Source organism: Streptomyces sp. NPDC058646 (genome assembly GCF_042716875.1).
In the GTDB taxonomy this organism is placed as follows: Bacteria; Actinomycetota; Actinomycetes; order Streptomycetales; family Streptomycetaceae; genus Streptomyces.
Genome location: NZ_JBHXRK010000025.1, coordinates 1 through 114438, shown reverse-complemented (window position 1 = coordinate 114438; position 114438 = coordinate 1). Strand labels below are relative to the sequence as shown.

Annotated in this window: 97 protein-coding genes, 2 pseudogenes and 1 riboswitch (1 of these 100 only partly in view); of the genes and pseudogenes, 44 read left to right on the top strand and 55 right to left on the bottom strand. The window is 72.5% G+C overall.

What is annotated here, in order from left to right:
* The 3 genes from ACFWUZ_RS27445 to ACFWUZ_RS27435 form a co-directional block, all read right to left on the bottom strand.
* Positions 1–158, bottom strand: partial view of an NlpC/P60 family protein gene (locus tag ACFWUZ_RS27445; RefSeq protein WP_384378296.1) — the 5' portion only. 868 nt of this gene lie to the left of the window's left edge; the window shows 158 of its 1026 coding nt (coding positions 1–158); its start codon is at positions 156–158; its stop codon lies beyond the left edge, outside the window.
* A 252-nt stretch (positions 159–410) separates the two neighbouring features.
* Complete coding sequence (locus tag ACFWUZ_RS27440; RefSeq protein ID WP_384378327.1) at positions 411–1775, bottom strand: NYN domain-containing protein; 1365 nt, start codon at positions 1773–1775, stop codon at positions 411–413.
* A 40-nt stretch (positions 1776–1815) separates the two neighbouring features.
* On the bottom strand, positions 1816–2055 hold the full coding sequence (locus tag ACFWUZ_RS27435) for a hypothetical protein (protein ID WP_008738811.1): 240 nt from the start codon (positions 2053–2055) through the stop codon (positions 1816–1818).
* 136 nt (positions 2056–2191) lie between these two features.
* Here ACFWUZ_RS27435 and ACFWUZ_RS27430 point away from each other — a divergent pair, with 136 nt between their 5' ends.
* On the top strand, positions 2192–2914 hold the full coding sequence (locus tag ACFWUZ_RS27430; RefSeq protein ID WP_384378293.1) for a rhomboid family intramembrane serine protease: 723 nt from the start codon (positions 2192–2194) through the stop codon (positions 2912–2914).
* Positions 2911–3192, top strand: a complete 282-nt coding sequence (locus ACFWUZ_RS27425; protein WP_008738815.1) for an Lrp/AsnC family transcriptional regulator — start codon at positions 2911–2913, stop codon at positions 3190–3192. Before ACFWUZ_RS27430 ends, ACFWUZ_RS27425 begins: the two co-directional genes overlap by 4 nt.
* A gap of 158 nt (positions 3193–3350) precedes the next feature.
* Here ACFWUZ_RS27425 and ACFWUZ_RS27420 read toward each other — a convergent pair whose 3' ends face one another.
* From ACFWUZ_RS27420 to ACFWUZ_RS27395, 6 genes are all read right to left on the bottom strand, one after another.
* The gene (locus tag ACFWUZ_RS27420; protein ID WP_384378290.1) at positions 3351–4742 is read right to left on the bottom strand and encodes an aminotransferase class V-fold PLP-dependent enzyme; all 1392 of its coding nucleotides are present in this window, start codon (positions 4740–4742) and stop codon (positions 3351–3353) included.
* A gap of 233 nt (positions 4743–4975) precedes the next feature.
* A riboswitch (SAM riboswitch) is annotated at positions 4976–5092 on the bottom strand.
* Between the two features lie 89 nt (positions 5093–5181).
* A complete protein-coding gene (gene trpD, locus ACFWUZ_RS27415) occupies positions 5182–6246 on the bottom strand; it encodes an anthranilate phosphoribosyltransferase (protein ID WP_384378287.1) in 1065 nt (354 codons plus the stop codon).
* A gap of 177 nt (positions 6247–6423) precedes the next feature.
* Positions 6424–8049 carry a cytochrome bc complex cytochrome b subunit gene (locus ACFWUZ_RS27410; protein WP_384378285.1) on the bottom strand — a complete coding sequence of 542 codons (1626 nt, stop codon included), beginning with the start codon at positions 8047–8049 and terminating at the stop codon, positions 6424–6426.
* A complete protein-coding gene (locus ACFWUZ_RS27405; protein ID WP_384378282.1) occupies positions 8046–9104 on the bottom strand; it encodes a Rieske 2Fe-2S domain-containing protein in 1059 nt (352 codons plus the stop codon). The genes ACFWUZ_RS27410 and ACFWUZ_RS27405 overlap by 4 nt, the downstream gene beginning before the upstream one ends.
* The gene (locus tag ACFWUZ_RS27400) at positions 9101–9910 is read right to left on the bottom strand and encodes a c-type cytochrome (RefSeq protein ID WP_384378279.1); all 810 of its coding nucleotides are present in this window, start codon (positions 9908–9910) and stop codon (positions 9101–9103) included. The genes ACFWUZ_RS27405 and ACFWUZ_RS27400 overlap by 4 nt, the downstream gene beginning before the upstream one ends.
* A gap of 76 nt (positions 9911–9986) precedes the next feature.
* Positions 9987–10607 (bottom strand): heme-copper oxidase subunit III, encoded by a 621-nt coding sequence (locus tag ACFWUZ_RS27395; RefSeq protein ID WP_384378276.1) that lies wholly within the window; start codon positions 10605–10607, stop codon positions 9987–9989.
* Positions 10608–10804: 197 nt separating this feature from the next.
* Here ACFWUZ_RS27395 and ACFWUZ_RS27390 point away from each other — a divergent pair, with 197 nt between their 5' ends.
* Entirely contained in the window at positions 10805–11206 is a 402-nt protein-coding gene (locus ACFWUZ_RS27390; RefSeq protein ID WP_384378273.1) for a hypothetical protein, read from the top strand.
* A gap of 158 nt (positions 11207–11364) precedes the next feature.
* Here the strand turns inward: ACFWUZ_RS27390 and ACFWUZ_RS27385 are convergent, their stop codons facing one another.
* The 4 genes from ACFWUZ_RS27385 to coxB all read right to left on the bottom strand — a co-directional run bounded on the left by ACFWUZ_RS27385 (position 11365) and on the right by coxB (position 15838).
* Positions 11365–12609 carry an Ig-like domain-containing protein gene (locus ACFWUZ_RS27385; RefSeq protein WP_384378270.1) on the bottom strand — a complete coding sequence of 415 codons (1245 nt, stop codon included), beginning with the start codon at positions 12607–12609 and terminating at the stop codon, positions 11365–11367.
* Positions 12610–12738: 129 nt separating this feature from the next.
* Positions 12739–13137: a cytochrome c oxidase subunit 4 gene (locus ACFWUZ_RS27380; RefSeq protein ID WP_384378267.1), complete on the bottom strand. Its 399-nt coding sequence runs from the start codon at positions 13135–13137 to the stop codon at positions 12739–12741.
* The gene (ctaD, locus tag ACFWUZ_RS27375) at positions 13134–14867 is read right to left on the bottom strand and encodes a cytochrome c oxidase subunit I (protein ID WP_384378264.1); all 1734 of its coding nucleotides are present in this window, start codon (positions 14865–14867) and stop codon (positions 13134–13136) included. The genes ACFWUZ_RS27380 and ctaD overlap by 4 nt, the downstream gene beginning before the upstream one ends.
* Positions 14864–15838, bottom strand: a complete 975-nt coding sequence (gene coxB / locus ACFWUZ_RS27370; RefSeq protein WP_384378261.1) for a cytochrome c oxidase subunit II — start codon at positions 15836–15838, stop codon at positions 14864–14866. Before coxB ends, ctaD begins: the two co-directional genes overlap by 4 nt.
* A 283-nt stretch (positions 15839–16121) precedes the next feature.
* Here coxB and ACFWUZ_RS27365 point away from each other — a divergent pair, with 283 nt between their 5' ends.
* The gene (locus ACFWUZ_RS27365) at positions 16122–17501 is read left to right on the top strand and encodes a cysteine desulfurase/sulfurtransferase TusA family protein (RefSeq protein WP_384378258.1); all 1380 of its coding nucleotides are present in this window, start codon (positions 16122–16124) and stop codon (positions 17499–17501) included.
* A gap of 147 nt (positions 17502–17648) precedes the next feature.
* Here the strand turns inward: ACFWUZ_RS27365 and ACFWUZ_RS27360 are convergent, their stop codons facing one another.
* A complete protein-coding gene (locus ACFWUZ_RS27360; protein WP_384378256.1) occupies positions 17649–18626 on the bottom strand; it encodes a carbohydrate kinase family protein in 978 nt (325 codons plus the stop codon).
* Between the two features lie 132 nt (positions 18627–18758).
* On the opposite strand from ACFWUZ_RS27360, the gene ACFWUZ_RS27355 reads away from it, so the two are divergent.
* A complete protein-coding gene (locus ACFWUZ_RS27355) occupies positions 18759–18998 on the top strand; it encodes a hypothetical protein (RefSeq protein WP_384378253.1) in 240 nt (79 codons plus the stop codon).
* A 76-nt stretch (positions 18999–19074) separates the two neighbouring features.
* A complete protein-coding gene (locus ACFWUZ_RS27350) occupies positions 19075–20508 on the top strand; it encodes a hypothetical protein (protein WP_384378250.1) in 1434 nt (477 codons plus the stop codon).
* Positions 20509–20596: 88 nt separating this feature from the next.
* Here the strand turns inward: ACFWUZ_RS27350 and ACFWUZ_RS27345 are convergent, their stop codons facing one another.
* Positions 20597–20953, bottom strand: coding sequence for an iron-sulfur cluster assembly accessory protein (locus tag ACFWUZ_RS27345; protein ID WP_362048541.1), 357 nt, complete (start codon positions 20951–20953; stop codon positions 20597–20599).
* A gap of 295 nt (positions 20954–21248) precedes the next feature.
* On the opposite strand from ACFWUZ_RS27345, the gene nadA reads away from it, so the two are divergent.
* The gene (gene nadA, locus ACFWUZ_RS27340; protein WP_384378246.1) at positions 21249–22436 is read left to right on the top strand and encodes a quinolinate synthase NadA; all 1188 of its coding nucleotides are present in this window, start codon (positions 21249–21251) and stop codon (positions 22434–22436) included.
* Positions 22437–22531: 95 nt separating this feature from the next.
* On the opposite strand, the gene ACFWUZ_RS27335 is transcribed toward nadA, so the two are convergent.
* From ACFWUZ_RS27335 to ACFWUZ_RS27325, 3 genes are all read right to left on the bottom strand, one after another.
* Positions 22532–25663, bottom strand: a complete 3132-nt coding sequence (locus ACFWUZ_RS27335) for an efflux RND transporter permease subunit (protein WP_384378243.1) — start codon at positions 25661–25663, stop codon at positions 22532–22534.
* A 178-nt stretch (positions 25664–25841) separates the two neighbouring features.
* Positions 25842–26582, bottom strand: a complete 741-nt coding sequence (locus ACFWUZ_RS27330; protein WP_384378240.1) for a response regulator — start codon at positions 26580–26582, stop codon at positions 25842–25844.
* A 46-nt stretch (positions 26583–26628) separates the two neighbouring features.
* Complete coding sequence (locus tag ACFWUZ_RS27325; RefSeq protein WP_384378237.1) at positions 26629–27450, bottom strand: adenosylcobinamide-GDP ribazoletransferase; 822 nt, start codon at positions 27448–27450, stop codon at positions 26629–26631.
* Between the two features lie 85 nt (positions 27451–27535).
* On the opposite strand from ACFWUZ_RS27325, the gene ACFWUZ_RS27320 reads away from it, so the two are divergent.
* Positions 27536–28390 (top strand): hypothetical protein, encoded by an 855-nt coding sequence (locus ACFWUZ_RS27320; protein WP_384378234.1) that lies wholly within the window; start codon positions 27536–27538, stop codon positions 28388–28390.
* 86 nt (positions 28391–28476) lie between these two features.
* On the opposite strand, the gene ACFWUZ_RS27315 is transcribed toward ACFWUZ_RS27320, so the two are convergent.
* Complete coding sequence (locus ACFWUZ_RS27315) at positions 28477–28755, bottom strand: hypothetical protein (protein ID WP_384378231.1); 279 nt, start codon at positions 28753–28755, stop codon at positions 28477–28479.
* A gap of 13 nt (positions 28756–28768) precedes the next feature.
* Positions 28769–29560: a PspA/IM30 family protein gene (locus ACFWUZ_RS27310; RefSeq protein ID WP_384378228.1), complete on the bottom strand. Its 792-nt coding sequence runs from the start codon at positions 29558–29560 to the stop codon at positions 28769–28771.
* A 276-nt stretch (positions 29561–29836) separates the two neighbouring features.
* On the opposite strand from ACFWUZ_RS27310, the gene ACFWUZ_RS27305 reads away from it, so the two are divergent.
* A complete protein-coding gene (locus ACFWUZ_RS27305) occupies positions 29837–30445 on the top strand; it encodes a DUF3043 domain-containing protein (protein WP_384378225.1) in 609 nt (202 codons plus the stop codon).
* A 101-nt stretch (positions 30446–30546) separates the two neighbouring features.
* Positions 30547–31257 (top strand): class I SAM-dependent methyltransferase, encoded by a 711-nt coding sequence (locus ACFWUZ_RS27300; RefSeq protein WP_384378221.1) that lies wholly within the window; start codon positions 30547–30549, stop codon positions 31255–31257.
* Between the two features lie 92 nt (positions 31258–31349).
* On the opposite strand, the gene ACFWUZ_RS27295 is transcribed toward ACFWUZ_RS27300, so the two are convergent.
* Positions 31350–31562 (bottom strand): hypothetical protein, encoded by a 213-nt coding sequence (locus tag ACFWUZ_RS27295; RefSeq protein ID WP_384378218.1) that lies wholly within the window; start codon positions 31560–31562, stop codon positions 31350–31352.
* Positions 31563–31666: 104 nt separating this feature from the next.
* On the opposite strand from ACFWUZ_RS27295, the gene ACFWUZ_RS27290 reads away from it, so the two are divergent.
* From ACFWUZ_RS27290 to ACFWUZ_RS27270, 5 genes are all read left to right on the top strand, one after another.
* Complete coding sequence (locus ACFWUZ_RS27290; protein WP_384378215.1) at positions 31667–32869, top strand: bifunctional adenosylcobinamide kinase/adenosylcobinamide-phosphate guanylyltransferase; 1203 nt, start codon at positions 31667–31669, stop codon at positions 32867–32869.
* A gap of 107 nt (positions 32870–32976) precedes the next feature.
* Complete coding sequence (gene cobT / locus ACFWUZ_RS27285) at positions 32977–34044, top strand: nicotinate-nucleotide--dimethylbenzimidazole phosphoribosyltransferase (RefSeq protein ID WP_384378212.1); 1068 nt, start codon at positions 32977–32979, stop codon at positions 34042–34044.
* Between the two features lie 84 nt (positions 34045–34128).
* Complete coding sequence (locus tag ACFWUZ_RS27280) at positions 34129–36024, top strand: phosphatidylglycerol lysyltransferase domain-containing protein (RefSeq protein WP_384378209.1); 1896 nt, start codon at positions 34129–34131, stop codon at positions 36022–36024.
* A 43-nt stretch (positions 36025–36067) separates the two neighbouring features.
* Positions 36068–36235, top strand: a complete 168-nt coding sequence (locus ACFWUZ_RS27275) for a hypothetical protein (protein WP_384378330.1) — start codon at positions 36068–36070, stop codon at positions 36233–36235.
* A 74-nt stretch (positions 36236–36309) separates the two neighbouring features.
* Positions 36310–37485, top strand: coding sequence for a sensor histidine kinase (locus ACFWUZ_RS27270; protein ID WP_384378323.1), 1176 nt, complete (start codon positions 36310–36312; stop codon positions 37483–37485).
* Between the two features lie 3 nt (positions 37486–37488).
* Here the strand turns inward: ACFWUZ_RS27270 and ACFWUZ_RS27265 are convergent, their stop codons facing one another.
* The 5 genes from ACFWUZ_RS27265 to ACFWUZ_RS27245 all read right to left on the bottom strand — a co-directional run bounded on the left by ACFWUZ_RS27265 (position 37489) and on the right by ACFWUZ_RS27245 (position 44464).
* On the bottom strand, positions 37489–38319 hold the full coding sequence (locus ACFWUZ_RS27265) for an endo alpha-1,4 polygalactosaminidase (RefSeq protein WP_384378206.1): 831 nt from the start codon (positions 38317–38319) through the stop codon (positions 37489–37491).
* Entirely contained in the window at positions 38316–38978 is a 663-nt protein-coding gene (locus tag ACFWUZ_RS27260) for a spherulation-specific family 4 protein (RefSeq protein ID WP_384378203.1), read from the bottom strand. Before ACFWUZ_RS27260 ends, ACFWUZ_RS27265 begins: the two co-directional genes overlap by 4 nt.
* Before the next feature lie 105 nt (positions 38979–39083).
* Positions 39084–40679 carry a hypothetical protein gene (locus ACFWUZ_RS27255; protein WP_384378200.1) on the bottom strand — a complete coding sequence of 532 codons (1596 nt, stop codon included), beginning with the start codon at positions 40677–40679 and terminating at the stop codon, positions 39084–39086.
* The gene (gene pelF, locus ACFWUZ_RS27250) at positions 40676–42253 is read right to left on the bottom strand and encodes a GT4 family glycosyltransferase PelF (protein ID WP_384378197.1); all 1578 of its coding nucleotides are present in this window, start codon (positions 42251–42253) and stop codon (positions 40676–40678) included. The genes ACFWUZ_RS27255 and pelF overlap by 4 nt, the downstream gene beginning before the upstream one ends.
* 183 nt (positions 42254–42436) lie before the next feature.
* The gene (locus ACFWUZ_RS27245; RefSeq protein ID WP_384378194.1) at positions 42437–44464 is read right to left on the bottom strand and encodes a hypothetical protein; all 2028 of its coding nucleotides are present in this window, start codon (positions 44462–44464) and stop codon (positions 42437–42439) included.
* A gap of 357 nt (positions 44465–44821) precedes the next feature.
* Between ACFWUZ_RS27245 and ACFWUZ_RS27240 the strand changes: the two genes are divergently transcribed.
* From ACFWUZ_RS27240 to ACFWUZ_RS27215, 6 genes are all read left to right on the top strand, one after another.
* Positions 44822–46360, top strand: a complete 1539-nt coding sequence (locus tag ACFWUZ_RS27240; protein WP_384378191.1) for a leucyl aminopeptidase — start codon at positions 44822–44824, stop codon at positions 46358–46360.
* Positions 46361–46660: 300 nt separating this feature from the next.
* Positions 46661–48049 (top strand): dihydrolipoyl dehydrogenase, encoded by a 1389-nt coding sequence (gene lpdA / locus ACFWUZ_RS27235; RefSeq protein WP_384378188.1) that lies wholly within the window; start codon positions 46661–46663, stop codon positions 48047–48049.
* Positions 48050–48101: 52 nt separating this feature from the next.
* Positions 48102–49931 (top strand): 2-oxoglutarate dehydrogenase, E2 component, dihydrolipoamide succinyltransferase, encoded by a 1830-nt coding sequence (gene sucB / locus ACFWUZ_RS27230; RefSeq protein WP_384378185.1) that lies wholly within the window; start codon positions 48102–48104, stop codon positions 49929–49931.
* Positions 49932–50064: 133 nt separating this feature from the next.
* Complete coding sequence (locus tag ACFWUZ_RS27225; RefSeq protein WP_384378320.1) at positions 50065–50688, top strand: GntR family transcriptional regulator; 624 nt, start codon at positions 50065–50067, stop codon at positions 50686–50688.
* A 220-nt stretch (positions 50689–50908) separates the two neighbouring features.
* Complete coding sequence (gene aceE / locus ACFWUZ_RS27220; RefSeq protein WP_384378182.1) at positions 50909–53593, top strand: pyruvate dehydrogenase (acetyl-transferring), homodimeric type; 2685 nt, start codon at positions 50909–50911, stop codon at positions 53591–53593.
* A gap of 118 nt (positions 53594–53711) precedes the next feature.
* The gene (locus ACFWUZ_RS27215; protein WP_384378317.1) at positions 53712–54230 is read left to right on the top strand and encodes a DUF4240 domain-containing protein; all 519 of its coding nucleotides are present in this window, start codon (positions 53712–53714) and stop codon (positions 54228–54230) included.
* A 30-nt stretch (positions 54231–54260) separates the two neighbouring features.
* On the opposite strand, the gene ACFWUZ_RS27210 is transcribed toward ACFWUZ_RS27215, so the two are convergent.
* Complete coding sequence (locus ACFWUZ_RS27210) at positions 54261–55031, bottom strand: SDR family NAD(P)-dependent oxidoreductase (protein WP_384378179.1); 771 nt, start codon at positions 55029–55031, stop codon at positions 54261–54263.
* An 87-nt stretch (positions 55032–55118) separates the two neighbouring features.
* On the opposite strand from ACFWUZ_RS27210, the gene ACFWUZ_RS27205 reads away from it, so the two are divergent.
* The gene (locus ACFWUZ_RS27205; RefSeq protein WP_384378176.1) at positions 55119–55772 is read left to right on the top strand and encodes a TetR/AcrR family transcriptional regulator; all 654 of its coding nucleotides are present in this window, start codon (positions 55119–55121) and stop codon (positions 55770–55772) included.
* Positions 55773–55841: 69 nt separating this feature from the next.
* Here ACFWUZ_RS27205 and ACFWUZ_RS27200 read toward each other — a convergent pair whose 3' ends face one another.
* Together ACFWUZ_RS27200 and glnA are read right to left on the bottom strand one after the other, a co-directional pair.
* Complete coding sequence (locus ACFWUZ_RS27200) at positions 55842–56483, bottom strand: hypothetical protein (RefSeq protein WP_384378173.1); 642 nt, start codon at positions 56481–56483, stop codon at positions 55842–55844.
* Positions 56484–56624: 141 nt separating this feature from the next.
* Entirely contained in the window at positions 56625–58034 is a 1410-nt protein-coding gene (gene glnA / locus ACFWUZ_RS27195) for a type I glutamate--ammonia ligase (protein ID WP_384378170.1), read from the bottom strand.
* Between the two features lie 185 nt (positions 58035–58219).
* Between glnA and ACFWUZ_RS27190 the strand changes: the two genes are divergently transcribed.
* A complete protein-coding gene (locus ACFWUZ_RS27190; RefSeq protein WP_384378167.1) occupies positions 58220–58687 on the top strand; it encodes an RDD family protein in 468 nt (155 codons plus the stop codon).
* A gap of 132 nt (positions 58688–58819) precedes the next feature.
* Here the strand turns inward: ACFWUZ_RS27190 and ACFWUZ_RS27185 are convergent, their stop codons facing one another.
* The 4 genes from ACFWUZ_RS27185 to lipB all read right to left on the bottom strand — a co-directional run bounded on the left by ACFWUZ_RS27185 (position 58820) and on the right by lipB (position 61880).
* Positions 58820–59518, bottom strand: a complete 699-nt coding sequence (locus tag ACFWUZ_RS27185) for a DUF4191 domain-containing protein (RefSeq protein ID WP_384378164.1) — start codon at positions 59516–59518, stop codon at positions 58820–58822.
* Positions 59519–59528: 10 nt separating this feature from the next.
* Positions 59529–59726, bottom strand: a complete 198-nt coding sequence (locus ACFWUZ_RS27180) for a hypothetical protein (protein WP_384378314.1) — start codon at positions 59724–59726, stop codon at positions 59529–59531.
* Positions 59727–60017: 291 nt separating this feature from the next.
* Positions 60018–60971 carry a lipoyl synthase gene (lipA, locus tag ACFWUZ_RS27175; protein ID WP_384378161.1) on the bottom strand — a complete coding sequence of 318 codons (954 nt, stop codon included), beginning with the start codon at positions 60969–60971 and terminating at the stop codon, positions 60018–60020.
* 111 nt (positions 60972–61082) lie between these two features.
* Positions 61083–61880, bottom strand: coding sequence for a lipoyl(octanoyl) transferase LipB (lipB, locus tag ACFWUZ_RS27170; RefSeq protein ID WP_384378158.1), 798 nt, complete (start codon positions 61878–61880; stop codon positions 61083–61085).
* A gap of 275 nt (positions 61881–62155) precedes the next feature.
* On the opposite strand from lipB, the gene ACFWUZ_RS27165 reads away from it, so the two are divergent.
* Positions 62156–63598, top strand: a complete 1443-nt coding sequence (locus ACFWUZ_RS27165) for a regulator (protein WP_384378155.1) — start codon at positions 62156–62158, stop codon at positions 63596–63598.
* Between the two features lie 52 nt (positions 63599–63650).
* On the opposite strand, the gene ACFWUZ_RS27160 is transcribed toward ACFWUZ_RS27165, so the two are convergent.
* The 3 genes from ACFWUZ_RS27160 to ACFWUZ_RS27150 form a co-directional block, all read right to left on the bottom strand.
* Positions 63651–64919 carry an FAD-dependent oxidoreductase gene (locus ACFWUZ_RS27160; protein ID WP_384378152.1) on the bottom strand — a complete coding sequence of 423 codons (1269 nt, stop codon included), beginning with the start codon at positions 64917–64919 and terminating at the stop codon, positions 63651–63653.
* 156 nt (positions 64920–65075) lie between these two features.
* Positions 65076–65963 carry a TIGR01777 family oxidoreductase gene (locus ACFWUZ_RS27155; RefSeq protein WP_384378149.1) on the bottom strand — a complete coding sequence of 296 codons (888 nt, stop codon included), beginning with the start codon at positions 65961–65963 and terminating at the stop codon, positions 65076–65078.
* Positions 65964–66378: 415 nt separating this feature from the next.
* Positions 66379–67128, bottom strand: a complete 750-nt coding sequence (locus ACFWUZ_RS27150) for a VIT family protein (RefSeq protein WP_384378146.1) — start codon at positions 67126–67128, stop codon at positions 66379–66381.
* Positions 67129–67218: 90 nt separating this feature from the next.
* Between ACFWUZ_RS27150 and ACFWUZ_RS27145 the strand changes: the two genes are divergently transcribed.
* Positions 67219–68373 carry a PP2C family protein-serine/threonine phosphatase gene (locus ACFWUZ_RS27145; protein WP_384378143.1) on the top strand — a complete coding sequence of 385 codons (1155 nt, stop codon included), beginning with the start codon at positions 67219–67221 and terminating at the stop codon, positions 68371–68373.
* A 46-nt stretch (positions 68374–68419) separates the two neighbouring features.
* Here ACFWUZ_RS27145 and ACFWUZ_RS27140 read toward each other — a convergent pair whose 3' ends face one another.
* Positions 68420–68671: a hypothetical protein gene (locus ACFWUZ_RS27140; protein ID WP_384378139.1), complete on the bottom strand. Its 252-nt coding sequence runs from the start codon at positions 68669–68671 to the stop codon at positions 68420–68422.
* Positions 68672–68777: 106 nt separating this feature from the next.
* Between ACFWUZ_RS27140 and ACFWUZ_RS27135 the strand changes: the two genes are divergently transcribed.
* Complete coding sequence (locus ACFWUZ_RS27135; RefSeq protein WP_384378136.1) at positions 68778–69149, top strand: ArsC/Spx/MgsR family protein; 372 nt, start codon at positions 68778–68780, stop codon at positions 69147–69149.
* Between the two features lie 164 nt (positions 69150–69313).
* Complete coding sequence (locus tag ACFWUZ_RS27130) at positions 69314–69859, top strand: hypothetical protein (protein WP_384378133.1); 546 nt, start codon at positions 69314–69316, stop codon at positions 69857–69859.
* 15 nt (positions 69860–69874) lie between these two features.
* Here the strand turns inward: ACFWUZ_RS27130 and ACFWUZ_RS27125 are convergent, their stop codons facing one another.
* Positions 69875–70747: a Gfo/Idh/MocA family protein gene (locus tag ACFWUZ_RS27125; RefSeq protein ID WP_384378311.1), complete on the bottom strand. Its 873-nt coding sequence runs from the start codon at positions 70745–70747 to the stop codon at positions 69875–69877.
* A 285-nt stretch (positions 70748–71032) separates the two neighbouring features.
* Between ACFWUZ_RS27125 and glnII the strand changes: the two genes are divergently transcribed.
* Both glnII and ACFWUZ_RS27115 read left to right on the top strand, forming a co-directional pair.
* The gene (glnII, locus tag ACFWUZ_RS27120; RefSeq protein ID WP_384378130.1) at positions 71033–72052 is read left to right on the top strand and encodes a glutamine synthetase; all 1020 of its coding nucleotides are present in this window, start codon (positions 71033–71035) and stop codon (positions 72050–72052) included.
* A 491-nt stretch (positions 72053–72543) separates the two neighbouring features.
* Complete coding sequence (locus tag ACFWUZ_RS27115; RefSeq protein ID WP_384378127.1) at positions 72544–73149, top strand: winged helix-turn-helix domain-containing protein; 606 nt, start codon at positions 72544–72546, stop codon at positions 73147–73149.
* Between the two features lie 67 nt (positions 73150–73216).
* Here ACFWUZ_RS27115 and ACFWUZ_RS27110 read toward each other — a convergent pair whose 3' ends face one another.
* Positions 73217–74716 (bottom strand): PepSY-associated TM helix domain-containing protein, encoded by a 1500-nt coding sequence (locus tag ACFWUZ_RS27110; protein WP_384378124.1) that lies wholly within the window; start codon positions 74714–74716, stop codon positions 73217–73219.
* 59 nt (positions 74717–74775) lie between these two features.
* Positions 74776–75615 (bottom strand): hypothetical protein, encoded by an 840-nt coding sequence (locus ACFWUZ_RS27105; RefSeq protein ID WP_384378121.1) that lies wholly within the window; start codon positions 75613–75615, stop codon positions 74776–74778.
* Between the two features lie 65 nt (positions 75616–75680).
* Between ACFWUZ_RS27105 and ACFWUZ_RS27100 the strand changes: the two genes are divergently transcribed.
* The 7 genes from ACFWUZ_RS27100 to ACFWUZ_RS27070 all read left to right on the top strand — a co-directional run bounded on the left by ACFWUZ_RS27100 (position 75681) and on the right by ACFWUZ_RS27070 (position 82479).
* Positions 75681–76280, top strand: coding sequence for a rhomboid-like protein (locus ACFWUZ_RS27100; RefSeq protein ID WP_384378118.1), 600 nt, complete (start codon positions 75681–75683; stop codon positions 76278–76280).
* 34 nt (positions 76281–76314) lie between these two features.
* Positions 76315–77109 carry a tyrosine-protein phosphatase gene (locus ACFWUZ_RS27095; protein WP_384378115.1) on the top strand — a complete coding sequence of 265 codons (795 nt, stop codon included), beginning with the start codon at positions 76315–76317 and terminating at the stop codon, positions 77107–77109.
* A gap of 79 nt (positions 77110–77188) precedes the next feature.
* Positions 77189–79111, top strand: a complete 1923-nt coding sequence (locus tag ACFWUZ_RS27090) for a hypothetical protein (RefSeq protein WP_384378112.1) — start codon at positions 77189–77191, stop codon at positions 79109–79111.
* 101 nt (positions 79112–79212) lie between these two features.
* Complete coding sequence (locus ACFWUZ_RS27085) at positions 79213–80109, top strand: metal-dependent hydrolase (protein WP_384378109.1); 897 nt, start codon at positions 79213–79215, stop codon at positions 80107–80109.
* Positions 80106–81149: a PDR/VanB family oxidoreductase gene (locus tag ACFWUZ_RS27080; RefSeq protein WP_384378106.1), complete on the top strand. Its 1044-nt coding sequence runs from the start codon at positions 80106–80108 to the stop codon at positions 81147–81149. The genes ACFWUZ_RS27085 and ACFWUZ_RS27080 overlap by 4 nt, the downstream gene beginning before the upstream one ends.
* 69 nt (positions 81150–81218) lie before the next feature.
* A complete protein-coding gene (locus ACFWUZ_RS27075; protein ID WP_384378103.1) occupies positions 81219–81929 on the top strand; it encodes a TetR/AcrR family transcriptional regulator in 711 nt (236 codons plus the stop codon).
* A gap of 25 nt (positions 81930–81954) precedes the next feature.
* A complete protein-coding gene (locus ACFWUZ_RS27070; protein ID WP_384378100.1) occupies positions 81955–82479 on the top strand; it encodes a GNAT family N-acetyltransferase in 525 nt (174 codons plus the stop codon).
* An 88-nt stretch (positions 82480–82567) separates the two neighbouring features.
* Here ACFWUZ_RS27070 and pulA read toward each other — a convergent pair whose 3' ends face one another.
* The 7 genes from pulA to ACFWUZ_RS27035 all read right to left on the bottom strand — a co-directional run bounded on the left by pulA (position 82568) and on the right by ACFWUZ_RS27035 (position 95895).
* The gene (gene pulA / locus ACFWUZ_RS27065; protein WP_384378097.1) at positions 82568–87910 is read right to left on the bottom strand and encodes a pullulanase-type alpha-1,6-glucosidase; all 5343 of its coding nucleotides are present in this window, start codon (positions 87908–87910) and stop codon (positions 82568–82570) included.
* A gap of 98 nt (positions 87911–88008) precedes the next feature.
* The gene (locus tag ACFWUZ_RS27060; RefSeq protein WP_384378094.1) at positions 88009–89727 is read right to left on the bottom strand and encodes a carbohydrate-binding module family 20 domain-containing protein; all 1719 of its coding nucleotides are present in this window, start codon (positions 89725–89727) and stop codon (positions 88009–88011) included.
* A 368-nt stretch (positions 89728–90095) separates the two neighbouring features.
* Positions 90096–91115: a LacI family DNA-binding transcriptional regulator gene (locus ACFWUZ_RS27055; protein WP_384378091.1), complete on the bottom strand. Its 1020-nt coding sequence runs from the start codon at positions 91113–91115 to the stop codon at positions 90096–90098.
* Positions 91103–92692, bottom strand: coding sequence for an alpha-amylase family glycosyl hydrolase (locus ACFWUZ_RS27050; protein WP_384378088.1), 1590 nt, complete (start codon positions 92690–92692; stop codon positions 91103–91105). Before ACFWUZ_RS27050 ends, ACFWUZ_RS27055 begins: the two co-directional genes overlap by 13 nt.
* Positions 92693–92742: 50 nt before the next feature.
* On the bottom strand, positions 92743–93582 hold the full coding sequence (locus ACFWUZ_RS27045) for a sugar ABC transporter permease (RefSeq protein ID WP_384378085.1): 840 nt from the start codon (positions 93580–93582) through the stop codon (positions 92743–92745).
* Between the two features lie 2 nt (positions 93583–93584).
* Positions 93585–94613: a carbohydrate ABC transporter permease gene (locus tag ACFWUZ_RS27040; protein ID WP_384378082.1), complete on the bottom strand. Its 1029-nt coding sequence runs from the start codon at positions 94611–94613 to the stop codon at positions 93585–93587.
* A 7-nt stretch (positions 94614–94620) separates the two neighbouring features.
* Positions 94621–95895 (bottom strand): extracellular solute-binding protein, encoded by a 1275-nt coding sequence (locus ACFWUZ_RS27035; protein WP_384378079.1) that lies wholly within the window; start codon positions 95893–95895, stop codon positions 94621–94623.
* A 222-nt stretch (positions 95896–96117) separates the two neighbouring features.
* Here ACFWUZ_RS27035 and ACFWUZ_RS27030 point away from each other — a divergent pair.
* The 3 genes and pseudogenes from ACFWUZ_RS27030 to ACFWUZ_RS27020 all read left to right on the top strand — a co-directional run bounded on the left by ACFWUZ_RS27030 (position 96118) and on the right by ACFWUZ_RS27020 (position 99861).
* Positions 96118–97818, top strand: a pseudogene (locus tag ACFWUZ_RS27030) (alpha-amylase family glycosyl hydrolase).
* Between the two features lie 26 nt (positions 97819–97844).
* On the top strand, positions 97845–98876 hold the full coding sequence (locus tag ACFWUZ_RS27025) for a LacI family DNA-binding transcriptional regulator (protein ID WP_384378076.1): 1032 nt from the start codon (positions 97845–97847) through the stop codon (positions 98874–98876).
* A 94-nt stretch (positions 98877–98970) separates the two neighbouring features.
* A complete protein-coding gene (locus ACFWUZ_RS27020; RefSeq protein ID WP_384378073.1) occupies positions 98971–99861 on the top strand; it encodes a phosphatase PAP2 family protein in 891 nt (296 codons plus the stop codon).
* Between the two features lie 9 nt (positions 99862–99870).
* Here the strand turns inward: ACFWUZ_RS27020 and ACFWUZ_RS27015 are convergent, their stop codons facing one another.
* From ACFWUZ_RS27015 to ACFWUZ_RS27005, 3 genes are all read right to left on the bottom strand, one after another.
* Entirely contained in the window at positions 99871–100398 is a 528-nt protein-coding gene (locus ACFWUZ_RS27015; protein WP_384378070.1) for a hypothetical protein, read from the bottom strand.
* Positions 100399–101064: 666 nt separating this feature from the next.
* Positions 101065–101271: a DUF397 domain-containing protein gene (locus ACFWUZ_RS27010; RefSeq protein ID WP_384378067.1), complete on the bottom strand. Its 207-nt coding sequence runs from the start codon at positions 101269–101271 to the stop codon at positions 101065–101067.
* Positions 101268–102116, bottom strand: a complete 849-nt coding sequence (locus ACFWUZ_RS27005; RefSeq protein WP_384378064.1) for a helix-turn-helix domain-containing protein — start codon at positions 102114–102116, stop codon at positions 101268–101270. The genes ACFWUZ_RS27010 and ACFWUZ_RS27005 overlap by 4 nt, the downstream gene beginning before the upstream one ends.
* Positions 102117–102225: 109 nt before the next feature.
* Between ACFWUZ_RS27005 and ACFWUZ_RS27000 the strand changes: the two genes are divergently transcribed.
* Both ACFWUZ_RS27000 and ACFWUZ_RS26995 read left to right on the top strand, forming a co-directional pair.
* Positions 102226–102690, top strand: a complete 465-nt coding sequence (locus tag ACFWUZ_RS27000; protein WP_384378061.1) for an ATP-binding protein — start codon at positions 102226–102228, stop codon at positions 102688–102690.
* Positions 102691–102894: 204 nt separating this feature from the next.
* Positions 102895–103758, top strand: a complete 864-nt coding sequence (locus tag ACFWUZ_RS26995) for a helix-turn-helix domain-containing protein (RefSeq protein WP_384378058.1) — start codon at positions 102895–102897, stop codon at positions 103756–103758.
* Positions 103759–103777: 19 nt separating this feature from the next.
* Here ACFWUZ_RS26995 and ACFWUZ_RS26990 read toward each other — a convergent pair whose 3' ends face one another.
* Together ACFWUZ_RS26990 and ACFWUZ_RS26985 are read right to left on the bottom strand one after the other, a co-directional pair.
* The gene (locus ACFWUZ_RS26990; RefSeq protein ID WP_384378055.1) at positions 103778–105379 is read right to left on the bottom strand and encodes an amidohydrolase; all 1602 of its coding nucleotides are present in this window, start codon (positions 105377–105379) and stop codon (positions 103778–103780) included.
* A 627-nt stretch (positions 105380–106006) separates the two neighbouring features.
* Positions 106007–108994 carry a bifunctional [glutamine synthetase] adenylyltransferase/[glutamine synthetase]-adenylyl-L-tyrosine phosphorylase gene (locus ACFWUZ_RS26985; RefSeq protein ID WP_384378052.1) on the bottom strand — a complete coding sequence of 996 codons (2988 nt, stop codon included), beginning with the start codon at positions 108992–108994 and terminating at the stop codon, positions 106007–106009.
* Between the two features lie 696 nt (positions 108995–109690).
* On the opposite strand from ACFWUZ_RS26985, the gene ACFWUZ_RS26980 reads away from it, so the two are divergent.
* The 3 genes from ACFWUZ_RS26980 to ACFWUZ_RS26970 all read left to right on the top strand — a co-directional run bounded on the left by ACFWUZ_RS26980 (position 109691) and on the right by ACFWUZ_RS26970 (position 112937).
* Entirely contained in the window at positions 109691–111751 is a 2061-nt protein-coding gene (locus ACFWUZ_RS26980; protein WP_384378049.1) for a PIG-L family deacetylase, read from the top strand.
* 77 nt (positions 111752–111828) lie between these two features.
* Positions 111829–112695 carry a helix-turn-helix domain-containing protein gene (locus tag ACFWUZ_RS26975; protein ID WP_384378046.1) on the top strand — a complete coding sequence of 289 codons (867 nt, stop codon included), beginning with the start codon at positions 111829–111831 and terminating at the stop codon, positions 112693–112695.
* Between the two features lie 119 nt (positions 112696–112814).
* The gene (locus tag ACFWUZ_RS26970; RefSeq protein WP_384378043.1) at positions 112815–112937 is read left to right on the top strand and encodes a hypothetical protein; all 123 of its coding nucleotides are present in this window, start codon (positions 112815–112817) and stop codon (positions 112935–112937) included.
* Between the two features lie 104 nt (positions 112938–113041).
* Here the strand turns inward: ACFWUZ_RS26970 and ACFWUZ_RS26965 are convergent.
* The 3 genes and pseudogenes from ACFWUZ_RS26965 to ACFWUZ_RS26955 all read right to left on the bottom strand — a co-directional run.
* Positions 113042–113128: pseudogene (locus tag ACFWUZ_RS26965) on the bottom strand (glutamine synthetase); the annotation flags it as partial.
* Between the two features lie 167 nt (positions 113129–113295).
* Positions 113296–113721: a hypothetical protein gene (locus ACFWUZ_RS26960; RefSeq protein WP_384378040.1), complete on the bottom strand. Its 426-nt coding sequence runs from the start codon at positions 113719–113721 to the stop codon at positions 113296–113298.
* Positions 113722–113940: 219 nt separating this feature from the next.
* A partial coding sequence (locus tag ACFWUZ_RS26955; RefSeq protein ID WP_384378037.1) for an IS5 family transposase occupies positions 113941–114438 on the bottom strand: 498 nt, incomplete at its 5' end.

Here is a 114438-nt window from a genome sequence, read left to right as displayed (position 1 = left end):
TAGAGTGCGTCGACCTGGGCCTTGACCTCGTCCTTGCCCGGCTTGGCCGGAGCGGCGGAGGCGCCCTGGGCGGAGAGGGCGACGGCCGCGGCCGCGGTGGCGGTCAGGACGGTCACGCGTGCGCGGTTCGGCTGCTTGGGTCGACGGTGGGACGCCACGAAGGCGAGCTCCTTCTTCCTCGAGCCGCCGAAGTACGCAACTCGGCAGCACCTCCGCCGCCACCCCGAATGAGTGATCTACCGCACGAAGGTTTGAGCAGACCCTAGTGACCCGGCTGTGATCACTTCAAATCCTGTCGGGAAAAAATTCGCCCGCCCACCAGCTTCTTTACCTACAGTGCACGCTCTGTGCCGGGTACTTGACGGTGCGTCCCGCAGACGGTCTGCCAATTCCGGCATTGGGCCCAGGAGTTACGAAACGCGCGAAAGCCGCTTCAGGAGCAAGGCGGACGCTACGGGCCGCGCCCCGGCCTTGGCCACCCCGTCGGCGACCTCCCGGTCCGTGGAGACCACGACCACCGGGCGGCCGGGCGGCTCGGCGCGCACCAGCTGGCGGATCAGCTCGTCCGCCGTCACCCCGGCCTTGGAGAACAGCACCCGCACCCCGCGCGGCGGCGCGAGCAGCACCGGGGCCGCCAGCTCCGCCCCGTCGAACACGCAGGTCATCTCCGCGCCCGTCTGCGCGGCCAGCATCGACAGGCCTCCCAGGAGCCGCAGCCGCTGCTTCTCCAGCGGCATCGTCGGATAGCCCGTCTTCGTCACGTTGTAGCCGTCGACCACCAGATGGGCCTGAGGCAGCGCCAGCAACTGGTCCAGCAGGGCCGGGTCGGTCTCCGACAGGGCCCGGGCCGCGATGTCCTTCGGCGTCATCCTGCCCGGCTCCACCGCTTCCACGGTGTCGGCCGGGCGCGTCGAGACCGGCGGCAGCGCCAGCTCGCGGCGCAGCCCCTGCGCCGCGTCCAGCACGGTGTCCAGCAGCAGCCGCAGCCGCATGTCCTCGATGCTGCGCCCCTCGCGGGTGGCCCGGCGCGAGGTCTCCAGCGCCGTCTCCACCTCCGCCAGACGCGACTTGAGCCGCCTGTTCTCGCTCTCGGCGGCGGTCACCCGGGCGGCCGCCTCGCCGCGGATCCCGTCGACCTCGGCGTTCAGCTTGCGCAGGGCCGCCTCGCCGCGCTTGACGTCGCTGAGGGCGCTGCGCAGCTTGCGCTGAAGCGATTCCGCTTCCTTGCGGGCGGCGTCCAGCTCGGTCCGCACCTGCTCGCCGCCGGTGCGCTGCAGTTCCCGTACGTGGGCCAGTTCCTCGCGGAGCCGGTCCAGTTCGCGCCGGGTCTCCTCGCCGATCCGCTCGGCGTCGGCGCGCTGCGCCTCCTCGCCCGCGGCGGCCACCAGCTTCACCCAGCCGACCGGCCGCAGGACGTACGCGGCGGCCGCCACGTCCAGGGGGTCCGCGGCGGCGGGCGGCGCACCGGCCTCCAGCGCCGCGGTCAGGTCCGTCTGCGCCTCGCGCAGCTTCTCGGCGACCCTGCCGCGGAACACGGCATCGGTCTCCACCGCCGCGGCCATGGCGTTGCCCGCGAACTTGGCGCGCCGGGACGGGGTGAACCGGGCGTACTGGCGCAGCTGCGCCGGGAGGTCCGCGACCGTCAGCCCGCCGAAGGCGTCCGACACGAACGCGACGACCCGGCGCCGCACGCCTTCCGGCAGCGGGCGGTCGAGCACCTCGGCGGCGTCGCCGGCCGAATCGGCCGGCTCAGCGCCGCTTGCTGGCTCCACAATCCGTCACCCCTACCGTGATCTACCTGTGGACGCGGCTCCCTCAGGAGTCCGCGCCCGGCCTGTCCACGAGCTCGATCTGGTCCACCGCGTTGCACCAGCGGCAGCGGACCGACTCGATGGTCTCATTGACCACCTCGCGCTCCTCGACCTTGGGCTCCCCGGCGAGGTCCAGGTGGACGTACTCCACGACCTTCGACGAACGGGTGACGTCGAAGCGCGTGAGGTTGCCGCACAGGGTGCAGCGCCACCGGGTGGTGTCGGTCGGCAGGGGAACCGTCATCAGGCCGCTCTCTCCTTCGTAGCTGCTTCAATTAAAGCCGTCCGCGGACCCGGACGCGTCGCCCGGCGGACCGCAGCTCGTAACCCTACGGCCTGCCACCGCTTCAGGTGGGCCCGGTTGCGTCATGCTCGGTCGCATGAGCATGAGGTGGCGGACCGTCCGCGAGGCCGCGCGGGGACCGGTGGTCACCCACGCGCTGATCGCCGGCTGCTGTGTGGTGTTCCTGTTCGGCCCCGCCTCGGGCCTGAACCCGGCCTACGGGACGGGCGACGCGCTGCTGTCCTCGGGGACGGCGTACTTCCACCGCTGGGGCGTGGTCCCCGACGAGCTCTTCACCGGCTCCCCGCGCGCCTGGCTGACACCGCTGACCGCGCTGTTCGTCCACGGCAGCTGGCTGCACCTGCTCGGGAACATGCTCTTCCTCCACGTCTTCGGGGCGATGACGGAGGAGCGGATGGGCCGCCCGGCGTTCCTCGTCTTCGTCATCTGTACGGGGTACCTGGCGCTGGCGGCGTACGCGGCCGCGTACGCGGGGTCCTCGCACGCGCTGGTCGGGGCGTCCGGGGCCATCTCGGCCGTCCTGGGCGCCTTCCTGTGCCTGCTCCCGAGGGCCAGGGTGACCAGCCTGTTCCCCTTCCTGTTCTTCCTGCCGCTGCGCTTCCCGGCGTGGATCGTGCTGCTGTTCTGGTTCGCCCTGCAGTGGGTGGCGGCGCACCGGGCGGAGAGCGGACCCGGAGTCGCCTATCTGGCCCACCTGGTGGGCTTCTCGCTCGGCTTCGTCTACGCCTGGGTCCGCTATCGGCGTACGACTAGAGTGGGGCGACCAGCGACGGCCACCGAGGGAGACAGCCAGCCGTGATCACCGCGATCGTGCTCATCAAGACCAGCGTGGACCGCATCCCCGAGATCGCCGAGTCCATCGCCGCGCTGGACAGCGTCAGCGAGGTCTACTCCGTCACGGGTACGTACGACCTCATCGCGCTGGTCCGCGTGGCCCGCCACGAGAACCTGGCGGACATCATCCCGGGCCGCATCAGCAAGATCCCGGGCGTCGAGGCGACCGACACGCACGTGGCGTTCCGCACGTACTCCCAGCACGACCTGGAAGCGGCCTTCGCCATCGGCCTGGACGCCTGACGCTCCGGCGCGGCCCGCCGCCTCCCCCTCGGCTCCGCCGTGGCCCGGGCTCCGGGAGGCAGTCCACCCGTGCGCGCGTCTGCGCCGCGGGCAGCGGCCCGCCCTTTGCCGCCCAGGCGGCCGGCAGCGGGTGCCCGTACGTGACGGGCCGCAGCCCGTCAGACGGCCGGGACGCAGCGGCCCTCTTCGGTGCGGTACTGCCACTTGGCGCCGTCCGCGACGAGTTCCTTCACCGCCCGCACGAACCGCTCCACGTGCTCGTCGGGGGTGCCGGCGCCGAAGCTGACGCGGATCGCGTTCAGCGAGCGCTCCCCCGGGGCCGCCTCCGGCGCGCCGCACTCGCCCTGGGCCTGCGGCTCGCTGCCCAGCAGGGTGCGGACCAGCGGGTGGGCGCAGAACAGGCCGTCGCGGACGCCGATGCCGTACTCGGCGGAGAGGGCCGCCGCGAAGTGCGAGCTGTTCCAGCCGTCCACGACGAAGGAGATGACGCCGACCCGCGGGGCGTCGTCCCCGAACAGGGACAGGACGCGGACCGCCGGGACCTCCGCCAGACCCTCGCGGACCTTCGCGATGAGGTGGTTCTCCCGGGCGACGAGGCTGTCGAACCCGGCCTCCCGCAGGGCCTTGCAGGCGGAGGCGATGGAGTAGACGCCGATGACGTTCGGGGAGCCGGCCTCGTGGCGGGCGGCCGTGGTGTGCCACTCGACGTCCACCCCGCCGTCCTCGCGCCGGGCGACCTTGCGGGAGGCGCCGCCGCCCGCGAGGTACGGCTCGGCCTCCTGGAGCCAGTCGGCGCGGCCGGCGAGGACGCCCGAGCCGAAGGGGGCGTAGAGCTTGTGTCCGGAGAAGGCGACCCAGTCCACGTCCAGCTCCTGGACCGAGACGGGGTGGTGCGGGGCGAGCTGGGCGGCGTCCAGGACGATCCGCGCACCGTGGGCGTGCGCGGCGGCGGCCAGCTCCTTCACCGGCCACAGCTCACCGGTGACGTTGGAGGCACCGGTGACGCAGACCAGCGCCGGGCCGTAGGGGTCGCGGTCGGCCAGCGCCCGCTCCAGGCCGGCGACGGCCTCGTCCGGGGTGCGGGGGGCGTTGAGGTAGGTGACCTGCGCGTTCGTCCACGGCAGCAGCGAGGCGTGGTGCTCGGTCTCGAAGACGAAGACCTGGCAGTCGGCCGGGAGGGCGGCGGCGAGCAGGTTCAGGGAGTCCGTGGTGGAGCGGGTGAAGACGACCTGGTCGGCAGGGCGGCAGTCGAGGAAGTCGGCGACCGTGGCCCGGCTCTGCTCGAAGAGGTCGGTGGACAGCTGCGAGAGGTAGCCGGCGCCGCGGTGGACGCTGCCGTAGTACGGGGCGTAGGCGGCCACGTCGTCCCAGACCCGCTGGAGCGCGGGCGCGGAGGCCGCGTAGTCGAGGGCCGCGTAGGTGACCTCTCCCCCGGTGACGAGGGGGACGGTGACGTCCCGGCCGAGCACCGGCAGCGGCTCGGCACAGGCGGGGTCCACGGCGGCGGGGGCGGAGACGGCGGTGGCGGCGGCGTTCAGGGATGCGGACATGGCGGTATCTCCCGGCAGGCAGGGGTGAATGGCTTCGGCGTGCCCGTACGCGGCCCGGCTACGGCGCGACGGCCGTGCGGCGGGGTACGGGGGGCCTCGGACGGTTCGTCCGGGTACACCGCGTACACGGCAGTGACCCTGGTCCGAGGATGGAAGAGGGGCGGAGTCGCCCTATCGCATTCGCTTGCTCACGGAAAATGCTCCTCGAGAGACCAGGACCCCTGGTGTCGAGGGATCCGCGCTTGCCGTAGACCTCGCTGCCTACGGCCCGGTCATCACCCGGGGCACCCCGCCACGGAAGGAGGGTTGCCGGACAGCAAGCCGGGGCCTGAACGCTGTCACTCGTGACCTGGTCAGCATCCTGCCACAAGATCGCCCGAGCGCAAGACCCCGGTCCGCATCGTGGACCGGGTCCTTGGCTCGAAACGATCAGGCGGGTTCAGGCGTTGCTCGCCGCCACCCACCGCTCCAGCGCGGCCCGGGCCTCGCCCGAGTCGATGGAGCGGGCCGCGCGGGCGATGCCCGCCGCGATCTGCTCCTCCAGCGTGCCCGTGCCCGGGTCCAGGGCCACCAGGGCCGCCGCCGAGTTCAGCAGTACCGCGTCGCGGACCGGGCCGGTCTCGCCCGCCAGCAGGCGGCGGGCCACGTCCGCGTTGTACGAGGGGTCCCCGCCGGCCAGGGCCGATACCTCGACCAGGTCGACGCCGACGTCGCGCGGGTCGAAGACCTGCTCCGCCACCTTGCCGTCGCGGACCCACCACACCCGCGAGGTCGCCGTCGTGGTCAGCTCGTCCAGACCGTCGTCGCCGCGGAACACCAGGGCGGAGGAGCCACGTTCGGCGAGCACGCCCGCGATGATCGGGGCCATCCGGGGGTCGGCCACACCGGTCGCCTGGGCGCGCACCCGGGCCGGATTGGTCAGCGGGCCCAGCGCGTTGAAGAAGGTGCGGATGCCCAGCTCCTTGCGGGCCGCGGCCACGTGGCGCAGCGCCGGGTGGAACTTCACCGCGAAGCAGAAGGTGATGCCGGCCTCCTCGGCGACCTGCACCACCCGCTCCCGGCTCAGGTCGAGGTTCACCCCGAGCTTCTCCAGCACGTCCGAGGAGCCGCTCGCGGAGGACGCGGCCCGGTTCCCGTGCTTGACCACCTTGGCGCCGGTACCGGCCACCACGACCGCGGACATCGTCGAGATGTTCACCGTCCTGGCCCCGTCGCCGCCGGTGCCGACGATGTCCACCGTCCGGCCCGGGACCTCGATCAGGTTGGCGTGCGCGTACATCGCCCGGACGAGGCCGTTGATCTCCGCGACCGTCTCCCCCTTGGCCCGCAGCGCGACCGTGAAGCCGGCGATCTGGGCGTCGGTGGCCTCCCCGCGCATGATCCGGTCCATGGCCCAGGCGGTGTCGTCGGCGCTCAGGTCCCGGCCGGTCAGCAGGGCGTCGAGGACGCCCGGCCAGCCACGGGCCGCCACGCTGTCGCCGCCTGCCGGGGTCACAACGTTCATGGTCCGCTCCTGTGCTAGTGGGCCGCCCCCGTGTGCGCCACCCACGGCGAAGGGGAAGGCCCTCAGCCTATCCAGCCCCGGGGACGGCAAAGAGCCCCGTCCAGACACTGGACGGGGCTCTCACCGTGGCGACACCAGGACTGGCCGAAACCGGTCCCTCATGCGTGCAACAGGGGATCAGTGGTGGCCGTGGCCGCTCTGGATCTCCTTGTACTCCTCCACCGTCGGCTTCGGGATCTGGTTGTCCTCCGCGTAGTAGCCCTTACTGAGCTTCGCGCGCAGCTTCTCCGTGCCCTTGACCTTGCGCACGACACCGTTCTCGTCGACCGTCGGGCCGATCTCGACCGGCGCGTACTGCTCGTGAGCGGTGAGGGTGTGCAGCTTGCCCTGCGGCAGCGGCTCGTGGACCTCGACGAACTCACCGTGCGGCAGGCGCTTGATGATGCCGGTCTCGCGACCGTGCAGCACCTTGTCCCGGTCCCGGCGCTGGAGGCCGAGGCAGATCCGCTTGGTGACGATGAAGGCGATGACCGGACCGACGAAGAAGCCGATGCGGGCGAACCAGGTGATCGAGTTGATCGACAGGTGGAAGAACTGCGCGAACATGTCGTTTCCACCGGCGATCAGCAGGATGACGTACCAGGTCAGCCAGGCCACACCGAAGGCGGTACGGGTCGGGACGTTGCGCGGGCGGTCCAGGATGTGGTGCTCGCGCTTGTCCCCCGTGACCCAGGCCTCGACGAACGGGTACACCGCGATCGTGGCCAGCACCAGCGGGAAGATCACCAGCGGGATGAACACGCCCAGGACGAGCGTGTGGCCCCAGAGGTTGATCTCCCAGCCCGGCATGGCACGGATGAGGCCCTCGGAGAAGCCCATGTACCAGTCGGGCTGCGCACCCGTGGACACGTGGTCCGGAACGTACGGACCGAGCGCCCAGATCGGGTTGATCGAGGCGACGCCCGCGATGACCGCGATGATGCCGAAGACCAGGAAGAAGAACCCGCCGGCCTTCGCCATGTACACCGGGAGGAGCGGCATGCCGACGACGTTGTTGTTCGTCTTGCCGGGCCCGGCGAACTGGGTGTGCTTGTGGTAGAAGACCAGGATCAGGTGCGCCACCAGCAGACCCAGCATGATGCCGGGCAGCAGCAGGATGTGGATCGAGTAGAACCGGGCCACGAAGTCGTGGCCGGGGAACTCGCCGCCGAAGAGGAAGAACGACAGGTACGTGCCGACGATCGGCACGGACAGGATCGCGCCCTCCATGAAGCGGACACCGGTGCCCGAGAGCAGGTCGTCCGGCAGGGAGTAACCGGTGAAACCGGTGAACATGCCGAGGACCAGCAGCAGGAAGCCGAACAGCCAGTTGACCTCGCGCGGCTTGCGGAACGCGCCGGTGAAGAAGACGCGCATCATGTGCACCATCATCGCCGCGACGAAGATCAGTGCCGCCCAGTGGTGGATCTGCCGGATGAGCAGACCGCCGCGGACGTCGAAGCTGATGTCCAGGGTCGAGGCGTAGGCCTCGGACATGCGGACGCCCTGCATCGGCACGTACGAGCCGTGGTACACGACCTCGTTCATGCTCGGGTGGAAGAAGAGCGTCAGGTACACACCCGTGAGGATGATGATGATGAAGGTGTACAGGCAGATCTCACCCAGCATGAAGGACCAGTGGTCCGGGAAGATCTTGCGCATGTTGGCCTTGGCCAGGCCGTAGATGCCCAGGCGGCCGTCCGCCCAGTCAGCCACGCGTTCGCCGGCCGGCGCCTTGCGCCCAGTGTCAGTGGCGGTGCTCATCCGCGCTCCCAGAAGGAAGGACCGACGGGCTCTTCGAAGTCACCGAGCGCTTCGAGGAAGCCTTCGGCATTGACTCCGATCCGCAGCTGCGGAAGCGCGTGACCGGCCGGACCGAAGATGACCCGGGCGCCGTCGGAGAGGTCGAAGGTGGACTGGTGGCACGGGCAGAGCACGTGGTGCGTCTGCTGCTCGTACAGGCTGATCGGGCAGCCGACGTGGGTGCAGATCTTGGAGTAGGCCACGATGCCCTCGTGGGACCACTCCAGTTCCTTCTTGTCCTTGATGTCCTCCGGCTGGATCCGGACGATCATCAGGGCCGCCTTGGCGATCTGCGACATGTAGTCGTGCTGCTCCTCCTCCAGGCCCTCGGGCATGGCGAAGGTCAGCGAACCGACGATGACGTCCTCGGGACGCAGCGGCTCCATCGTGTTCTGGTTGATGAGCAGCTTGCCCTTGGCCCAGAGCGTCTTGCGGAGCTTGTCCTCGGGCAGCGGGCCGAGGTCGCGCAGGATGACGATGCCGGTGAGCGGCACCAGGGCCAGCGCACCGAGCATCGTGCGGCGGATCAGCGGGCGGCGGGTGATGTTCGACTCGTCCGTACCGGCCCGGAAGTCGCTCATGACCTGCGCCTTGACCTCGGGCGAGGCCGCGATCTCGTGGCGCGTGTCGGCGATCTCCACGTCGGACATCAGGGTGCGGGCCCAGTGGACCGCACCCGCGCCGATGAGGAAGAGGGCCAGGCCCAGGGTCACACCGAGGCTGAAGTTGAGCGCGCTCACCTTCCCGATGGGGAAGATGAACACGATCTTGTCGATCGGGATGGCCACGAAGGCGACGATGAAGCCGATCGTGGACAGCATCGACAGCGTGAACATCAGGGCGACGGTGCGCTCGGAGCGCTTGGCCGCCGCCTCGTCGATGTCCTGGATGCGCGGCCGGTGGGCCGGCATCCCGGGGTCGGCGAACGGGTCGTCCGCGACCGCTACGGCACCGTGGTGCCCGTCACCCTGCTCGCTCGGCAGGTGCTTCTCTTCGGGAATGTCTTGGCTACTCATGACTTCTTGGCCTTAGCGGTGTGGGCCGCGACCCAGACGGCGACAGCGATCAACGTACCCAGACCGAAGATCCAGCCGAACAGACCCTCGGAGACGGGGCCGAGGCCGCCGAGCTTGAGGCCACCGGGGTTCGTCGACTTGTCGCCGTTCACGTTCTGGAGGTACGCGATGATGTCCTTCTTCTCCTTCTCCGGCATCGTGCTGTCCGGGAAGGAGGGCATGTTCTGCGGGCCCGTGAGCATGGCCTCGTAGATGATCTTCGGCTCGACGTCCGCGAGGTTCGGGGCGTACTTGCCGTTCGTCAGCGCGCCGCCCTCACCGGTGAAGTTGTGACACTGCGCGCAGTTGTTGCGGAACAGCTCACCACCCTTGGCGATGTCGGCACCGGCCGGGTCGTACTGCTTCTCGGTCGGCACGCTCGGGCCCGCACCCAGGGACGCGATGTACGCGGCCAGCTGGTCGATCTGCGCCTGCGTGTAGATCTTGGGCTTCTTCGGCACCTGGACGCCGGGCTGCTGCGCGGGCATGCGGCCCGTGCTCACCTGGAAGTCGACGGCTGCGGCGCCGACCCCGACCAGGCTCGGGCCGTCAGAGGAACCCTGGCCGCCGGTTCCGTGGCAGCTTGCGCAGCCCACGGCGTACAGCTTCTTGCCCTCCTCGATGGCGAGGGACTGGGCGGTTTCATCGGCCTGCGCCTTGCCTGCCGGCGCGAAGGCGGAGTACAGCCCCCCAGTGGCCGCCAGCGCGAGGAGTAGAACGACGACCGCCGCCAGCGGATGGCGTCGTCGTGCGGAGAGCTTTTTCACGGATTACCCCGGTGTCAGGATCTTCTGCGTCGGTGTTTCTGGATGGAGTGCCGGGACCTGCCCGGTGACGTGTTCGCTACTTGATCAGGTAGATCGTCGCGAAGAGGCCGATCCAGACGACATCGACGAAGTGCCAGTAGTAGGACACGACGATGGCCGACGTGGCCTGTTCGTGGGTGAACCTCTTGGCCGCGTACGTCCGGCCGAGGACCAGCAGGAAGGCAATGAGACCGCCCGTCACGTGCAGTCCGTGGAAGCCGGTGGTCAAGTAGAAGACCGAGCCGTACGGACCGGACGAGAGGCTCATGCCCTCGTGCATGACCAGCTCGGTGTACTCGAACACCTGGCCGCCAATGAAGATCGCACCCATGACGAACGTGATGATGAACCACGTCCGGAGCTTCTTCACGTCACCCCGCTCGGCGGCGAAGACGCCGAGCTGGCAGGTGAGCGAGGAGAGCACCAGGATCGTGGTGTTCGTCGCCGAGAAGGGCAGGTTCAAGGCCGAGGCCTCCGCTGTCCAGTACTCGGCGCCCATCACGGATCGCAGGGTGAAGTACATCGCGAAGAGGGCCGCGAAGAACATCAGCTCGGAACTCAACCAGATGATGGTTCCGACGCTGACGAGGTTCGGCCTGTTGACCGTCGGGTGCGCGTGCCCGGTATCTACTGTCGTTGCTGTCGCCACGACCGACATTATGTCGGTCGCTTATCCCGCCCTCACCCTGGGGGGTGCCGTTCGGAGTGTCCGGGGCGTGTGCAAGGCCCGAACGGCCCATCGGACAGGCCTCGAAAGCAAGCCGGCGATGCTGCCCGAACCGATGTTGACACGGGGTCGGACGGAGTAGCATCCGCGCATCAAGAGCGTGATTCACGGACACGTGGAGGAACGAAATGCGGGCGACTGCGCGGGTTCTGGTCTACAGCGACGACGCGGGCACCCGGGAGCAGGTGCGGCTGGCGGCCGGTCGCAGGCCCGCCGCGGACCTGCCGCCGGTGGAGTTCCTGGAGTGCGCGACCCTTCCGGCCGTCCTGTTGCTGCTGGACGCGGGCGGCATCGACGCGTGCGTGCTGGACGGCGAGGCGGTCCCGGCCGGGGGCATGGGGGTGTGCCGGCAGATCAAGGACGAGATCTTCCGCTGCCCGCCGGTGCTGCTGCTGATGGGGCGCCCCCAGGACGCCTGGCTGGCCACGTGGAGCCGCGCGGACGCGGCCGTCACCCTTCCGGTGGATCCTGTGGAGTTCGCGGACGCCCTGGCGGGCCTCCTGCGGACCCGGCTGTCCCTGGACGCGTGAGACCGCCCCTCCCGTCCCGCGGGCGCGCGCACGGCCGCCTGCGGGACCTGGGCGGCGGGCGGGCCGCCGGGGCGCGGTGAGGTTGCGGGGCCGCGGCGTACGGGCCCCGGCGCCCGCGCCCTCGCGGGGCGCAGGCGGGGCTCCGCGCCGGCCGGTGCCTAGACGGTGGGCCGCAGACGGGCCTGGTCGATCGGGCTGCGGCCTTCCTGAGTGCCCTTCAGCAGGGCGCTGCCCTCCCGCCAGTCCTTCCAGTCCATGTTCCAGTCGCCGAAGCCGTTGCCGAAGATGTCCATGTCGTCGCCGATGCTGTTGACCACCTGGACGATGTCGCCTTCGGTGATGTTCTCGTAGAACCAGGCGGCGTTGCCGGTGCTCATGCCCGTGCAGCCGTGGCTGACGTTGGCGTAGCCGTGCGAGCCGACCGACCAGGGGGCGGCGTGGACGTATTCACCGCTCCAGGTGACGCGGGTGGCCCAGTAGACGGGCAGGTTGTAGTACTCGCTGCCGCCGATGCCGACGGTGTCCCCGCGCATCTGCACGTAGTACTGCTTGCCGAGCACCACCTTGACGCCGTTGCGGGTGGAGAAGCCGGGCTTGCCGGTGGTCACCGGAATGGAGTTGATCACTTCTCCGTTGCGCTTGAACGTCAGCCAGTGCGAGGCGGCGTCGGTGGTGACCTCCACCCGGTCGCCGATCTCCAGCTTCAACGGCGTGGCGGCGGCCCCGTGGAGCTCGTCGGTGATCTTGATGCCTTCGAGGTTGCTCCGTACGGAGACCTCGGTGTTCGCGGGCCAGTAGTCCTTGGGCCGGTAGTGGAGCCTCTTGTCGTCCACCCAGTGCCAGGCCCCCTCGACGCCGGGAGGGGCGTCCACGACCAGGCCGCGCTCCACGACGGCGCGGGCGGCCTTGTCCTTGACGGGCTCGCTGAGGTCGGCGGTGAGGGGCTGCCCGACGCCGTACTTGCCCTCCTCGGGGCCGAACTCGACCTTGAGGAGCGTCTTGGCCGGGGTGGTGTCGAAGGTGAGCGTGCGCTGCCCGGGAGCGCCCCGCTCGTCCTCGGTGCTCACGGTGACCGTGTAGCGGACCCCTGCGGCCATCGGGGCGGTGCTGTGCCAGCGGTCGCCCTTGGCGGTGAGTTCGCCCGCCAGGTGGCGGCCGTGGACGTCCACGACGCTCACGTCGGTGATCCGGCCCTCCCCGCTCTTGGCGGTGACCTCCAGGGGCCGGCCGGGGTCCACGGGTCGGCTGCCGGCGGCCTGGTTGAAGGCGACCTGATCGCCCGCGTCGTACGGGCGGGCGGACAGCGGGTTGTCGCCGGACCCGCATGCGGTGGCGCCGGCCCCGAGGGACGCGACCAGCAGGGAGCAGCTGAGTACCGTCCAAAGACGCGGTGAGTGCTTCATGGGGCCAACGCTATGAAGATATGACAAATACGGCGCGCGGGATGACTGCAAACGAGGGGCCCGGACCCCTCCGAAGAGGTGTCCGGGCCCCAGGTGCCGTGCGATGCGGCCGCGTGAACGGCGCGGGTGCTACTGGTTCTGGTTCTCACCGCGGTAGTACTCGTACACCCAGCCCCACAGGCCGATGAGGATCAGCGGGGCGGAGAAGTACATGAGCCACCAGCCGAAGACGACGCCCATGAAGGCGAACGCGCCACCGATCGCCAGCGAGAGCGGCTGCCAGCTGTGCGGGGAGAAGAACCCCAGCTCGCCCGCCTCGTCGGCGACGTCGGCGTCCAGGTTGTCCTGGGCCATCTCGTCGACGCGCTTGGCCGTGAAGGCCAGGTAGTAGCCGATCATGACGCTCAGGCCGAAGGCCAGGAAGAGCGCGGTGGTACCGACGGGCTCCTTCGACCACACGCCGTACACGACGGCCATGATCAGGATGAAGAAGGAGAGCCAGAGGAACATCTTGCCCTGGATCTTCACTTGCCGGCCTCCTTGCCACCGGTGACGGCCTTGGCGCTGCCACCGTGGTCCTCGAGGTGGTCGAGGGCCGCGATCTCCGGGTGGTGCAGGTCGAACGCCGGGGATTCGGAACGGATCCGCGGCAGGGTGAGGAAGTTGTGCCGCGGCGGCGGGCAGGACGTCGCCCACTCGAGCGAACGGCCGTAACCCCACGGGTCGTCGACCTCGATCTTCTTGCCGTACTTCGCCGTCTTCCAGACGTTGTACATGAACGGCAGCATCGACAGGCCCAGCAGGAACGAGCTGATCGTCGAGATGGTGTTCAGCGCGGTGAAGCCGTCGGCGGCGAGGTAGTCCGCGTAACGACGCGGCATGCCCTCGGCACCCAGCCAGTGCTGCACCAGGAACGTGCCGTGGAAGCCGATGAACAGCGTCCAGAAGGTGATCTTGCCGAGGCGCTCGTCCAGCATCTTGCCCGTGAACTTCGGCCACCAGAAGTGGAAGCCGGAGAACATCGCGAACACCACGGTGCCGAAGATGACGTAGTGGAAGTGCGCGACGACGAAGTACGAGTCGGAGACGTGGAAGTCCATCGGGGGCGAAGCCAGGATGACGCCGGTCAGACCACCGAAGGTGAAGGTGATCAGGAAGCCGACGGCCCAGAGCATCGGTGTCTCGAAGGACAGTGAGCCCTTCCACATGGTGCCGATCCAGTTGAAGAACTTCACACCGGTCGGTACCGCGATCAGGAAGGTCATGAAGGAGAAGAACGGCAGCAGCACACCACCGGTGACGTACATGTGGTGGGCCCACACCGTCACCGAGAGGCCGGCGATCGCGATCGTCGCACCGATCAGACCGATGTAACCGAACATCGGCTTGCGGGAGAAGACCGGGATCACTTCGGAGATGATTCCGAAGAACGGCAGGGCGATGATGTACACCTCTGGGTGTCCGAAGAACCAGAAGAGGTGCTGCCACAGCAAGGCGCCGCCGTTGGCCGAGTCGAAGACGTGCGCACCGAACTTCCGGTCGGCCTCCAGCGCGAAGAGCGCGGCGGCCAGCACCGGGAAGGCGAGCAGGACCAGGACACCGGTCAGCAGCACGTTCCAGGTGAAGATCGGCATGCGGAACATCGTCATGCCGGGAGCGCGCATGCAGATGATCGTGGTGATGAAGTTGACCGAGCCGAGGATCGTGCCGAAGCCCGAGAAGGCCAGACCCATGATCCACATGTCGGCGCCGATGCCCGGCGAGCGGACCGCGTCCGACAGCGGGGAGTAGGCGAACCAGCCGAAGTCGGCCGCACCGTTCGGCGTGGCGAAGCCGGCCACCGCGATGGTCGAGCCGAAGAGGTACAGCCAGTACGCGAACATGTTCAGCCGCGGGAACGCCACGTCGGGCGCGCCGATCTGCAGCGGCATGATCCAGTTGGCGAAACCGGCGAACAGCGGCGTCGCGAACATCAGCAGCATGATCGTGCCGTGCATCGTGAACGCCTGGTTGAACTGTTCGTTCGACATGATCTGCGTGCCCGGACGGGCCAGCTCGGCGCGCATGAAGAGCGCCATGATCCCGCCGATGATGAAGAACACGAACGACGTGACCAGGTACATCGTGCCGATGGTCTTGTGGTCGGTGGTGGTGAGCCACTTCACGACCACGTTGCCCGGCTGCTTGCGCCGTACCGGCAGCTCGTTCTCGTACGAGTCGGCTGCGGCGGCACCCTGAGGTTCGTTGAGGATGCTCACAGTTTGTTCGTCTCCGCATTCCGGGCCGGGTCGGTCTGCTTGATGCCCGCCGGCAGGAAGCCGGTCTGCCCCTTCTCGGCCAGCTGCTTCAGGTGCTCCCGGTACTTCTCCGGCGAGACGACCTTGACGTTGAAGAGCATCCGGGAGTGGTCGACGCCGCAGAGCTCGGCGCACTTGCCCATGAAGGTGCCTTCTTGGCTCGGGGTGACCTCGAAGACGTTGGTGTGGCCCGGGATGACGTCCTGCTTGAACAGGAAGGGGACCACCCAGAAGGAGTGGATGACGTCGTTGGACGACAGGATGAAGCGGACCTTCTCACCCTTGGGGAGGACCAGGGTCGGCCCCGGGTTGCCGGTCTGCGGGTTCCGGTCGCCCGGGACGCCCTTCTCGTAGACGCCCTCGGCGCCGGCGGGGAAGGCCTTGGAGAAGCGGTCCGGGATGGAGTCGAGTTCCTTCGGAACCTCGCCCGCCTTCGGGGTCGCCGCGTCACCGTCGACGTTCTCGACGTAGTTGAAGCCCCAGCTCCACTGGTAGCCGATCACGTTGATCGTGTGCGCCGGCTTGGCGGAGAGGGAGAGCAGCTTCGACTCGTCACGCGCGGTGAAGTAGAAGAGCACCGAGACGATGATGAGCGGAACCACGGTGTACAGCGCCTCGATGGGCATGTTGTACCGGGTCTGCGGCGGAACCTGCACCTTCGTCCGGCTACGCCGGTGGAAGATGACGCTCCACATGATCAGGCCCCACACCAGGATGCCGGTGATGAGCGCGGCTGCCCAGGATCCCTGCCACAGGGAGAGGATGCGCGGCGCCTCCTCGGTTACCGGGGTCGGCATTCCGAGGCGGGGGAAGTTTTTCCATGTATACGAGCAACCAGTGGCGGTCGCCAGGACCACGCCCGCAGTCAGCGCCTGCAGCAGCTTCCGCCGCATCGGGCGCCGCGGCGAGCGGTCGGAGCCGTAGGGACTCACGTAGCGCCTTCCCGAGAGTCTCGGCCCGCGCGGCCGGCCGCGGCCGTGTTCGGGTCGGTCGCCGGCCCTGACGCAGGCAGGGGTTTGGATGTTTATGCGGACCAAACCCTACTGGACGCTATTTGGGGTCGCGCGGGGAGGGTGCCCAACGCGCCGCTACTGCCCCCGAAGGGATGGATCCGCCGTCCGGGGGACGGTGCGGACGGCCCTGACCGGACCGCTCCGGAAGACATCTGACGGCCCCTGACCTCGGCCGGTGCCCGGCTCCGGCTAGCGTGACCGGATGCCGTACTTCGACACCGCGTCCGCCGCCCCCCTGCACCCCGTGGCCCGGCAGGCGCTGCAGGCCTCCCTGGACGAGGGCTGGGCCGACCCCGCCCGGCTGTACCGGGAGGGGAGGCGCGCCCGGCTGCTGCTGGACGCGGCGCGCGAGGCGGCCGCGGAGGAGGTGGGATGCCGCCCCGACGAGCTCGTGTTCACTCCTTCGGGGACGCACGCGGTTCACACGGGCCTCGCGGGGGTCCTCGCCGGGCGCCGGCGTGTCGGCGGCCACCTGGTCGTATCGGCGGTCGAACACAGTTCTGTCCTGCATGCGGCGGACGCGCACGAGCGGTCCGGAGGGACCGTCACCCAGGTCCCGGTGGACCGGTACGGGGCGGTGGACCCCGCCGGGTACGCCGGCTCCCTGCGGCCGGGGACGGCCCTGGCCTGCCTCCAGTCGGCCAACCACGAGGTGGGCACCCTCCAGCCGGTGGCCGAGGTCGCCGAGGCCTGCGGGGCCGCCGGGGTGCCGCTGCTGGTGGACGCGGCGCAGTCGCTGGGCTGGGGCCCGGTGGAGGGGGCCTGGTCCGTGCTCGCCGCGAGCGCCCACAAGTGGGGCGGCCCGCCCGGCGTCGGCCTGCTCGCCGTCCGCAAGGGGGTCCGGTTCTCCGCCCAAGGCCCTGCGGACGAACGGGAGTCGGGGCGCTCCCCCGGCTTCGCGAACCTCCCCGCGATCGTGGCGGCGGCGGCCTCGCTGCGGGCCGTACGGGCCGAGGCGGAGGCTGAGGCGGCCCGGTTGCGGGTCCTGGTGGACCGGATCCGGCGGCGGGTGGTGCGGCTGGTCCCGGACGTGGAGGTGGTCGGCGCCCCGGACCGGCGGCTGCCGCACCTCGTCACCTTCTCCTGCCTGTACGTCGACGGGGAGAGCCTGCTGCACGAGCTGGACCGGGCCGGCTTCTCCGTATCCTCCGGCTCCTCCTGCACCAGCTCCACGCTGACCCCCAGTCACGTGCTGCGGGCGATGGGGGTGCTGTCGGAGGGGAACGTGCGGGTGTCCCTGCCGGCGGGGACCACCGCGGAGGAGGTCAACGCATTCCTGGAGGCGCTGCCGGGTGCGGTGGCGGGCATACGGGAGAAGCTCGGGGCGGGCGAGGCTCCGGCGGCGGCGCCGGAGGCGGATTCCCTGGAGCTGGACGCGCTCGGCCTGCGGTGCCCCCAGCCCGTGATCGAGCTGGCCCGGGCCATCGGGCGGGTCCCGGTGGGCGGCACCGTGACGGTCGTCTCCGACGACGAGGTGGCCCGGCTGGACGTCCCGGCCTGGTGCGCGATGCGGGGCCACGCCTACCTCGGCGAAGCCGGCCGTCCCACGGGAGTCGCGTACACGGTCCGCCGCCTCGTCTGACCCCGCTCCGCCGGGCACCGGGCTCCGCCCGGACCCGTGCCTCGAACGCCGGCGGGGCTCAGTGTTTCGGCCTCGCCGGCGTTCGAGGCGCGGGGTCTGGGGCGGAGCCCCAGCAACGGCGCCGCACCCGGACCCCGCGGCCCGCCGTCAGGCGGGAAGGTGGGACCGGACCTCCGACGCGGCTTCTTCGCCGTAGGCCTTCGTGAAGCGGTCCATGAAGTGCGCCCGGGCCAGGGTGTACTCCTGGGTGCCGAGGGTCTCGATGACCAGCGTCGCGAGCATGCAGCCGAGCTGCGCCGCACGCTCCAGGCCGACGCCCCAGCCGAGCCCGGTCAGGAACCCGGCGCGGAACGCGTCGCCGACACCGGTCGGGTCGACCTTCGCGGTCTCCTCGGGGCAGCCGACCACGATGGGCTCCTCGCCGGACCGCTCGATCCGCACCCCGTTGGAGCCGAGGGTGGTGACCCGGGTGCCGACCTTGGCGAGGATCTCCTCGTCGGTCCAGCCCGACTTCGACTCGATGAGGCCCTTCTCGTACTCGTTCGAGAAGAGGTAGGTCGCGCCCTCCATCAGCGTGCGGATGTTGTCGCCGTCCATCCGCGCGATCTGCTGGGAGAAGTCCGCGGCGAAGGGGATCCCGCGGGTGCGGCACTCCTCCGTGTGGCGGAGCATCGCCTCGGGGTCGTCCGCGCCGATGAGGACGAGGTCCAGGCCGCCCACCCGGTCGGCGACGGACTTCAGCTCGATCAGGCGGGCCTCGCTCATCGCGCCCGTGTAGAAGGAGCCGATCTGGTTGTGGTCGGAGTCCGTGGTGCACACGAAGCGCGCGGTGTGCAGCACCTCGGAGATGCGGACGGACTCGGTGTCGACCCCGTGCCGGTCCAGCCAGGCGCGGTACTCGTCGAAGTCGGAGCCCGCGGCGCCCACCAGGACCGGGCGGCTGCCGAGCTGCCCCATGCCGAAGCAGATGTTCGGGCCGACGCCGCCCCGCCGGACGTCGAGGTTGTCGACGAGGAAGGAGAGGGAGACCGTGTGCAGCTGGTCCGCGACCAGCTGGTCGGCGAAACGGCCCGGGAAGGTCATCAGGTGGTCAGTGGCGATGGAGCCGGTGACTGCGATACGCACGGCGTGGATGCTCCTGCGAAGGACGGCAAGGGGACAGTCAAAACTACCCGGTCAGGAGCCCAGGTCCGACCGTACGAAACTACCCCGTAGTAGGTCTTTCTTCACGTACGTCGGGGTGCCTACGGTTCGGACATGACCTTCACCTCAGGCTCCGGTCGTACCGAGTACACCCCCGACGCGCGCGCCGCGGAAGTATCCCGGCAGCCAGATCTGGCCCGGCTGCTGGGTGACTGCGCCCGGATGGCCCCGCACTGGACGGTCCCGGCGGGCCCCCGCCCGGCCCGGGTGGCGCCCTCGCAGATCCACGGGATCAGGGTGCCCGCCGCCTCGGCCCGGCTGATCGCCGCGACCGCCGAGTACGGGGACCGGTAGCTCCCGGGGAACCGGTTTCGCGTCTGCTCCGTCCCACCCCCATCAGGTACGACGGAACGGGCGAAGGAGCGATGCGGTGACCAGCGAAGAACCCGACACATCAGGCGGCACACGGCGGCGGCCGGCCTGGGCCATCGGCTCGATCGCGGCCGCCGTGCTGCTCGCGGGCGGCGGGACGGCGTACTGGGCGTCCACGGCCCACGGCGACGCCGCCGGGGGCGGCCGCGGCGCCGACAGCGCCGCCTCCGCGCCCCGTGACGCGGGCGGCCCCTCGGGGCCGGGCATCGCGCCCGGGGAGCCCGACCCGTCCGGCGGCGGCGTGGTCTACCGGGCCGAGGTCGATCTGCCGGAGGCGCCGGCCACCGCGCCGTCCTTCACGGCGTCGGGCGAGGTGTCCTCGGCGGAGGTGGCCCGGCTCGCCGCGGCCCTCGGGATCTCCGGCGCCCCGCGGCAGAACGGCGAGGTCTGGCTGGCCGGGGAGGCCGCCGACGGCTCCGGCCCCCGGCTCACGGTGACCCGCAAGGCCCCGGGGACCTGGAACTTCACCCGCTTCCAGGGGGGCGGCGGCACGGGGGACGACTGCGTGCGCGGGAAGGACACCTGCGGCCCCGCCACCCTGCCCCGGGACGCCGGGGACGCGGCCGGCGGGCAGCCGGTGTCCGAGGAGGCCGCCAAGGCCGCCGCGGCCCCGGTACTGGCCGCCGCCGGGCTGGAGGGCCCCCGGCTGGACGCCCGGCTGACCCAGGGCGCGGTACGGGTGGTGACGGCGGATCCGGTGGTCGGCGGGCTGCCCACCCAGGGCTGGTCCACCCGGGTGAGCGTGGACGCGGGCTCCCAGGTGGTCGCGGGCAGCGGTGAGCTGAAGGCGCCCGAGAAGGCGGGCGACCAGCGGGTGGTGGGCGCCGTGGAGGCGCTGGCCCGGCTGAACGCCGCGTCGGGCGGATCCGACGGCACCGGCCCGGGGCCGAGCGGCTGCGCGACCTCGGTCCCGCTGGACCCGGCCGACCCGCCGGGGGCCACGGACACGCTGCCGTGCAATCCGGAGCCGCGGCCGATGAAGCCCCCGCGCACGGAGACGGTACGGGGCGCCGCGCTCGGGCTGGTGCCCGGCACGGTGGGCGGGGCGCGGGGCCTGGTCCCGGCCTGGCTCTTCGAGGTGGCGGGCAAGGACGGCGGACCGGGCCGTACGGTCGCCCAGCCGGCCGCGGCCGAGGAGCCGCCGTCGCCGGTCCCGCCGAAGGACGGGCGCACCGTCCCCGGGTTCTCGTACCAGGAGGCGGACCGGAAGCTGACGGTGAACTTCTGGGGCAGCGTGTGCTCGGCCTACGCCCTGGAGGCGCGGGAGCAGGCCGGGTCGGTCCTGGTGAAGATCACCGACACCCCGAACCAGCCGGGCCAGGCGTGCATCATGCTCGCGCAGGAGATGTCCCTGACGGCGACGCTCCAGCAGCCGCTGGGCGACCGGAAGGTCGTGGACGCGACCACGGGCAAGCCGCTGGCACGGCAGTAGCACCCGGACAGCCCGGGACATGCGCGAGGGCCCGCCCCGCGGTCGGATACGACCGTGAGGCGGGCCCTTCGCGTGGGACCCGTCAGGCTTAGCTGAAGGAGTCGCCGCAGGCGCAGGAACCCGTGGCGTTCGGGTTGTCGATCGTGAAGCCCTGCTTCTCGATGGTGTCGACGAAGTCGATGGACGCGCCGTGGAGGTACGGGGAGCTCATCCGGTCGGTGACAACCTTCACACCGTCGAAGTCCTTCACGACGTCACCGTCGAGGGAACGCTCGTCGAAGAAGAGCTGGTAGCGCAGGCCGGAGCAGCCACCGGGCTGGACGGCGACGCGCAGGGCGAGGTCTTCGCGGCCCTCCTGCTCCAGCAGGGCCCTGACCTTGCCGGCGGCGGCGTCGGACAGGAGGATGCCGTCGCTCACAGTGGTCTTGTCGTCCTGTACGGACATCTGCATTCACTCCCGAAGTGGGCGGCTCCCCGCCGGAGACAGGGAAACGTCGGACTCTTGCCGTCGGTGGCAACGAGCGGGGCCGCGGATTCATTCCGGGTCCCGACGCATGGTTCAGATATTCATGCTCGCACACCGCGCGCGGGGACGGACCGGACCGGCCGAGCGCTAATGCGTCACATTGACACTATCGGCATCGTCAAACTGACGTGAAGAGGCTATGATAGATAGCGTCAAATAGACGAGAAGTCGAAGTCCGTCGCTTTCAGAACTCCTTTGTCGCAGAACAGAAAGGGTGCGTGTCGTGACCACCGCCCAGCCTTTGGACGTCCAGCCGACGCCCCTCGCCCTGCTGCTGCTCGGCCGTGAGGCCGACCCGAAGAGCGAGCGCGGGGTGGAATGCCCCGGCGACCTGCCCTCGCCGTCGGACCCGGACCTGGTGGCGCGTGCCCGCGCGGCCAAGGAGAAGCTCGGGGACAAGGTCTTCATCCTCGGCCACCACTACCAGCGGGACGAGGTCATCGAGTTCGCCGACGTCACCGGTGACTCCTTCAAGCTGGCCAAGGACGCGGCGGCCAAGCCGGAGGCCGAGTACATCGTCTTCTGCGGCGTCCACTTCATGGCCGAGTCCGCGGACATCCTGACCTCGGACGACCAGAAGGTGGTCCTGCCCGACCTCGCCGCCGGCTGCTCGATGGCCGACATGGCCACCGCCGAGCAGGTCGCGGAGTGCTGGGACGTGCTGACCGAGGCCGGCGTGGCCGAGCAGACGGTCCCCGTCTCGTACATGAACTCCTCCGCCGACATCAAGGCCTTCACCGGCAAGCACGGCGGCACGATCTGCACCTCCTCCAACGCGAAGAAGGCCCTGGAGTGGGCGTTCGAGCAGGGCGAGAAGATCCTCTTCCTGCCGGACCAGCACCTGGGCCGCAACACGGCCGTCCGCGACATGGGCATGTCCCTGGACGACTGCGTGCTGTACAACCCGCACAAGCCGAACGGCGGTCTGACCGCCGAGCAGCTGCGCGACGCCAAGATGATCCTGTGGCGCGGGCACTGCTCGGTCCACGGCCGGTTCTCGGTCGACTCGGTCAACGACGTCCGCGCCCGCATCCCCGGGGTGAACGTCCTGGTCCACCCCGAGTGCAAGCACGAGGTCGTGGCGGCCGCGGACTACGTCGGTTCGACGGAGTACATCATCAAGGCGCTGGAGGCGGCCCCGGCCGGCTCCAAGTGGGCCATCGGCACCGAACTGAACCTGGTCCGCCGACTGGCGAACCGTTTCGCCGCCGAGGACAAGGAGGTCGTCTTCCTCGACAAGACGGTCTGCTTCTGCTCGACCATGAACCGCATCGACCTCCCGCACCTGGTGTGGACCCTGGAGTCCCTGGCCGAGGGCAACCTCGTCAACCGGATCCAGGTGGACGAGGAGACGGAGAGCTTCGCCAAGCTCGCCCTGGAGCGGATGCTGGCGCTGCCGTAGCCGCGGGCACGGGCACGGACGGAAGGGGCACCCCGAGGGGTGCCCCTTCCGTCCGTCCTCCCCCGGCCCCCGGTGCGCCGGGGGCCGGGCCGGGGTCAGACCGTGGCGGGCGACTCGTCGTCCGAGGAGGCCGCCGGGCCCGGGACCACCGTCAGGCGGTCCCGCTTCTTCGCGCGGCGGCGCTCCTTGCGGAGTTCGACCATCGTGTAGAGGGTCGGCACCAGGAGCAGGGTCAGCAGCGTCGAGCTGACCAGCCCGCCGATCACGACCACCGCGAGCGGCTGCGAGATGAACCCGCCCTCGCCGGTGACGCCCAGCGCCATCGGGAGCAGGGCGAAGATGGTCGCCAGGGCCGTCATCAGGATCGGGCGGAGCCGGTGCCGGCCGCCCTCGACCACGGCCTCGACGACGCCCAGGCCCTGCGCCCGGTACTGGTTGACCAGGTCGATCAGGACGATCGCGTTGGTCACCACGATGCCGATGAGCATCAGCATGCCGATCATCGCCGGAACGCCCATCGGGGTGCCGGTGACGATGAGCAGGCCGAGCGCGCCCGTCGCCGCGAACGGGATGGAGACCAGCAGGATCAGCGGCTGGACCAGCGAGCGGAAGGTCGCGACCAGCAGCATGAACACGATCGCGACGGCCGCGAGCATCGCCAGGCCCAGCGAGCCGAACGCCTCGTCCTGGTCCTCGGAGACCCCGCCGACGGACGCGGTGGCCCCGGCGGGCAGGTCCAGCGCCTTCAGCTTCGTCTGGAGCGCGGCGCTGATCGCGCCGGTGTTGTCGCCGAGCGGCTTCGCGGTGACGGTGGCGGCGCGGGCGCCGTCGATCCGGGTCATCGCGACCGGGCCGGGGACCTCCTTGACCTCGGCGATGTCGCCGAGCTTCAGCGGGCCGACCGGGAGGGCCCGGAGCGCGGCCAGGGTGGCGGCCGGCTGCGCGGACCGGATGACGATGTCGCGCTCGGTGTCGTCCAGTACGGCCTTGCCCGCGGGGGTGCCCCGTACCGCCTGGGCGACGAGCGCGCCGAGAGCGGTCTGGTCCAGGCCCGCCTCCGCGGCCCGGGGGGTGGCGGTGACCGAGATGCGGGGCACGGACTGGGAGAGGTCGCTCTGGACGTCGGTGACGTCCTCCAGCTCGGCGACCTCGGCGCGGACCTGCTCGGCGGCCTGGGCGAGGACCTCGCCGTCACCGGCCTTGACGACCACGCTGAGGTTCTGGCTGCCGAAGCCGTCGCCCGCCACGATCCGGGTCCCGCCGATGCCGTCGAGCCCGGCCAGCGCGCCCTCGATGTCCTTCTTCACGGCGCCCGCGTCGCCCGCGTCCTCGAGCGAGACCTGGTACGAGGCCTGGTGGGAGCCCGTACCGCCGCCGAAGGCCGCGAGGAAGCCGGAGGAGCCGACGGTGACCTGGTAGCTCTTGACGCCCTCGATCCCGGCGAGCGCCCGCTCCACCTTGCGGCTCGCCTCGTCGGAGGCGGCCAGCGAGGTGCCGGGGGCCAGCTCCTGCTTGACCGTCAGGACGTCCTGCTCCCCCTGGTCGAAGAAGTTGGTCTTCAGCAGCGGGGTCATGCCGAAGGTGCCCACGAGGACGACCACGGCGATGGTCACGGATGTCAGGCGGCGGCGCGTGGCGAAGCCCAGGACCCGTACGTAGAAGCGCTGGAGGCGGCTGCGCGCCTCCTTCTCCTCGGCTTCGCGGCGGGCCTCGGCGGCGCTCTCGGCGTCACCGGCCGTCACGCCCCGGGGGGCGCGCAGGAACCAGTACGAGAGCACCGGCACGACGGTGAGCGAGACGAGCAGCGAGGCCAGCAGGGCCGCGGTGACGGTGAGCGAGAAGGAGCCGAACAGCTCGCCGATCATGCCGCCGACGAGGCCGATCGGCAGGAAGACCGCGACGGTGGTGAGCGTCGAGGAGCTGACCGCGCCGGCGACCTCCTTGACCGCGGTGATGATGGCGGCCCCGCGCTCCTCGCCGTAGCCGAGGTGGCGCTTGATGTTCTCCAGGACCACGATCGAGTCGTCGACGACCCGGCCGACGGCGATGGTGAGCGCGCCCAGCGTGAGCATGTTGAGGGACAGGTCGCGGGTCCAGAGCACGATCAGCGCGAGGACGACGGACAGCGGGATCGAGACCGCGGTGACCAGCGTCGAGCGCAGCGAGCCGAGGAAGACCAGGATCACGAGCACCGCGAAGAGCAGGCCGAGCAGGCCTTCGGTGGTCAGACTGGAGATGGACTTGGCGACGGCCGGGCCCTGATCTGCGACGACGGTCAGCTCGGCGCCCGCGCCGAGGGTGGAGCGCAGCTCGGGCAGCTTGTCCTCGACCGCGTCCGAGATGGCGACGGCGCTGCCGTCCTTGTCCATGGTCAGGACGAGGGCGAGGCTCGGCTTGCCGTTGGTCCGGGTGAGGGAGACGGGCTCGGTCGGCTCCTGCCGGACGGTCGCCACGTCACCGAGCCGGACGGCCGGCTTGCCGGGGCCGGGGCTCAGCCGCAGGTCCTCGATCTGGGCGAGGGAGGTGTAGCCGGCGCCGACGCGCACGCTCCGGTTCCTGCCCGCCTCGTCGAAGGAACCGGCGGGCACGGTCGCGCCGCCCGCCTGGAGGCCCCGGGCGAGGGCGGCGCCGTCGAGGCCAGCCGCCGCCACCTTGGCGTCGTCGGGGGTGACGGTGACCTGGAGCTCCTGGACGCCGTCGACGGTGACCTGGCCGACGCCGTCGATGTCCGACAGGACGGGGACGACGGAGCCCTCCAGCTGGTCGGCGAGCGCCTGCTGGTCCTTGTCGGAGGTGACCGCGAGGACGACCGTGGGGATGTCGTCGGTGGAACCGGCCACCACCTGCGGGTCCACCTCTGCGGGCAGCCGGACGCGGGCCCGGTTGACGGCCTGCTGGACGTCGGCGACGAGCTGCTTGGTGCCGCTGTCGCCGTAGTCGAAGGTGGCCATGACGAGGGCGTTGCCCTCGCTCGCCGTGGAGGTGATGCCGGTGATGCCGTCGACGCCCTTGAGGGTGGCCTCGATCGGCTCGACGACCTGCTTCTCCACCACGTCGGGCGAAGCGCCCTGGTACGGCGCGAGCACGGACACCATCGGCAGTTCGATGGACGGCAGCAACTGCTGCTTGAGCTGCGGGACGGCTATGGCGCCGAAGAGCAGCGCCACGATCGACACGAGGCCGGTCAGCGCTCTCTGGGAGAGGCTGAAGCGGGACAGCCAGGACATGGGCGGGGGTCTCTCTGCCGTGACGAATACGCGGCCGTGCCGTCGGCACGCACCAGGGAACTCCCACCCTGTCCCACGGCACGGGCGCGCTGCGTCGCTCGCAGGTCCCGTCCTCAGGTGCGGCATACCGCGTCCGCAGTACGCCGTACTCCTGCGGGCCGGCCCGGCCCGCGGACCGCTACTCCGAGCGGGGCCGGACCAGTCCCGATTCGTAGGCGATGACCACCAATTGGGCCCGGTCGCGGGCGCCCAGCTTGGCCATGGCCCGGTTCACGTGGGTCTTGACCGTCAGCGGGCTGACCTCCAGGCGTCCGGCGATCCCGTCGTTGGAGAGTCCGGCGGCCACGTGGACGAGGACCTCGCGCTCCCGCACGGTCAGCGCGGCGAGCCGCTGCGCGTGCGCCCCGGCCGTGGTGCCGGAGGGGTCCTGGCCGGCGCCGTCGCCCTGGGCGAGGAAGGTGGCGATGAGCCCCTTGGTGGCGGCCGGGGAGAGCAGCGCCTCGCCGGCGGCGGCGACCCGGATGGCGTTGAGCAGCTCATCCGGTTCGGCGCCCTTGCCGAGGAAGCCGGAGGCGCCGGCCCGCAGCGCCGAGGCGACGTACTCGTCGACCTCGAAGGTCGTCAGCATCACCACGCGTACGGCGGCCAGTTCCGGGTCCGCGCTGATCATGCGGGTGGCGGCGAGCCCGTCGGTGCCGGGCATCCGGATGTCCATGAGCACGACGTCGGCGCGCGTCCGCCGGGCGAGCTCGAAGGCCTCGGCCCCGTCGCAGGCCTCCCCCACGACCTCCATGTCGGGCTCGGAGTCGACGAGCACCTTGAAGGCGCTGCGCAGCAGGGCCTGGTCGTCGGCGAGGAGGACCCGGATGGGTGCGCGGGGGGCGGTCGGGTCCGTCGGGTCCGTCGGGGTGTGATCCACGGGACGAGCGTACGCGGACGCCCCCGGGCGGACCGCCCCCCGGGGATCAGCCCAGCGCGAGCACGATCAGGGCGGCGGTCGCGGAGACCTCGGCCAGGGCGCCGAAGACGTCACCGGTGACCCCGTCGAAGCGGCGCACGCAGCGGCGCAGGAGCAGTTCGGCGGCGAGCAGCCCGGCCAGGACCGCCGCGGCGTGCCGACCCGCGGCGGGCAGGCCCAGCGGGAGGGCGGCGGTGGCGGCGAGCGCCACGGCCACGGCGGCCAGGGCCGCGGCCGAGCCGCGCGGCACCGCACCCGCGACGGCCGCACCGAGTCCCCCGGGACGGGCCGGCGGGACGCCCCGGCGGCAGGCCAGGGTCATGGCGAGACGGGCGGTCACGGCGGCGACGGCCGCGGCGAGGCCGCCGCGCACCCAGCTGTCCGCGTACACCTCGGCCAGGGCGGCCACCTGCACGATCAGCACGAGCACGAGGGTGACGACGCCGAAGGGGCCGATGTCGGACTGTTTCATGATGCGCAGCGCCGCCTCGGCCGGCTTGGCGCTGCCCAGCCCGTCGGCGGTGTCGGCGAGCCCGTCGAGGTGCAGCCCCCGGGTCAGCGCGGCGGGCACGGCGACGGTGACGGCCGCGGCGAGCAGCGGGCCGGCGCCGCACACCAGCAGCAGCATCCCGGGAGCCGCCGCGAGCAGGCCCACGACCAGCCCGGCCAGTGGGGCGCAGAGCATTCCGGTACGGGCGGCGGGGCGGTCCCAGCGGGTGATGCGGGCGGGCAGCACGGTCAGGGTGCCGAACGCGAAGCGGACCCCGTCGCGCAGCGAGGCGCGTTCCGGGGGCGGCGGCAGCGGGGGGCCTTCGAACGAATCTGTCATCGGCGCGAACGCTACCCGCTTACAGTGGGCGGTAAATTGCCCAATACCGTCCAAATGGGCAGCCGCCGCGGAGAGGGTCGGTGCGATGGGTCACTGGTGGTACCGCAACGTCCTCGAACCCGGAAAGCTGCCCCTGCTGCTCGCCCTGCTCTCGTTCGTGCTCTCCTTCCTGATCACCCGGGTGATCACCCGCATGATCCGCGCGGGGAGGGGGCCGTTCAAGAACGTCACGCCGGGCGGAATGCACGTCCACCACGTGGTGCCGGGGGTGATCCTGGTGGTCATCGGCGGGTTCGGCTCGGTGGGCAGCAGCCGGTACAGCTTCGGAGCGCTGCTCTCGGCAGTGATCTTCGGGCTGGGCGCGGGCCTGGTGCTGGACGAGTTCGCGCTGATCCTGCACCTCGACGACGTCTACTGGAGCGAGCAGGGCCGCAAGAGCGTGGAGATCGTGGTGCTGACGGCCGCGGTGGTGGCGCTGGTCCTCGGCGGCTTCCTGCCCTTCGGGGTCAACGAGCTGACCCCGGACGAACGGCAGAGCCGCGGGCTGGTCGTGATGAACACCGCCAGCAACTTCTTCCTGGCCCTGATCGCCCTGTGGAAGGGCAAACCGCGCACGGCGGTGTTCGGCACGGTCATCCCCTTCGTGGCCCTGATCGGCGCGATCCGCCTCGCCCGGCCCGGGTCCCCGTACGCGAAGAGGTTCTACGCGAAGCGGCCGCGGGCCCGGGCCAGGGCGGGGCTGCGCGCCTTCCACCACGACCGGCGCTGGGCGGCGCCGCGCCGCAGGTTCGAGAACTTCATCGGCGGGACCCCCGATCAGGTGCTGGCGGTGCACGGGGGCGAGGCGGCGGGCACCGGACCGGCACCGGGCACGGGCGGCACCGGCGGCGGCAGCAGCGGCAGCGGGGATGCGGAACAGCCGCCCGCACCGCCGCACTGAAAGGCCGACGGGCCCGCTCGGAGGGAGCGGGCCCGTCGTGCCGTCGGTGACCGGGGCCGTCCGCCCTGCGGCGGGACGGCGGCGGCTCAGCCCGGGATCAGGCCGTCGTCGCTGAGCATGCCCCGGACCTCGTCGAGCGTCGCGCCCGGCTCGGGCAGGATCAGCTCCGACGGTTCGAGCGCCTCGTCGGGAAGGGGTTCGCCGAGCCGGCGTACGGCATCGAGCAGCGCGCCCAGCGTGCGCCGGAAGCCCTCTTCGTCGCCGCCCTCCATCTCCGCGAGGAGTTCGTCGTCCAGCTTGTTGAGCTCGGCGAGGTGCTCGTCGCCGAGGCTCACCTGGCCTTCCCCCATGATGCGGACAATCATGACGGGTCCCGTCCTACTGCTTGTCGAACCGGTGCTGGCCCTGGGGCTGCTGCCCGGCGCCCGGGGCGCCGCCCTCGAGGGCCTGCTGCTGCGCGGACGGACCGCCCGCCAGCTCGGCCTTCATCCGCTGGAGCTCCAGCTCCACGTCCGTACCGCCCGACAGGCGGTCCAGCTCGGTCTGGATGTCGTCCCGGGCCAGCCCGGACTGGTCGTCCAGGGCCCCGGAGGCCAGCAGCTCGTCGATCGCGCCCGCGCGGGCCTGCAGCTGCGCCGTCTTGTCCTCGGCCCGCTGGATGGCCAGGCCGACGTCGCTCATCTCCTCGGAGATCCCGGAGAAGGACTCCGCGATCCGGGTCTGCGCCTGGGCCGCGGTGTACGTGGCCTTGATGGTCTCCTTCTTGGTGCGGAAGGCGTCCACCTTGGCCTGGAGGCGCTGCGCGGCGAGCGTCAGCTTCTCCTCCTCGCCCTGCAGGGTCTGGTGCTGCACCTCCAGGTCGCTGACCTGCTGCTGGAGCGAGGCGCGGCGGGACAGGGCCTCGCGGGCCAGGTCCTCGCGGCCGAGGGCGAGCGCCTTGCGGCCCTGCTCCTCCAGCTTGGCGGACTGCCCCTGGAGCTGGTTGAGCTGCAGCTCCAGGCGCTTGCGGGAGGTCGCCACGTCGGCCACCCCGCGGCGCACCTTCTGCAACAGCTCCAGCTGCTTCTGGTACGAGTAGTCGAGGGTCTCGCGCGGGTCCTCGGCCCGGTCCAGGGCCTTGTTCGCCTTCGCGCGGAAGATCATCCCCATACGCTTCATGACACCGCTCATGGGCTTCGCGCGCCCCCTTCTAGACGGACTGTGCTCCAGGTCACCGACAGAACCCACAGTACGGGCCCTGTCTCCATTACCGCACTGTTCGCGGACGGATGCGCTCCTCCTCCAGGACGACTGCTCCGCCGCCGGGTCAGGCGTAAGGAGTAGGTGCGCCCCCGGCGCGATGCCGGGAGGAGGGGTCCACCGGCCCGAACCCTGCACAGGGAAGACGCCCGCCGTTGCCGGATCGTTCCCCGCCGGGGTGGGGGCCGTGCCTTCCACCACGTAGGCTTGGGTTTTGTGTTTGGTAGCCGCTCCTCCAAGGAAGAGAAGGCCGCCGCCACCGACAAGGTGAGCGCCGACCTCTCGCAGCCCCGTGACCCGCAGGCCCCGAAGGGCCGCCCGACGCCGAAGCGTGCTGTGGCTCAGTCGCAGCGCAAGGCCGTCGTGGCCTCGACCGGCAACCGCAAGGAGGACGCAAAGCGAGCCCGAGAACGCCGCCGGGTAGAGATGGCCAAGCAGCGCGAGGCGCTGGCCAGCGGCGACGAGCGTTACCTGCCCGTCCGTGACAAGGGCCCCGTCCGCCGGTACGTCCGCGACTTCGTGGACTCCCGCTTCTTCGTCGCCGAACTGTTCCTGCCCCTGGCAGTGATCATCCTGGTGCTCAGCATGGTGCGGGTGCCGTCGATCCAGAACATCGCCCTGCTGCTGTGGCTCGGCGTGATCGCCCTGATCATCGTCGACTCCGTCGGCCTGGTCTTCCGCCTGCGCAAGGCCCTCGTCCAGCGCTTCCCCGACGAGCCGCGCCGCGGTGCCGTCGCGTACGGCCTGATGCGCACCCTCCAGATGCGCCGGCTCCGCCTGCCGAAGCCGCAGGTCAAGCGCGGGGAACGGCCCTGAGCCGAGTAAGGCCCGGAGCGTCGGGAGACGGCTTCGCTGAGGGGGCACGGCTCTGGCTGGAGGGCCTGGGGGGGCTGCGCAACGCCGTCCGCCAGGAACTGGTGGGCCGGCAGGTCGACGAGCAGATCGCGCACCGCTTCCCCGTCGGGCAGCGGCTGCGCGTCCTCGACGTCGGCATGGGCCAGGGCACCCAGGCGCTGCGTCTCGCCCGCGCCGGGCACAAGGTGACGGGTCTGGAGCAGGACCCGGGCATGCTGGCCGTCGCCCAGGAGGCGCTGGCGGGTGAACCCGCCGGGATCCGCGACCGGGTCCGCCTCATGGAGGGCGACGGCCGCGAGACCGGCGCCCACTTCCTGCCGGGCAGCTTCGACGTGGTGCTGTGCCACGGGGTGCTCATGTACGTGCCCGAGCCGGACGCCATGCTCGCCGGGCTGGCCCGCATGCTCGCCCCGGGCGGACTGCTGTCCCTGCTGGTGCGCAACGGCGACGCGCTCGCCATGCGGCCCGGGCTGAGCGGTGACTGGAAGGGCGCGCTGGCCGCCTTCGACAGCGTCGACTACACGAACCGGCTGGGCCTCGACGTGCGCGCCGACCGGCTCGCCGAGCTGACGGCCACGCTCTCCGGGATCGGTGCGCCGGTCCAGGCCTGGTACGGCGTACGCGTCTTCACCGACGGGACGGAGGCCGGTGAGGCCCTTCCGCAGGACGGGGAGCTGGAGCGGCTGCTGGCCGCCGAGGACCGTGCCGGGCGGACCGACCCCTACCGCGGCGTCGCCGCGCTGCTGCACCTGTGCGGGGTCCGCGGCCAGTAGCCCTCCGGGGGCGGGGCGGGACCGAACGGCCCCGGGGCGCCCGGGGGCCGGGCCCGGGCCGAGCCCGGGCCCGGCCGACGGGCTCCGCAGGGTCAGGCGTCCAGTGCCTCGCGCAGGCTCATGGTGTAGAGCTCGGTGCCGTTGTCGTCCGACAGCTTCACCTGCTCCGCACCGCCCTCCAGCAGCTCCTTCCAGACCTCGCCGATCCAGGACTCCGCGTCCCCCTGCGTGGTGAACTCCTCCGGTTCCACCGCCGGGCTGGTCTCGCTGCCGTCGGCCTTCTCGAACCGCCACGTCCACGCCATGTCCGCCTCCGTTGCTCGTCCGCTGCTCACACGCTTCTCGCCTTGAGTGTGCCCGCAGAGTAACCGGGCGCGCAGCAGTCCCGGCGACGCGGGAGGATCATCCTGTGGAACTCACTCTGCTCGGCACCGGCACACCCGAGGGCCTGCCCCGTCCCGGATGCCCCTGCGCCGCCTGCGCGGTCTCCGTCGGCACCCTCTCCCGCGCCGCCACGGCCGTACTCGTCGACGGGGCGCTGCTGCTCGACCTGACCCCCGGGGCGGTACTGGCCGGCGCCCGGGCCGGGCATTCGCTGGCCGGCGTACGGCAGGTCCTGCTGACCCACCCGCACGACGGCCCGGCCGTCGAGCTGCCGCCCGGGCTGCCGGCCGCGGGGCGGGTGCCGGACGGGCGGGAGCTGTCGGTGATCTCCGGCCACCGGGTGCGGGCGGTGCCGATGGACGCGCCGGGCACCGGGTACGAGGTCACCGGCCCGGACGGCGGCCGGCTGCTGTACCTGCCGCCGGGCGGTGCCCCGGCGGGGGCCCGCGTCCCCGCCGGGCGGCCGTACGACGTGGTCCTCGCCGACGTGCTGGGCCGGCCCGAGGCGCTGGCGCGGCTGCGGGCGACCGGCGCGGTCGGCCCCGCCACGGACGTGATCGCCGTGCACCTGGACCACGACGTCCCCCCGGGCCCGGAGCTGGACCGCCGCTGCGCCGCCGCGGGGGCCCGGACGGTGCCGGACGGCACCACGGTGCTCGTGGGCGAGTACCGCGCGGCGCCCGGCCTGCCGCGCCGGACCCTCGTACTGGGCGGGGCCCGGTCGGGCAAGTCCTACGAGGCGGAGCGGCGCCTGGCGGCCTTCCCCGAGGTGGTGTACGTGGCCACCGGGGGCGGCCGTGACGGGGATGCGGAGTGGGCGCAGCGGGTCGGTCTGCACCGGGAGCGGCGCCCCTCGTCCTGGCGGACGGTGGAGACCTGCGAGGTGGCGCCGCTGCTCGCGGACAGCGGGCCGCCGCTGCTGGTCGACTGCCTGGCGCTGTGGCTGACGGACGCGATGGACACGGCCGGGGCCTGGGACGACTCCGTCTGGGCCAAGGGCGGCCGGTCCCAGCTGCACGAACGGACGGCGGAGCTGGCCGCGGCGGTCCGTTCGACGCGGCGTCAGGTGGTGCTCGTCAGCAACGAGGTCGGCTCGGGGGTCGTCCCGGCGACGGCCTCGGGGCGGCGCTTCCGCGACGAGCTGGGCCGCCTGAACGCGGCGGTCGCCGGCGAGTGCGAGCACGTGCTCCTGGTGGTCGCGGGACAGGCGGTCGTACTCAAGCAGTAGGGGGCACGGTGCGCGGCCCGGAACCGTCGGACAGGCACCCGCGGGCCGGCCGGATCATGGCCGGACACCCCCCGGGGGCAGGCCTCACCGGCTGTACGCTTCGGCAGATGAGCACGCTGAATCTCGACGACTTCTCCGATCTGATCGAGCGCCCCGACGGGGGCGTCCGGCGTGACGCCGAGGACCGCCGTGAACGGCTGGCCGTGCCGCCCGGCGCGCTGGGCCGGCTCGACGACCTCGCCGAGTGGCTCGCCGCCGCGCAGGGGCAGGTGCCGGTCAGGCCGGTCGAGCATCCCCGTGTGGTGCTCTTCGCCGCCGACCACGGGATCGCCTCCCGGGGCGTCTCCGCCCGGGCCGCCTCCAGCGGGCACGAGCTGGTGCGCGCCGTGCTGGAGGGGACCAGCCCCGTCGCCGTCCTGGCCCGCCGGCTCGGCGCGGGCGTCCGCATCGTCGACGCCGGGCTGGACTGCGACCCCGGCCTGCTCCCCGAGGACGTGGTCCGCCACCGCGTCCGGCGCGGCAGCGGGCGGATCGACGTCGAGGACGCGCTGACGGCGGAGGAGGCCGAGTCCGCGCTGCGGCTCGGGATGCGCATCGCCGACGAGGAGGCCGACTCCGGGACGGACCTGGTCGTCCTCGGTGACCTGAGCGTCGGCGGGACCACCGTCGCCGCCACGCTCGTCGCCGCCATGTGCGGGACGGATGCCTCCGTGGTGACCGGCCGCGGCGGTCTGCCCATCGACGACCTGGCCTGGATGCGCAAGTGCGCGGCGATCCGCGACGCGCTGCGCCGGGCCCGCCCGGTCCTCGGCGACCAGGTGGCGCTGCTGGGGGCCGTCGGCGGTGCGGACGTGGCCGCGATCACCGGCTTCCTGCTCCAGTGCGCGGTGCGCCGTACGCCGGTCATCCTGGACGGCGTGGTCTCGGCGGCCTGCGGCCTGGTGGCCCAGCGGGCCGCCTTCCGGGCGCCCGACTGGTGGCTGGCCGGCCAGGCGAGCGGCGAACCGGGTCAGGCGAAGGCGCTGGACCGGATGGCGCTCAACCCTCTCCTCGACCACGGCGTCACAGTGGGTGAAGGTACTGGGGCCTTGCTGGCGCTTCCCCTGGTCCAGGCGGCCGCCGCACTCGCGGCGGAACTGCCGGAGCGGGCGGTGGCGCCGGAGCCGACGGAGTGAGCCACCGGGACCCGCGGCCCTGACCAGGCCGTGGCTCCCGGACCGCCCACGCACGGACGGCGGCGCCCCATATGATCGCTTTTTATGGGAGAGGTCCGTTTGACCAGCGCAGAGACCGCCCGGGGCACCACCTCGGTACCCGGTCAGGCATCCGGCAGGAAAGGGACCGGCGGCGACCCCGCCGGCAAGGGGGCAGGGGGCGGCCGGGAGACCGGCAGGGGGAGCGCCCGCTCGCGGCGGGGGGCCGCGTTCGCGGTGTGGTACCTGCGGGCCGTCACCTTCGTCAACTTCCTCAGCGCGGTGTGGCTTTCGCTCGGGCAGGACCTGCGCAGGCACAACACCGCCGACTTCTACACCCCGTACCTCCTCACGGCGGGCTTCGCCTCCGGCCTGTTCTCACTGCTGCTCGCCGTCACCATGGGCCGGCGCAAGCGGGCCGCCTGGATCCTGAACCTGGCGGTGAGCGGCGCCCTGCTGCTGGCCTTCGCCGTGGCGGCCTTCGCGCCCTGCACCGGCGGCCGTTGGAACATGTGCTACCCCGAGTTCCGGGACCACGCCCAGAACTGGGTCTCGCTCGGGCTGACCGCCGCCTTCGTCGGCGCCCTGCTGGTGGGCCGCCGCGAGTTCTACGCCCGCGGCGACCGCTCCAACCCCGCCCTGGCCACCGTCGTGGCCGCGGTGGGCCTGCTGGTCACCTCGCTGGTCGCGGCCCTGCTCGTCGGCGCCGCCAACACCGACCCCGACGCCTCCGAGGCCTCCTTCCTGGCCCGCTGGCGGTACGGCGTGATGCGGCTGGTCACCCTGGCCCCGGACGACCGGATCCACCACGCCATCACCACGCCCGGCTGGGTGGACGTCTTCATCAACTTCATGTCGATGATGCTGCTGCTCGCCGTTCTGTTCGCGGCCTTCCGTTCGCGTCGCGCCGTCGACCCGATCACCGAGGAGGACGAGGAGCGGCTGCGGGCGCTGCTCGCCGGACAGGGCGAGCGGGACTCGCTCGGCTATTTCGCGCTGCGCCGCGAGAAGTCGGTGATCTGGTCCCCCACCGGCAAGGCCGCCGTCACCTACCGCGTCGTGGGCGGGGTCTCGCTGGCCTCCGGCGACCCGATCGGCGACCCCGAGGCGTGGCCCGGCGCCATCGAGCCCTGGCTGGCCGAGGCCCGCGAGCACGGCTGGGTCCCGGCCGTGATGGGGGCGAGCGAGGAGGCCGGGCAGATCTACGCGCGGCACGGCCTGGACGCGCTGGAGCTCGGCGACGAAGCCATCGTGGAGACCGCCGAGTTCACCCTGGAGGGCCGCGCCATGCGGACCGTCCGCCAGGCGTACAACCGCGTCAAGCGGGCCGGGTACACGGTCCGGATCCGCCGTCACGCGGACATCCCGGCCGAGGAGATGGACGAGCTGCTGCGCCGCGCCGACGACTGGCGCGACGGTGCGACGGAACGCGGGTTCTCGATGGCGCTGGGCCGTCTGGGCGACCCCGGAGACGGCCAGTGCGTGATGCTGGAGTGCACCGACGGCAAGGGCGACCTGCGCGCGGTGCTGTCCTTCGTGCCGTGGGGGCCGAAGGGGCTGTCGCTGGACCTGATGCGCCGTGACCGGGACTCCGAGAACGGTCTGATGGAGTTCATGGTGATCGAACTCCTGGAGCGCTCCAAGGAGATCGGGGTCACCCAGGTCTCGCTGAACTTCGCCATGTTCCGGTCGGTCTTCGAGCGCGGTTCCAGGCTCGGCGCCGGTCCGGTCCTGCGCATGTGGCGCTCGCTGCTGAGCTTCTTCTCCCGGTGGTGGCAGATCGAGTCCCTCTACCGGGCCAACGCCAAATACCGGCCGATCTGGGAACCGCGGTTCATGCTCTTCGAGAAGAGTTCGGACCTGCTGCGGATCGGCATCGCGGCGGGACGGGCCGAGGGCTTCCTGGAGGCTCCCGGCCTTCCGAAGTGGCTGCACCGCAGACACCTGGGGACCCGCCGTTGACAGCCCGGACCACAGCCCCGCTGCGGCGGTTCGCCCGCCGCGAGTGGGGCCCCTGTTCCGGACCGTCCGGGACGCGCTCGTCCGCGGGAAGTGGTTCGTCCCCGCCCCGGACCTGCCGGTCCGGGGCGCCCTCGCGCAGATCCTGATCGTCTTCGGGATCGCGGAGACCTGCATCGGCTGGTGGCGCACGCCGCCGGTGGACACCCTCTGAGCAGGACACCGGTCAGGCCGTACCGTATCGGGGTGACGACAGACCTCGGGCCGTTCGCGCCCACCCGGCAGTGGATGCGGGCCCATCCGCTGGCCACCGACGCCGTGCTCGCGGCCGGGGCGTTCGTCTCCATGGTCGTCGGCTCCTTCGCCGATCCGCACGGGCCGCACGGGCCCACCTTCGGGACCCGGACCCCCGACCCGGTCTCGCTCCTGCTGATGCTGCTCGGCGCCGCGGTCCTGGTGCTGCGGCGCCGGCATCCGCGCGCCGTGCTCGCGGTGACCTGCGGGCTCTCCCTGCTGGAGCTGACCACCGGGGAACCGCGGGCACCCGTCGCCATGTGCACCGTGATCGCCCTGTACACCGTGGCCGCCCACACCGACCGGCCCACGACCTGGCGGATCGGGCTGCTGACCATGGCGGGGCTGACCGGCGTGGCCATGCTGGCCGGGCCGCTGCCCTGGTACGCACAGGAGAACATCGGGATCTTCGCCTGGACGGGGATGGCCGCTGCCGCCGGGGACGCGGTGCGCAGCCGGCGGGCCTTCGTCGACGCCATCCGGGAGCGGGCCGAACGGGCCGAACGGACCCGGGAGGAGGAGGCCCGCCGGCGGGTCGCCGAGGAACGGCTGCGGATCGCCCGGGACCTGCACGACGTGGTGGCCCACCACATCGCCCTGGTCAACGTGCAGGCGGGGGTGGCGGCGCACGTCATGGACAAGCGGCCGGACCAGGCCAAGGAGGCGCTCGCCCACGTACGGGACGCCAGCCGGTCGGCGCTCAACGAGCTGCGGGCCACGGTGGGGCTGCTGCGGCAGTCCGGTGACCCGGAGGCCCCGACCGAGCCGGCGCCGGGGCTGTCCGTACTGGACGAACTGGTGGACACCTTCCTGCACGCCGGGCTGCCCGTGCGGGTGATGGTCCAGCTGGGCGGCGGGGACGGGCCGCTGCCCGCGGCCGTGGACCTGGCGGCGTACCGGGTGATCCAGGAGGCCCTGACCAACGTCCGCAAGCACGCGGGCGCGGGGGCCAGGGCCGAGGTCAGCGTCGTGCGGGTCGGCTCCTCGGTGGAGGTGACCGTCCTGGACGACGGGGGCTCCCCGGCGGACGGGGCGGCCGAGCCGGCCGAGCCCGGTGGGGGCCACGGCCTGCTCGGGATGCGCGAGCGCACCACCGCCCTGGGCGGGTCCTGCTTCGCGGGACCGCGCTTCGGGGGCGGCTACCGGGTCCACGCGATCCTGCCCCTCTGAGCGTCAGCAGGCCTTGCGCCAGGCTCCGAGGTCGTAGCGCTTCTGCAGGGAGCTGAACTTCAGCGCGCGCGCCTGTTCGCAGAACCGGGCCGCGGACAGCTCGTACTCGACGTGGAAGACGGCCTTGCCGGCCTCGATGAAGGGGGTCAGCCGTTCGCACTCCCGGTACTGGGCGCACTGCTCGTTGACCGCGAAGTCGAACTCGCCGACCAGCTGCGGGATCTGGTCGAGGTCGTTCTTCAGGCCGACCGCCAGGCCCCGGTCGTGGGCGAGCTTCGCGATCAGCCGGTTGTACGCGAGCTGGTCCTCGGCGGTGAGCGGGAAGCCGGAGGTGTTGCGGTAGGCGTCCATGTTGTCGGGTTCCACCGCGTCGAAGCCCTTGTCGCGGCACATGTCGAACCGTGCGGCGACGAGCGGCTCCAGCTCGGTCAGCCGCCGGATGTCCAGCCAGCGCTCGCCCTCCCAGCCGTTGCCCCGGCCGAGCAGCTCCTTCGGGAAGGCGTCCGCGTCCGGGCGGAAGTCCTCCCAGGCTCCGGTGGACACGTAGCAGATGGTCCTGCGTCCGGCCTTCCTCAGGGCCGAGACCTGCTCCTTGGTGGTGGTGAACCCGTCGAGGTCGTAGACGGGCACGTCCACCGAGGTGTCGAGCTTCCCGGTGAGCTGCCACTGCCAGCCCGTCCCCGGCCGGGGCTGCCAGCGCTCCCCGGGCGCCCGGTCGGGCCAGGGCCCGCTCTCCCCGTCCTCCGGCCCGGCCGTACAGGCGGCGAGCAGCAGGAGCGGTACGAGGAGCAGCAGCGGGCCGCGCAGGCGCAGTCGGTCGCGGAAACGGTTCATCCCGCTGCCTCCAGGGCGTACGGGAGGGTTCCCCACGGGTGGGCGCCGGTTCCGGGCACCGCGCAGTGCACCCCGGCGCCGCGCTGGGTGGCCAGTTCCCCGGCGAGTCCGGCGGCGCCGGCGCCCGGCGGGACGGCGTAGACGAGGTGGCAGAACCGCTGGGCGGGGTGGTCCGCGGTCCAGGGCGGTGCCGCGGCCGCGTCCCGGTAGGCGTCCCAGGGCCCTTCGAAGGTGACGAGCAGGTCGGCGAGTTCGGCGTAGCGCGGGTGCGGGTGGACCCCGTGGTTGAGGACGAGGGTACGGGCGCCCGCGGCGCGGGCGGCGACCGCGAGGCGCTCGTAGTGCGGCAGCAGTTCGGGGCCGGCTGCGGCCTGGTCGAGGAAGGCCCCGTCGGTTCCGTACCAGTCGCGGTGGCGCAGCAGGTCCTGCACCACGGCCGCGTGGGGGCGCCGCCCGTAGTCGGTGTCGGCGTACCCGAGGACGGGTACCCCGGCCTCGCGCAGCCGCTCGGCGACCAGGGCGAACCGGGCGTCGGGAGCCTCGCCCGGGCCGCTGTCGGGGTTGAGCACCACCGAGTGCAGCCGGCCCGCGGCGTCGATGAGCCGTTCCCAGGCGTCGGGCCGGTCGGCGGGGTGCTCGTAGAGGGGCACCAGCAGCATGACGTCCTTCTTCTGTGCGTTCGTACGCTCTCGTGCGTTCTCGTACGCTCTCGTGCGTTCTCGGGACGGGTGGAGTCGTTTCACGTGTTCCGGGGGAGCCGGTGCTCAGCGGTGTGCCGTGGCCCGGCCGAGGAGCAGGCAGACCAGGCCGGCCAGTACGGCCGCGGCCGTGCCCGCCACCACGAGCTGTACCACCCGGGGCTGCCCCAGCCCGGTCAGCAGGGCCAGGCTCTGGGCGACCGCGGCCGAGGCGCAGACCGCGGCGGCGGGCCGGACCGCCCCGAAGGACTGCAGCAGCAGCCCGGTCCACATCACGGTGCCGAGCAGCAGGAGCGTCGCCACCCGGACGGCGGTGAGGCCCGGGGCGCCCGGCCAGAGCAGGGTTCCGGTCAGGCCCAGGGCCAGCAGTACGACCAGGTACACGGCGAGGCAGCGGGTCAGGGTGGCGAGCATCCGGCGCCAGAACGCCCGGGGCGAGCGGGCCGCCCGCAGCCCGGCGAGGCTGCCGCTGCGGAACCGGTGGAGGAGCCATTCTGCGGGGCCCATGCTGAGGGTGAGGGCCACCGCCGAGGGCGCGGCGACGGCCTCGGCCGGGCCTCCGGCGAGCACCTCCCCGAGCGCGGCGTACAGGACGAGCAGGCCGGTGCCGAGGCCGAAGACCCCGTAGGGCACGGAGTCCCCGAGCCGGGGCCCGCGGGGCCGGAACTCCTCCTCGGCGCCCCGCAGCATCCGCCAGCGGACCGGCCCCTCCCCCGGCCGGCGCTCCGCCCAGCCCCGGATCCTGCGGGCCGCCGCCCGCGCGCCCTCGGCCAGGGGCAGTTCCCGTACGGCCAGGGTGCAGGCGGCGACCAGGGACACCACGAGAAGGGAGACCCGGACCGGCACGGGCAGGTCCACGAAGAGCGCGAGCAGGGCCCCCGCGGCCATCGGGGCGAGCGCGCGGAGCAGGACGCGCTCGCGGCCGAGGACGAGCAGGACGGTGGCGGCCCCGACGTAGAGCGCCTGTCCGGCGGCGAAGGCGTACGAGAAGGGCGGTCCGCCGGGGACCGCCATCGCGGCGGCGGTCCCCAGCACGGATCCGGCGGGGGCCCCGAGGAGCAGGGTCCGTCCGGCGGCGGCCCGGTCGCCGAGGCCGAGCCAGGAGTAGGCCCGGTGGGACAGGGTCTGGTCCCAGACCCAGCCGATGAGGGCCCCGGCGAGCAGGGTCAGCGTCCCGGCGGGCAGGCCCAGCCGGTCCGGCGGGCCTTCCAGGAGGGGCGCGCCGAGGACGTAGGCCAGGCCGGGCAGGGCGAAGATCACCCCGCGCAGCAGGCAGGCGGTGAGGGACACCTTCCAGGGGTCGGGGACGTCGACCGGTTCCGGGAAGGCCCGGGGCACCCGGGCGTAGAGGTCCTCGGCGAGCGCGAAGGAGTCGTGGCGCCCGTAGGTGAGCCGGATGTACTCGTCGGTCATGCCGTCGGATTCGAGGACGGCGGCGATCTCGTCGGGGTGGACGGCCGCGGCGACGAACACGTCCAGACGCCGGGCGAGTTCGTCCATCGGGTCGGTGGCGGGGCCTTCGCGGCGCGGCCGGGGGATGCCGGGCAGGGCGTCGGCGGCCCCCGGTGGCCGGGCCGTGCCGCGGCGGCCGGCCGCGGCGTGCCCCGCGGGCACCCGGTGGCCGTCCGGTCCGGGCGGCTTGAGCCAGAGCGAACCGCTCACCACGAGCCCCCTTCGGCGGTGTCGGCCTGGGGGCGGCCCAGGGCGGCGAGTTCCCGGTAGTAGGGGGCGGCGAGCCGCTGGGTCCAGGCGTCGCCCTCGTGGACGGGCAGGACGGGCTGGCCGGCGAGTTCCCGGTAGATGTGCCGGAAGCCGTCCACGGACCGGTGGAGGGTGAACTTCTCCACCACCCGCTCGCGGGACATCCGGCCGAGTTCGGCGCGGCGTCCGGCGTCGCGGAGCAGGGCGAGGGTGGCGCGGGCCATGGTCTCGGGTTCGCGCGGGGGGACGACGAGGCCGGTGTCGCCGACGGCCTCGCGCACCCCGCCGACGTCGGTGGAGACGGTGGTGCGGCCGCAGGACATGGCCTCGATGATGCTGAAGGGGAAGCCCTCGCTGATGCTGGAGAGCATCACGACCGTGCCGGCCGCGTACGCCCGGGCGACCTGGTCGATGCGGCCCTCGTAGGTGATCCCGTCGGCCACCCCGAGTCCGGCGGCGAGTTCCTCCAGGCGGAGCTGGTACTCCTCGCAGCCGGCCGGGACGGGGCCGAAGAGACGCAGCCGCAGGGCGGGCAGTTCCTCGCGCATGAAGGCGTAGGCGCGGATGAGGGTTTCGAGGTCCTTGATCGGGTCGATCCGGCCGCACCAGCTCAGGGTGGGCACCTCGGGTTCGGGGCCGGCCGCGGGGAAGGCGTGCGGGTCGACGCCGTTGTAGACGGTGCGGATCCGGTCGGAATCGGCGCCTCCGCGCTCCTCCCAGCGGCGGTTGTACTGGTTGCAGGGGGTGATCAGGTCGGCCTGCCGGTAGCCCTCGGTGTTCAGTTCCCGGTAGAAGCCGAGCATGAGGGCCTTGACGGGCCAGCGCTGGGCTGCGGTGCGGTAGCCGAGGTAGCGCTCGCGCAGGTAGATGCCGTGTTCGGTGAGGAGGAAGGGCACTCCGTCGAGCCGTTTGGCCGCGAGGGCCGGGAGGGTGGCCAGGCCGCTGCTGACGGCGTGCGCGACGCTGTCGGGCGGGATGCGGACGGCGAGCGGCCGCAGCGCGTGCTCCAGCAGGTCGGTGGCGGTCAGCGCGTCGTGGATGGTGGGCGCCGCCTCGGCGGTGGCGAGGCCCGGCCGGGTCCAGACGGCCATCAGGAGCCGCAGGACGGACTCGGAGCGCAGGGCGGGGGCGAGCTTCCCGGCCCGGGCGAGGAGGGCCAGTTCGCGCAGGGCCTCGGAGAAGGCGGGGCCCGCGGGGCCGGCGGGCGGATCGAGCAGGGCGAGCAGGAAGGCCTCGTAGACCTCGGCGAAGCGGCGGTGGGCCTTGCCCCGCAGCGCCGTGCGGCGCCCGCGACCGAAGGGGAACCGACCGGCGGCGGCCGGTGCCGGGCCCCAGAGCGGGACGGCGGTGTGGCGGTAGACGTTGCGCGGGAGCTCCCAGGTGACCGGCTCGCGCCCGGAGCCGGTCAGGGCTATGACGTTGAAGTCGACCTCCGGCATCCCGCGGACCAGTTGGTCGCACCAGGTGCTGACGCCCCCGTGGACGTGCGGATAGGTGCCTTCGGTGAGCATCGTGACGTGACGCCCATGGCTCATGCGGTGTGTCCCCCCAGGACTCTTTCTCTGAAGCTCGTTCGCCTCCGGGGCACTGTCGTCGCTCCAGGAGGGCGTGCGTCCTCGGAGGCCGCGCGTACTTCGCGGTCTCCTGCGGACGCTCGCCCTCCTTCGCCGACAGGTCCCCTTCGGCTCACTCACCCGTGCATGCGGTGCGGCGGCAGGTCAGCTGGGCAGGCGCAGCGTGACGGCGCTCTGGAGCAGTTCGGGCCCCGTCCAGGTGGAGCGGGTGCCGGCGTAGGCGGTGCCGAAGTCCGCGGTCCCGAGGAGGAGTTGCTTCTTGGTGCCGGTGGGAGCGGTGACCGGGGCCACGACGCCGGCGGGCGCCTTGACGGTGACGGCCGTGCCGATGCGGTAGGCGGTCACCTTGTCGGCGGAGAGGGCCGCGTCCCAGGCGGCGCGGCGGCTGAGTTCGACGCCGGTGTCCTTCATGCTCTGGTTCACGATCGGCGCGCTCGGCGCGTAGAGGGTGCGGTAGGTGTCGAGGACCTGGTCGAGCACCGGGTACAGGGTGCGGTCCTCGGCCAGGTTGGACTGGTGCACGTAGTGCGGCCGCGGGTCGTTGGCCAGTACGTGACGCAGGGCCGTGCGGGCCTCCTGCGGGACGATGTGGTCCAGGTAGCCGGTGTCCGGGTCCACCGGGGCGGGCAGGCAGGTGGAGGTCGCCGGGTTGTCCTCGCAGACGCCGCTGCCGCCGTGCGCGCGGCTGGTGTAGATCCAGTTGTACTCGTCGGCCATCTCCGCGTTGGTGCCCGTGTTGTAGTACACGTTCATCGGGTGGCGCGGGACGGTCAGGGCGGCGCCCACGGTGCGCTGGGCGGGTTCGCGGGAGTTGTCGCTGCCCGCCCACTTCACGCCGTTGTCGGCCAGCGCTCCGGCCAGGTTGGGGTTGTCCTGGGCCTGCTGCGGACTGGTCCTGAGCCCCGAGTGCTCACCGGTGACCAGCTCGGTGCGGTCGATGGCGATGCCCTTGGAGGCGGCCCAGTTGTTGTTGTCCCGGATCTGCGCGGAGATCTCCGCCCGGCTCATGTACTGGATCTGGCCCTGGGCGTTCTTGACGCAGCTCCACGGCACGGTGGCGGTGTTCTGGACGCAGCCGAGGAAGGGGTGGGTGTAGGTGTGGTTCATCCAGCGGAACCTGGACCGGTCGGCGACCAGCTGGGCGGTCAGCGCGTCGACGCCTCCGTTCTCCGCCTTCCACTCCTCCCCGGCGCCGCCGTTGAAGAGCATGTCGAGCTTGAAGTTCTTGGACGTCTGCCACTGCACGGCGTACTGCGCGTCGGCGGCGGTCATCCGGATGGTGCTCTCCTTGCCCTCGCCGCCGGGGCAGGCGTAGTCGCCGGGCGTGCAGTTGAGCTCCTTGTTCCAGCGCGCGTCGGGGGCGAAGACGTCGTCGACGTGGACGGCGAAGTAGTTGCGGCTCTGGCCGAGGTGGACCCCCTGGGTGAGCCATTCGACGATGCCGCGGGCGAGCAGCCGGAACTGCTGCTGGTGCTGGTTGTAGCCGAAGGTGACGACCAGCTCGCTGCGCCCGTCGTGGGTGTACTCGCCGACGAGCGAGGCCCGTCCGGAGCCGACGGGGGCGTCGAGGTAGCTGGTGTAGCCGGGGCGCGGCTTGCCCATGAAGCCGAAGCTCTCGGGGACGAGCACCGAGTTGTCCTCGAAGGCGACCTGGCCGCCGAGGTAGCCGAAGGGGCCCGCCTTGCCGGCCGGGGTGACCGCGGCTCGGGTGCCGTCGAGCCGGCCGCTGTACCCGCCGTTGTCGGTGTACTCCAGCCCCACGCCCGGGTGGGCCCAGGTGTAGGCGTCGACCTGGCGGATGCCGTACGTCGTCTCGTACGCGGCCAGGGCGGCCATCTCGGGCGAGCCCTCGCCGAAGGGGTTCTCGTTCGGCAGGACGACGCCCTGGTACTTCGCGCGCGGCCGGCCGTCGACCGTGTCGCTGAGGTACGCCGCATCGATGACCGGGCGGCTGCTGCTGCCGAGCTGCACGCGGGTGAAGGGCACGCCGGTGTCCCGGAGCTCGGCGGTGATCGCCTCGACCGAGCTGCCGCCGTCGTCGACGACCAGCACCTTCAGGTCGATGCGCGGTGCCGACGCCGCCTGGGCGGTCGCGGCGGGCAGTGCGACGGACATCAGGGCCGCCGCCGCGCATGCGGCGGCGATCCTGTTCATCCGGTTCTTGTTGACCATTTCGGCCTTTCCCCCCGCAGGCATCCCTCGACTCCGGCCCTGTGGCGGACGACCGGGCCGGGGAGGCTCTGTGGAAATCATGCAAAGGAACCCCGCGTCCCCTTGCGAGAGTGGACCGAGTCTCTCGGACCTCGTCAGGTCTAAGGGGCAAACCTGGAACAGAGGCCACAGATGGGTGAACCTGTCGGCGTCTCGATCGAACAACTTGCCAAACCTTCGAGTGGCGTACGGGTGAGTACCTGCGCGTAGGCTCGTTTCCGGCGGCCGACGGGCCGGAATACGATCGCTGCGGAGCGGCCGGCGACCCTGACGCGACCGCAGCCCCGCACACACAAACGGAAGCGAGACTTCACCACCGTGACTGCTCTGACTCTCAGCACTGCCGGCGCGGCGACGCTGCGCGCCGACGCCCTCGTGGTCGGCGTGGCGAAGGGCCCCAAGGGCCCGGTCGTCGCGCAGGGCGCCGAGGCCGTGGACAAGGCCTACGACGGAAAGCTCGCCGCCGTGCTCGACGCCCTCGGCGCGTCGGGCTCCGAGGGCGAGGTCACCAAGCTGGCGGCCCCGGCCGGCCTCAAGGTTCCCGTCGTGCTGGCGGTCGGGCTGGGATCCGTACCGGAGAAGGACGAGTCCTTCGACGAGGAGGTGCTGCGCCGCGCGGCCGGCGCCGCGGCCCGCGCGCTGCACGGCTGCAAGAAGGCCGCCTTCGCCCTCCCGCTGGACGACGCCTCGGCCGTCACCGCCGTCGCCGAGGGCGCGCTGCTCGGCGCGTACGCCTTCACCGCCTACCAGGGCGGCGAGAAGAAGCGCGCGAACGGCGACCAGCAGGCCGGACCCAAGCAGCCCCTGGCCGAGGTCGCCCTGCTGGGCGCGAAGCCGCGCGACAAGGAGCACAAGGCCGCGGCCGAGCGCGCCACGGTCGTCGCGACCGAGGTCAACATCGCCCGCGACCTGGTCAACACCCCGCCGAACGACCTCACCCCCGAGGCCTTCGCCGCGGTCGCCTCCGCGACCGCGAAGGAGAACGGCGTCAAGGTCCAGATCCTGGACGAGAAGGCGCTGGTCAAGGGCGGCTTCGGCGGCATCATGGGCGTCGGCAAGGGTTCCGAGAACCTGCCGCGCCTGGTGAAGCTCTCCTACACCCACCCCAAGGCGGAGAAGACCCTGGCCTTCGTCGGCAAGGGCATCACCTACGACTCGGGCGGCATCTCCCTGAAGCCGGCCGGCCACAACGAGACGATGAAGTGCGACATGGCCGGCGCCGCCGCCGTCTTCGCCGCCGTCACCGCGGTCGCGAAGCTGGGCCTCCGGGTCAACGTCACCGGCTGGCTCGCGCTCGCCGAGAACATGCCGTCCGGCTCCGCCACCCGCCCCGGTGACGTGCTGCGCATGTACAGCGGCAAGACCGTCGAGGTGCTCAACACCGACGCCGAGGGCCGCCTGGTCCTCGGCGACGCGCTGACCCGCGCCTCGGAGGACAACCCGGACGCGATCGTCGACGTGGCCACCCTGACCGGCGCCATGGTGCTGGCCCTGGGCAACCGCACCTTCGGCATCATGGCCAACGACGAGGCCTTCCGCACGTCGATCCACGAGATCGCCGAGGAGGTCGGCGAGGCCTCGTGGCCGATGCCGCTCCCCGAGGACCTGCGCAAGGGCATGGACTCCCCCACCGCCGACATCGCCAACATGGGCGAGCGCATGGGCGGCGGCCTGGTGGCCGGCCTCTTCCTGCGGGAATTCGTCGGCGAGGGCATCACCTGGGCCCACCTCGACATCGCCGGCCCGGCCTTCCACGAGGGTGCCCCGTACGGCTACACCCCCAAGGGCGGCACCGGCTCCGCGGTGCGCACCCTGGTGCGCCTCGCGGAGCGCACCGCCACGGGCGACCTGGGCTGACGCAGCCCCGTCCGGCCGGATGTGACATGTCTCAAGCCCTGGTCCTCCACTCGACCAGGGCTTGAGGCGTGTTCACCGACAACGAAATCCGTAGGTTTCTACGCACTGGTAACCCCAGCTTCGGGCAGAACGACCTGCCACATCGTGGGCCCGGCGTCCCGCGTTCCCCCGACAAATGCGAAGATGGGTTCTCGGCAGGACAGGGCCCCCACCACAGGGCCGAAGAACTAGCGGCCGATTACCAGCCGCCGCCCGGTCACAGAGGACCGGTGCCCGGCGCACATGCATGGAGGACGTGACGTGGCGAACGACGCCAGCACCGTTTTCGACCTAGTGATCCTCGGCGGTGGCAGTGGCGGTTACGCCGCGGCGCTGCGCGCATCCCAGCTGGGTCTGGACGTTGCCCTGATCGAGAAGAACAAGCTCGGCGGCACCTGCCTGCACAACGGCTGCATCCCCACGAAGGCTCTGCTGCACGCGGGCGAGATCGCGGACCAGGCCCGCGAGGCGGCCCAGTTCGGTGTCAAGGCCTCTTTCGAGGGCATCGACATCGCGGGTGTGCACAAGTACAAGGACGAGGTCATCTCGGGCCTGTACAAGGGCCTGCAGGGCCTGGTCGCCTCCCGCAAGGTGACGTACATCGAGGGTGAGGGCCGCCTCTCCTCGCCGACTTCCGTCGACGTGAACGGCCGGCGCATCCAGGGCCGCCACGTCCTGCTGGCGACCGGCTCCGTGCCGAAGTCGCTGCCGGGCCTGAACATCGACGGCAACCGCATCATCTCCTCGGACCACGCGCTGGTCCTGGACCGCGTGCCGCAGTCCGCGATCGTGCTGGGCGGCGGCGTCATCGGCGTCGAGTTCGCCTCGGCGTGGAAGTCCTTCGGCACCGACGTGACCGTCGTCGAGGGCCTCAAGCACCTCGTCCCGGTCGAGGACGAGAACAGCTCGAAGCTGCTGGAGCGCGCGTTCCGCAAGCGGGGCATCAAGTTCAACCTCGGCACCTTCTTCGACAAGGCCGAGTACACGGAGAACGGCGTGCGCGTCACGCTGGCCGACGGCAAGACCTTCGAGGCCGAGGTGCTGCTGGTCGCCATCGGCCGCGGCCCGGTCTCGCAGGGCCTGGGCTACGAGGAGCAGGGCGTCGCGATGGACCGCGGCTACGTCCTGGTCGACGAGTACATGCAGACCAACGTGCCGACCATCTCGGCCGTCGGCGACCTCGTCCCGACCCTCCAGCTCGCGCACGTCGGCTTCGCCGAGGGCATCCTGGTCGCGGAGCGTCTGGCCGGTCTCAAGACCGTCCCGATCGACTACGACGGTGTCCCGCGCGTCACCTACTGCCACCCCGAGGTTGCTTCCGTCGGCATCACCGAGGCCAAGGCCAAGGAGATCTACGGCGCGGACAAGGTCGTGGCCCTCAAGTACAACCTCGCGGGCAACGGCAAGAGCAAGATCCTCAAGACCGCGGGCGAGATCAAGCTCGTCCAGGTCAAGGACGGTGCCGTGGTCGGCGTCCACATGGTCGGTGACCGGATGGGCGAGCAGGTCGGCGAGGCCCAGCTGATCTACAACTGGGAGGCTCTGCCGGCCGAGGTCGCGCAGCTCATCCACGCGCACCCGACCCAGAACGAAGCGATGGGCGAGGCCCACCTGGCCCTCGCCGGCAAGCCGCTTCACTCCCACGACTGATCGTCCGGGCGCGACGACCACTTCCGCACATTCGTTAGGAGCAACTGAAACCATGTCGGTTTCCGTAACCCTTCCGGCGCTCGGAGAGAGCGTGTCCGAGGGCACTGTCACCCGCTGGCTGAAGGCCGAGGGCGAGCGCGTCGAGGCCGACGAGCCGCTTCTCGAAGTGTCGACCGACAAGGTCGACACCGAGATCCCCTCGCCCGTCTCCGGCATCCTGGCCTCCATCAAGGTCGCCGAGGACGAGACCGTCGAGGTCGGCGCCGAGCTGGCCGTCATCGACGACGGCTCCGGCGCCCCCGCCGCTGCTGAGGCTCCGGCCGCCGAGCCGGCCGCTGAGGCTCCGGCCGCCGAGGCCCCGGCTGCTGAGGCCCCGGCCGCTGAGGCTCCGGCCGCGGAGGCCCCCGCGGCCCCCGCCCCGGCCGCCGAGGCGCCCGCCGACGCTGCCCCGGCAGCGTCCGGCACCGATGTCGTGCTCCCCGCCCTGGGCGAGTCCGTCACCGAGGGCACCGTCACCCGCTGGCTGAAGCAGGTCGGCGAGTCCGTCGAGGCGGACGAGCCGCTGCTCGAGGTCTCCACGGACAAGGTCGACACCGAGATCCCCGCGCCGGTCGCCGGCACCCTGCTGGAGATCCTGGTCGGCGAGGACGAGACCGCCGAGGTCGGCGCACGGCTGGCCGTCATCGGCGTGGCCGGTGCCGCCCCCGCGGCCGCCCCGGCCCCCGCTGCCCCGGCCGCCGCCCCCGCGGCTGCTCCGGCTCCGGCTGCTGCTCCGGCTGCCGCCCCGGCTCCGGCTCCGGCCGCTGCTCCGGCTCCGGCTCCGGCTGCCGCCCCGGCCGCCGCTGCGGCTCCGGCTCCGGCTGCCGCCGCTGCGGCTCCGGCTGCTCCGGCTCCGGCCGCTGCGGCTCCGGCCGCCGCCAAGGCCCCGGCCGCCGCCCCGGCGTTCGCCGGTGACGAGGCCGCGTACGTGACCCCGCTGGTGCGCAAGCTCGCCTCGGAGTCCGGCGTCGACCTGTCGCAGGTCTCGGGCACCGGCGTCGGTGGCCGCATCCGCAAGCAGGACGTCCTGGCCGCCGCCGAGGCCGCCAAGGCCGCCGCTGCCGCCCCGGCTCCGGCCGCCGCTGCGGCCGCCAAGGCTCCGGCCGCCGCCGCGGTCTCCGAGCTGCGCGGTCAGACGGTCAAGATGACCCGCATGCGCAAGGTCATCGGCGACAACATGATGAAGGCCCTGCACTCGCAGGCGCAGCTCAGCTCCGTGGTCGAGGTGGACATCACCAAGATCATGAAGCTGCGCGAGAAGGCCAAGGGTGCGTTCCTGGCCCGCGAGGGCGTCAAGCTCTCGCCGATGCCGTTCTTCGTCAAGGCCGCGGCCCAGGCGCTGAAGGCCCACGCGGTCGTCAACGCCCGGATCAACGAGGACGAGGGCACCATCACCTACTTCGACTCGGAGAACATCGGCATCGCCGTGGACTCCGAGAAGGGCCTGATGACCCCGGTCATCAAGGGTGCCGGTGACCTCAACCTGGCGGGCATCTCCAAGGCGACCGCCGACCTGGCCGCCAAGGTCCGCGGCAACAAGATCACGCCGGACGAGCTGTCGGGCGCGACCTTCACCATCAGCAACACCGGTTCGCGCGGTGCGCTGTTCGACACGGTCATCGTGCCGCCGAACCAGGTCGCCATCCTGGGCATCGGCGCCACGGTCAAGCGCCCGGTCGTCGTCGAGACCGCCGAGGGCACGAACATCGGCATCCGCGACATGACGTACCTGACCCTGTCCTACGACCACCGCCTGGTGGACGGCGCGGACGCGGCCCGGTACCTCTCGGCCGTCAAGGCGATCCTGGAGGCCGGCGAGTTCGAGGTCGAGCTCGGCCTGTAGCCGGTCGGCTTGTTACCAGCCTCACCGTCGGCGCCCCCGTCCGGAATACTTCCGGACGGGGGCGCCGCCGTATTGTCTACGCATCAGGCCCCGCGCGATCCCTGCCCACCCATCAGGAGATGAAGCCCCGATGATCACCCCACCCGTCGTGCACTCGCTGCGCGAGCAGATCCGCGAGCACATCGTGGAGGGGATCGTCAGCGGGCGCTGGAAGCCCGGCGAGCGGATCGTGGAGCGCCGGATCGCGGTGGAGCTGGAGGTCAGCCAGACGCCCGTACGGGAGGCCCTGCGCGAGCTGGAGACGCTGCGGCTGATCGAGTCGGCGCCGAACAAGGGCGTGCGCGTACGGAACCTGTCGGCGGCGGACCTGGAGGAGATCTACCCGGTCCGGGCCGGCCTGGAGCAGATCGCGGCGGAGCTGGCCGCGCCCCGGCTGGCGGCTGACTGCTCGGCCCTGGAACCGCACGTCGCCGCCCTGTGGGACGCCGACCGGACCGAGGACGGCACGGCGCAGGTGCGGCACACGGTGGGCTTCCACCGGGAGATGGTGCGGGCGGCGGGGAACAGCGTGCTGCTGCACACCTGGGAGAGCCTGGGCATCGAGGTGTTCACGGCCCTGTCCATCCGCTGGCTCGGCACGGTCCAGAAGTCCTACGCGGAGGAGCACGAGACGCTCGTCGAGGCCTTCCGCAGTCAGGATCCGGACATCGGGCTGCTGGTGAAGCGCCACGTCCTGGGATGCGCCCCGCGCGCCTGACCCGACTGTTTGTCCTGGTTTGCCCGGCACTGCGTGCCTGATTTACTGGCACGCGGTGCCGACTTTTGCCCCCTTGGACATTTCTTCGCCACATTCGTTTGATCGATCATCGATCAGCGATTTACAGTCAACGCGGACCTCAACCAGGTCCGACGACCCTGTCCTGCCCGTCAGGGATTTTTTCACCACCTCTCCTTTGTCCGGAAGGCGGCGCACACCGATGTCCGACCCCGTAGGAAAGCTTCCGAGCGAGCTCGACCAGCTCCCGGACCGCGACACCGAGGAGACCGCCGAATGGGCGGCCTCCCTCGACGCCGTCGCCCAGGCCGCCGGTACGCGCCGCGCCGAATACCTGCTCCGCCGCACGCTCCAGCACGCCGAGGCCGCCGGCCTCGCGCTGCCGAAGCTGCTGGAGACGGACTACGTCAACACCATCCCCACCGCGGCGGAGCCGGAGTTCCCCGGTGACGAGGCGATGGAAGCCAGGATCACCGCCTGGAACCGCTGGAACGCGGCCGCCATGGTGACCCGCGGCTCGAAGTACGGCGTCGGCGGCCACATCGCCACCTTCGCCTCCGCCGCATGGCTGTACGAGACCGGCTTCCAGCACTTCTTCCGCGGGAAGGAGGCCGACGGATCGGGCGACCAGCTCTACATCCAGGGCCACGCCTCCCCCGGCATCTACGCCCGCGCCTTCCTCGACGGGCGGATCTCCGAGCAGCAGCTCGACAACTTCCGCCAGGAGTCCGGCGGCAACGGCCTGCCGTCCTACCCCCACCCACGGCGCCTGCCGTGGCTGTGGGAGTTCCCGACGGTGTCCATGGGCCTCGGCCCGCTCTCCGCGATCTACCAGGCGCGCTTCAACCGCTACCTGCAGAACCGGAGCATCAAGGACACCGCCAGCTCGCACGTCTGGGCCTTCCTCGGCGACGGCGAGATGGACGAGCCCGAGTCGACCGCCGCCCTGGCCCTCGCCTCCCGCGAGCAGCTCGACAACCTGACCTTCGTCATCAACTGCAACCTGCAGCGCCTCGACGGTCCGGTCCGCGCGAACTTCCGCGTGGTCCAGGAGCTGGAGGCCCAGTTCCGCGGCGCCGGCTGGAACGTCATCAAGTCGCTGTGGGGCTCCGCCTGGGACGAGCTGTTCCAGCTCGACACCACGGGCGCCCTCGTACGCCGCCTGCGCGAGGTGCCGGACGCGCAGTTCCAGACGTACGCGACCCGCGACGTGGCCTACATCCGCCAGCACTTCTTCGGCGCCGACGCCGACCTCGTGCAGCTGGCCGGTGTGCTCTCCGACGCGAAGATCGCCGAGTGCTTCCACAGCTCCCGCGGCGGCCACGAGCCCCGCAAGGTCTACGCCGCGTACAAGGCCGCCCTGGAGCACAAGGGCGCTCCGACGGTCATCCTCGCGCAGACCGTCAAGGGCTACACGCTGGGCGCCGGGTTCGAGTCGAAGAACGCGAACCACCAGATGAAGAAGCTGACGATCGACGAGTTCAAGGACATGCGTGACCTCCTCGGCCTGCCGATCCCGGACAGCGCCTTCGCCGACGGCCAGGTCCCGTACGGCCACCCGGGTGCGAACAGCCCCGAGGTCCAGTACCTGAACGAGCGCCGCGCGGCCCTCGGCGGTCCCGCCCCGGCCCGCAAGGTCCACCACGTGGCCCTGCCCGCCCCGGCCGATCGCTCCTTCGCCCCGCTGCTCAAGGGCTCCGGCAAGCAGGAGATGGCCACCACCATGGCCTTCGTCCGGCTCGTCAAGGACCTGATGCGGGACAAGGAGACCGGCAGGCGCTGGGTGCCGATCGTCCCCGACGAGGCCCGTACCTTCGGTATGGAGTCCCTCTTCCCGTCGGCCGGCATCTACTCGCCGCTGGGCCAGACGTACGAGCCGGTCGACCGCGACCAGCTCATGTACTACAAGGAAGCCAAGGACGGCCAGATCCTCAACGAGGGGATCACCGAGGCCGGCGCCATGGCCGACTTCATCGCCGCCTGCACGTCGTACGCGACGCACGGCGAGCCGATGATCCCGTTCTACATCTTCTACTCGATGTTCGGCTGGCAGCGCACCGCCGACCAGATGTGGCAGCTCGCCGACCAGCTCGGCAAGGGCTTCATCGTCGGCGCGACCGCCGGCCGCACCACGCTGACCGGTGAGGGCCTGCAGCACGCGGACGGCCACTCGCACCTGATCGCGTCCACGAACCCGGCGTCGCTCAACTACGACCCGGCCTTCGCGTACGAGATCGCGGTGATCGTCAAGGACGGTCTGCGCCGGATGTACGGCGAGACGCCGGAAGACGTCTTCTACTACCTGACGGTCTACAACGAGCCGAAGGTGCAGCCCGCGATGCCCGAGGGCGTCGAGGAAGGCATCCTCAAGGGCCTGTACCGCTTCAACACGGCGGCCGACCTCGCGGAGGCGGCCCCGGCCGCCGACGCGCCGAAGGTCCAGCTGATGGCCTCCGGTACGGCGATCCACTGGGCGCTGGAGGCGCAGAAGCTCCTCGCCGCCGACTGGAACGTGGCCGCCGACGTGTGGTCCGCCACCTCCTGGGGCGAGCTGCGGCGCGACGCGCTGGAGTGCGACGAGGCGCTGCTGCGCGGCGAGGTGCGCACCCCGTACGTCACCCGCGCGCTGGAGGGGGTCACCAGCCCCGTCCTGGCCGTCTCCGACTGGATGCGCCAGGTCCCGGACCAGATCAGCCAGTGGGTGGAGCAGGACTGGACCTCGCTGGGCACGGACGGCTTCGGTCTGTCCGACACCCGTGAGGGTGCCCGCCGCCACTTCGGTGTCGACGCCCAGTCGATCGTCGTGGCCGCGCTGGCCCAGCTCGCCCGCCGCGGCGAGGTGCCGGCGTCCGCGATCAAGGAAGCCCGCGAGCGCTACGGTCTCTGAGATCTGACCACGGCGTAGGAAAGGCCGGTGTCCACCCCCCGCCAAGGGGGTCGGACACCGGCCTTTCGCCGTGTGCGCGGTGGCGGCGCGGGGGTGGACCCGTGATGCTGGTGCCGTGATGGACGAGACGGAGTTCTGGGAGATCGTGGACCGTACCCGCGAGGCCGCCGAGGGCGACCCCGAGGAGCATGCCGAGCTGCTCGTGGAACGGCTGGCACAGCTGGACCCGGACTCCGTCCTGGACTTCGCCCGGCACTTCGAGTCCCGGTACAACCGGGCGTACACCTGGGACCTGTGGGGCGCCGCCTGGGTACTGCTCGACGGGGCGAGCGACGACGCCTTCGACTACTTCCGGTGCTGGCTGATCGGCCAGGGGCGGGAGGTGTTCGAGGGCGGGGTGCACGATCCCGACCAGCTGGCGGAGCTCCTGGGGGACTTCGACGAGGAGATCGACGGGGACGGCGAGGAACTCGGCTACGCCGCCGACGAGGCCTACGAGCAACTGACGGGCTCGGTGGCGCCGGACCTCGGGGTGCCCCTGCAGCCGGCGGAACCGGCGGGCGCCCCGCTGGACTTCGAGAACGAAGCCGTGCTCGCGGAACGCTTCCCCCGGCTCTGGGACCGGTTCCGGGGCTGACGGACGGTCCGGCGGCCCGGCGCCGGGGGCTCAGTAGTGGGTGCCGCCGTCGATGCGGATCTCGGTGCCGGTGATGAAGGCGCCGTCCTCGGAGCCCAGCATGGCGACGACGCCGGCCACGGTCTGCGGGCCGGCGAAGCCCTGGCCGATGGCCGGGGCCAGCTTGGTGAACAGGCTCCAGTCGGTGTCCTCGGGCAGGCCGGGGCCGCTTCCGGTGGTCATGCCGCTCTCGATGGAGCCGGGGGCCACCGCGACGAAGCGCAGGCCCTGCTTGCTGTACTCGGCGGCGAGCGCGTGCGTCATCGACTGGATGCCGCCCTTGCTGGCCGCGTAGGCGGACATGTAGGGGTGGGCGAAGGACGCCGAGGTGGAACTGAAGTTCACCACGACCGGCTGCTCGCCGGCCAGCAGCGCCGGGAGCGACTCGCGGATCATCAGGAAGGTGCCGGTCAGGTTGACCCCGATGACCTGGTTCCAGAGGTCGAGCGTGGTCCGGTGGGTGTGCGCGGAGCGCAGGATCCCGGCGGCGTTGACGAGTACGTCGATCCCGCCGAGCGCGTCGACCGCGGCGGCCACGCCCTCCTTGACCGCGTTCTCGTCGGATATGTCCAGCAGGGCGGTGGTGAGGCGGTCCGGGTGGCCCTCGGCCGCGGCCCGGTCGGCGGTGACCTTGAGGCCGGCCGCGCTGACGTCGACCGTGTGGACCCGGCCGCCTTCGGCGAGGATCCGGTGGACGGTGGCCTGGCCGATGCCCGAGCCGCCGCCGGTGATGAGGACGCGACGTCCTTCGTAACGGTTCATGGGGCGAGCGTACCGAAGCGGTGGCACGTTTTGCCAGAGTGTCAAAGCATGCAATCTTCCGAGCATCCGAGAGGTACGCTTCACTGCGTGAGATCCCCACGTCCGTACGCTCCCCAGCCCGGCCCCGGAGCCCAGTCGCTGACCGAGCGCCGCAAGGCCGCCACCCAGCTCGACATCGCCCGCGCGGCCTGCGAACTCTTCGCCGAGCACGGCCCCGACGGCACCACCGCCGAGGACATCGCCCATCGGGCGGGCGTGGCGCTGCGCACGTTCTACCGCTACTTCCGCAACAAGCAGGAGGCCGTGGCCCCCCTGCTCGCGGTCGGCGGCGACGCCTGGCGCGCGCTGCTCGCCGAGGAGGATCCCGGCACCCCGCTCGCGGAAGCCCTGGAACGCGCCGTCAGGCGGACGCTGAGCGAGCCCCAGGCGGTCGAGGAGGGGCTGGAGGTGACCCGCGGCCTGCTGCGCGCGGCCGTCGGCGACGAGGCCCTGCGGGCGGTCTGGTACCGGGTGAACCAGGACTCGGAGGAGCGCCTGGTACCGCTGGTCGCCCGGCTGGCCGGTCCGGACGCCGAGCTGCTGGAGGTGCGCCTGCTCGCCGCGGCGGCGACGGACGCGATCCGGATCTCGCTGGAGCTGTGGTCGGCCACGGACGCCCCGGTCACGGGGCCGGGCTCCCCCACCGAACTGGCGGTCCGCTGCCTGCGTGACCTCACAGGCGCGATGCCCTTGTTCCGCTGATCTCAGCGGAACAAGGGCATCGCATTCGGTCTCGGGCCCGCGGCCCCGGATGTCGGAGCCGGCTCTCGGTCAGCGGCCGCCACCCCAGCCGCCGCCACCACCGTCGCCTCCGCCGTTGCCGCCGTTGCCGCCCCAGCCACCGTTGCCGCCGCCACCGTTGGCCCAGTCGCCGTTGCCGCCGCCACCGCCGTTGCCCCAGTCACCGTTGCCGCCGCCACCGTTGGCCCAGTCGCCGTTGCCGCCGCCACCGCCGTTGCCCCAGTCACCGTCACCACCGTGACCGTTGCCCCAGTCACCGTCACCACCGTGACCGTTGCCCCAGTCACCGTTGCCGCCCCGGCCGTTGCCCCAGTCACCGTTGCCGCCCCGGCCGTTGCCCCAGTCCCAGTCGCCGTTGCCACCGCGGCCGGAGTCGTTCCAGTTCGAGTGCCAGTGGGCGTCGCGCCAGTGGTTGTCGCGCCAGTTGTCGTTGTATCCGCCGACTCCGCCCCGCTCCCAGCACCAGCTGGGCCGGTCGCGCCAGTCGCGGTCACAGCAGAAGTCCCACCGGGCGTCGGAACGGTTCGAGGGGTACCGGTGACAGTCGTAGCCGCCGTCCCCGCCTCCGCCACCACTGGTGACGACCGAGGCCGAGGCGCTGGCGACGGGCAGCACACCTATCGCGACTCCAGCGGCGCCTGCCATGACTGCCGCGACGATCCTACGGCGCATTTCCATGCACCTCCGCACATGTCTCGCTTATCCAGCCTTGAGGACATTTCCACCCTCACCCGATTGCGACCCGCTGTCAAAGCAGAAGGCCCCCCGCCACACTCCACGGAGTGCGGCGGGGGGCCTCCCATCAGGCATTTTCTAGAGATCGAAGTAAAGCTCGAACTCGTGGGGGTGCGGACGCTGCGCGATCGGGGCGATCTCGTGCGTGCGCTTGTAGTCGATCCAGGTCTCGATCAGGTCAGGCGTGAAGACACCGCCGGCCAGGAGGTACTCGTGGTCCGCCTCCAGGGCCTTGAGGACGTCCTCGAGGCTGGTCGGGACCTGCGGGACGCTGGCGTGCTCGTCGGGCGAGAGCTCGTACAGGTCCTTGTCGATCGGCTCCATCGGCTCGATCTTGTTCTTCACGCCGTCCAGGCCCGCGAGCAGCAGCGCCGCGAAGGCGAGGTACGGGTTCGACGACGGGTCCGGCGCGCGGAACTCGACGCGCTTGGCCTTCGGGTTCGAGCCCGTGATCGGGATGCGCATGGCGGCGGAGCGGTTGCGCTGCGAGTACACCATGTTGACCGGCGCCTCGAAGCCCGGCACCAGGCGGTGGTAGGAGTTCACCGTGGGGTTGGTGAACGCCAGCAGCGACGGGGCGTGCTTGAGGATGCCGCCGATGTAGTAGCGGGCGGTGTCCGACAGACCCGCGTAGCCGGCCTCGTCGTAGAACAGCGGGTCGCCGTTGGCCCACAGCGACTGGTGCACGTGCATGCCCGAGCCGTTGTCACCGAAGATCGGCTTCGGCATGAAGGTCGCGGTCTTGCCGTTGCGCCAGGCGACGTTCTTCACGATGTACTTGAAGAGCATCAGGTCGTCGGCCGCGGCGAGCAGCGTGTTGAACTTGTAGTTGATCTCGGCCTGGCCGCCGGTGCCGACCTCGTGGTGCTGGCGCTCGACCTGGAGGCCCTGCGCGTCCAGCTCCAGGGAGATCTCGGCGCGCAGGTCGGCGAAGTGGTCGACCGGTGCTACGGGGAAGTAACCACCCTTGTAGCGGACCTTGTAACCGCGGTTGTTCTCCTCGGAGCCGGTGTTCCAGGCGCCGGCCTCGGAGTCGATGTGGTAGAAGCCCTCGTTCGCGGTGGTCGCGAAGCGGACGCTGTCGAAGATGTAGAACTCGGCCTCGGGCCCGAAGTACGCGGTGTCGGCGATGCCGGTGGAGGCGAGGTACGCCTCGGCCTTCTTCGCGATGTTGCGCGGGTCGCGGCTGTAGGCCTCGCCCGTGATCGGGTCGTGGATGAAGAAGTTGATGTTGAGCGTCTTGTCCTTGCGGAACGGGTCCAGGCGCGCGGTGGTGATGTCGGCACGCAGCGCCATGTCGGACTCGTGGATCGCCTGGAAGCCACGGATGGAGGATCCGTCGAAGGCGAGCTCCTCCGCCGGGTCGAACGCCCGCGCCGGGATGGTGAAGTGCTGCATCACACCAGGCAGGTCGCAGAAGCGGACGTCGACGAACTTGACGTCGTTCTCCTCGATGTACTGCTTCACTTCGTCGGCGTTCTGGAACATCCAACTCCTCCTACTCCCGGCCCCGGGGCAGGGGCGGGTTTTATAGCTCGTGGTGCGTCAGTGCGGTGCCGCACGCTGACCCGACCATAAGCAGACGGGATTTCTCAAGCATGACCCATTTGTTTCGCACAAGTTAACCAGGGTCCGGCCGGAGTGCCGTGGAGCACCACCGGTACCGTGGTCGGGTGGACAAGAGGCAAGCAATCGGATCATGGCTCTCGGGCCCCCGCGCGGCCGCCGAGGACATGGGCGTCGACTTCGGCTACCGGGGCGAGCAGCTCGGCCTGCCCCAGCACGGCCCCGGCTCGGTCGCACGCTTCGGACGCCGCCTCGGCGCCGTCGCCATCGACTGGGTCGGCTGCCAGTTGATCGCCTACGGCCTGATCACGGGCGGCAACCTGGCGGGGACCGGCAACTGGACGCTCGGGCTCTTCGTGCTCCTGAGCATCCTCACCGTGGGCACCGTGGGCTTCACGCCCGGCAAGCGGATCGTGGGCCTCCGCGTGATGGCGGAGGGTGGCGGGCGCCTGGGCTTCGGCCGGGTCGTGCTGCGCACCCTGCTGCTGGCCCTGGTCATCCCGGCGCTGGTCTGGGACCGGGACGGCCGCGGCCTGCACGACCGGCTCTCGCGCGCCGTACAGGTCCGCGCCTGAGGACCCCGGGGCCGCGGGAGGCCCAGGGCTGCCGCGGGTCCGCGTACGACGGCTGACGCACGACAGGGAGGCGCCCCCCGAGCTCCGGCTCGGGGGCGCCTCCCTGTCGTATACGAAAAGCAGGTCAGCGGATCAGCGCATCTTCCCGCCGCGCGGCATCTTCATGCCCTTGGGCATCGGGCCCTTCGGCAGCGGCATGTTGCTCATGAGGTCACCCATGGCGCGCAGCTTGTCGTTCACCTGGGTGATCTGGGGACCGGACAGCACGCGCGGCAGCTTGAGCAGGGTGGTGCGCACCTTCTTGAGCGGCACCTCGCCCTCACCCGTGCCCACGATGAAGTCGTGCACCGGCACGTCCGGCATGATCCGGGCCAGCTTCTTCTTCTCGTTCGCGAGCAGGAGCTTCACGCGGTTCGGGTTGCCCTCGGCGATCAGCACGACGCCGGCCTTGCCGACGGCCCGGTGGACGATGTCCTGGTTCCTGTTCATCGCGACGGCCGGGGTGGTGGTCCAGCCCCGTCCCACGTTGTCCAGTACGGCCGCGGCCGCGCCCGGCTGCCCCTCCATCTGCCCGAAGGCAGCCCGCTCGGCCCGTCGTCCGAAGACGATCGCCATCGCGAGGAACGCCACCAGGAAGCCCAGGATGCCCAGGTAGACCTCGTGGTCGATCAGGAAGCCGATCGCAAGAAAGACACCGAAGGTGACGATTCCCACGCCCGCGACGATCAGACCGACCTTCGGGTCGGCCTTGCGCGTCATCTTGTACGTGAGGGCGATCTGCTTCAGTCGCCCGGGGTTCGCAGCAGTCTCTGCGTTTGACTTCCTCGCCATACAGCGAAGTTTACGTGGCTTGCGGAGTCCGGGTAGCCGCGGCCTCAAGTACGTGTTCGGTTTCGACCCGGTCCTTGGCCCGTCGGCGGTCCTCCAGGACCGCCGTCCAGGCGTTGCGCCGGGCGCCGCTCATGAGCAGCGACTCGATGCCGCGGAAGGCGTCGGTGACGGTCGGGATGGCGATGGCGCGTACGGGCGCGGCCTGCATGATGTCGATCCCTTTCACGGTGCTCACGTCTGCATGGTGTGCGGGGTATGCACGGGAGGTGCGGTGTGTGCGGTGCGTGGACCCATCGTCACTGATTGGTGTTACCAGTGCATGACCGACTGGTCAAACGTTTCGGAAACATCGGCGCGGCCCGCCGGACTCCTGAGAAGAGCCTAGGGGCCGCGCCTGTGCGGTATTACTGCCTAGTAAGGTTTTGTGCGCGAGTTCACACGCTCGGTGCGGTAGCGCGCGTCACACCATCGCGCGCCGGCCCGGGCGGCGGACCGTCTCCTAGGCCTCGACCCGGCCGCGCTTCTCCATCGCCTGCTGGTAGAGCCGCCCGGCCCGGTAGGACGAGCGGACCAGCGGGCCCGACATCACGCCGGAGAAGCCGATCTCCTCGGCCTCCTTCGCCAGCTCCACGAACTCGGCCGGCTTGACCCAGCGCTCGACGGGGTGGTGCCGCGGCGAGGGGCGCAGGTACTGGGTGATGGTGATGAGCTCGCAGCCGGCCTCGTGCAGGTCCTTCAGCGCCTGCGAGACCTCCTCGCGCTCCTCGCCCATGCCCAGGATCAGGTTCGACTTGGTGACCAGGCCGTACGCGCGGGCCTTGGTGATCACGTCGAGGGAGCGCTCGTAGCGGAAGCCGGGGCGGATCCGCTTGAAGATCCGCGGCACCGTCTCGACGTTGTGCGCGAAGACCTCGGGGCGGGAGGCGAAGACCTCCTCCAGCAGCTCCGGGACGGCGTTGAAGTCGGGGGCCAGCAGCTCGACCTTGGTGTGGCCGGCCTCGCGGCCCGCCGTCTGCTGGTGGATCTGGCGCACGGTCTCCGCGTACAGCCAGGCACCGCCGTCGGCCAGGTCGTCGCGCGCGACGCCCGTGATGGTGGCGTAGTTCAGGTCCATGGTGACCACGGACTCGCCGACGCGGCGGGGCTCGTCACGGTCGAGGGCCTCGGGCTTGCCCGTGTCGATCTGGCAGAAGTCGCAGCGCCGGGTGCACTGGTCGCCACCGATGAGGAAGGTGGCCTCGCGGTCCTCCCAGCATTCGTAGATGTTCGGACAACCGGCCTCCTGGCACACCGTGTGCAGTCCTTCGCCCTTCACCAGGGCCTGCATCTTGGTGTACTCGGGACCCATCTTCGCCCGGGTCTTGATCCACTCGGGCTTGCGCTCGATGGGGGTCTGGCTGTTCCGGACCTCGAGGCGCAGCATCTTGCGTCCGTCGGGTGCGACTGCGGACACGACCGGCTCCCTGTGACTTCGATTCTTCGGCGCCCACCAGGGTACGCCCGTAATTTCGTACGCTCTTACGTCCGGCAACCTGGGGGCGGTCGGACTCATTCCCCGGGGCGGTCAGCCCACGGCCGGCTCGATCTCCCGGGGCCGGAGTTCCGCGTGTTCCAGGACGTCCTTCAGGTGCCGCTCGATCACCGGCAGCACCTCGGCGATGGTGACCTCGCGGCCCAGTTCGTACGAGAGCGAGGTCACACCGGCGTCCCAGATGCCGCAGGGGATGATCCGGTCGAACCAGGTGCTGTCCGGGTTCACGTTGATCGCGAAGCCGTGCATCGTGACGCCCTTGGCGACCCGGATGCCGATGGCGGCGAGCTTGCGGTCCTCGCGGCGCTGGCCGGCGTTGGACGGGGCGTACTCGGGGCCGTTCATGCGGGGGTCGAACTCGTCGTCGCCGATCCGCGGGTCGAAGTCGAGGGAGAGGCCGCCGAGCTTCGGACGGTCCTCGACGGGGTCCCCGAGGACCCAGACGCCCGAGCGGCCCTCGACGCGGGTCGTCGCCACGCCGAACTCGGCCGCCGTGCGGATGAGGGCCTCCTCCAGGCGCCGCACGTGCGCGACCACGTCCACCGGGCGGGGCAGCTTCATGATCGGGTAGCCGACGAGCTGGCCGGGGCCGTGCCAGGTGATCTTGCCGCCACGGTCCACGTCGACGACGGGGGTGCCGTCCAGGGGGCGCTCGCTGGGGTCGGTCCGCCGGCCCGCGGTGTACACCGGCAGGTGCTCCAGCAGGAGGCAGGTGTCGCCCGTCCCGTCCGCGAAGCGGGCGGCGTGCACGCGCCGCTGTTCTTCCCAGGCCTCGGTGTACTCGACGGCATCCGGTCCGAAGCCCAGATGGACAAACCCAAGCTCAGCCACCGCAGCGCCTCCTCATTGAACCTGCTGTGTGCACGTACCGCACGCAGCAAGGGTACGGCGGCCCGTCCGCGACTCGTCAGGGCCCCGGCCCCGGAGGCCCCGGGGCGGCGGCGCACCCGGACGGAAGGGGTCGGTCCGTAAAGCGCCCTACCGATTCTGCACACGATCGGATGAATGTGGGACAGACAGGGCGGTCCAAGCGGAGTTCGCCGCTACATTCACGCCGTTCACAGGGCCGGGACCCCGGTCCGTCACGTCAGGAAACCGTGGAGCCGATGACGGAACGACCTGCCCAGCGCGTCCCCAACCGGCAGCTCGCGGCGCTGATCGCGGAAGCCGGGTTCTCCAACGCCGGGCTCGCCCGCCGCGTCGACCAGCTCGGCCTGGAGCACGGTCTCGACCTGCGGTACGACAAGACGTCCGTGACCCGGTGGCTGCGCGGGCAGCAGCCGCGCGGGACCACCCCGGCGCTGATCGCGGAGGTCTTCACCCGGCGGCTCGGGCGGCGGCTCTCCGCCCAGGACCTGGGCCTGGACGCGTGCGCGCCCGTGTACGCGGGGCTGGAGTTCGCGGCCACCCCCGAGGAGGCCGTGGACATCGCGAGCGGGTTGTGGCGCAAGGACTCCGGCTCCCACGCCGAACTGCGGAAGATCGCCTTCACCCCGGCCGGGCTGGTGGTGCCCAGCCGGGACTGGCTGATCGGGCGGGCCGACGAGCGGGTGGGCCGGGGCGCCGACCCGGCGGCGGTGGCCCGGGTTCCGGTGCAGGGCCGGACCTCGGTGCCCCGGCAGCGGCAGATCGACCGCGGCCCCGGGCAGCGCGTGACGGGCGGGGACATCGCGGCGCTGCGGTCGGTGAGCGAGCTGTTCCGGACCCTGGACCAGGCCTACGGGGGCGGGCACGCGCGGCAGGCGCTGGTGCGGTACCTGGAGCACGAGGCGGAGCCGATGCTCCGCGGGACCTACGGGGAGACCACCGGGCGGCGGCTGTTCTCCGCCGCCGCCGACCTGACCCGGCTCGCGGGCTGGACCTCGTACGACATCGCCGCGCACGGACTGGCCCAGCGCTACTTCGTGCAGGCGCTGCGCCTCGCGCAGGCCGCCGGGGACCGGCCGTACGGCAGCTACGTGCTGGTCACCATGAGCCGGCAGGCGGTCTATCTGGGGCACGGCCGGGAGGCGGTGCAGCTGGCCCGGGTCGCCCAGCAGGGCGTGGGGTCCGGTCCGCCTCCGGTGGTGCAGGCGCTGCTGCACTCGGCCGAGGCCCGCGGGCACGCGGTGCTGGGCGAGGTCCGGGCGTCGACGGCTTCGCTGGTGCGGGCCGAGCGGGCGCTGGGCGCGGCCCGGCCGGGGGACGACGTGCCGCACTGGGGGCGGTTCTTCGACGAGGCGCAGCTGGCGGACGAGTTCGGGCACTGCCACCGGGACCTCCAGCAGTACCGGGCCTCGGCGCAGCACGCGGAGCGGTCCCTGCAGCTGCGGGCGCCCGCGTACGCGCGGTCCCGGCTGTTCTGCCGGGTGGTGCTGGCCACGGCCCGGCTGGGGCTGGGCGAGCTGGACCAGGCGTGCGCACTGGGCGCCGAGGCGGCGCAGCAGGCGATGGAGATGCGGTCGGTGCGCGCGGTGGAGTACGTACGGGACTTCGAGCGCCGGCTGGAGCCGTACCGGGACGCGTCGGCCGTACGGACCTACCGGGACCGGGTCGCGGCCCTCTCGTAGCGACGGGCCCGGCCCCCTGGGCGGGGGCCGGGCGCCGGCCGGAGGTCCGGTGTCAGGCCGCCACCGGGAGGGCGGGCTCCGCGACCGGGAGCGGGATGCCGAAGTCGCGCAGGACCGCGGTGGTGGCGCGGCGCGCCGAGCGCAGCGCTCCCTGGACGGTGTTGGTGTCGCGGTGGTCGCCGCACACGTACAGCCCGGCCAGGACGCGTACCGGGCGGCGCTGGTCGTGCGACGGGGGCATGGCCGGGACGGCCTCCCGGGTGTGGTGGACGGCCAGGAGTTCCCAGTCCCGGGTGGCGCTCTCGTAGAGCCGCGCCAGACGGGAGGCGACCGTGCGCACGGGCGGCGGGGGGCCGAGCACGGTCGTGGTGACCAGGCCGCGGCCGGCGGGCGCCCGTGTCGGGTCGACCGCGCTCATGACGGCGGTGTGGGCCACGGGCCACCGGGGGTCGCCGTCCAGCAGCAGCGAGCCGTCCCAGGGCACGGGCGCGGCGGTGGCGTGGTGCAGCACGGTGACCTCGTGGAACTCGGGCACGCGCAGGCCGGGCAGGAGGGCCGCGGCGGCCCGGGCCCCGGTGGCCAGGAGGACGGAGCGGCACCTGAAGTCGCCGTGCTCCTCGGTGGTGACCAGGTTGGTGGCCACCGACCGGACCCGGATGCCGGTGCGGACGGTGCCGGGCGGCAGGCCCGCGGCGAGCAGGCCGGGCAGGGCCGAGGCTCCTCCCTCGGGCACGGCGAGGCGGCCGCGGGCGAAGGTGCGCAGGGCGAGGTCGGCGACCCGGCTGGAGGTGGTGAGCTCCGGGTCGCGCAGCAGGGTGCTGAGGAGCGGCCGCAGGACCCCGTTGACGGTGCGCGGCGGCAGGCCGCGCGAGCGCAGGGCTGCCGCCGCGGTGCGTTCGGGGCGGGCGAGCAGGCGCTCCTCCGGCAGGGCGGCGAGCCGGCCGAGGGCGGCGCTGAACCGGGCCTGGTCGAGGGAGCCGCTGGCCAGGGCGCGGGCCGGGGTGAGCGCCCCGGCCCGGAACTGTTTGCCGTCGCTGTGCACCAGGACCCCGGGCGCGAAGGGGCGCAGGGTGAGCCCTTCCAGGCCGGGGGTGCGGGTCAGTTCCGTGTACGAGGTGTTGAGCAGCTGGCCGATCCGGTCCAGCCGGAACCCGTCGGCCGATTCGGTGGCCATCCGGCCGCCGGGGCCGTCAGCGGCCTCCAGGACGGTGACGGTGACCCCCGCAGCGATCAGGTGGTGCGCGGCCGCGAGTCCCGAGACTCCGGCTCCTACGATGACGACGTCCGCATGGTGTGCGGCATGGTGTGCGCTGCTGAGCACGTGCCCCTCCCCGAGGTCGGCGCGGCTGTGTGGGGATGCTCCTTCCCCCAACCGACTCCAGGGGAACCCGAGTTCGCTCGCCTATTCCGGTCAACTCCGGTCGCATGGCGGTCGCATTCGGGTCACGAACGGTCGCACACCGGTCGCACGCGGCGGTCAGAGCGCCGCGCGGATCGCCGCCTCGATGCCGGGGTCGCGGAAGACGAAGCCGGACTCCAGCAGCCGGGCGGGCAGCACCCGCTGGCTGCCCAGCACGTCCTCGGAGAACTCCCCGAGCACGATCCGCAGGGCCGGGGCCGGGACGGGCAGCAGCGCGGGCCGGCGCAGCACCCGCCCCATGGCGGCGGTCACCTGGCGGTTGGTCAGCGGCTCGGGGGCGGTGAGGTTGACCGGGCCGGAGAGGGAAGGGTCGGCGACGATGTGCCGCAGGGCCGCGATCTCGTCCCGCAGGGAGATGTACGACCAGTACTGGCGGCCGCTGCCGAGCCGGCCGCCGATGCCCGCCCGGAAGATCGGGAACAGCCGCCCCCAGGCTCCGCCCTCTCCGGACACGACCAGGCCGGTCCGGGCGAAGACGGTACGGATCCCGGCCGCGCGGGCCGGTTCCGCGGCCGCTTCCCACTCCACGCAGACCGAGGGCAGGAACCCCTGTCCGGCGGGGGCGTCCTCGTCCACGGGCCGGTCGCCCGTGTCGCCGTAGTAGCCGATGGCGGAGCCGCTGACCAGGACGGCGGGCGGCTCGTCGAGCGCGGCCAGCGCGGAGGCGAGGGCGGCGGTCCCGAGGACCCGGCTGTCGCGGATCTCCTTCTTGTACGCGGCGGTCCAGCGGTGCTCCCCCACCCCGGCCCCGGCCAGGTGCACGACGGCCGCGCAGCCGGTCAGCCCGGCCGGGTCGACGCGGCCGGCCGCGGGGTCCCAGCGGGCCTCGTCCGCGGCGGCGGGGGCCCGCCGCACGAAGCGGACCACCTCGTGCCCGTCCGCCCGGAGGGACCGTACGAGGGCACTGCCGATGAGCCCGGTGGAACCGGTGACCGCGATACGCATGCCCCCATCCTGCCGGGTGGCTGCGCCGGCGTGCGCGGATCCGGGGCGCGGGTCCGGCGTGCCGCGCGGAGCCGGGCGCCACCCGGACCCGGACGGCGGTACGCGCCATGCCCGGGCGGCGTAGCCCGCCACGACCGGACGGCGGTACGCGCCAGGCCCGGACGGCGTTGCCCGCCACGACCGGACGGTGATACGCGCCACGCCCGGGCGGCGGTACGTGCCATGCCCGGACGGCGGTACGTGCCATGCCCGGGCGGCGTAGCCCGTGACGTCCGGCTCCGCCGGACCCGGGCCCCGCGCCTCAACCGCCGGCTGGCTGATCCTGCGGGCGCATGCCGGCCGGCGGGGCGGTCGACGCCAGCCGGGTCCAGCCCCGCCGGCAGGGCTGGATTGTGCGGGTGCTTGGGGCGCGCGGTCAGGAGGCGGCGCCCAGCCGGGTGCCGACCGCGTAGGTGACCGCCATGGCCAGGGCGCCGCCCAGTACGTTGCGCAGGACGGCGCGCGGGACGGGGGCGCCGCCCAGGCGGGCGCTGAGCACCCCGCACAGGGTGAGGGCGGCGAGGACGGACACCACGGTGACCGGGACCCGCAGGGACGGGCCGGGCAGGACGATCGCCAGCAGGGGCAGCAGCGCGCCCACGGTGAAGGCGACGAGGCTGGCGAGGGCCGCGTGCCAGGGATTGGCCAGTGCGTCGGGGTCGATGCCCAGCTCGACCCGGGCGTGGGCCCGCAGCGCGTCGCGCTCGGTCAGCTGCTCGGCCGCTTCCCGGGCCACGGCGCGGCTCAGTCCCCGGTCGCTGAGCAGCTCGGTCAGCTCCTCCAGCTCGGCCTCCGGCTCCGCGGCCAGTTCCCGCCGCTCCGCCTCCAGCGCGGCCCGTTCGGAGTCCCGCTGGGAGCTGACGGAGACGTACTCCCCCGCCGCCATCGACAGCGCGCCCGCCAGGAGCCCGGCGACGCCCGCGGCCAGGATCGCCGGGCGGGAGGTGGTGGCGCCGGCCACGCCGACGACCAGGCCCGCCGTGGAGATGATCCCGTCGTTGGCGCCGAGGACACCGGCGCGCAGCCAGTTGAGCCGCGTGCTGATCCCCGCGCCGCCGCCACCGGAACCATGGGCTTCGGCATGTGCCCGGCTCGGTGTCCGGGCGGGGGCTTCGTCGTCCGTCACGCCACCACTGTGGTGGTCCGGGACGCCCCCGGCCACCCGTGGGGCGGGTCCGGGGTCGCGCGGGCGCGGCCCCGGTACGAGGGTGGAGGGGTGAGAGGCGCACGCGAGGAACCTGGCTGGCTGCGCGGGGAGCCGCCGCCGCGCTGGGCCCGGCTCGCGCCCGCGGTGGCCCTGGTGGTGCTGGTGCTCGCGCAGCGGGCGACCCCGGGCGATGTGGAGCTGGGGTACTTCCTGGCCGGCCTGCCGCCGGTGGCCGCCTTCGCGTACGGGGCCGCCGGGACCGCCTTCTTCGCCGCGATGGTGCTCCTCCTGCTCGGCGTACCGGCCCTCGGCGTCGCCCATGCCCGCGGTTCCGACCTGGCCACGGTGGCCGCGGTCGGGCTGCTGAGCGTGGTGATCGCCTGGGTGCGGCGGCGCCGGGACGCGCAGCTGGTGAGCGTACGGACGGTGGCGGAGGCGGCCCAGCTGGCGGTGCTCCCGCCGGTGCCGCAGCGGGTGGGCCGGGTGCGCTGCTCCGGGCTGTACCGGGCGGCGCAGCGGGGCACGCTGGTCGGCGGCGACCTGTACGACGTCCGGGCGGGGCCGTACGGGGTACGGGCGCTGGTCGCCGACGTGCAGGGACACGGCCTGGCTGCGGTCGCGACGGTGGCCGCGCTGCTGGGCGCCTTCCGGGAGGCCGTGCTGGACGACGCGGAGCTGGTGGAGGTGGCGGCCCGGCTGGACCGGCGGCTGCTGGCGGACGCCGTGCAGCCCCCGGCGGGGGCCGCCGGGCAGCCGGAGCTGTTCGTGACGGCGGTGCTGGTGGAGTTCCCGCCCGGGCCGCCCGGGCCCGGCCTCGTTCGGATCGTCTCGTGCGGGCATCCTCCGCCGCTGCTGCTGAGCGGGACCTCGGTGCGGGAACTGCTGGTGGAGCCCGGTCCTCCGCTGGGCCTGGGGCTCGCGGGGCCGGACCCCTCCCCGGTGGCCGAGGTGCGGCTGGCGCCCGGGGACCGGCTGCTGCTGTACACCGACGGGGTGACGGAGGCCCGGGACAGGGCGGGGCACTTCTACCCGCTGGCCTCCCGGGTACCGGTGCTGTCGCGGGATGCGGCGGGTCTGGTGCGGGCGGTGTGGCGGGACCTGGCGGCCTTCAGCGGCGGGGGGCCGCGCGACGACGTGGCTCTGCTGCTCCTCTCGCCGGACGGGGCGACGGACGCGGACGGCCGCCGGGAAGCCGCGGCGGGCTTCCCGGAGGTTCCGCACTGACGCGCCCCGGTGCCGGGCCGCCGCGGCGGGCGGCGCCGGGGCGGTCCTACGCTTCGCGGATCAGGGCCCGCACCATCTTGCAGGTGACGTTGGACGGGCGGTGGACGCCGGTCCGGACGGCCATGGTCCGGATCTTCCGGTTGGTGGCGCGCCGGGCGTCGTACGTCCCCGAGTCGAGCAGGGATATCGCCAGCCGCATCGCCTTCAGGCGGCGGTTGTGGCGCTCGTACCACTCGCGGGGCAGGCCCGCCGGCAGTGGCTTCTTCTGGACCTGCCGGACGGTGGTGGCAGTGGCCATCTACAGCCTCCCAAACGGTAGTTGGCTTCCTGTCGTTCTCCTTCGATTTTACCGGCGACCACTGACAGAAGCCCTGGCCGGACCGGCCCTGACTACGCTGGGGAACATGGAGATCTGGATCAACCCCGCCTGTTCCAAATGCCGCAGCGCGCTGACCCTGCTGGACGCCGAGGGCGCCGACTACACCGTGCGCCGCTACCTGGAGGACGTGCCCTCCGAGGACGAGATCCGCGAGGTGCTGGGGCGGCTCGGCCTGGAGCCCTGGGACATCACGCGCATCTCGGACCCGCTGGCCCGCGAGACCGGCGTCCGCGAGCTGCCGCGCGAGGAGACCGACGCGGCACGGGGGCGCTGGATCGCCCATCTGGCCGCGCACCCGAAGCTCATCCAGCGTCCGATCATCACCGCGGAGGACGGCACCGCTGTGGTCGCCCGCTCCGAGGAGGCCGTCCGGGAGGCGTTGTCCCGCAGGGGCTGACGGGGACGCGGGGGCGGCCGGGACGGCCGTCCCCGCACGGGACGGCTGCGAGCCGGGCAGGACGGCCGGCGTCCGGGCGGGGGACGGTCTTCATCCCGCCCCCACATCCCGCCTCGTAGGGTGAACCGGAAGAAACCGGGATTCACCAGACGAAAAGGGGCGATGTGAGCCAGGAGTCCACCCAGCAGTCCGCCCGGCAGCCCACCCCCGGCGCGCCCGCGGTCCCCCCGCCCCGGCGGGGCGCCGACTGGATGTTCTGCGGGGTCTACGGGACGGTCCTCGCCAGCGGCCTGCTCGCCGCGCTGGACCAGAGGGGCGGGGAGTACACCCCCTTCTACGACGCCAGCTGGGTGCTCGTCACCGCGGCGACGGCCGCCCTCGCGCACGGCTACTCGCACCACATGGCCTCCCACCGGAGCGGCGGGGCCGGGCACCGGTGGCGGCTGCTGCTGCGGGCGCTGTGGAACGAGTGGCCGATGGTCGTGGCCGCCCTTCCCACCGTGCTGCTGCTGGTCGCCGCCGGGTTCGCCGGCTGGGAGCCGTACGGGGTCACCGCCGTCGGGCTCGGGGTGAACACCGCCCTGCTGTTCGCCTGGGGTGCCTTCGTCGCGCTCCGCGTCGGCTACCGGACCGGGCCGGCCCTGCTCTTCGGCCTGGCGGACGCCACGATCGGCCTGGCCGTCATCGTGGCGAACGCCCTCATCAAGTAGCCGCCGCGGGTGCGGTCAGACGGCCGGCAGCTGGTCCTGCGCCTCGGCGAGGATCTCCGTCAGCCGCGCCCCGAACTCCGCCCCGCGCGGGTCCGGCACCCCGGTCCGGGCCGAGGTGAGCAGCGCGTCCAGGGCCCGTCCGTAGGCACCGGGTACGTCGCTCCAGCCGGGCAGCGCGAACACGCCCTCGGCCCCGCGCAGCTCCAGGCCCACCCCGGCGGCCTCGCGCGGCGCGCCCAGGCTGAGGACGGCGGTGCTGGCCGCGCCCGAGGAGTGCCGCAGGGCCAGCTGGACCACGTCGGAGGGGCCGCGGGTGGCGCTGACGGCGGTGACCTCGCCGAGGATCGGGATCAGGACGGACAGGGCGTGCGGACCCACGTCCCACAGCCCGCCCTTGGTCTTGCGCCAGGGCGAGTCGGCGTAGGCGCTGGGTGTGCCGTCGGGCGGGAAGACGGCGCCGAGCCAGTGGGCGGCGGCGGTGAACCAGCCGGTACGGGCGGCCTGTTCCTCGACCCAGCCCGAGGTCGGATCGGCGAACCGGAGGGTGAGGAAGACGACGGAGGCGACGCCGTGGCGCGTGACGGCGCCGGCCACGGCCCGGGCGTCCCCGACCGTGGTGGCGACGGGTTTGTCGAGCAGCAGGTGGCAGCCCGCGGCCGCGGCGCGCACGGCGAGCGGAGCCTGTACGTCCGGCGGCAGGGCGAAGGCCACGGCGTCACAGTCGGCGAAGAGTGCGTCCGGGTCTTCGTACACCTTCACGCCGTACGCCTGCGCCAGCTCGGCGGCGGCCTCGGGCCGGCGGCCCCAGACCCCGGCGAACTCGGAACCGGTGTGCGCGGCGAGGGCGGGGGCGTGGGTCCGGTGGGCCCAGGGACCGGTTCCCAGCAGCCCGACCCGGGGGCGGCGGTCCGAGGGGGTCCGCTCGGCGGTGGTCCCGGAGTCGTCTCCAGCGGGGCTCACATCAGACGAAATGCTCACCTGCCCAGTCTGCCCCACCCGGACGGGCGCTCCCCCACCGACCCGCACGACCCGGCCGGCCCGGGGTGCAAACCTCGGTAACACGGGGTTCACACACGGGCAACGGAAGGGAAATCGCGGCCGGGCACGCTGCGGTCATCACCGCAGCGATGAAGCAGCGACCAGCAGCACCCGCAGAGTCTGAGGATGGGGCCCGTGAGCTACAAGGCTGAGTACATCTGGATCGACGGCACCGAGCCGACGGCGAAGCTTCGCTCCAAGACGAAGATCCTGGCCGACGGCGACGCGCTGCCGATCTGGGGCTTCGACGGTTCGAGCACCAACCAGGCCGAGGGCCACGCCTCCGACCGCGTGCTGCAGCCGGTCTTCTCCTGCCCGGACCCGATCCGCGGCGGCGACGACGTCCTCGTCCTGTGCGAGGTCCTGAACATCGACATGACCCCGCACGAGTCGAACACCCGCGCCCTGCTGCGCCCGGTCGCCGAGAAGTTCGCGGCCCAGGAGCCCGTCTTCGGCATCGAGCAGGAGTACACCTTCTTCGACGGCACCCGCCCGCTCGGCTTCCCGGTCAACGGCTTCCCGGCCGCGCAGGGCGGCTACTACTGCGGTGTCGGCTCGGACGAGATCTTCGGCCGCGACATCGTCGAGAAGCACCTGGACCACTGCCTCGCGGCCGGCCTGAGCATCTCCGGCATCAACGCCGAGGTCATGCCCGGCCAGTGGGAGTTCCAGGTCGGCCCCGTCGGCCCGCTGGAGGTCTCCGACCAGCTGTGGATCGCCCGCTGGCTGCTCTACCGCACCGCCGAGGACTTCAACGTGTCGGCGACGCTCAACCCGAAGCCGGTGAAGGGCGACTGGAACGGCGCGGGCGCGCACACCAACTTCTCCACCAAGGCGATGCGCGAGGACTACCGCGCGATCATCTCCGCCTGCGAGGCCCTGGGCGAGGGCAGCAAGCCGCTGGACCACGTCAAGCACTACGGCGCCGGCATCGACGAGCGGCTGACGGGTCTGCACGAGACCGCCCCGTGGAACGAGTTCAGCTACGGCGTCTCGGACCGCGGCGCCTCGGTCCGGATCCCGTGGCAGGTGGAGAAGGACGGCAAGGGCTACATCGAGGACCGCCGTCCGAACGCGAACGTGGACCCGTACGTCGTGACCCGCCTGATCACGGACACCTGCTGCGCCGGCCTGGAGAAGGACGGCCTGGTCTGAGGACCGACCGCCCCGTCCCGCTCCCGCAACACCCTCCGCAGCACTGCCGAAGCACCCCGTCAGCACCATCGCAGCACTCCGTCCGTCCGACGCCCGCCGAGCCTCCGTGGCCCGGCGGGCGTCGCCCGTTGCTGCGAAATCTCCCGGACGGGCGGGGATCTACGGATGCCCGGGCAGGCCTCCCTCACGGAATTTGAGATTCCGCTCCACTGGCTGAGACGGGACCTGCCCCCGGCCCCGAACTTCTGCTTGAATGAGCGCATGGCCAGCTACTCGCACACCTCGACCGGTCGCAGCGACCTCGAGCCGTTCTGGCCTTCCCGTCAGGATCACGATTTCGACCGGGTGTGTTGCCGCGCGAAGAACGCGCCGGCCCTCTAAAGCCTCCGGAACCTCCCACGGGACCTTCCGGGGCCTTCGGTCTGCGCGGTACGACGACGTCCTTCCGTACGTCTCCTGCCACCCACTCCGCGTGAAAGAGCTGACCACTCATGGCCAACACCCGCTCCCTGACCGCCGCTTCCTCCGCTGCGACCGCTTCCCTGCCGCCCTTCCCGCCCGGCGCCCGCCACCGGCTGCGCTCCGTGGACCGTGACGAGGCCACCCGCGTGGTGGACCTGCTGCCGCCCGGGGCCACCTGGCTGCCCGCACCCCAGCACACGCTGCCCGCGCTGCCGGGCCGGCCGCCCATGGTCGGCTACCTGGTCCTCGTACCGGCCGACCAGCAGCCGCCGATCGCCTTCGCCCCGCACGCCGTCACCGCCCCGCCGGCCCCCGCGGCCCCGTCCGCCGGCCCCGGCCCGGACGCCGCGGGCGACACCCGTGTCCGCATCGACCCGGCGCAGCGTACGGCCGAGGTCGACGGAGAGGTGCTCGACCTGACGTACCTGGAGTTCGAGCTGCTGGCCCACCTGGTGGCCCACCCGCACCGGGTGCACAGCCGGGACCAGCTGGTGACCACGGTCTGGGGCTACGGCCACGTCGGCGACGGCCGGACCGTGGACGTCCACATCGCCCGCCTGCGGCGCAAGCTGGGCGCCGCCCACCGCGGTTCGATCCAGACGGTCCGCCGCGTGGGCTACAAGTACGCGCCCTGACCGGCCCGCTGACACGACGGTGGGCCCGTGCTCCCTCGGGAGCACGGACCCACCGGGCCGTCCGGGTCTAGGCCGCGCGGCGGCGGGAAGCGACGAGGCCGAGCAGGCCGTCGACCGCCAGGAACACGACCAGACTGATCCCCAGCAGGGGGACGGACCAGCCGACCACCGCGGTCACCGCGGCCAGCGGGAGCAGGGTCGTCACCGGCAGCTTCCGCCAGGCTCCGCGCGGCTGCGCGCGGCCCACCGACAGCTTCCGGTCCTTCGTCGGGCGGCGCAGCCACCACATCCGGTAGCCCCAGAACACGAGGAGCATCACCGCGAGGGCGAGCGCGGCCAGCGCGAGCTGGTTGGCGAGGCCGAAGGTCAGGCCCATGTGCAGGTCGATGCCGAAGCGCGTCATCTGGGCGAGCACCGGGTAGTCGGCGAAGCGCAGTTCGTCCATGACCCGGCCGTCGGCGGGGTCGACGGCGACGGCGTCCAGGTGCACCGGCACCTGCTTGTCCTTCTCCTTGACCACGTACCCCTTGCCTTTCGCCGGCAGGGTCACCTGGAGGGATTCGGTGACCCCGGCGGCCCGGGCGGCCTCGACGACGCGGTCGATGCCGATGTCGGCGGCCGGCGCGGGGGGCGGCATCTCCATGCCGTCCACCATCACGTGGCCGGCGTGCTCGCCGGCGCCGCCGGCGGCCGCGCCGGGGTCCAGCGCGGCGGAGACGGCGGGGGTGGCGCCGCCGAGGCCGTCCTGGAGCTGCCCGATGTTCTCCCCGGCGTACTTCGACCAGGTCAGGCCCGTGGCGGAGAGGAGGACCAGTCCGGCGACGGCCCAGAGGCCGACGGTCCCGTGCCAGGACAGGGTCCGGCGCCGGCCGGTGGCCTTGCGGTCCGGGAGGACGAGCTCCGCCGCGCGCTTGCGGCGACGGCCGATCCACAGGCCGAGGCCTCCGAGCGCGACCACCCACAGCCAGCTCGCGGCGAGTTCGCTGTAGTGGCGGCCGAACTCCCCGAGCTGGAGGCTGGAGTGGAACTCGCTCAGCCAGGCCCGCAGCGGCAGGGCGTCGCCGACGGTGGCGAGCTGTCCGCGCACCTCGGCCGTATACGGGTCGACGAACACGGTGAGGGTCTCGCCCTCCGGGAGCCCGGGGCTCTCCATGACGACCCGGGTGGTGGCCTCGGCGTCGGGCGCCGGCGACACGGACACGACCTCGCCCCCGGGCGCGGCGGCCCGGGCGGCCTCGACCTGGGCGCTCAGCGCACGGACCTCCCCGCCGGGCCGGGCAACGGTCAGCTCGTCGGCGTACAGGAACTTCTCGGCCTGCCACGAACCGGCGTACAGCAGGCCGGTGGTGGCGGCGAGGAACAGCAGCGGGGCGATCAGCAGGCCCGCGTAGAAGTGCAGGCGCAGGAACAGCGGGCGCAGGGCCGGCCATCCGCCGCGCCGGGTCGGGCCGCCCTCCTGGGCGGGGGAGCCGTCGGTCCGGGGGGCAGCGGCCGAACCGTCCGGAGCAGCGGTTTCCGGAGCGGCGCCTTCCGGCGTGCGGACATGGTGTATCTCGTCAAGGGACATGGTGGTCCTAGGCAGTGGCGGAACAGGGGGAAGCGCCCCCCGGCCCCGCCGTTCGCCACTCAGGCGAAGGCAGTGCGGCCGGGGGCCGTGGCTCGGTGGTGCGGGCACCGCCCGGGCGGCCCCCGCCGCACGACGGCATGGGCGTGCACGGCCCCGCGCAGCCGGCGCGGCCGGTCCCGCGCGGGCCGCCCGGCCGCCGGGGCGGGCGCCGCCGGCGGGGCGGGCCTGACCGCCACCAGGGCGAGCGCGCGGGAGAGCGGCCGGGCCGCGAGCAGCGCGGCGGAGCCCAGGACCGCGGTCAGCCGGAAGAGGGCGGCCTCGCCCCGGGCCAGCCAGAGGGCGCAGAACAGCCCTGCGAGCACGTGCGCGGCGATCATCCCGACGCCCCCGTGCCCGGCCATCCCGGCCACGTCGGCCATCCCGGCCGCGTCGTGCAGCCCGGCCACGTCGTGCAGCCCAGCCGCGTCGTGCAGCCCGGCCACGTCGGCCGTCCCCGCCGGGTCCGGGGGCGGGGCGGGCAGCGCGCCCATGTCCGCGCCCGGCACGTGGTGGTGCGCGTCTCCGTGTCCGTGTCCGTGTCCGTACACCGGTTCCGGCACGGACGCGGGCGCGGGCACGGGCGGAGCCGTATGCGGGGAACGCGCCGCCTGGCTGCCCGAGAAGACGAGGTGCAGCACCCCTTGTACGGAGAGCAGCGCGAGGGCGATGCCGACGGGCCCCCGCCGCCGTCCGGCGGCGAGCCAGGCGAGGCCGCCCGTCACCCCGAAAGCACCCAGAAGCCCCAGAAAGGGAATTTGCGACCCGGGCATGGACGAATGCCCCACCGCACCCAGAGCGACGCACACCGCCGCGAACATCGCGGCCCGTACGGCGCGCAGCGGCGCGGAACTCTCAGGCATGGCCGGGACATGCTCCCACGGGGCCCGGTGGCGCCCGCCGGAGGGTGGTGGCCGATCATGGGCGGGTGAATCCTTTGCCACTGGGAGCGGTGTACGCGGGCGCGGTGCAGCTCGGGTCGTACGCGCTGGAGCGGGTCGGTCCGGCGGAACGGGACCGGGTGCTGCGGACCTGTTCGACGAATGTCGACAATCTCGCGGCCGGGCGCTGGGAGACGCTGGTCAGCAGTGCCTTCGTCGTAGAGGAGCCGATGCCCCTGCCCTACGCGCTGCTGCTGGTCGCCGTCCTCGGGTACGCCGAGTACGCGTACGGGGCCTGGTGGACGGCTGCGGTGTTCCTCTTCGGGCACACGGGCGCGACCCTTCTGGTCTACGGGGCCCTGCGCGGGACCCCCGACCCGGGGGTCCGGCGGGCCCTGGACGTGGGGACCAGTTACGGGTTCAACGCCGTGCTCGGCGCCCTGACCTCGGCCCTGCCACGCGGGGCGGTCCGTACGGCCGCCCGGGTGGGTCTGCTGGCGCTGGCCGCGGCGCCGGTCCTGCGGCGCGACCGGACCTTCACCGACGCAGGGCACCTGGCGGCCCTGGGAATCGGCATCGGGGTCTCGCTGGCCGCCGATTGCCTTTCCGGAGCGAATCGTCGGAAAATTGCACCGATCGTCATATGACACGAGTAACTCGCACCGCGCTGGAGCCGCCACGATGACCGCCACGCCCTCCACCACCGTCGCCAACTTCCGCGACCTCGGCGGCACCCCGCTGTCCGGCGGCCGCGCGGTCCGCCCCGGCCTGGTCATGCGTTCGGGCCAGCTCGACCGGCTGGACCTCGACGCCGACCCGGCCGTGGCCGCGCTGGGCCTGCGTACGGTCATCGACTTCCGCACCGAGGCGGAGCGCGGGGCGTACCCGGACCGGATCCCGGCGGGGGTCCGCGCCCTGGTGGAGGACGTGCTGGCGGACAAGGTGAGCGCCGGCCGGATGCCCGCCGCCGCGCAGCTCAAGGACCTGCTCGCCGACCCCGTGGTGGCCGAGCAGCACCTGGGCGGCGGCAGGGTGCAGGCACTGTTCGCCGACATCTACCGCTCGTTCGTGACCTCCGGATCCGGCCAGGCCGCGTACCGGACCCTGCTCACCGAGCTCGCCGACCCGCAGGCGGGCCCGCTGCTCTTCCACTGCACGGCGGGCAAGGACCGTACGGGCTGGGGCGCGACGGTCGTCCTGTCGCTGCTCGGCGCCGACGACGAGACCCTCATGGACGAGTACCTCTCGGTGAACCCGGCGGTCAAGCAGGCCTTCGCCCCGATGATCGAGGGCTTCACGGCGGCCGGCGGCGACCCGGACCTGGCGCTGGCGCTGATCGGGGTCTTCCCCTCGTACCTGCGGGCCGCGCTGGACGAGGTCGAGACGCGCTACGGCTCGATGGAGAAGTACGTGCGCGAGGGGCTCGGCGTCCCGGACGGGACGGTCGAGGCACTGCGCGCCCGCCTGGTGGCCTGAGCCCGGACTCGCCCGCGCCGGGCCGGACGGGTGCGCCCGGGACGGGTGACCATCGGACGATTCGCTCGTTCTGCTGAACGTGACTGCGCCGGATACCGCCACCCGCCCCCTGTCTCCCGACGTCGAACAGGCCGAGGCCGCCATCGTCGAGCACTACGCGCGGCTGGTGCGGCTCGCCTACCTGGTGCTGCCGCCCGCCCTCGGCCGCAACCGCCGGGTGCTCACGGCGCATTCGCTGGTCCAGCGGGCCCTGCCGCGCGGGCGGCGGGCCGCCGAGGCCGATGCCGCGGCGGCCGTACGGGGCGGGGTCCCGGGCCAGCGCGTCGGCGACGACTCCGGGTATCCGTACGTCCGGCTGCGCGTGCTGCGCGCCGCGCTGGAGGCGGGGATCCCGCTGACCTTCCGGGCCCTGCCCCGGCGCGCGCAGCTCCCGCCGGCGCTCCCCCAGGTGTGGGGGCTGCGGCTGTTCCCGCGCTCCGGCGGGGCGGAGGAACTGGCCCTGGACCAGTGGCTGGCCACCCTCGACGGCCCGGGGCGCGCCGCCTGCGTCCTGCGGGCCCTGGAGCGGCTGACCGAGGCCGAGGTGCTCCAGGTGCTCACCGAGGCGGGGGTCGCGGACCCCGCCGCCGCGGTCGCCGGATCGGGGGACCCCGTGCACGACGCACTCTTCGCCTCGCCCGAGTTCGACCCGTGCGTGCTCCAGGCCCGTCCGACCGACCTGCTGCGCCGGCGGCGGCTGACCCGGGCGGGGATCGCCGCCGGGGCGGCCCTCGCCGTGTGCGGGGCGCTGCTCGCGCTGCCCGGCGGGGGCTGGGGCGCGGACGGGCCCGCCGCCCCGCCGTACTCCCGCAACGCCGCCGCCGAGGAGGCCCTGGATCCCGGGAAGCTGGTCCGGGCGGCGCCCGCGCTCTGGCGCACGTCCTCCCGTACCGGCTTCTCGGCCTGGCCCGCACGGGGCGACCGCGCCGCCGACACCGAGCTGCTGCGCCGGGCGCTGGCCGTCTGGGCGCGTCCCGGTTCCTCCGTGGTCGTCTCGGCGACGCCGGGCACCCCTTCCGGTCCGCCGATGGGCCCGCCGCAGCTGTTGTTCGCGGGCGCCGTCGACCAGGCCGTGGTGGTCCTGCTGTACGACGGCCTGCGCGTGGTGCGGTACGCCGAACCGCGTACCGGGACCGCGGGAGCGGCGCTCGACTTCGCCCGGACCGACGGCGCCTCGGCGGACACGGCGACGGCGCTGGTGCTCAGCCGGGTCGACGGGAACGTCCGCTACCTCACCGCGCCCTGGGTCACCGGTGCGGCCCTGCGGGACCTGCTCAAGCCCGGCGACGCCCCGGCCGCGCTGAAGCTGACCCCGGAGGGGGTCACCCCGCCGGTGGCGGGTCCCGCCCCCTCGGGCAGCTGTGCGAGCTGGAACGCCCTGGCCCTCACCGGCGACGGCGCCACCCGGCTGATCACCGACCTCGGTGAACTGACGCCGGCCCGGCTGACCTCGGGCGCGCCGGGCGCCGAGCGCGACGTGGCGGAGACGGCGGAGCTGGGCGACTGGTCGAGGATCGCCTGCCTGCTGCCCTCGGTCCGCTCGCACGGGGTCCGTACGGTGAACGCCTGGACCTACGCCAAGCAGCCGCTGCCGGAGGGCGACGGCACGGCGGCCTGGCTCTGCACGCGGGCCGAGACCTGGCAGGGCACGGCCGACCGGGTGCAGGCGCAGTTCCTGGCGCCGGGTGCCCCGCTGGCGGCGCAGGCGGCCAGGTCGGAGGGGTCCGCGGCGTGCGGACCGCGGGAGCCGCGGGTGCTGGCGGGCGTGCTGTGGAAGTCGCGGGCGGGCCAGTGGTACGTCCTCGCGGCGGGCAGTGCGCAGTTCGCCTCGCTGTCGGTGTCCGGCAGCGGGGTGAGCGGGTCCGCGAACGGGAACCGACTGGCCGTCAAGGCCCCGGCGGGCGCGCAGGTCGACCTGTCGGGCAAACTCACGGACGGGAGCAAGGCGGGCGTGCTGCGCTGAGCGGCGCCCCCGGGCCGGCTCGTGTCCGGCCGGCCGGCCCGGGGGAAGGAAGTGGGTGCCGAGGGGTTTTCCTCCCCGCTACCCATCAGTACATTGACGCCATGTCTAATACGCCGCCCGCGCCCGCCCCCGTGGCGTCGGAACACGTGGACCTCGCCCCCCGGAAGGTGTCCTTCGGCTGGGAGGACACCCCGCTCCACTGGCTGCCCAGGGACCCCTTCGCCGGGCACATGATCAATGTGCTGCACCTGCTGCTCCCCGCGGGGGAGCGCTGGTTCGTCCACGTCTACAAGCAGGTGCTCCCGTACATCGAGGACGAGCAGCTGCACGCGGACGTGGTCGGCTTCATCGGCCAGGAGGCCATGCACGCAGCCGCGCACGACGACGTGCTCCCCCACCTCAAGCGGCTCGGCCTGGACCCGACGCCCTACACCGCGCAGGTGGACTGGCTGTTCGAGAAGCTGCTCGGCGACCGGACGCTGCCGCCGGGCCGGGCACGGCACTGGTGGCTGATGGAGCGGGTCGCGATGATCGCGGCGATCGAGCACTACACGGCGTTCCTCGGCGACTGGGTCCTGAACGCCGGGGAGCTGGACCGGCGCGGCGCCGACCCCACCATGCTGGACCTGCTGCGCTGGCACGGGGCGGAGGAGGTCGAGCACCGGTCGGTGGCCTTCGACCTGTTCATGCACGTGGACGGCAGCTACCGCCGCCGCGTCCGCACCTGGGCGACCGGTTTCTCGGCGCTGGTCTTCCTGTGGCAGCGGGGGGTGCGCTTCTTCATGGAGAACGACCCGCACCTGGTGGACGGCAAGGCCTCCTTCGGCCAGTTCTTCCGGGCGGGACAGCAGGGGGTGCTGCCGTCCACGGGAGCCATGCTGAAGTTCATACCGAAGTACCTGTCCCGCACCTACCACCCCTCGCAGGAGGGCTCGACCGCCCAGGCGGTGGCCTACCTCGCCACCTCGCCCGGGGCGAACGGCGGGGCCGCGGCATGAGGCGCGTCCTGACGGTCACGGCCGTGGCGGGAGCGGCCTGGGTGGCCAGGCGGGCCCTGCGCCACCGGATAGCGCGCTCCCCCCTCTGGCCGCTGCCGGCCCTGGAGACCCCCGTCTCGGGCCACTCCCCGCGCCGCCCGCTGCGGGCACTGATCACTTCGCGTACGGAGCCGGCCGAAGGCGTGCTGCGGCTGACCCTGCGGGCCGCCGGGCTCCCGGCGTGGACCCCGGGCGCGCACGTGGACGTCACCCTGCCGTCGGGGCTCGTCCGCCAGTACTCCCTCTGCGGGGACCCGGCGGAGGAGGGCGCGTACACGATCGCCATCCGCCTGGTCGAGGACGGCCGCGGCGGCTCCCGCGAGGCGCACCGGCGGCTGGTGGAGGGCGCCGAGCTCGAACTGCGGCCCCCGCGCAACCGCTTCGAGCTGGTCCCGGCGCCCTCGTACGTCTTCGTGGCGGGCGGCATCGGCATCACCCCGCTCCTCCCGATGCTCCGGGCGGCCACGGCCGCCGGGGCCGTGTGGATCCTGCTGTACGGGGGCCGCAGCCGCGCGAGCATGCCCTTCCTCCCCGAACTCGCGGTCCACGGCGACCGGGTGCGGGTCCTGCCGCAGGACGAGGTGGGCCTGCCCGACCTGGCCCCGCTGGCCGCGGCCCCGCCCGGCACCCTGGTCTACTGCTGCGGCCCGGAGCCCCTGATGCGGGCCGTCACGGCGGCCGCACCGGATCCGGCGGCGGTCCGCCTGGAGCGCTTCGCCCCGGCGGTGCCCGGACCGGCCCAGCCGTTCGCGGTCGAACTCCACCGCTCGGGACGCACGGTCGAGGTCGCCGCGGACGAGTCCGCGCTCACCGCGGTCCGCCGGGTCCTGCCCAACACGCCGTACTCCTGCGGGCAGGGCTTCTGCGGCACCTGCCGGCACCGCGTCCTGGCGGGCGAGGTCGACCACCACGACGAACTCCTCACGGACCAGGAACGCGAGGACTCCATGCTGCTGTGCGTCTCCCGCGCGGCGTCGGGCCGGCTCGTCCTGGACCTGTGACGTCCTGACGCCCTCTCACCTCGCTTCACCCCTGGCCAGGGGTGGGGCGGGGCGAAGTAGGGTGTCGGCATGACAACCGGGGTGCGGCGCAGGATGGGTGTCGAGGAGCGGCGGCAGCAGCTGATCGGGGTGGCCCTGGAGCTGTTCAGCCACCGGTCGCCCGACGACGTGTCGATCGACGAGATCGCGGCGGCGGCCGGGATATCCCGGCCGCTCGTCTACCACTACTTTCCCGGCAAGCTGAGCCTGTACGAGGCCGCGCTGCGGCGTGCGGCCGACGAGTTGGCGCAGCGGTTCGTGGAGCCCCGGGAAGGCCCGCTCGGGGCGCGGCTGCTGCGGGTCATGGGGCGGTTCTTCGCCTTCGTCGACGAGCACGGGCCCGGATTCTCGGCCTTGATGCGCGGCGGTCCGGCGGCCGGGAGCAGCCGGGCCAACGCCATGATCGACGAGGTCCGGCAGGCCGCGTACGAGCAGATCATCACGCACATCGGGGTGGAGCACCCGCCCGCCCGGCTGGAGCTCGTGGTGCGCTCGTGGGTCTCCCTCGCCGAGTCCACCGCGCTGATCTGGCTGGACGGGCGGCGCATCCCGCGGGCCGAGCTGGAGCTCCAGCTGGTGCACGACTTCGCCGCACTGGCCGCCGTGAGCGCCGCGTACGACGCGGAGATGGCGGGGATCCTCGTACAGATCCTGGCCGGGGAGCCGGCGGACGGCCCCTTCGGGGAGCTGGCCGGACGGCTCGGCGCGCTCGTCCCGGGCGGGGTCCCCGAGCAGCAGTGATCATGCACGCGGCGATAATGCCCGCGTGATCATTGACGACGGGATGTTGTTCCGGCCTGCCGAGGAGAAGGACGCCGGAATTCTGGTGTCGCTGTACGACCAGGCCGCCCGGTGGATGCGCAAGCAGGGCATCGAGCAGTGGAAGCCGGGCGAGAAGGACGCCGCGCACTTCCGGGCGGTGATGCGCGAGGGCGAGGTGTGGCTCGCCCAGGACGCCGACGGCCGCGTCGTCGGCGCGTACGAGCTGTGGTGGTCCGACGAGGAGGCCTGGGGCGTCCAGCCGCCCGTCGCGGGCTACGTGCACCGCCTGATGGTGGAGCGGGACGCCGCGCCCGCCGGGGCCGGACTGCGGATCCTGGAGCACGCCGAGTGGCGGATCGGCCGGACCGGGCGGGAGCGGGCGCGCCTGGACTGCGTCTCCACGAACCCCCGGCTGCTCGCGTACTACCGGTCCGCGGGCTACCGGGTGGTGGGCGAGTTCCCTTCCAAGCAGAGCCGGGACGGACGGGTCTACGGGGTGATCCTGCTGGAGCGCCGCCTCGACGTCTGACGCTCCGGACCACGCACAGCGGGCGTGACGGGGCGGTGCCGGTCCGCGACCGGCACCGCCCCGTCGTTCCTGTCATCCGGCAGGGCGCTCAGGAGCGCTTGAACACCGCCACCGTGCGGGCCGGCGTGGTGAACTCCCCCGTCGCCGCCCGGTACGCCGCCTGCTTGACCGTGGGGTCGGAACCCGTGGCCTGGACCGGGTGCAGGGCGTACGCGGCTCCCGCGAGGCCGGGCAGGCGCTGGGCCTGGGCGGTGGGCGTGGCGTTGAAGACCACCACCAGGTCCCCGAGGGTCATGGTGATCACGCCGGGCGTCTCCTCCTTGCCCGAGAGCGGGAAGGCCAGCTGCGCCTGGACGGCTTCCGGCGTGGCGAGGGCGAAGGCCGGTTCGGACGTCCGGATCCGCAGGAGGTCGCGGTAGGCGCCTGCGGTGGCGCCGATCTCGGCGCAGCCCGGGGCCGGGCCGGTCAGCAGGGGCTTCGCGTAGGGCCACTTCGGGCGGTTGTCGGCGGCCGGGGGCAGCCCGCGGCCGAAGCCGTTGCCGTCGCGGCAGTCCCAGTGGACGGCGTTGAACCAGTCGCCGCTGTCGTAGGAGTTGCGGTCCAGGGACTTCGAGCGGAGCAGGTCCGTGCCCGCCTGGGAGAGGGCCGGTCCCTGCGAGAGGGTGGCCGTGGCCATGGCCAGGGTCTGCATGCGGGCCCGGTCGGCCGTGGAGGTGGCGGCGGGCAGCTTGAACACCAGGGCGTCGTACAGCGACTCGTTGTCGTGGGCGTCCGCGTAGGCGAGGGCGTCCCCGGGTGCCGCGGCGTAGCCCGCCGGGGCTCCGTTGTAGTCCACCTCGGACCCCTTGGTCGGGCGGCCGGCGGTGTCGGTGAAGGCGTACGAGGCGAGGTTGCCGGAGAGGCCGACCTTGATGAGGTCCTGGGCGTGCAGGAGGCGGGCCTTCTGCTCGGCCGGGGTGCCGTTGGCCGGGGATCCGTTCGGTTCGGTGAACAGGCCCGAGGCGAAGCCCTGCACGCCCGGGTCCTCGTCGAAGGGACCGCCGCCGCGGACCGCGTCGCGGGCCCGGTCGGAGAAGGTGGCGATACCGGTGCCGGCCATGTTCTTCTGCGTGGCCTGGACGAAGCGGGCGTCGTCGGCGACCTCGCCGAAGTTCCAGCCCTCCCCGTAGAGGACGATCTTCTTGCCGTCCACCCCGTACTTCTCGACGGTCAGGGAGTCCAGGGCGGAGCGCACGGCCAGGATGTTGTCCTTCGGGTGGTGCCCCATGAGGTCGAAGCGGAAGCCGTCGACCTTGTACTCCTTCGCCCAGGTGACGATCGAGTCCACGACCAGGCGGCCCATCATCGCGTTCTCGGGGGCGGTGTTGGAGCAGCAGGTGGAGGTGGCCACCGAGCCGTCGGCGAGCAGCCGCTGGTAGTAGCCGGGGACGATGCGGTCGAGGACCGACTTGTCCGACTGACCGGCCGCGACGGTGTGGTTGTAGACGACGTCCATCACCGTGCGCAGCCCGGCCCCGTTCAGGGACTGGACCATCCTGCGGAACTCCACGGTGCGGGCGGTGCCGTGCGGATCGCTCGCGTAGCTGCCCTCCGGCACGGTGTAGTGCAGCGGGTCGTAACCCCAGTTGTAGGCGTCCTTCGCCGCGGCCGCGGCCACGCACGCCTGCTGCTCCTCGGAGTCGGGTGCGTAGACCTTGAGGTCGCAGGAGGGCTCGGTGCGGTCCGCGGGGTTCTCGGGGACCGTCCCGATGTCGAAGGCCGGCAGGAGGTGGACGTACGAGGTGCCGGCCGCGGCCAGCGACCGCAGGTGCCGCATGCCCGCCGAGCCGGTGTCGGTGAAGGCCAGGTACTGGCCGGGGTGGCCGCTGGTGCGGTCCGCGACCGAGAAGTCGCGGACGTGCAGCTCCTGGATCTGCGCGGAGGTGAAGGGCACCGGCGCGGGCTTGCGCAGGGTGCGCCAGCCGGGCGGGGCGAGCTTCGGGTCGGCCAGGTCCACGGCCAGGCTGTGCGTGGAGTCCGTGGTCAGGGCGGTGGAGTACGGGTCGGTGACCAGGTTGCGGACCACCTGGCGGGTGCTCGGGGCCCAGACGGTGACGGCGTAGCGGTACGGCTTGCCGGTCCAGTTCCGCTCGCCGCGCACCGACCAGACGCCGGTGGCGTCGTCGCGGCGCATGGCGACGGTGCGGCCGTCGAGTTCGAGGGCGACCTGCTGGGCGGTCGGGGCCCAGACCGAGAGGGTGGGGCGGCCGTCCTTGAACACGGGGCCGAGCGGGGCGTTCGTCGCGTACAGGTCGTCCAGGACTCCGGAGAGCTGGACCCCGGTGGCGGCGAGGACCGCTCCGTTCGCGGCGCGGGCGCTCGCGACGAGCTGGCCGCGCAGGGCGTCCCGCACCCGGTCCCGGTCGCGCGGGTCGACGGTGTGGGCGGCGTACTCGGCCAGGTGCGGGAACTTCTGTTTCTGCGCGGGGGTGAGCTCGGACCGGGTCAGCCGCAGCCACTGCGCGCCGCGCTCGTCCAGCACGCCGTCCGCGGCGGTGACGGTGCCTTCGCGGGAGGCGAGGAGCTGCACGGAGGCGGCGGCCGCGGGGGCGTCCCAGGCGAGGGTGTCGCGGTCGATCCAGACGGCCTTCGACGTGGTGAGGTCCAGGGCGGCAGCGGATCCCGCGGGCTGCGGCAGGAGGTATGGCAGGCGTCCGCCCAGCATCCAGACCTCGTGGCCGGTGGCCTTCAGGTCGAGGGACTGGTCGGTGGGCAGGTCCTTCTCGTCGCCCTTGTGCAGGATGTAGCTCAGCGAGGTGGCGCCGGGGGCGAGCGGGACCTCGTACACCGCGCCGAAGGAGTCGGTGCGGACGGGCATCAGCGGCTTGGACCAGTCGGTCGGGTTCGCCGCGCCGGTCCAGACGTGCAGGCCCCAGCCGTCGTAGGCGCCGTCGGGGCGCTGGTGGTGGAGGACGGCCTTGGTGGTGTCCTGCGGCGGGTAGGCGGGGCGTTCGGTGCGGGCGGTCTCCTTGCCCTGCTCCAGCCAGATCTCGCCGGTCTTCGTCACGTCGACGGTCCGGTCGGCTGCGACGTCCTTGTTGCCGTCCTTGTCGATGACGAGGTAGCTGACGGAGGAGGCCCCGGGCTTGAGCTTGACGTGGGCGAAGGCTCCGTAGGCGTCGCGGCCGGTGAAGGCGTGCCCCTCCGGCCAGGGAGTGGCCTCGCCCTCGGCGATGTCACCCCAGGCGTACAGGCGCCAGTCCGTGTAGTTGCCGTCGGGCCGGTTGTAGTGCACGACGGCGTAGTCGCGCTGGGTGGCGGTGGGGGTCTCCTTCGGCGGGACCTGGCCGGCGAGGGACTGGGCGAGGGCGCCGGCCGTACGGCCGGCGGAGTCCACGGCCACGGCCTTGTAGCGCAGGGCGGTGCCCGCGGGGGCGGTGATGTGCTGGGTGACCTTGTAGGGGGCGTGGTCGGCCGAACCCAGTACCTGCCAGGGGCCGTTGCCGGCCTGTGCGGCGAAGACGACCCGGTTCAGGCCGCCACCGGTCACCTCGGCGCTGAGCTCGACGGTGCCGGTGGCGCCGGGGGCCGGGGCCTTCAGGGTCAGGGCGGGCCCGGTGGCGGGCTGGGCCGTCGGGGTGGTGGCCTGGAGGACCACCGTGCCGAGGGCGGGTACGGCGACGCGGAGCTTGCCCGCCGAGGAGGCGCGCGGCAGTGCGAAGCCGCCGTGCAGGCTGCGGTACTGCGTGCCGGCCGGGGCGTCGATCTCCACCGTGCGCGGCTCGGTGCCGTTGTTGGCGGCCACCAGGTACTCGGTGCGGCTGCGGGCGTCGGTCCGGGCGAAGGCGTAGACGGGTCCGTCGGCGAGGCGTTCGCTCTGGATGCCGTCGCGCAGGGCCGGGTGCGCCCCGGTCAGCTTCGACAGGGCGCTGATCTGCCGGTAGAGCGGGTGTTCCGGATCGTAGGCGTCGCTCGCGTGGGTGCGTGCCGTGCCGAGCTGGTCGTCGTCCAGGTAGTCGGCGGTCTGCGAGGCGAAGAGGGGCTGGCGGGCGTCCTTGTCGCCGCCCGCGCCCGTGAACCCCTGCTCGTCACCGGAGTAGATCACCGGGTTCCCCCGGGTGAGGAACATCAGCTCGTTGGCCAGCCGGTAGCGGTCGAGCAGCTCCTGCTCCCCCGCCGCCGGCCGGTCCTGCTTCAGGAAGGTGCCGAAGCGGCCCATGTCGTGGTTGCCGAGGAAGGTCACCTGCTCGTAGGCGTTCGCCCTGTCGCTGGTGTACCGGTAGTCGTCGGCCAGTACGGAGGCCAGCCGGCCGGCTCCCGCACCCTGGGAGGCGTAGGCGCGGACCGCGTCCTGGAAGGGGAAGTCGAGAGTGGCGTCGAGGCGGCCGCGCGTCACGTACGGGGAGGTGACGGCGGTGTCGGCGGAGTAGACCTCGCCGAACATGAAGAAGTCCTCGCGGCCGCGCTGGGCCGCGTACTTGTCGAGGGCGGTGGCCCACTGGGTCCAGAAGTCCGTGTTGACGTGCTTGACCGTGTCGATGCGGAAGCCGTCGATCCGGAAGTCCTTGACCCACTTCTCGTAGATCTTCTGCATCCCGCTGACGACCTCGGGACGCTCGGTCCACAGGTCGTCCAGGCCGAAGAAGTCGCCCTGCTCGGAGGACTCGCCGGCGAAGGTGGAGTCGCCCCGGTTGTGGTACATCGCGGGATCGTTGAGCCAGGCGGGGACCTTGAGGTCCTTCTTCGCCTCCGGCACGAACGGCGTGCGCGGGAAGCTGTCGCCGTCCGTCTTCGGGAACTTCCCCCGGCCCGCGGCGTAGTCCGCGTCGTCGAAGGGCACCCCGTCCTTGGTGAGGTAGGGGAAGGCCCCCTTGGACAGGTAGTCGTACGAGCCTTCCCGGTAGTCGACCACGTCGGCGGTGTGGTTGGTGATGACGTCGAAGAAGACCTTCATCCCCTTCCCGTGCGCCTTGTCGATCAGCCGTTCCAGGTCGGCGTTGGTGCCGAAGTGCGGGTCGACCTGGGTGAAGTCGGTGATCCAGTAGCCGTGGTAGCCGGCCGACACGTCGTCGCCCTTGCCCTGTACCGGCTGGTTCTTGAAGATCGGCGCCATCCAGATCGCCGTGGTCCCCAGACCCTTGATGTAGTCGAGCCGGTCGGTCAGCCCCTTGAGGTCACCGCCCTGGTAGAAGCCCTTGTCCGTCGGGTCCAGGCCCGTCTGCGTCCGGGAGCCGGTCAGGCCGCCCCGGTCGTTGCGCGGGTCCCCGTTCGCGAACCGGTCGGGGAGCACGAAGTAGAACTGCTCCCGGGTCAGGTCGTGCCGGGCCGGTTCGGCGGCGAGCTTCTTGTCCGAGGGCGGGGCCGGGGGCCGGTCCGCGGCGGCCGCGGGGAGGGAGGGCAGGAGCGTCACGGCCAGTGCGGCGGCGAGGACTCCTGCGGCAGGGCGTATCAAGGCGGGTCTCCTTGGTCACGTTGCGCGTGGATGAGGGCCGCCCGGCACCGGTGGCGGGGTTGTCGTGGTGGTGCCGGGCGGCCCTGGTGCGTGGGCGGTCAGCTGCGCCAGGTGTCGGTCAGCGTGACCTTGCCGTTCGCGGGGACGGTCGCGGTCCGGTTGGCCCCGCTCTCCCAGGTGACGGAGCCGGAGGCGTCCTTGCGCACGTACTTGTAGGCGAAGGAGGTGCCGGGCGGGAGGGAGAGGTCGAGCTTCCAGACGGGGTAGGCCGCCGGGTCGAGCTTGCGGGCGGCGGCGGTGTTCCAGCCGCCGAGTTCGGCGCGGTCCCCGACGACGTGGATGTTCTGGCCCGGCACGGTGGTGGCGTTCACGGCGAAGGACGCACCGGTCGTGGCCGGGGGCGGCGGGGTGGTCCCGCCGGAGCAGGTACGGGCGTTCACGTGCAGGGCGACGGCGGTCCCGGCGCCGAGGGTCGCGGTGAACCGGCCGCCGGAGTCGACGCCGACCGTGCGGCCGCTCTGCACGTCGCAGTAGTCGCCGGCCGGGAGCGAGGTCTGGAAGGTGCGGGTCAGCGCCGAGCCCTCGTGGTTGATCGCCACGTACGCCTTGGAGCCGCGCCCGAAGGCGATCCGGTCCCCGCCGTTGTCCCACCAGTCGGTGACGCCCTGCCCGCGGGCCGCGTTGCGGAAGCCGACCATGGAAGCGACCTCCCGCCAGGCGTGCTGGCACTTCCAGCCGTCGGCGTAGCAGGCGCCGACCGCGCCGCCGTTCGGCGGGCCGGCGTCCTTGTCGGTCCACTCGTATCCCGAGTGCACGTCCGGGGAGCCGTACGGCCAGGCCAGCATGAAGACGTTGGCCAGGGTGTAGGCGGACCCGTCCTTGTAGCTGAGGGTGTCCCCCACGCGCTCGGTGTCGTGGTTGTCGACGAAGACGCCGGACCTGGCGCTCGCCATGTGGCCCCAGGCCTCGCCGAAGTTCTTCAGGTGGGCGAGGTTCTCGTTCTGGAAGACCCGCTTGAGGTCGCGGGCGTAGCGGAACTCCTGCACGTCGCCGCTGCCCAGGTACTCGCTCGGCGAGACGGCCTCGCCGGCGCCGTGTATCGCCTCCTGCTTCCAGTAGGCGGAAGGGTTCGTCAGCCGGGACCTGATGTCGGCGAGGTCGGCGGCGGGCATGTGCTTGGCGGCGTCGATCCGGAAACCGTCGACGCCGAGCGAGAGCAGGTCGTTGAGGTAGGCGGCGATGCGGCCCCGCACGTACTCCTCGCCGGTGTCGAGGTCGGCGAGCTGGACGAGCTCGCAGTTCTGGACGTTGCCGCGGTCCTGGTAGTTCGAGATCGTCGCCCGGCAGTCGTCCAGGTCGGAACCGGAGTAGATCCCCGGGTAGTTGTACTTCGTGTACGAACTCCCGCCCGTGCCCGTGCCGTCCCCGGCCGCCATGTGGTTGATGACGGAGTCGGCGACGACCTTGACGCCCGCGGCGTGGCAGGTGTCGATCATCGACTTGAAGGCCGTACGGTCGCCCAGCCGCCCGGCGATCTTGTAGCTGACGGGCTGGTACGAGGTCCACCACTGGGGGCCCTGGATGTGCTCCTGGGGAGGCGAGACCTGCACGTAGCCGTAACCGGCGGGCCCGAGGCTCTCGGTGCACGCCTTGGCCACGGACGCGAACCGCCACTCGAAGAGGACGGCGGTGACGTCCTTCTCCCCGGGCGGAACGGCCTGGGCCTGCGGCGCCTGGGCGGAGAGCGTCGCGGCGGCAAGGGCGGTCGCGACCAGCACGGCTCTGCCGGCCCTTGCGGTTCTTGCGGTGCGGGGCATGGGGACCTCCTGGCGGAGAGGGGGGATTGCAGGCGACCGTATGGGCCGGATCCCGCCCCTGCAAGACCTTGCGCAAGAGATTGCAGAATTGTTTCGTGAAGGTGTCACGGGCTACGGGCGCAGCGCCCCGTCCGGCCCAGCACGCGAGCACGTCCCGGCGGTGACAGGGGGGTTGGAGGCCCGGGGGCTGCGGCCCAGCCGCCACGGGTCCGCCCGCCGGGCCGGCTCCCGGGGCCCGGAGCGCCGCCGAGGGAGCGGGCGGGCGGCCACCGGGCTGGCCTGATCCTGCTCGACAGGGGGCGGCCGGCGCGCCCCGCGGCCGGTGCGGGGCCCGCGCCGCGGGCCCCGGGCGGTCGTGCCCGGGGAGGTCAGGGTGTCGGCGGGGCCTGGGCCGTGGAGCCGCGGACGACCAGCTCGGGCTGGAACACGTACTCCGTGCGCTGGACCGGTGTGCCCGACACCGCCTCCAGCAGCGCGCCCACCGCCGCCGTGGCCATGGCCCGCACGGGCTGCCGCACGGTGGTCAGCGGCGGGTCCGTGAACGCGATCAGCGGGGAGTCGTCGAAGCCGACCACCGACACGTCCTCGGGCACGCGCAGCCCCCGCTCCCGGACCGCCCGTATGACGCCCAGCGCCATCGGGTCGCTGCCGCACACGATGCCGGTGCAGCCGCGTTCCAGCAGGGCGATGCCCGCCGCATGGCCGCCCTCCACCGTGAACAGGGTGCGCTGGATGAGCCCTTCGGACGCGGCCTCCGGCACGGCGGCGACGAAGCCCTGCTCCTTGCGCGCCGACGGCACGTACCGCGTCGGCCCGATCGCCAGGCCGATCCTGCGGTGCCCCAGGTCCTCCAGGTGCCGTACCGCCATGTCCGCCGCCGCCCGGTCGTCCGGGGAGACGAAGGGGGCGCTGATCTGCTCGTTGAACCCGTTGATCAGCACGAAGGGGACCCCGCGCGCAGCCAGCCGCTGGTAGCGCGCCGGGTCCGCCGCCGAGTCCGCGTGCAGGCCCGACAGGAACACGATCCCCGTGACCCCGCGTTCCTCCAGCTGCTCGACCAGCTCGTCCTCCGTGGCCCCGCCCGGGGTCTGCGTGCACAGCACCGGGGTGTAGCCGTGCCCGGCCAGCGCCTGCTCGATGACCTGCGCGAACGCAGGGAAGATCGGGTTGGTGAGCTCGGGTATCAGCAACCCGACCAGGCCGTTGCTGCGGCGCCGCAGCCGTACGGGCCGCTCGTAGCCCAGCAGGTCCAGCGCGGCCAGCACCTTGTGCCGGGTGCCGGCCGCGACGCCCGCCTTGCCGTTGAGCACCCGGCTGACGGTCGCCTCGCTGACCTGGGCCTGCGCGGCGATGTCCGTCAGCCGCAGCGGGGAAGTCACCCCTGCCACCACACCGTGCTGTCCGCCGGAAGGACGTCCGGCTCCGCGAGTGCGGCGCTGGCCAGCAGGGCCGTGCCCGGCGCGGGCAGCCGTACGGGCGCGCCCGTGGTGTTCGCCGTGCAGACGAAGTCCCCGCGCCGGAAGGCGAGGACGCCCTCCGGGGCCGGCAGCCACTCGACGGCGTCGCCCGCACCCAGCGCCGGGTGCGCGCGCCGGATCCGCAGCGCGGCCCGGTACAGCTCCAGCGTGGACTCCGGGTCCCCGGTCTGCGCCTCGACGCTCAGCCCGGCCCACTCGGCGGGCTGCGGCAGCCAGCTGCCACCGGTGCCGAAGCCGTACGGGGCCTGCTCGCCGGACCACGGGATCGGCACCCGGCACCCGTCGCGCAGCCCGTCCTGGCCGTTGGCCTTGAAGAAGGACGGGTCCTGGCGCACCTCGTCCGGGAGGTCCACGACCTCGGGCAGGCCCAGCTCCTCGCCCTGGTAGACGTACGCCGACCCGGGCAGGGCCAGCATCAGCAGCGCGGCCGCGCGCGCCCGGTCCAGGGAGCCGAAGCGGGTCCGGTGGCGCACGACGTCGTGGTTGGAGAGCACCCAGGTGGTGGGCGCGCCGACCGGCCGCATCGAGTCGAGCGAGTCGTCGATGGCGCCGCGCAGCGCCTCGGCGTCCCAGCCGGTGCTCAGGTAATGGAAGTTGAAGGCCTGGTGCAGCTCGTCGTGGCGCAGGTAGAGCGCGGTGCGCTCGGCACTGGGCGTCCAGGCCTCGGCGACGCCGATGCGGTCGCCCGCGTACTCGTCGAGGACCCGGCGCCAGGAGCGGTAGATCTCGTGGACGCCGTCCTGGTCGAAGAAGGGCAGCACCTGGTTGCCGAGCAGCTTCAGCTGCTCGTCGCGGCCGAGGTCGGGCAGGCCGGGGGCCTTGACCAGCCCGTGCGCGACGTCGATGCGGAAGCCGTCGGCGCCGAGGTCGAGCCAGAACCGCAGGATGGAGCGGAACTCGTCCTGGACGGCGGGGTGCTCCCAGTTGAAGTCGGGCTGCTCGGGGGCGAAGAGGTGCAGGTACCACTCACCGTCCGCGACGCGGGTCCAGGCCGGTCCGCCGAAGATGGACTCCCAGTCGTTGGGCGGGAGTTCGCCGTCCTCCCCCTGGCCCGGCCGGAAGTGGAACCGCTCGCGCAGCGGGGTGCCGGGGCCCTCGCGCAGCGCCTGCTTGAACCATTCGTGCTGGTCGGAGCAGTGGTTGGGGACCAGGTCCACGATGATGCGCAGGCCCAGGCCGTGGGCCTCGCGGATCACGGCGTCGGCGTCGTGCAGGGTGCCGAACATGGGGTCGATGGCCCGGTAGTCGGCGACGTCGTAGCCCGCGTCGGCCTGCGGGGAGGCGTAGAAGGGGCTGAGCCAGACGGCGTCGACCCCCAGTTCCTTCAGGTAGGGCAGTCGGCTGCGGATGCCTTCGAGGTCCCCCATGCCGTCCCCGTTGGAGTCGGCGAAGCTGCGCGGATAGACCTGGTAGATCACCGCGTCTCTCCACCATCCGGGCGTGGTGCCGGTGGCGGTGGGAAGTGCGTCGGCGAGGTGCTGGGTCATGGTGTCCTTGAAGAGATCGGGCCGGGGGTGAGAGGGGGCAGGCGGGGTGGTCAGCCCTTGGTGGCGCCTGCCGTCATCCCGGCGACGAGGTGACGCTGGGCGAAGACGAAGAAGATCGCTGCCGGGATCGCGATGAGGACGGAAGCCGCGCTCATCGCACCCCAGTTGGAGGTGTACTGCGTGACGAAGGTCTGCAGGCCGCCGGCCAGGGTGAGGTTCTCCTCGCCGACCATGAAGGCGGAGGCGTACGCGACCTCGCCCCAGGCGGTGATGAAGGCGTAGAAGCCGGTGACGGCGAGGCCGGGCTTGGCGAGCGGCAGGATCAGCCGCCAGAAGGTGCCGAAGGGGTTGAGGCCGTCGACGCGGCCGGATTCGTCGATCTCCACCGGGATGGTGTCGAAGAAGCCCTTCATCATCCAGGCGCAGAACGGCACGGCGATGGTGAGGTAGGTGATGATCAGCCCGAGGGGCTGGTTGAGCAGCCCGAGGTCGCCCATCAGGTTGTAGAGCGGGACGATCAGGATGGCCATCGGGAACATCTGCGTGACGAGCAGGGTCCACATCAGGGGCCGCATGCCGGGGAACTTGAAGCGGCTGACCGCGTACCCGGTGGTGGCGGCGATGAACACGCCGAGGACGGTGGTGACGCCGGCGACCAGGACGGAGTTCGCGAACCAGCTGAAGAAGTGGCTCGACTCCAGCAGGTACGTGTAGTTGCCGAGGGTCGGCTCCTTCACGAAGTCCGTGGTGATCGCGTGCTCGGCGGGCTTGAGCGAGGTCAGCAGGATCCACAGGACCGGGAAGACGGCGATCACGGACGCGACGAGCAGCGTGGCGTGCAGGCCGACGGAGGCGAGGGGGGCGCGGCGGCCCCGCGTGCGGGTGGTCATGGTCACCACACCTCTCCCTGCTTGCGCAGCGAGCGCCGGTAGACCAGCGCGAAGATCATCAGGAGGGCGAGGATCAGTACGCCCCAGGTCGCGGAGCCGGCGAAGTCGCGCGGGCTCGCGATGAACGCCTCGCGGAAGGCCTGGGTCACCAGGATCTCCGTGGAGTCGCCGGGACCGCCCCGGGTGAGCAGGAAGATCACCGGGAACATGTTGAAGGTCCAGATGGTGGAGAGCAGGATCACCGTCATGCTCACCGCGCGCAGCCCGGGCAGGGTGATGTGCCGGAACCGCTGCCAGGGGCTGGCCCCGTCCATCTCGGCGGCCTCGTACAGCTCGCCGGGGATCGACTGCAGTCCGCCGAGCAGGGCGACCATCATGAAGGGGACGCCGAGCCAGACGTTGACGGTGACGACGGAGAGCTTGGCCCAGGTCGGGTCGTCGAGCCACGGGATCGCGGAGATGCCGCCGCCTTCGAGGACCTTGTTGAGGATGCCGTTGTCGCGGTTGAAGAGGAACCGCCAGGCGAAGACGGAGACGAAGCCGGGGACGGCCCAGGGCAGGATGAGCGCCATCCGGTAGGCGGCGCGGCCCCGGAATTCCCGGTTGAGCATGTTGGCCAGGACCAGGCCGAGCGCGAAGGTGATGGACACGCAGGCGACGGTCCACACCACCGTCCACACCAGCCGCTGCAGGAAGACCGGGTCGCCGAGCACGGCCGCGTAGTTGTCGAGGCCGACGAACTCGTACGTCGCCTCGATGTGGTTGGCGCCGATCGTCCGGGCGACGTTGCGCTCGTTGGCGTCGGTCAGCGACAGGTACACGCCGCGGACGAGCGGCCAGCCGATGATCACGCCGAGGACGAGCACCACCGGGGCGACCATGGCCCAGGCGTACCAGTGGGTGGCCAGGGCACGCCCCGGTCCACCGCGCTTCCCGCTGTCAGTCCTGCGGCCCCGGCCGCGGGCGTCGTCGGTCTTGCCGACTCCGTCGCCCGCGGCCGTGGCCACCGACTGGCTGGTGTGAGCAGCCATGGTTCTTCTACTTCCAGCCCTTGAGGATCTTGCGGAACTCGGCACCGGCCGCCTTGGCCGCGTCCTCCGGGGAGGAGGCCCCGGTGATCGCCTTGGTGTACTCGACCTTCAGCGGCTCGAAGAGGGAGCCGTTCTCCGGGATCCAGGCGCGCTCGACGGCCTTGTCCACGGCCGGCTTGAAGAACTGGACCATCTCGCTGCTCTTGACGTCCGGCGCCTCGTAGGCGGCGGTACGGGTCGGGAGCAGGCTCAGCTCCTTGGCGGACTGGACCTGGACCTCCTGGGAGGTCATGTAGTCGACGAAGGCGTGGGCCGCGGCGCGGTTCTTGGAGCCCGCGTAGACGCCGAGGTCGTGGCCGCCCTGCGGGGCGCCCGCCTTGACCGAGCCGGCCGGGACGGCGGCGACGCCGAGGTTGGCCTTGTCCTTGAACTGGTCGCCGGCGTAGGTGTCGGCGACCGCCCACGGACCATTGATCATCATGGCGGCCTCGCCCGTCTTGAAGGCCGTCTGCATGTTGGTCCAGCCGTCGGTGGCGTTGGTGACCGCCGCGCCCGAGGTGACCAGCTCACGGGCCGTCCTGAAGGCCTTGACGCCGGCCTCGTTGTCGACGGTGACCGTCTTGTTCTTGGCGTCGACGAGGTCGCCGCCCTCGCCGTAGATCAGCGGGAGGAACCAGTAGGAGTCGTCGCCGCGCAGGTAGAGACCGGCCTTGCCGCTCTTCGCCTTGACCGCGGCGGCGGCCGTCTTCAGCTCCTCCAGCGTGGTGGGGGGCTGGACGCCGGCGTCGGCGAGCATCTTCTTGTTGTAGAAGAGGCCGAGGGTGTCGATGACCTGGGGCACCGCGTAGGTCTTGCCCTCGTACTTGCCGCTGGCCGCGGCCTGCGGCAGGAACTCGGCGTCGACCTTCTTGGCCGTCTCGGCCGGGACCTCGTCGAGGTAGCCCAGCGAGGCGAAGTCCGCCACCCAGCCCACGTCGGCGCGGATCACGTCAGGAGCGTCCGAGCCGCTGCTGAAGGCGTTCTTGACCTTGTTCTGCGCGTCGCCGTACGGGACGTTGACGTACTTGACGGTCACCTTCGGGTGCTTCGCGGTGAACGCCTCGGCGATCTTCTGGAAGCTGGCCTTCTCGGCGTCGTTCGACGTGTCCCACCAGGTGACGGTGCCGGACAGCTCGCCGCCGGCCTTCGTCTCGCCGGCCGCATCCTTGTCGTCCCCACCGCAAGCCGTCGCCGCGAGCGCCAGGGCCGCGACCAGCGCGGTGGCCGCTATGCCACGCCGCATATGAACTCCTTCGATGATCCCGGCCGCGCCCTCGCGGTCCCGAGTTGCCGAGAACGTAACAAGACTGAAAGCCGTCCGAAAGAGCTTGCGGCAATTTTCTGCAAGACCCGCTGATCGTTACATCTGCGTGTCCGTACGGTTGCCGCAGCTTGCTGTTAGTTCGAGTCACCTTCGACTGTCCGGGCCCGCAACCAGGGGGCATGTACGAGCGTTGACCCCGATATGACCCATGAGCTGACCGCGTCCCGGCTTGCAAGCGCTTCCAGCAAGGCCACCGCAAGCGGCGGCTGGTGGCGCGATGCCGTCATCTACCAGGTGTACGTGAAATCCTTCGCGGACAGCGACGGAGACGGCGTCGGCGACCTCCGCGGGGTGCGCGAGCGCCTCCCGCACCTGGCCCGGCTCGGGGTCGACGCGGTGTGGCTCACCCCGTTCTACGTCTCCCCGCAGGCGGACGGCGGCTACGACGTCGCGGACTACCGGGCGGTGGACCCGCTCTTCGGGGACCTCTCCGACGCCGACGACCTCGTACGGGCGGCCCACGCGCTCGGCCTGCGGGTCGTCGTGGACGTGGTGCCGAACCACACCTCGGACCGGCACCCCTGGTTCCGCGCCGCCCTCGCCGGTGAGGCGGGGGCCCGGGAGCGCTACCACTTCCGCCCGGGACGCGGCGCGGGCGGGGCGCAGCCGCCGAACGACTGGGAGTCCGTCTTCGGCGGGCCCGCCTGGACCCGCACCCCCGACGGGCAGTGGTACCTGCACCTCTTCGCCCCCGAGCAGCCCGACCTGAACTGGGAGCACCCCGAGGTCGCCGCCGAGTTCGCCTCGGTCCTGCGCTTCTGGCTGGACCTGGGCATCGACGGCTTCCGCATCGACGTCGCCCACGGCATGGTCAAGGCCTCCGGCCTGCCGGACATCGCCGCCGACGGGGGTCGCGGCGCCCAGGCCACCCTCATCGGCACCCAGCCCCTCCCCTTCTTCGACCAGGACGGGGTCCACGAGATCCACCGCTCCTGGCGCCTCCTCCTGGACTCCTAGGCGGGCCCGCGAATCGGCGTCGCCGAGGCCTGGGCCCCCAGCTCCGAGCGGCTCGCGCTGTACGTGCGCCCCGACGAACTGCACCAGGCCTTCAACTTCCGCTTCCTGAAGTGCCGCTGGGACGCCTCCGAGATGCGCACCGTGATCGACGAGTCACTTGCCGCCACCACCGCGGTCGGGGCGCCGACCACCTGGGTGCTGTCCAACCACGACGTCGTACGCCACGTGACGCGGTACGGGGGCGGGGCGCGGGGCCTGGCCCGGGCGCGCGCGGCCGCGCTGCTGATGCTGGCCCTGCCCGGGTCGGCGTACCTCTACCAGGGCGAGGAGCTGGGCCTCCCCGAGGTGGTGGACCTCCCGGACGAGGCCCGCCGGGACCCGGCCTTCCTGCGCACCGCCGGCCAGGACGGGCTGCGCGACGGGTGCCGGGTGCCGATCCCCTGGTCCGGGACGGAGCCGCCGTACGGGTTCGGGCCGGCCGGGAGCTGGCTCCCGCAGCCCGCCGGGTGGGACGCCCTGAGCGTCGCCGCCCAGACCGGCGACCCGCACTCCACGCTGGAGCTCTACCGCGCCGCCCTGGAGCTGCGCCGGGCACTGCCCGGGCTGGGCGCACCGGAGGCGGGCCTGGACGGCACCGGGGCCGAAGGCGGGGGCGGGGCCGGCCCGGCGGACGAGGGCCCGGGCCCCACCGGGATGCGGTGGCTGTCCGCCCCCGAGGACGTGCTCCTGTTCGCCCGGCCCGGCTTCGCCTGCACCTTCAACACCCGTCCCACCCCGGTCGAACTGCCCGCGCCCGGACGCCCCGTACTCTCCAGCGCCCCTGTGGAGACCGACGGCCGCACCGTCCTGCTCCCCCCTGATTCGTGCACGTGGTGGGCAATCTGAACGTGCGACCGGTACAGTCCAATCCCGTGACCGCACGGCTTGCCGACATCGCAACCCAGGCGGGGGTCAGCGAAGCCACAGTCAGCCGCGTGCTCAACGGCAAGCCCGGTGTGGCCGCCGGCACCCGTGAGTCCGTGCTGGCCGCGCTCGACGTGCTCGGCTACGAGCGTCCCGTCCGGCTGCGCCAGCGCAGCGCGGGCCTCGTCGGTCTGATAACCCCCGAGTTGGACAACCCCATCTTCCCGGCGCTCGCCCAGGTCATCGGCCAGGCGCTGACCCGCCAGGGATACACGCCGGTGCTGGCCACGCAGACGCCCGGCGGGTCCACCGAGGACGAGCTGACCGAGATGCTGGTCGACCGCGGGGTGTCCGGGATCATCTTCGTCTCGGGCCTGCACGCGGACACGACCGCCGACATGGGCCGTTACGACCAGCTCCGCGGGCAGGGCGTCCCGTACGTCCTGATCAACGGGTTCTCCGACAAGGTGCAGGCCCCCTTCGTCTCCCCCGACGACCGCGCCGCGATGCAGCTGGCCGTGACCCACCTGACCGCGCTCGGGCACACGAGGATCGGCCTCGCGGTCGGACCGAAGCGGTTCGTGCCCGTACTGCGCAAGATCGAGGGCTTCCGGCTCGGCATGAAGGAGCGCCTCGCGCTCACCGAGGCCGAGACGGAGGAGCTGATCCAGCACTCCCTCTACACCCTGGAAGGCGGTCAGGCCGCGGCGACCGCACTGATCGCCCGCGGCTGCACGGCCGTGGTGTGCGCGAGCGACATGATGGCGCTCGGCGCGATCCGGGCCGCACGGCAGCAGGGGCTGCGGGTGCCGCAGGACGTCTCGGTCGTCGGCTTCGACGACTCCCCACTGATAGCTTTCACCGATCCGCCGCTGACCACCATCCGGCAGCCGGTGCAGGCGATGGGGCAGGCGGCCGTACGGACCCTGCTGGAGGAGATCGGCGGTACGCCGGCCCCGCACAGCGAATTCGTCTTCCTGCCCGAGCTGGTGGTCCGGGGCTCCACGGCGTCCGGTCCCCGGCAGGGCCGCAGGCCGTAGGGGACCGGGGTCCTCCGCAGGGCGGACCGCAGGCGCCGAAGACCGTCCCGAGGGATGATCGGAGGCGGGATCGCATCTGGCAGACTCTCTCCCCATGGGTGAAGCGAGCGTGAAGACACTGGAAACCCGGACGGACGTCTCGTCACCCACCGTGACCGAGAGCGAGACCCGGCCGGGCTCCGACCGCACCCTCCTCGCCCGGTTGCGGAGCCCGCGACGCCCGCGGATCTGGTTCGAGGTCCTGCTCATCGCGGTCAGCTACTGGACGTACTCGCTCATCCGCAACGCGGTGCCCGAACAGAAGGCGGCCGCCCTCGCGAACGCCGACTGGATCTGGAACGCCGAGCGCACCCTGGGCATCGCCGTCGAGGAATCCGTCAACCACGCCGTGAACTCGGTGACGTGGCTGATCGTGGGCATGAACTACTACTACGCCACCCTCCACTTCGTGGTGACCATCGGCGTGCTGGTGTGGATCTACCGTTTCCATCCGGGCCGCTACGCGGCCACCCGGCTCATCCTCTTCGCCACCACGGGCGTGGCCCTGGTCGGCTACTACCTCTACCCGCTGGCGCCGCCCCGGCTGATGAACGGCCAGAACTTCATCGACACGGTGCTGGTGCACCACACCTGGGGCTCCATGGCCTCCGGGAACCTCAAGAACATGTCGAACCAGTACGCCGCCATGCCCTCGATGCACATAGGCTGGTCGCTCTGGTGCGGGCTGACGATCTTCGCGGTCGCCTCGGCCCCGTGGGCCCGGATCCTGGGCCTGCTCTACCCGACGCTGACCCTCGTCGTCATCGTCGCCACCGCCAACCACTTCTGGCTGGACGCCGTGGGCGGCCTGCTCTGCCTCGCGTTCGGCTACGCGGTCTCGCGGACCTGGTTCGGGTCCTTCCCCCACCGCCTGCCCCGCCACCCCGCCCACGCCGGGCCCCACCCGGCGGCGGAGCTGCTGAACCGCTTCCGCACCCGGGCTTGAGGACAGGGGTCACCGGGAGCGTGACTCCCGCCGGCCCTCCCCTGGTCCCCACCACCTCCGCAGCAGCCCTCCACGTCCGGCAACGGGCTCGGGCATCAACGCCACGACCTCGGCAGCGGGGCCGTCCACGCCCGGGCCGATCCGCTCCAGGGCGTCGGTGAGCGTACGGACGTAGGCCTCGTCGTCCAGGATCCGCCGACTCTCGAAGGAATGGCTGAGGCGTTCCTCGGTGGCCAGGATCGCGCGGAGCAGGGGTACCGCCTCGGAAGCCGGGGCACCGATCTCCCCGAGACGACGGACGGCCTCCTGGGTGGGCAGGTCCGGCCGGCCCGTCCAGGCCGGGTCCACCGCCGCCAGCAGCACCGGCACGGCGGGCTCCGGGTCACCGGTGATCCGCCAGTACGCGTTCGCGGCGGCGACCCGGGTCCACGCACCCGGCGATTCCATCAGGCCGTGCACGGTGTCCGCGTAGGCCGCGGCCGCCGGGCCGAGATCTGCGAGGAAGGGCAGCCCGTGGCTGCCGCTTCCGGACTCCACGGCCTGCCCGCACACCTCTAGGGCGAGGGTTGCGTCGCCGGTGACCCTCCCATGAGCCCAGGCGGCCCGCGCGCTTCGCGCGACCCGTGGCGAAGTCGGCCAGCCGGTCCGCGGTGCCCACGGCTGCGGGGCCGATACGACCGAGGACGCGCAGGGCGTCGTAGGCGTACGGCGTCTCCAGGTACCGGACCACCTCGGGCACGGCGGGCGCGGCGGCCGGACCCCAGAGCGCGAGGAGTTCGAGCGTGGAGGTGCTCGCGTGGTACTCGGCCGGGTCCTGCAGGACGGTCCGCACCGTCGGGAGCAGGTCCGCGGCGGGCAGCGCGGCCAGGATGCGGGCGTGCGCGCGGTCGGACGAAAGGTGGTTCTCTCTCCCGAGGCGCCGCAGGGCGGGCAGCGCCCGGACGTCACCCATCCCGGCGAGGGCGAACGCGTGCAGCTGGACGGCACTACCGGAGGTACGGCCGAAGCCCCTGAGCAGCCGGTCGAGGGCATGGGCGATCCGGTCGGCATGCCCGGCGACGGCCGGGCCGGCCTGGAGCATCGCGGAATCGGCGTGCCGGCCGGCCTCCGATCCGGTGCAGACCGCCTCGACGACGGCCTCCCAGCACCACGGATCCGGCCGCCGGTACCGGAACACGGCCTCGACCGCGGAATCCAGTCGTCTCACCAGGCTGCGGCGTGGGCGACGAACCCGGTCCAGGCCGCCGGGGTGACCGCCAGGCGGGCGTCCTCGGGACGCTTGGAGTCCCGGACGAGGACGGTGCCGGGGGTGCGGGCGACCTCGACGCAGTCGGGCCCGTCGTTGGTGCTGTAGCTGCTCTTGACCCACGTCAGTGCGGAAAGGTCCTCGGCCGACGGCTTGATACTCATGTCTCCCCTAGCACCTTCTCGATGAACGTCAGAGATTCGCGAGGCGTCAGAGCCTGCGCTCGGATCATGCCATAGCGCATGTCCAGGATCTGGACCTCTTTCGGTTCAGTGATCAAGCGACTGACCAGCTGAACTTCGTTGTGCCCCAGCGTCGTTCCATCCTTGAGACGCATGACCTTCAGTGATCCCGCGAGACCCGCGTGCTCCTCCACCGCAGTGGGCATCACCTGAATCTCCACATTGCGCAACCGGCCGACCTCCAGCAGGTGTTCCAGTTGGCGGCGCAACACCATCTTGCCCCCGATGGGTCGTCGGAGGACAGCCTGCTCCTGCACCACGGTCAGCAACGGGGCCGGATGCCGTCGGAGGATTTCCTGGCGAGCCACCCTCGCCGCGACCAAGCGTTCGGCCTCGTCCTCAGAGTAAGCCGGGCGCCTCACTGCATAGAGGGCACGGGTGTACTCCTCGGTCTGGAGCAGGCCCGTCACCACGACGTTGTCGTACGACCCGATCTCCACCGCCTCGGATTCCAGCTTGGCAAGATCCCGAACCTTCTTGGGGTAGCGGGCCCTTTCGATGTCGGTCTTCATCGCGGCGATTTTCCCGCCCGCCCCAAGGACCTCGTCCGCCTTGTCCAAGAACTCCGGGCGCGGAATACGGGCGCCGCGTTCGATCTTGTAGATCAGATTCGCCCCGTATCCCATCTGTTCACCGGACTTGGAACGGTCGAGTCCGCCCGCCTCGCGCCACATTTTCAACTGGCGTCCCACCGTGGCGATCACCGCCCCGGATTCGTCCTCCGGATCGAGTTCCCAGCTCGACTCGTCGGCGCCGTCCGTGTTCACTTCCACCTCCGTGGGACCGGGGGGACACCGCAGGACCACTGTGGACAGCCGTCGTACAGAGCACCCTCAACTCTGTTCAGGTTACGCACGGCTGGCCACGCTGAGTCACGTGAATCAGGAAATCTCCCTCGTCGCCACGCTCCCTTCCACCCCGCGCGGAGCCCGCGCCGCCCGCGCCCTCACAGTGGCCCAACTTGTGGAACGCAAGCTTCCGTTCGAAGCTGCGGCGCAGGTCGTCGCCGAGCTGGCCGCGAACGCCGTGACGCACGGCAGGGTGCGGGGGCGGGACTTCCGGCTCGCGCTGCGCACCGCGCCCGGGCCTACGCTCCGTATCGAGGTGTCCGACACCCGGCGGGAGTCCGGGCCGCCCGCAGTCGCCGAACCGGCGGACGTCGAGGCCGAGTCGGGGCGGGGCCTCGCCCTCGTGTCCGCGCTCGCCGCGCGCTGGGGGACCGAGCACGGGCCCGCGCCGGTGAAGACCGTGTGGGCGGAAATGGATTTGGCGAGGCCGATTTCACCGGATCGAGGTTTCCACGACCCGGTGGATCAATATCCGGTCCCGCACGACGCCTAAAGACCAATAACCGGGGGAAACAACCTCTCCCTACCTCCCCCCTCCCCCTCTCACCCGGTCGGGTGAATCACCCCAACCCGGCTGGCGCATATGACAATCCAGCGGGCACGCTGACTGCCAACAACCCCACAAACGCATTCGGCCCTCGGCCGGGACTGGCATCCCGACCGAGGGCCTGACCACAGAGGAAGCAGTACCTTCCCCATGGCTGACCAGCAGCTTAGCGCTCCCACGCGCGTCCCGTCGGGCATCCGGCACATCAACCACGAGCACCGCCGCGGTTACGTCAAGATCGGCAACCACCTCGCGCAGCATCGCGAGCTGAGCATGACGGCGATCGGTCTGGCCACGCACATCCAGTCGCTCCCGGCGGGCACCAAGGTCACGATCAAGGCCCTCGCCGAACGCTTCCCGGAGGGCGAGGTCCGCATCGCCGCCGCCCTGCGCGAGCTGGAGCAGCACGGCTACCTGGCCCGCTTCCAGGCACGGCTCCCGACCGGACGCGTCGTGACCAGCACGGTCTCGTACAACAACCCGCCCGCGATGGCGACGGGTGCGGCCCGCGAGCGGCGCGTGCCGCCCGCCCGATCCGAGCCGGAGCCGGCCCCCGACTCGGAGCCCGACCCGGACCCCGAGTCCCCGCCGGAACCCGTAGCCGATCCCGCTCCGGTCGTCTCCGAAACCGAGCTACAGGCACGTGAGTTGCTGGCCCGACTGCGGCTGCGCGATCCCCGGCTGGTGCTGTCCGAACGCGACGCGGTGAGGCTGGCGCCCGCCGCGGCCGTCTGGCTGGAGCGCGGGCTGGCCCCGGGCGCCGTCGCCGCCGTCCTGACCCGCTCGCTGCCATTGGCGGCGATCCACTCCCCGGCGGCGCTGCTCGCCCACCGCCTGCGGGAACTGCTCCCGCCCCGGCTGGAGGTCCCGCGGGCGACGCACCCCGCCCGCCCGGACCACACGATCCCTCCACTCCGCACGTGCGACGGCTGCGACCGTGCCTTCCGCTCCTCCGCCCCCGGCCGCTGCCGCGACTGCGACCCGCCGACCGACGCGGCGGCCACCGCCGCTTGAACCGCATCCGGCCACAGCCCTAGCCTTCGCCTCCGCGGTGGGTGATCCGGCCGCCCGACACCGTGAGGCGGACCGGGGCCGCGGCCAGTTCGTCCGCCCCGGCCGCGACCGGGTCGAGGGCGAAGGCCGTCAGGTCCGCCCGGTACCCGGGCGCGATCCGCCCCGCAACCCGCTCCTCCCCGGCCGCGAGCGCGGCGTGCGAGGTCATGCCCTCCAGCGCCATCAGCCCGGTGAGGGCGGGCCCGGCCGCTGCCGCGCCGAGCGGGCTGCGGGCGGTCACCAGGACCTGGCGGGCGTCGTAGTGGGCGATGGGCCAGTCCGATCCCAGGGCGAGCACGGCCCCCGCGTCCCGCAGGTCGCGGCAGCGCCAGGCCCGGCCGGCCCGCTCCCCGCCCAGCCGCGTGGACCACTCGTCGCTGTGGTCGGCCCGGGTGTACGCGGTGTGCGGGGGCTGCATGGAGGCGACCACCCCCAGCTGCGCGAACCGCCCCAGCTGGTCGTCGGGGACGGTCTCGATGTGCTCGATCCGGTGCCGCATCCGGGCCTGTTCGCCCAGCGAGGCCACGGTGTCCAGTACGTACCGGACCGCCGCGTCGCCGATGGCGTGGGTCGCGGTGCGGATTCCGGCGGCGTCCAGGGCGCGGACCGCCCGGGCATATTCCTGCGGCTCGGGCCAGAAGGCCTCCGTGCCCCGGCCGTGGCAGTCCGCCTGCTCCAGCCAGGCGGTGCCGCCTTCGACCGTGCCGTCCATGAAGAACTTCACGCCGCCGACCTGCCAGTGGCGGCCGGCCAGCCCCTGGAGCCCGATCAGTTCCGCGAGCTCCTCCTCGTCCGCTCCCGGCGTGCACCAGGGGGCCAGGCGCAGCCGCAGCGGCAGGTCACCCTCGTACTCGACGGTCGCCAGCAGGGCGGGCACGTCGCCGTCGCCGAGGTCCATCACGTGGGCGCCGGTGAGGCCGGTGGCGGCCATGGCGCCGAGCAGCTCCACGAGCCGGGTGCGGCGCTCGGCGCGCGAGGGCTTGGGGACCAGGTCGCCCACCAGGTTCATCGCGGCGTGCTCGACGAGGTGCCCGGTGGGGCGCTGCCCGGTACCCGTCCCGTCCGGGGCGCAGACGATCTCGGAGCGCTGGGCGAAGGCGCGGGGGCCGGTGATGCCCGCGGCGGCCAGGGCCGCGCCGCTGGCCAGGGCGGAGTGGCCGTCGTAGAGGCGCAGGAAGGCGGGGGCGCCGTCCAGTGCCTCCTCGACGAGGTCCCGGTGCACGGGACGGCCGCCGAAGGCGTTGTGGTCGAGGCCGTGGCCGACGACCCAGCCCTGGTGCCGGTCGGCGGCGCGCAGGGTGGCGCGGAGCTGCCCGAGGTCCCGGACGGCGGAGAGGTCGGTGCCGGTGGCCGTCTCGATGCCCCAGACCGGGTGGCTGTGGGCGTCGGTGAGGCCGGGGGTCAGGGTGGCGCCGCCGAGGTCGATCACCTCGGTGCCGGGGCCGCGCCAGTCGCGTACGTCGGCCTCGTCGCCGACGGCCGCGATCGCGCCGCCGACGAGGGCTACCGCGCGGGCTTCGGGGCGGTCCGGGTCGAGGGTGCGGACGCGGGCTCCGGTGAGGACGGTGTCGGCAGCGGGCACGGCGGTTCTTCTCCTTCGGTGGGCCGGACTCGGGCGGGCCGGTCGTCGGCGGGTCGGACTCGGGTGGGCCGGTCGTCGGTGGGCCGGACTCGGGTGGACCGGTCGTCGGTGGGCCGGACTCGGGTGGGCCGGTCGTCGGTGGACCGGTCTCCGGCGGCGGGGGCTTCGGCGGGCCGGTCGTCGGTGGGCCGGTCGTCGGTGGACCGGTCTCCGGCGGCGGGGGCTTCGGCGGGCCGGTCGTCGGCGGGTCGGACCCGGGTGGACCGGTCTTCGGTGGGACGGTCTCCGGCGGCGGGGGCCTCGGGCTCGGGTCCTCGGCTGCGGGGTCCTCGGGCGAAGCGGGCGTACGCCTCGGGGCGGTGCCCCCGGTCCGGGCTCCGAAGGTGCTCGCCCCCTACCCACGGGGCCGTCGGCCTGCTGCTCGCGGCGGGCTTCCGCACGGAGCAGATCAGGCCGCTGCTGACCGGGCCGGAGAACCTCGTCCTGGGCTCGGCGCTCGACCTGGCCGCACCCGAGACCATGGGGGAACCGACCCCGCGGACCCCGCGCCATGGCCACGCCGGACGCGGCCCCTCAGGCCCCGTGGATCCGCAGATCCGCAGATCCGGGGCTCCGTAGAACAGCTCGTCAGGCTCCGTAGAACAGCTCGTCGACCACGGCCCGGGCGCGGCGGGTGATCCGGCGGTAGTCGTCCAGCATCTCTCCGACCGTGCCCTCCGCGTAGCCGAGGTAGCGTCCCACCGCCGCCAGTTCGCGGGTCTCGGACGGGAAGGTGTCGCCGGCGCGGCCGCGGACCAGCATCACGGCGTTGCGGACGCGGGTGGCCAGCACCCACGCCTCGTCGAGGGTCTGCGCGTCGTCGGTCCCGATCAGCCCGGCCGCGTGGGCGGCGGCCAGGGCCTCGCGGGTGCGGGTGGTGCGCAGGCCCGGCTCCGCCCAGGCGTGCCGCATCTGGATGAGCTGCACGGTCCACTCGACGTCGCTGAGGCCGCCGCGGCCGAGTTTGGTGTGCAGCGTGGGGTCCGCGCCACGCGGCATCCGCTCGGACTCCATCCGCGCCTTGAGACGGCGGATCTCGCGTACGGCGTCCTCACCGAGCCCCTCCACCGGGTAGCGCAGGGGGGCGATCAGATCGATGAACCGGCGGCCCAGCTCGTCGTCCCCGGCGACCGGTTCGGCCCGCAGCAGGGCCTGGCTCTCCCAGGTCAGGGACCAGCGGCGGTAGTACGCGGCGTACGAGGCCAGCGTGCGCACCAGCGGGCCCGAGCGGCCTTCGGGGCGCAGGTCGGCGTCGATGAGCAGCGGCGGGTCCGTGGTGGGCAGCTGGAGCAGGCGGCGCATCTCGGCGATGACGGTCTGGGCGGCCTTCGCGGCCTCCTGCTCGTCGACGCCCTCGCGGGGCTCGTGGACGAACAGGACGTCGGCGTCGGAGCCGTAGCCCAGCTCGTGTCCGCCGAAGCGGCCGACGCCGATCACGGCGAAGCGGGTGGGCAGGGTGTCGCCGAAGTGGCTCTGGACGGCGGCGCGCAGGGCTCCGGCGAGGGTGGCGGCGGTGAGGTCGGAGACGGCTCCGCCGACCCGGTCGACGAGGGCTCCGTGGTCCTCCTCGGCGGGGCTGTCCTCCGTGCCGTAGGAGCCGATGATGTCGGCGGCGGTGGTGCGGAAGAGCTCGCGTCGGCGCACCCCGCGGGCGGCGGTGACGGCGGCCTCGGCGTTCTCGGCGCGCCCGACGGCCGCGAGGACCTCCTGCTCCAGGGCCTCGTGCGTCCGCGGCTGGAGGCCTTCGGGGTCGCCGAGGAGTGCGACGGCCTCGGGGGCGCGCAGCAGCAGGTCTGGGGCGAGGCGTCCGGCGGACAGCACGCGGGCGAGGTTCTCGGCGGCGGCGCCCTCGTCGCGCAGCAGGCGCAGGTACCAGGGCGTCTTGCCGAGGGCGTCGGAGACCTTGCGGAAGTTCAGCAGGCCGGCGTCCGGGTCGGCGGAGTCCGCGAACCAGCCGAGCATGACGGGCAGCAGGGTGCGCTGGATGGCGGCCTTGCGGGTGACGCCGGACGCGAGCGCTTCGAGGTGGCGCAGGGCCGCGACGGGGTCGGCGTACCCGAGGGCTTCGAGGCGCTGGCCCGCGGCTCGGGGCGAGAGCCGGGTCTCACCGGGGGTGAGCTGGGCCACGGCGTCGAGCAGGGGCCGGTAGAACAGCTTCTCGTGCAGGCGGCGGACCACGGAGGCGTGGCGGCGCCAGGCCTTGTTGAGCTCGGCGACGGGTTCGGTGCGCAGGCCCATGGAGCGGCCCAGGCGCCGCAGGTCCGCGTCGTCCTCGGGGACGAGGTGGGTGCGGCGCAGCCGGTAGAGCTGGATGCGGTGTTCCATGGCGCGCAGGAAGCGGTACGCGTCGTGCAGCTGGGCGGCGTCGGCGCGGCCGACGTAGCCGCCGGCGGCGAGGGCGTGCAGGGCGTCGAGGGTGCTGCCGGAATGCAGGGTGGCGTCGCTGCGGCCGTGCACCAGCTGGAGCAGCTGGACGGCGAACTCGACGTCGCGCAGACCACCGGGGCCGAGCTTGAGCTCGCGGTCGACCTGGGCGGCGGGGATGTTGTCGACGACGCGGCGGCGCATCTTCTGGACGTCGGCGACGAAGTTCTCGCGCTCGGCGGCCTGCCACACCAGGGGGCTTATGGCCTCGATGTACTCGGCGCCGAGGGCGGCGTCCCCGGCGACGGCGCGGGCCTTGAGGAGGGCCTGGAACTCCCAGGTCTTGGCCCAGCGCTGGTAGTAGGCGAGGTGGGAGGAGAGCGTCCGTACGAGGGGGCCGTTCCTGCCCTCGGGGCGGAGGTTGGCGTCGACGGGCCAGATGGTGCCCTCGACCGTGGTCTCGGAGCAGATCCGCATGAGGTGGGAGGCAAGGCGGGTGGCGGCCTGGAGGCCCTTCGCCTCGTCGCGTCCGTGGGCCGCCTCCCCGACGAAGATCACGTCGACGTCGGAGACGTAGTTCAGCTCGTTGCCGCCGCACTTGCCCATCGCGATGACGGCGAGGCGGCAGGCGGCCGCGTCCTCGGGGGCGGCGGCGGACGCGATGCGCAGGGCCGCGCGGAGGGTGGCGGTGGCGAGGTCGGCGAGTTCGGCGGCGGTCTCGGCGACGTCTATGGTGCCGCAGACGTCCCGTGCGGCGATGGAGAGCAGGCAGCGGCGGTAGGAGACGCGCAGCGCGACGGGGTCGTGGGCGTCGGCCAGCCCCCGCTCGAAGTCGCCCAGGCCCGGGTGGAGGTCGGCGGCCTCGTACGTGACGAGGGCCTGCCAGTCGCGGGGATGGCGGGCGAGGTGGTCGCCGAGCGCCTCGGAGGCGCCGAGCACGCCCAGGAGGCGGTCGCGCAGCGGCTTGGCGCTGACGAGGGTGTCGAGGAGCCGGGGCAGCTCGTCGGGGGTCTGCGCCTCGGCGAGCCGTACGAGGCCGAGCAGGGCGAGGTCGGGGTCGGCGGTCGCCCCGAGGGCGTCGAGGAGGACCGGATCGGCCCGTACGGCGGCCAGCGCGTCGGCGTCGAGCAGCCGGGCCGCGGCGGAGGGGTCGGTGAAACCGCTGCGCAGCAGCCGGATGAAGGTGCTGCTCCTGCGTCCCGGGACTGTCATCCCACCGCCTCCCGCGGTCGTCGCTGCCACTGCCCTGGCGGTGCCTGGGGCTGAGCCTAGCCGGAGCAGGCGTTCGGATCACCGGGACGCAGCATGTGGCGGATTGTCGGGTCATACACGGCTTTGTGCGCGGATGGGACGTGCCCCCTGCCCGGCCTGCGCGGGGGAGCCGACCCCCCGTCGGCGAACCCCCGGCGCGGACCCCGCACCGCTTCCGCCCTGCCGCGCTTCGAAATGTCCCCACTGCCTCACTGCCCCACTGGCCCGGTACGGCGCGCCGGAGGTGAACAACCTCACAACCCCGCGGTGCACGCCCCGGGGGCGGTCGGGGTGCTGCCGCTGTCCCCCCGGGGGCCGGGCGCCGGAGGCCGGTGGGCGGTGGGCGGGGGCCGTGGCCGCTCGGAGGCCGGCCGGCCGTCGGGCGGGGCGCGTGGAGCCGGGGCGGCACCGGGCGAAGGGGGAGGCGCCGCACGGCAACCGGGGGGTCAACGCCAGTCGCGGGAAGCCTGGTTGACCCGTACCGAAGGGACGGCGGCGGCCGCGTCACGGCTCGGAACCGGCCACCCGCACCCTCCTTTCCGGTCGTTCTCGGAAAGGAGGGAGCCATCGGCGAAACCGGGGAACCGACTTCCCCCCATCGGCCTCTCCCTGACTGCTCAGGCTCCTCCCTTCCCCGCACGACCCGAGGCGTGGCCGATGCCCATGACCCGACGCCGCTTCGCGGCGCTGCTCGCCGTACTGACCGCCGGCACCACGGGCGTGCTCTCCGTCGCCTCCGGCCGCCTGTCACCCGCCGGGGCCGCCGAGGAGGGGACCCGGTTCGGCGCCCTGCCGGCGAGCACCACGGCCGGTGCGGTCGTCCAGGTCGTCGCCCATCCCGACGACGACCTGTTCTTCATGAACCCGGACCTCAGCCGCTCCCTGACCTCGGGCACCCCGGTCACCACCGTCTACCTCACCTCCGGCGAGGCCGACGGACGCAACCAGGCGCGCGGCGCCCGCCTCAAGGACCCCGAGCAGCCCGCCGACCGGGCCCACTACGCGGAGGCCCGGCAGAACGGCATACGCGCCGCCTACGCCCAGATGGCCACCGGGGACCGCGCGGGCGTGTGGCGGCGTACGGCCGTGCCCACCGCCGGCGGCGGCCGGGCCGAGGTCGACGTCCTCGTCGCGAAGCCCGAGGTCCATCTGGTGTGGATGCAGCTGCGCGAAGCCCGCTCCACCGGCGGGGACGCCCCCGACAGCCTGCGCGGCCTGTGGAACGGCCGCATACCCGCCCTCGGCACCCAACTGGCCTCGGGCACCCCGGTGAAGGAGACGTACGCCTACACCAGGGACCAGGCGATACGGGCGATAGCCGGGGTCCTGGAGCGGTACCGGCCGACGACGATACGGCTCCAGGACCCGACACCGGGCCGGTACGAGCGCACCGGCGGGTACACCGACCACCAGGACCACATGTACGGCGCCCGCTTCGCGCAGGCCGCGGCGGCCGCGTACGCCGAACGGGGCACGGACCGCCCGCACTTCTCGGTCCAGAACTACCTCGGCTACCACAACGGCACCCTCCCCCACGCGCTGGACCCGCAGACCGCCGAGACGAAGACCGGCTACCTGCGCACCTACGCCTGGCAGGACCACCGCGACCACTGCGGCAGCCCCTCCGGCTGCGGCGACCGCAAGGTCGCGGCCAGTCCGACCGGGCGCAACTGGGCCCAGTCGCTGCGCTACACCCGTGCCGACAGCGCCTCCTGGCTGACCGAGGGCACGCCCGGCCGCCTCTGGGCCTTCGCCACGCTGGACGGCCGCACCGCCCACTGGACGCGGAGCCCGGGCGGCGACTGGACCGGGCCGGTCCTCCTCCCGGGCACCGGCACCGACCCCGGCGCGAGCACGGTCCGCCTCCCCGACGGCCGCGTCGGCGTCCTGGCCACCCGTACCTCCTTCGGCGAGCGGCCCGAGGAGTACCGGCGCGAGGTCGTGTACGCCGTCCAGTCCGCGCCAGACGGCCCGTTCGGCCCGTGGCGGTCCCTGGGCACCCCCGAGACCTCCGACGAGGACGGCACCTCGTCGATCGGCTCCCCCGCGGCCACCGTGGACCGGCAGGGCCGGGTCACCGTCCACCTGCGCGACTCCCGCCGCACCCTGCGCGCCGCCGCCCAGCAGGCGGACGGCAGCTTCTCCGCCTGGCAGCGGCTGGGCGGCGAGGACCTGCAGGGCGACCCCGTGGCCGTGACGGACGCCGCCGGCCGGCTCCACGTGTACGCCGCCACGACCAGGTCCGTCGTCGGCTGGACCCAACCCGCCCCCGGCGCCGCCCTGAACGGCCCGGCACGGACGGGCCTGCCCGCCACCACGGTCCCCCTCACGGCGGTCGCGGACGGAGCGGGCGTCCGCCTGTACTTCCGCCGCCCGGACTCGGGGGTCGTCCGCACCGCCCTGGTCACGGCCGGCCCCGCCGGACCCCGGGCCTCCAGCGTCGCCGAGGCGGGCGGCCGGGCCGGCTACGGCACGGTCGCCGTCGCGGGCCGCCTGATCGCGGGCCGCGCGAACAGCGGCACCGTCGCCGCGACGGGCCTCGGCGGCCCGCCCGCCTGGTCGGAGTCCGGGATGTTCTACGCGGGCGCCCCGGCAGCCGTCCTCGAAGCGACGGGCGCCACCGCGGTGGTCCTGGGCCTGGACGCCGCCCTCCACACGACCACGACGGCCCCCGGCACCCCCGCCGGCCACCCCGTCTGGCACCCGGCGGTCCGCTGACCGGGCGGACCGGCGGGGCTGTTCCTGTTCCAATGGAGAAAGGCGCTCGGCGCCACGGGAGGGAGACGGAGATGCCGGTGGTCACAGGCACAGGCGTGACCGGTCGGGGGGTGCGGATGACCCGGGTGGGCGACCGGTGGCGGGTGACCCGCCCCTGGCCTCTCCCGCTGCGCCCGTTCGTGCACAGCTACGCCGGCTACTGGGAGGCCGCGGCCACGCCCTACCGGGTGCGGCTGGTCCCCACCGGCCGGGCCGTCGTGGTGATCAGCCTGGGAGAGCCCTTCGCCCAGGTCCGGCGGCTGGACTCGGCGAGCCCGGGCAGCCAGGTGACCGGCTCGCTCGTAGCCGGTCTGGAGGACGGGCCCCGGGTGTGCGACCATCCCGGCGGCCAGGAGGCGATCCGGCTCGAACTGACCCCGCTGGGTGCCTTCCGGCTGTTCGCCCTGCCGATGAGCGAGCTGACCAACCGGGTGGTCGAACTCCGCGACGTCCTCGGCCCCGAGGCCGGAGTGCTGGCGGAACGCCTGGCCGCCACCCCCGACTGGGGTACCCGGTTCGACCTGCTGGACCTCGCGCTGGCCGCCCGCCTGGAGAACGGCTCGCGGCCCGCGCCCGAAGTCGGCCACGCCTGGCGGCTGCTGTCCCGCGCCGGAGGGGCGATCCCGGTCGGCCGGATCGCGGCCGAAGTGGGCTGGAGCCAGAGCTACCTGGTCCGCCGCTTCACCGAACAGGTCGGCCTGACACCCAAGGCCTCCGCCCGGGTGCTGCGCTTCCACCGGGCCGTGGGCCTGCTCACCCGCGGGGGCGCGAGCCTCGGCGACGTGACCGCTGCCTGCGGCTTCTACGACCAGGCCCACCTCAACCGCGAGTTCCGCGCCCTGGGCGGCACCACCCCCGGCCGGCTGGCTGCGGCGCGCGTGTCCGAGGGGGCCGTCACCCTGTGAGCGGCGAGGTCAGATTTGTCCAAGCCAGGCCGTCCGCCCGCCGCTAGTGTCCCCGTTCGTAGCCGATCGGGCGCCGGGCACACGGAACCGGCGCCGCCACGGCCCGGAGGGGAGTTTCGATGGAGGACCTGCTGCGCATCCTCGTGGCCGGCGCACTCACAGGCGGCCTGATCGGCCTGGCGGGCGCCCTCGGCCGGCGCAACCGCAGGCGCCGCGAGAGCGGCGACCCGCACAGCCACTGACCGCGCCACCGCCGACGGCGGGCGGCGCAGGGGGACGGGGGACGGCCCCGGGCCGGCGGTCACGACCGCCGGCCCGGACCGCCGCCCCGTACTGCCGTACCCGGCTACAGCACCGGCAGGTTCTTCCGCAGCTCGAAGGCCGTGACCTCGCTCCGGTATTCCTCCCACTCCTGCTTCTTGTTGCGCAGGAAGTCATGTCCGCCTCAGCCCGCCAGGCGGATCGTTTACAGACCCCATCTCAACCGGCATCTGAGAGGCCGTCATTGGTCATCGCCGGTGACCACCGGCCACCCTTCGACGGCCCAGGGACGGCCCGGAGCGGCCGGCTCACGCGCCGAAAGCCGTGGTGGATCCCGCTTCAGGCAGCCTGGCCATTCCAATCGTCCAGGTGATCGCGAGCAACATCCAGAAACGCAACCAGGGCGTTGGTGGCCGTCCCCAACCTCACCTGCACCTCAGCGTGCCGGACGATAGGACGGTCCAGGATGATCGTGATCGGCATGTCCGGGTGATCCACCGGCATGAAGCTGCTCTGCGTGAGGCGCACATACTCAGCAAGGTCGGACATGACGTCGCTGCACTTGGCGAGGACGCCGTCCGCTGCGTCAGCGACGATCTTGGGTCCTGCAATGCGGACACGCACAGCAGCGTCACCGATCGTCTCAGCCAGCGCGAGCAACTCGACTTGGCTTGGCAGCGCCCCCCGTTCGTCAGAGCCAAAGTTCACGTTGTAGCTCCGGACAGCATTCGACATGTCTTGGGCGCCGCTGATCATGGCGCGCACGGAGGTAGCGAAGCCGTGACAAGCTTCCATTCGGGTCTCGCGGACAGCCTTGCCGTACGCGTCGGCGCCCGTGCGGGCAGCTGCACCGACAGCTCCGCGGCTAGAGAGCCTCGCCGCAAAAAGCGATCCCAGCCCCCCGAGAAGGGCGCCGATGACGGCTGCCGCAGCCGCGATCCAGGCAGTAGTCGTGCCATCCGCTGCTAAGAGCTCGTAACACGATCATGAGTCGGGCTTGCTGAGGCGTCGCCAGCAGATGAGGCTGCAGGCGAGGGAGATGAACGCGTCGTGGAGTTCGGTGCGGCGTTCCCATCGGACGGCGAGTCGTTTGAACTGGTGGAGCAGGGCGAAGGTCTGCTCCACGACGTAGCGGAGCGTGCCCATGCCCTTGATGTTCGGGGATCCCTTGCGGGAGATGACGGGCAGGATCCGGCGTTTGCGCAGTTCATCGCGGTTGGGGTTGGAGTCGTAGCCCTTATCTCCGAGCAGGGCCTTGGGCCGCCTGCGGGGCCGGCCGGGACGGCCTGCCACCGGTGGGATGCCGTCGACCAGGGCGAGGGTCTGGGTGACGTCGTTGACGTTCGCCGCGGTCGTGATGACTTTGAGCGGGGTACCGCGTCCATACCAGATCAGGTGGTGCTTGCTGCCCGTCTTCCGCCGGTCGACCGGCGACGGACCGGTGCCGGCTCCCCCTTTTTCGCGCGAATGTGAGAGCCGTCC

Coding starts and splice junctions, on each gene's coding strand:
- ACFWUZ_RS27435 (WP_008738811.1), bottom strand. CDS start 2,055: ATGACGGTTCCCCTGCCGACCGACACCACCCGGTGGCGCTGCACCCTG.
- ACFWUZ_RS27430 (WP_384378293.1), top strand. CDS start 2,192: ATGAGCATGAGGTGGCGGACCGTCCGCGAGGCCGCGCGGGGACCGGTG.
- ACFWUZ_RS27420 (WP_384378290.1), bottom strand. CDS start 4,742: ATGTCCGCATCCCTGAACGCCGCCGCCACCGCCGTCTCCGCCCCCGCC.
- trpD (WP_384378287.1), bottom strand. CDS start 6,246: ATGAACGTTGTGACCCCGGCAGGCGGCGACAGCGTGGCGGCCCGTGGC.
- ACFWUZ_RS27410 (WP_384378285.1), bottom strand. CDS start 8,049: ATGAGCACCGCCACTGACACTGGGCGCAAGGCGCCGGCCGGCGAACGC.
- ACFWUZ_RS27405 (WP_384378282.1), bottom strand. CDS start 9,104: ATGAGTAGCCAAGACATTCCCGAAGAGAAGCACCTGCCGAGCGAGCAG.
- ACFWUZ_RS27395 (WP_384378276.1), bottom strand. CDS start 10,607: ATGTCGGTCGTGGCGACAGCAACGACAGTAGATACCGGGCACGCGCAC.
- ACFWUZ_RS27390 (WP_384378273.1), top strand. CDS start 10,805: ATGCGGGCGACTGCGCGGGTTCTGGTCTACAGCGACGACGCGGGCACC.
- ACFWUZ_RS27385 (WP_384378270.1), bottom strand. CDS start 12,609: ATGAAGCACTCACCGCGTCTTTGGACGGTACTCAGCTGCTCCCTGCTG.
- ACFWUZ_RS27365 (WP_384378258.1), top strand. CDS start 16,122: ATGCCGTACTTCGACACCGCGTCCGCCGCCCCCCTGCACCCCGTGGCC.
- ACFWUZ_RS27355 (WP_384378253.1), top strand. CDS start 18,759: ATGACCTTCACCTCAGGCTCCGGTCGTACCGAGTACACCCCCGACGCG.
- ACFWUZ_RS27345 (WP_362048541.1), bottom strand. CDS start 20,953: ATGTCCGTACAGGACGACAAGACCACTGTGAGCGACGGCATCCTCCTG.
- ACFWUZ_RS27335 (WP_384378243.1), bottom strand. CDS start 25,663: ATGTCCTGGCTGTCCCGCTTCAGCCTCTCCCAGAGAGCGCTGACCGGC.
- ACFWUZ_RS27325 (WP_384378237.1), bottom strand. CDS start 27,450: ATGACAGATTCGTTCGAAGGCCCCCCGCTGCCGCCGCCCCCGGAACGC.
- ACFWUZ_RS27320 (WP_384378234.1), top strand. CDS start 27,536: ATGGGTCACTGGTGGTACCGCAACGTCCTCGAACCCGGAAAGCTGCCC.
- ACFWUZ_RS27315 (WP_384378231.1), bottom strand. CDS start 28,755: ATGATTGTCCGCATCATGGGGGAAGGCCAGGTGAGCCTCGGCGACGAG.
- ACFWUZ_RS27310 (WP_384378228.1), bottom strand. CDS start 29,560: ATGAGCGGTGTCATGAAGCGTATGGGGATGATCTTCCGCGCGAAGGCG.
- ACFWUZ_RS27295 (WP_384378218.1), bottom strand. CDS start 31,562: ATGGCGTGGACGTGGCGGTTCGAGAAGGCCGACGGCAGCGAGACCAGC.
- cobT (WP_384378212.1), top strand. CDS start 32,977: ATGAGCACGCTGAATCTCGACGACTTCTCCGATCTGATCGAGCGCCCC.
- ACFWUZ_RS27280 (WP_384378209.1), top strand. CDS start 34,129: ATGGGAGAGGTCCGTTTGACCAGCGCAGAGACCGCCCGGGGCACCACC.
- ACFWUZ_RS27270 (WP_384378323.1), top strand. CDS start 36,310: ATGCGGGCCCATCCGCTGGCCACCGACGCCGTGCTCGCGGCCGGGGCG.
- ACFWUZ_RS27265 (WP_384378206.1), bottom strand. CDS start 38,319: ATGAACCGTTTCCGCGACCGACTGCGCCTGCGCGGCCCGCTGCTGCTC.
- ACFWUZ_RS27260 (WP_384378203.1), bottom strand. CDS start 38,978: ATGCTGCTGGTGCCCCTCTACGAGCACCCCGCCGACCGGCCCGACGCC.
- pelF (WP_384378197.1), bottom strand. CDS start 42,253: ATGAGCCATGGGCGTCACGTCACGATGCTCACCGAAGGCACCTATCCG.
- ACFWUZ_RS27245 (WP_384378194.1), bottom strand. CDS start 44,464: ATGGTCAACAAGAACCGGATGAACAGGATCGCCGCCGCATGCGCGGCG.
- sucB (WP_384378185.1), top strand. CDS start 48,102: ATGTCGGTTTCCGTAACCCTTCCGGCGCTCGGAGAGAGCGTGTCCGAG.
- aceE (WP_384378182.1), top strand. CDS start 50,909: ATGTCCGACCCCGTAGGAAAGCTTCCGAGCGAGCTCGACCAGCTCCCG.
- ACFWUZ_RS27215 (WP_384378317.1), top strand. CDS start 53,712: ATGGACGAGACGGAGTTCTGGGAGATCGTGGACCGTACCCGCGAGGCC.
- ACFWUZ_RS27210 (WP_384378179.1), bottom strand. CDS start 55,031: ATGAACCGTTACGAAGGACGTCGCGTCCTCATCACCGGCGGCGGCTCG.
- ACFWUZ_RS27200 (WP_384378173.1), bottom strand. CDS start 56,483: ATGCGCCGTAGGATCGTCGCGGCAGTCATGGCAGGCGCCGCTGGAGTC.
- glnA (WP_384378170.1), bottom strand. CDS start 58,034: ATGTTCCAGAACGCCGACGAAGTGAAGCAGTACATCGAGGAGAACGAC.
- ACFWUZ_RS27185 (WP_384378164.1), bottom strand. CDS start 59,518: ATGGCGAGGAAGTCAAACGCAGAGACTGCTGCGAACCCCGGGCGACTG.
- ACFWUZ_RS27180 (WP_384378314.1), bottom strand. CDS start 59,726: ATGCAGGCCGCGCCCGTACGCGCCATCGCCATCCCGACCGTCACCGAC.
- ACFWUZ_RS27165 (WP_384378155.1), top strand. CDS start 62,156: ATGACGGAACGACCTGCCCAGCGCGTCCCCAACCGGCAGCTCGCGGCG.
- ACFWUZ_RS27155 (WP_384378149.1), bottom strand. CDS start 65,963: ATGCGTATCGCGGTCACCGGTTCCACCGGGCTCATCGGCAGTGCCCTC.
- ACFWUZ_RS27140 (WP_384378139.1), bottom strand. CDS start 68,671: ATGGCCACTGCCACCACCGTCCGGCAGGTCCAGAAGAAGCCACTGCCG.
- ACFWUZ_RS27135 (WP_384378136.1), top strand. CDS start 68,778: ATGGAGATCTGGATCAACCCCGCCTGTTCCAAATGCCGCAGCGCGCTG.
- ACFWUZ_RS27115 (WP_384378127.1), top strand. CDS start 72,544: ATGGCCAACACCCGCTCCCTGACCGCCGCTTCCTCCGCTGCGACCGCT.
- ACFWUZ_RS27110 (WP_384378124.1), bottom strand. CDS start 74,716: ATGTCCCTTGACGAGATACACCATGTCCGCACGCCGGAAGGCGCCGCT.
- ACFWUZ_RS27105 (WP_384378121.1), bottom strand. CDS start 75,615: ATGCCTGAGAGTTCCGCGCCGCTGCGCGCCGTACGGGCCGCGATGTTC.
- ACFWUZ_RS27095 (WP_384378115.1), top strand. CDS start 76,315: ATGACCGCCACGCCCTCCACCACCGTCGCCAACTTCCGCGACCTCGGC.
- ACFWUZ_RS27085 (WP_384378109.1), top strand. CDS start 79,213: ATGTCTAATACGCCGCCCGCGCCCGCCCCCGTGGCGTCGGAACACGTG.
- ACFWUZ_RS27080 (WP_384378106.1), top strand. CDS start 80,106: ATGAGGCGCGTCCTGACGGTCACGGCCGTGGCGGGAGCGGCCTGGGTG.
- ACFWUZ_RS27075 (WP_384378103.1), top strand. CDS start 81,219: ATGACAACCGGGGTGCGGCGCAGGATGGGTGTCGAGGAGCGGCGGCAG.
- ACFWUZ_RS27060 (WP_384378094.1), bottom strand. CDS start 89,727: ATGCCCCGCACCGCAAGAACCGCAAGGGCCGGCAGAGCCGTGCTGGTC.
- ACFWUZ_RS27050 (WP_384378088.1), bottom strand. CDS start 92,692: ATGACCCAGCACCTCGCCGACGCACTTCCCACCGCCACCGGCACCACG.
- ACFWUZ_RS27045 (WP_384378085.1), bottom strand. CDS start 93,582: ATGACCACCCGCACGCGGGGCCGCCGCGCCCCCCTCGCCTCCGTCGGC.
- ACFWUZ_RS27040 (WP_384378082.1), bottom strand. CDS start 94,613: ATGGCTGCTCACACCAGCCAGTCGGTGGCCACGGCCGCGGGCGACGGA.
- ACFWUZ_RS27035 (WP_384378079.1), bottom strand. CDS start 95,895: ATGCGGCGTGGCATAGCGGCCACCGCGCTGGTCGCGGCCCTGGCGCTC.
- ACFWUZ_RS27020 (WP_384378073.1), top strand. CDS start 98,971: ATGGGTGAAGCGAGCGTGAAGACACTGGAAACCCGGACGGACGTCTCG.
- ACFWUZ_RS27010 (WP_384378067.1), bottom strand. CDS start 101,271: ATGAGTATCAAGCCGTCGGCCGAGGACCTTTCCGCACTGACGTGGGTC.
- ACFWUZ_RS26995 (WP_384378058.1), top strand. CDS start 102,895: ATGGCTGACCAGCAGCTTAGCGCTCCCACGCGCGTCCCGTCGGGCATC.
- ACFWUZ_RS26985 (WP_384378052.1), bottom strand. CDS start 108,994: ATGACAGTCCCGGGACGCAGGAGCAGCACCTTCATCCGGCTGCTGCGC.
- ACFWUZ_RS26980 (WP_384378049.1), top strand. CDS start 109,691: ATGCCCATGACCCGACGCCGCTTCGCGGCGCTGCTCGCCGTACTGACC.
- ACFWUZ_RS26970 (WP_384378043.1), top strand. CDS start 112,815: ATGGAGGACCTGCTGCGCATCCTCGTGGCCGGCGCACTCACAGGCGGC.